This is a genomic window from Flavobacterium zubiriense (assembly GCF_041729725.1).
In the GTDB taxonomy this organism is placed as follows: Bacteria; Bacteroidota; Bacteroidia; order Flavobacteriales; family Flavobacteriaceae; genus Flavobacterium; species Flavobacterium zubiriense.
This window is the reverse complement of record NZ_JBCFQL010000009.1, coordinates 1-115,343: the sequence shown is the minus strand read 5'-3', so window position 1 is coordinate 115,343 and position 115,343 is coordinate 1. Positions and strand designations below refer to the sequence as shown.

General features: G+C 32.4%; 90 protein-coding genes, 1 tRNA gene and 2 pseudogenes (1 of these 93 running past the window's edge). 59 read left to right on the top strand and 34 right to left on the bottom strand.

What is annotated here, in order from left to right:
* Both AAGV28_RS09725 and AAGV28_RS09720 read left to right on the top strand, forming a co-directional pair.
* Nucleotides 1-1,383, top strand: the 3' portion of a protein-coding gene (locus tag AAGV28_RS09725; RefSeq protein WP_373406622.1) for an endonuclease MutS2. Its footprint begins 783 nt before the window's first position; the window shows 1,383 of its 2,166 coding nt (coding positions 784-2,166); the start codon falls outside the window, past its left edge; it ends in the stop codon at nucleotides 1,381-1,383.
* A gap of 213 nt (nucleotides 1,384-1,596) precedes the next feature.
* Complete coding sequence (locus AAGV28_RS09720) at nucleotides 1,597-2,010, top strand: thiol-disulfide oxidoreductase DCC family protein (RefSeq protein ID WP_373406621.1); 414 nt, start codon at nucleotides 1,597-1,599, stop codon at nucleotides 2,008-2,010.
* Here AAGV28_RS09720 and AAGV28_RS09715 read toward each other — a convergent pair whose 3' ends face one another.
* Nucleotides 2,011-3,183 (bottom strand): proline dehydrogenase family protein, encoded by a 1,173-nt coding sequence (locus tag AAGV28_RS09715; RefSeq protein ID WP_373406620.1) that lies wholly within the window; start codon nucleotides 3,181-3,183, stop codon nucleotides 2,011-2,013.
* 91 nt (nucleotides 3,184-3,274) lie between these two features.
* Here AAGV28_RS09715 and aroB point away from each other — a divergent pair, with 91 nt between their 5' ends.
* The 6 genes from aroB (at nucleotide 3,275) to AAGV28_RS09685 (ending at nucleotide 10,210) form a co-directional block, all read left to right on the top strand.
* A complete protein-coding gene (gene aroB, locus AAGV28_RS09710) occupies nucleotides 3,275-4,342 on the top strand; it encodes a 3-dehydroquinate synthase (protein ID WP_373406619.1) in 1,068 nt (355 codons plus the stop codon).
* Between the two features lie 297 nt (nucleotides 4,343-4,639).
* Nucleotides 4,640-6,040 carry a type III PLP-dependent enzyme domain-containing protein gene (locus AAGV28_RS09705; protein WP_373406618.1) on the top strand — a complete coding sequence of 467 codons (1,401 nt, stop codon included), beginning with the start codon at nucleotides 4,640-4,642 and terminating at the stop codon, nucleotides 6,038-6,040.
* A 98-nt stretch (nucleotides 6,041-6,138) separates the two neighbouring features.
* Nucleotides 6,139-7,110 carry a deoxyhypusine synthase family protein gene (locus AAGV28_RS09700; protein ID WP_373406617.1) on the top strand — a complete coding sequence of 324 codons (972 nt, stop codon included), beginning with the start codon at nucleotides 6,139-6,141 and terminating at the stop codon, nucleotides 7,108-7,110.
* A gap of 10 nt (nucleotides 7,111-7,120) precedes the next feature.
* Complete coding sequence (locus tag AAGV28_RS09695; RefSeq protein ID WP_373406616.1) at nucleotides 7,121-7,522, top strand: DNA primase; 402 nt, start codon at nucleotides 7,121-7,123, stop codon at nucleotides 7,520-7,522.
* Nucleotides 7,523-7,604: 82 nt separating this feature from the next.
* Nucleotides 7,605-9,731 carry a DNA helicase RecQ gene (gene recQ / locus AAGV28_RS09690; RefSeq protein ID WP_373406615.1) on the top strand — a complete coding sequence of 709 codons (2,127 nt, stop codon included), beginning with the start codon at nucleotides 7,605-7,607 and terminating at the stop codon, nucleotides 9,729-9,731.
* A gap of 2 nt (nucleotides 9,732-9,733) precedes the next feature.
* Entirely contained in the window at nucleotides 9,734-10,210 is a 477-nt protein-coding gene (locus tag AAGV28_RS09685) for a DNA-deoxyinosine glycosylase (RefSeq protein ID WP_373406614.1), read from the top strand.
* A 1-nt stretch (nucleotide 10,211) separates the two neighbouring features.
* Here AAGV28_RS09685 and AAGV28_RS09680 read toward each other — a convergent pair whose 3' ends face one another.
* The 4 genes from AAGV28_RS09680 to AAGV28_RS09665 all read right to left on the bottom strand — a co-directional run bounded on the left by AAGV28_RS09680 (nucleotide 10,212) and on the right by AAGV28_RS09665 (nucleotide 15,138).
* Nucleotides 10,212-10,727, bottom strand: coding sequence for a DinB family protein (locus AAGV28_RS09680; protein WP_373406613.1), 516 nt, complete (start codon nucleotides 10,725-10,727; stop codon nucleotides 10,212-10,214).
* 9 nt (nucleotides 10,728-10,736) lie between these two features.
* Nucleotides 10,737-13,319, bottom strand: a complete 2,583-nt coding sequence (locus AAGV28_RS09675; RefSeq protein ID WP_373406612.1) for a phosphoenolpyruvate carboxylase — start codon at nucleotides 13,317-13,319, stop codon at nucleotides 10,737-10,739.
* Between the two features lie 107 nt (nucleotides 13,320-13,426).
* Entirely contained in the window at nucleotides 13,427-13,906 is a 480-nt protein-coding gene (locus AAGV28_RS09670; RefSeq protein ID WP_007139244.1) for an Lrp/AsnC family transcriptional regulator, read from the bottom strand.
* Between the two features lie 77 nt (nucleotides 13,907-13,983).
* The gene (locus AAGV28_RS09665; RefSeq protein WP_373406611.1) at nucleotides 13,984-15,138 is read right to left on the bottom strand and encodes a M14 family metallopeptidase; all 1,155 of its coding nucleotides are present in this window, start codon (nucleotides 15,136-15,138) and stop codon (nucleotides 13,984-13,986) included.
* A gap of 313 nt (nucleotides 15,139-15,451) precedes the next feature.
* On the opposite strand from AAGV28_RS09665, the gene AAGV28_RS09660 reads away from it, so the two are divergent.
* The gene (locus AAGV28_RS09660) at nucleotides 15,452-15,922 is read left to right on the top strand and encodes a helix-turn-helix domain-containing protein (RefSeq protein ID WP_373406610.1); all 471 of its coding nucleotides are present in this window, start codon (nucleotides 15,452-15,454) and stop codon (nucleotides 15,920-15,922) included.
* A 233-nt stretch (nucleotides 15,923-16,155) separates the two neighbouring features.
* Nucleotides 16,156-16,821, top strand: coding sequence for a spermidine synthase (locus AAGV28_RS09655; protein ID WP_373406609.1), 666 nt, complete (start codon nucleotides 16,156-16,158; stop codon nucleotides 16,819-16,821).
* A 137-nt stretch (nucleotides 16,822-16,958) separates the two neighbouring features.
* Here the strand turns inward: AAGV28_RS09655 and kdsB are convergent, their stop codons facing one another.
* From kdsB to AAGV28_RS09635, 4 genes and pseudogenes are all read right to left on the bottom strand, one after another.
* Entirely contained in the window at nucleotides 16,959-17,684 is a 726-nt protein-coding gene (kdsB, locus tag AAGV28_RS09650; protein ID WP_373406608.1) for a 3-deoxy-manno-octulosonate cytidylyltransferase, read from the bottom strand.
* Nucleotides 17,685-17,880: 196 nt separating this feature from the next.
* Nucleotides 17,881-19,029 (bottom strand): endo-1,4-beta-xylanase, encoded by a 1,149-nt coding sequence (locus tag AAGV28_RS09645; protein ID WP_373406607.1) that lies wholly within the window; start codon nucleotides 19,027-19,029, stop codon nucleotides 17,881-17,883.
* Nucleotides 19,030-19,215: 186 nt separating this feature from the next.
* Nucleotides 19,216-19,842, bottom strand: a pseudogene (locus AAGV28_RS09640) (ISAs1 family transposase); the annotation flags it as partial.
* A 185-nt stretch (nucleotides 19,843-20,027) separates the two neighbouring features.
* A complete protein-coding gene (locus AAGV28_RS09635) occupies nucleotides 20,028-20,975 on the bottom strand; it encodes a DUF6807 family protein (protein ID WP_373406606.1) in 948 nt (315 codons plus the stop codon).
* 368 nt (nucleotides 20,976-21,343) lie between these two features.
* On the opposite strand from AAGV28_RS09635, the gene AAGV28_RS09630 reads away from it, so the two are divergent.
* On the top strand, nucleotides 21,344-21,532 hold the full coding sequence (locus AAGV28_RS09630; protein ID WP_373406605.1) for a hypothetical protein: 189 nt from the start codon (nucleotides 21,344-21,346) through the stop codon (nucleotides 21,530-21,532).
* Nucleotides 21,533-21,686: 154 nt separating this feature from the next.
* On the opposite strand, the gene AAGV28_RS09625 is transcribed toward AAGV28_RS09630, so the two are convergent.
* A complete protein-coding gene (locus AAGV28_RS09625; protein WP_373406604.1) occupies nucleotides 21,687-22,502 on the bottom strand; it encodes an SDR family NAD(P)-dependent oxidoreductase in 816 nt (271 codons plus the stop codon).
* Between the two features lie 117 nt (nucleotides 22,503-22,619).
* A complete protein-coding gene (locus AAGV28_RS09620; protein ID WP_373406603.1) occupies nucleotides 22,620-23,570 on the bottom strand; it encodes a PhoH family protein in 951 nt (316 codons plus the stop codon).
* Between the two features lie 195 nt (nucleotides 23,571-23,765).
* On the opposite strand from AAGV28_RS09620, the gene AAGV28_RS09615 reads away from it, so the two are divergent.
* The 4 genes from AAGV28_RS09615 to dnaN all read left to right on the top strand — a co-directional run bounded on the left by AAGV28_RS09615 (nucleotide 23,766) and on the right by dnaN (nucleotide 28,330).
* Nucleotides 23,766-24,596, top strand: coding sequence for an SAM hydrolase/SAM-dependent halogenase family protein (locus AAGV28_RS09615; protein ID WP_373392468.1), 831 nt, complete (start codon nucleotides 23,766-23,768; stop codon nucleotides 24,594-24,596).
* Between the two features lie 87 nt (nucleotides 24,597-24,683).
* Entirely contained in the window at nucleotides 24,684-25,409 is a 726-nt protein-coding gene (gene gldF, locus AAGV28_RS09610; protein ID WP_373406602.1) for a gliding motility-associated ABC transporter permease subunit GldF, read from the top strand.
* Nucleotides 25,409-27,094 (top strand): gliding motility-associated ABC transporter substrate-binding protein GldG, encoded by a 1,686-nt coding sequence (gene gldG, locus AAGV28_RS09605; RefSeq protein ID WP_373406601.1) that lies wholly within the window; start codon nucleotides 25,409-25,411, stop codon nucleotides 27,092-27,094. The genes gldF and gldG overlap by 1 nt, the downstream gene beginning before the upstream one ends.
* 117 nt (nucleotides 27,095-27,211) lie before the next feature.
* On the top strand, nucleotides 27,212-28,330 hold the full coding sequence (dnaN, locus tag AAGV28_RS09600; RefSeq protein WP_373406600.1) for a DNA polymerase III subunit beta: 1,119 nt from the start codon (nucleotides 27,212-27,214) through the stop codon (nucleotides 28,328-28,330).
* 265 nt (nucleotides 28,331-28,595) lie between these two features.
* On the opposite strand, the gene AAGV28_RS09595 is transcribed toward dnaN, so the two are convergent.
* Together AAGV28_RS09595 and AAGV28_RS09590 are read right to left on the bottom strand one after the other, a co-directional pair.
* Complete coding sequence (locus AAGV28_RS09595) at nucleotides 28,596-30,368, bottom strand: MutS-related protein (protein ID WP_373406599.1); 1,773 nt, start codon at nucleotides 30,366-30,368, stop codon at nucleotides 28,596-28,598.
* A 70-nt stretch (nucleotides 30,369-30,438) separates the two neighbouring features.
* Nucleotides 30,439-31,272, bottom strand: a complete 834-nt coding sequence (locus tag AAGV28_RS09590; protein ID WP_373406598.1) for a universal stress protein — start codon at nucleotides 31,270-31,272, stop codon at nucleotides 30,439-30,441.
* Nucleotides 31,273-31,619: 347 nt separating this feature from the next.
* Between AAGV28_RS09590 and mnmE the strand changes: the two genes are divergently transcribed.
* From mnmE to AAGV28_RS09520, 14 genes are all read left to right on the top strand, one after another.
* The gene (gene mnmE, locus AAGV28_RS09585; protein WP_373406597.1) at nucleotides 31,620-33,032 is read left to right on the top strand and encodes a tRNA uridine-5-carboxymethylaminomethyl(34) synthesis GTPase MnmE; all 1,413 of its coding nucleotides are present in this window, start codon (nucleotides 31,620-31,622) and stop codon (nucleotides 33,030-33,032) included.
* Between the two features lie 150 nt (nucleotides 33,033-33,182).
* Nucleotides 33,183-33,638, top strand: coding sequence for a helix-turn-helix transcriptional regulator (locus AAGV28_RS09580; RefSeq protein WP_373406596.1), 456 nt, complete (start codon nucleotides 33,183-33,185; stop codon nucleotides 33,636-33,638).
* 575 nt (nucleotides 33,639-34,213) lie between these two features.
* Nucleotides 34,214-34,525, top strand: a complete 312-nt coding sequence (locus AAGV28_RS09575; RefSeq protein WP_373406595.1) for a type II toxin-antitoxin system HigB family toxin — start codon at nucleotides 34,214-34,216, stop codon at nucleotides 34,523-34,525.
* A 17-nt stretch (nucleotides 34,526-34,542) separates the two neighbouring features.
* The gene (locus AAGV28_RS09570; RefSeq protein WP_373406594.1) at nucleotides 34,543-34,899 is read left to right on the top strand and encodes a helix-turn-helix domain-containing protein; all 357 of its coding nucleotides are present in this window, start codon (nucleotides 34,543-34,545) and stop codon (nucleotides 34,897-34,899) included.
* A 385-nt stretch (nucleotides 34,900-35,284) separates the two neighbouring features.
* On the top strand, nucleotides 35,285-36,880 hold the full coding sequence (locus AAGV28_RS09565; protein WP_373406593.1) for a type I restriction-modification system subunit M: 1,596 nt from the start codon (nucleotides 35,285-35,287) through the stop codon (nucleotides 36,878-36,880).
* Between the two features lie 144 nt (nucleotides 36,881-37,024).
* Nucleotides 37,025-38,203 (top strand): restriction endonuclease subunit S, encoded by a 1,179-nt coding sequence (locus AAGV28_RS09560; RefSeq protein ID WP_373406592.1) that lies wholly within the window; start codon nucleotides 37,025-37,027, stop codon nucleotides 38,201-38,203.
* Nucleotides 38,204-38,648: 445 nt separating this feature from the next.
* Nucleotides 38,649-39,395, top strand: a complete 747-nt coding sequence (locus AAGV28_RS09555; RefSeq protein WP_373406591.1) for a hypothetical protein — start codon at nucleotides 38,649-38,651, stop codon at nucleotides 39,393-39,395.
* A 4-nt stretch (nucleotides 39,396-39,399) separates the two neighbouring features.
* The gene (locus AAGV28_RS09550) at nucleotides 39,400-42,279 is read left to right on the top strand and encodes a type I restriction endonuclease subunit R (protein ID WP_373406590.1); all 2,880 of its coding nucleotides are present in this window, start codon (nucleotides 39,400-39,402) and stop codon (nucleotides 42,277-42,279) included.
* A gap of 566 nt (nucleotides 42,280-42,845) precedes the next feature.
* Nucleotides 42,846-43,934, top strand: a complete 1,089-nt coding sequence (locus AAGV28_RS09545; RefSeq protein ID WP_373406589.1) for a PAS domain-containing sensor histidine kinase — start codon at nucleotides 42,846-42,848, stop codon at nucleotides 43,932-43,934.
* Between the two features lie 283 nt (nucleotides 43,935-44,217).
* Nucleotides 44,218-44,814: a nitroreductase family protein gene (locus AAGV28_RS09540; RefSeq protein WP_373406588.1), complete on the top strand. Its 597-nt coding sequence runs from the start codon at nucleotides 44,218-44,220 to the stop codon at nucleotides 44,812-44,814.
* Between the two features lie 95 nt (nucleotides 44,815-44,909).
* Nucleotides 44,910-45,104, top strand: coding sequence for a hypothetical protein (locus AAGV28_RS09535; RefSeq protein WP_373406587.1), 195 nt, complete (start codon nucleotides 44,910-44,912; stop codon nucleotides 45,102-45,104).
* 548 nt (nucleotides 45,105-45,652) lie between these two features.
* Nucleotides 45,653-46,018 carry a hypothetical protein gene (locus tag AAGV28_RS09530; RefSeq protein ID WP_373406586.1) on the top strand — a complete coding sequence of 122 codons (366 nt, stop codon included), beginning with the start codon at nucleotides 45,653-45,655 and terminating at the stop codon, nucleotides 46,016-46,018.
* 453 nt (nucleotides 46,019-46,471) lie between these two features.
* Nucleotides 46,472-47,359, top strand: coding sequence for a DUF808 domain-containing protein (locus tag AAGV28_RS09525; protein ID WP_373406585.1), 888 nt, complete (start codon nucleotides 46,472-46,474; stop codon nucleotides 47,357-47,359).
* A 107-nt stretch (nucleotides 47,360-47,466) separates the two neighbouring features.
* Nucleotides 47,467-48,354, top strand: a complete 888-nt coding sequence (locus AAGV28_RS09520) for a carbon-nitrogen hydrolase (RefSeq protein WP_373406584.1) — start codon at nucleotides 47,467-47,469, stop codon at nucleotides 48,352-48,354.
* A 298-nt stretch (nucleotides 48,355-48,652) separates the two neighbouring features.
* Here AAGV28_RS09520 and AAGV28_RS09515 read toward each other — a convergent pair whose 3' ends face one another.
* The 7 genes from AAGV28_RS09515 to AAGV28_RS09485 form a co-directional block, all read right to left on the bottom strand.
* Nucleotides 48,653-49,912, bottom strand: coding sequence for an OmpA family protein (locus tag AAGV28_RS09515; protein ID WP_373406583.1), 1,260 nt, complete (start codon nucleotides 49,910-49,912; stop codon nucleotides 48,653-48,655).
* 527 nt (nucleotides 49,913-50,439) lie between these two features.
* A complete protein-coding gene (locus tag AAGV28_RS09510) occupies nucleotides 50,440-51,270 on the bottom strand; it encodes an HAD family hydrolase (protein WP_373406582.1) in 831 nt (276 codons plus the stop codon).
* A gap of 381 nt (nucleotides 51,271-51,651) precedes the next feature.
* The gene (locus tag AAGV28_RS09505; protein WP_373406581.1) at nucleotides 51,652-53,928 is read right to left on the bottom strand and encodes an NADP-dependent malic enzyme; all 2,277 of its coding nucleotides are present in this window, start codon (nucleotides 53,926-53,928) and stop codon (nucleotides 51,652-51,654) included.
* Between the two features lie 477 nt (nucleotides 53,929-54,405).
* Complete coding sequence (locus tag AAGV28_RS09500; protein ID WP_373406580.1) at nucleotides 54,406-55,083, bottom strand: SRPBCC family protein; 678 nt, start codon at nucleotides 55,081-55,083, stop codon at nucleotides 54,406-54,408.
* Between the two features lie 104 nt (nucleotides 55,084-55,187).
* A complete protein-coding gene (locus AAGV28_RS09495; protein ID WP_373406579.1) occupies nucleotides 55,188-58,421 on the bottom strand; it encodes a CheR family methyltransferase in 3,234 nt (1,077 codons plus the stop codon).
* Between the two features lie 441 nt (nucleotides 58,422-58,862).
* Entirely contained in the window at nucleotides 58,863-59,201 is a 339-nt protein-coding gene (locus AAGV28_RS09490; RefSeq protein ID WP_373406578.1) for a hypothetical protein, read from the bottom strand.
* A 20-nt stretch (nucleotides 59,202-59,221) separates the two neighbouring features.
* Nucleotides 59,222-59,380, bottom strand: a complete 159-nt coding sequence (locus AAGV28_RS09485) for a hypothetical protein (RefSeq protein WP_373406577.1) — start codon at nucleotides 59,378-59,380, stop codon at nucleotides 59,222-59,224.
* 300 nt (nucleotides 59,381-59,680) lie between these two features.
* On the opposite strand from AAGV28_RS09485, the gene AAGV28_RS09480 reads away from it, so the two are divergent.
* From AAGV28_RS09480 to ypfJ, 10 genes are all read left to right on the top strand, one after another.
* Nucleotides 59,681-60,283, top strand: a complete 603-nt coding sequence (locus tag AAGV28_RS09480; protein WP_373406576.1) for a YciE/YciF ferroxidase family protein — start codon at nucleotides 59,681-59,683, stop codon at nucleotides 60,281-60,283.
* Nucleotides 60,284-60,543: 260 nt separating this feature from the next.
* On the top strand, nucleotides 60,544-61,839 hold the full coding sequence (locus tag AAGV28_RS09475) for an APC family permease (protein ID WP_373406575.1): 1,296 nt from the start codon (nucleotides 60,544-60,546) through the stop codon (nucleotides 61,837-61,839).
* Between the two features lie 501 nt (nucleotides 61,840-62,340).
* Nucleotides 62,341-63,669: a rhamnogalacturonidase gene (locus AAGV28_RS09470; RefSeq protein WP_373406574.1), complete on the top strand. Its 1,329-nt coding sequence runs from the start codon at nucleotides 62,341-62,343 to the stop codon at nucleotides 63,667-63,669.
* 464 nt (nucleotides 63,670-64,133) lie between these two features.
* A complete protein-coding gene (gene panB / locus AAGV28_RS09465; protein ID WP_373406573.1) occupies nucleotides 64,134-64,952 on the top strand; it encodes a 3-methyl-2-oxobutanoate hydroxymethyltransferase in 819 nt (272 codons plus the stop codon).
* A 51-nt stretch (nucleotides 64,953-65,003) separates the two neighbouring features.
* Nucleotides 65,004-65,744 (top strand): glycosyltransferase, encoded by a 741-nt coding sequence (locus AAGV28_RS09460; RefSeq protein WP_373406572.1) that lies wholly within the window; start codon nucleotides 65,004-65,006, stop codon nucleotides 65,742-65,744.
* Between the two features lie 10 nt (nucleotides 65,745-65,754).
* Nucleotides 65,755-67,179, top strand: coding sequence for an ArnT family glycosyltransferase (locus AAGV28_RS09455; protein WP_373406571.1), 1,425 nt, complete (start codon nucleotides 65,755-65,757; stop codon nucleotides 67,177-67,179).
* 9 nt (nucleotides 67,180-67,188) lie between these two features.
* The gene (locus tag AAGV28_RS09450; protein WP_373406570.1) at nucleotides 67,189-67,878 is read left to right on the top strand and encodes an RluA family pseudouridine synthase; all 690 of its coding nucleotides are present in this window, start codon (nucleotides 67,189-67,191) and stop codon (nucleotides 67,876-67,878) included.
* Nucleotides 67,879-67,954: 76 nt separating this feature from the next.
* Nucleotides 67,955-68,707: a hypothetical protein gene (locus AAGV28_RS09445; RefSeq protein WP_373406569.1), complete on the top strand. Its 753-nt coding sequence runs from the start codon at nucleotides 67,955-67,957 to the stop codon at nucleotides 68,705-68,707.
* A 236-nt stretch (nucleotides 68,708-68,943) separates the two neighbouring features.
* Nucleotides 68,944-72,906 carry a PAS domain S-box protein gene (locus AAGV28_RS09440; protein ID WP_373406568.1) on the top strand — a complete coding sequence of 1,321 codons (3,963 nt, stop codon included), beginning with the start codon at nucleotides 68,944-68,946 and terminating at the stop codon, nucleotides 72,904-72,906.
* Nucleotides 72,907-72,929: 23 nt separating this feature from the next.
* On the top strand, nucleotides 72,930-73,793 hold the full coding sequence (gene ypfJ, locus AAGV28_RS09435; RefSeq protein ID WP_373406567.1) for a KPN_02809 family neutral zinc metallopeptidase: 864 nt from the start codon (nucleotides 72,930-72,932) through the stop codon (nucleotides 73,791-73,793).
* A gap of 429 nt (nucleotides 73,794-74,222) precedes the next feature.
* On the opposite strand, the gene AAGV28_RS09430 is transcribed toward ypfJ, so the two are convergent.
* The 3 genes from AAGV28_RS09430 to AAGV28_RS09420 form a co-directional block, all read right to left on the bottom strand.
* A complete protein-coding gene (locus AAGV28_RS09430) occupies nucleotides 74,223-75,527 on the bottom strand; it encodes an ammonium transporter (protein ID WP_373406566.1) in 1,305 nt (434 codons plus the stop codon).
* Between the two features lie 258 nt (nucleotides 75,528-75,785).
* Complete coding sequence (locus AAGV28_RS09425) at nucleotides 75,786-76,865, bottom strand: alanine/ornithine racemase family PLP-dependent enzyme (protein ID WP_373406565.1); 1,080 nt, start codon at nucleotides 76,863-76,865, stop codon at nucleotides 75,786-75,788.
* Between the two features lie 66 nt (nucleotides 76,866-76,931).
* Nucleotides 76,932-77,366, bottom strand: coding sequence for a GNAT family N-acetyltransferase (locus AAGV28_RS09420; RefSeq protein WP_373406564.1), 435 nt, complete (start codon nucleotides 77,364-77,366; stop codon nucleotides 76,932-76,934).
* A 557-nt stretch (nucleotides 77,367-77,923) separates the two neighbouring features.
* Here AAGV28_RS09420 and AAGV28_RS09415 point away from each other — a divergent pair.
* The gene (locus tag AAGV28_RS09415; protein ID WP_373406563.1) at nucleotides 77,924-78,904 is read left to right on the top strand and encodes a Gfo/Idh/MocA family protein; all 981 of its coding nucleotides are present in this window, start codon (nucleotides 77,924-77,926) and stop codon (nucleotides 78,902-78,904) included.
* Nucleotides 78,905-78,954: 50 nt separating this feature from the next.
* Entirely contained in the window at nucleotides 78,955-80,490 is a 1,536-nt protein-coding gene (locus tag AAGV28_RS09410) for a YifB family Mg chelatase-like AAA ATPase (protein ID WP_373406562.1), read from the top strand.
* A 156-nt stretch (nucleotides 80,491-80,646) separates the two neighbouring features.
* Here AAGV28_RS09410 and tnpA read toward each other — a convergent pair whose 3' ends face one another.
* Nucleotides 80,647-81,084: an IS200/IS605 family transposase gene (gene tnpA / locus AAGV28_RS09405; RefSeq protein ID WP_373393451.1), complete on the bottom strand. Its 438-nt coding sequence runs from the start codon at nucleotides 81,082-81,084 to the stop codon at nucleotides 80,647-80,649.
* Between the two features lie 130 nt (nucleotides 81,085-81,214).
* On the opposite strand from tnpA, the gene AAGV28_RS09400 reads away from it, so the two are divergent.
* The gene (locus AAGV28_RS09400) at nucleotides 81,215-81,910 is read left to right on the top strand and encodes a pseudouridine synthase (protein WP_373406561.1); all 696 of its coding nucleotides are present in this window, start codon (nucleotides 81,215-81,217) and stop codon (nucleotides 81,908-81,910) included.
* A gap of 464 nt (nucleotides 81,911-82,374) precedes the next feature.
* Here AAGV28_RS09400 and AAGV28_RS09395 read toward each other — a convergent pair whose 3' ends face one another.
* The 6 genes from AAGV28_RS09395 to AAGV28_RS09370 all read right to left on the bottom strand — a co-directional run bounded on the left by AAGV28_RS09395 (nucleotide 82,375) and on the right by AAGV28_RS09370 (nucleotide 92,003).
* On the bottom strand, nucleotides 82,375-84,840 hold the full coding sequence (locus AAGV28_RS09395) for an N-6 DNA methylase (protein WP_373406560.1): 2,466 nt from the start codon (nucleotides 84,838-84,840) through the stop codon (nucleotides 82,375-82,377).
* Between the two features lies 1 nt (nucleotide 84,841).
* Complete coding sequence (locus AAGV28_RS09390; RefSeq protein WP_373406559.1) at nucleotides 84,842-85,165, bottom strand: helix-turn-helix domain-containing protein; 324 nt, start codon at nucleotides 85,163-85,165, stop codon at nucleotides 84,842-84,844.
* Nucleotides 85,166-85,682: 517 nt separating this feature from the next.
* Complete coding sequence (locus AAGV28_RS09385) at nucleotides 85,683-86,972, bottom strand: DEAD/DEAH box helicase (protein ID WP_373406558.1); 1,290 nt, start codon at nucleotides 86,970-86,972, stop codon at nucleotides 85,683-85,685.
* 375 nt (nucleotides 86,973-87,347) lie between these two features.
* On the bottom strand, nucleotides 87,348-89,390 hold the full coding sequence (locus AAGV28_RS09380) for a protein-disulfide reductase DsbD family protein (protein WP_373406557.1): 2,043 nt from the start codon (nucleotides 89,388-89,390) through the stop codon (nucleotides 87,348-87,350).
* Entirely contained in the window at nucleotides 89,390-90,700 is a 1,311-nt protein-coding gene (gene tilS / locus AAGV28_RS09375; protein ID WP_373406687.1) for a tRNA lysidine(34) synthetase TilS, read from the bottom strand. The genes AAGV28_RS09380 and tilS overlap by 1 nt, the downstream gene beginning before the upstream one ends.
* A gap of 16 nt (nucleotides 90,701-90,716) precedes the next feature.
* Nucleotides 90,717-92,003 (bottom strand): anthranilate synthase component I family protein, encoded by a 1,287-nt coding sequence (locus tag AAGV28_RS09370; RefSeq protein WP_373406556.1) that lies wholly within the window; start codon nucleotides 92,001-92,003, stop codon nucleotides 90,717-90,719.
* A 381-nt stretch (nucleotides 92,004-92,384) separates the two neighbouring features.
* Between AAGV28_RS09370 and AAGV28_RS09365 the strand changes: the two genes are divergently transcribed.
* Nucleotides 92,385-92,765 (top strand): DoxX family membrane protein, encoded by a 381-nt coding sequence (locus AAGV28_RS09365; protein ID WP_373406555.1) that lies wholly within the window; start codon nucleotides 92,385-92,387, stop codon nucleotides 92,763-92,765.
* A 73-nt stretch (nucleotides 92,766-92,838) separates the two neighbouring features.
* On the opposite strand, the gene lpdA is transcribed toward AAGV28_RS09365, so the two are convergent.
* The 4 genes from lpdA to AAGV28_RS09345 all read right to left on the bottom strand — a co-directional run bounded on the left by lpdA (nucleotide 92,839) and on the right by AAGV28_RS09345 (nucleotide 99,061).
* Complete coding sequence (lpdA, locus tag AAGV28_RS09360; RefSeq protein WP_373390542.1) at nucleotides 92,839-94,242, bottom strand: dihydrolipoyl dehydrogenase; 1,404 nt, start codon at nucleotides 94,240-94,242, stop codon at nucleotides 92,839-92,841.
* 399 nt (nucleotides 94,243-94,641) lie between these two features.
* The gene (locus AAGV28_RS09355; RefSeq protein WP_373406554.1) at nucleotides 94,642-95,229 is read right to left on the bottom strand and encodes a hypothetical protein; all 588 of its coding nucleotides are present in this window, start codon (nucleotides 95,227-95,229) and stop codon (nucleotides 94,642-94,644) included.
* Between the two features lie 114 nt (nucleotides 95,230-95,343).
* The gene (locus tag AAGV28_RS09350; protein ID WP_373406553.1) at nucleotides 95,344-95,772 is read right to left on the bottom strand and encodes a hypothetical protein; all 429 of its coding nucleotides are present in this window, start codon (nucleotides 95,770-95,772) and stop codon (nucleotides 95,344-95,346) included.
* Nucleotides 95,773-96,040: 268 nt separating this feature from the next.
* A complete protein-coding gene (locus tag AAGV28_RS09345; protein ID WP_373406552.1) occupies nucleotides 96,041-99,061 on the bottom strand; it encodes an FAD-binding and (Fe-S)-binding domain-containing protein in 3,021 nt (1,006 codons plus the stop codon).
* Between the two features lie 608 nt (nucleotides 99,062-99,669).
* On the opposite strand from AAGV28_RS09345, the gene AAGV28_RS09340 reads away from it, so the two are divergent.
* From AAGV28_RS09340 to AAGV28_RS09265, 16 genes and pseudogenes are all read left to right on the top strand, one after another.
* Entirely contained in the window at nucleotides 99,670-101,232 is a 1,563-nt protein-coding gene (locus tag AAGV28_RS09340; RefSeq protein WP_373406551.1) for a glycoside hydrolase family 10 protein, read from the top strand.
* Nucleotides 101,219-102,490, top strand: coding sequence for an MFS transporter (locus tag AAGV28_RS09335; RefSeq protein ID WP_373406550.1), 1,272 nt, complete (start codon nucleotides 101,219-101,221; stop codon nucleotides 102,488-102,490). The genes AAGV28_RS09340 and AAGV28_RS09335 overlap by 14 nt, the downstream gene beginning before the upstream one ends.
* A 131-nt stretch (nucleotides 102,491-102,621) precedes the next feature.
* A complete protein-coding gene (locus tag AAGV28_RS09330; RefSeq protein WP_373406549.1) occupies nucleotides 102,622-104,217 on the top strand; it encodes a glycoside hydrolase family 3 protein in 1,596 nt (531 codons plus the stop codon).
* A gap of 136 nt (nucleotides 104,218-104,353) precedes the next feature.
* The gene (locus AAGV28_RS09325; RefSeq protein ID WP_373406548.1) at nucleotides 104,354-104,992 is read left to right on the top strand and encodes a peroxiredoxin; all 639 of its coding nucleotides are present in this window, start codon (nucleotides 104,354-104,356) and stop codon (nucleotides 104,990-104,992) included.
* Nucleotides 104,993-105,159: 167 nt separating this feature from the next.
* Nucleotides 105,160-105,468 (top strand): thioredoxin family protein, encoded by a 309-nt coding sequence (locus AAGV28_RS09320; RefSeq protein ID WP_373406547.1) that lies wholly within the window; start codon nucleotides 105,160-105,162, stop codon nucleotides 105,466-105,468.
* Nucleotides 105,469-105,560: 92 nt separating this feature from the next.
* Nucleotides 105,561-105,818 (top strand): DUF6952 family protein, encoded by a 258-nt coding sequence (locus AAGV28_RS09315; RefSeq protein ID WP_161644780.1) that lies wholly within the window; start codon nucleotides 105,561-105,563, stop codon nucleotides 105,816-105,818.
* Nucleotides 105,819-105,998: 180 nt separating this feature from the next.
* A complete protein-coding gene (gene tpx / locus AAGV28_RS09310) occupies nucleotides 105,999-106,496 on the top strand; it encodes a thiol peroxidase (protein WP_373406546.1) in 498 nt (165 codons plus the stop codon).
* 10 nt (nucleotides 106,497-106,506) lie between these two features.
* Nucleotides 106,507-106,881 (top strand): diacylglycerol kinase, encoded by a 375-nt coding sequence (locus AAGV28_RS09305; RefSeq protein ID WP_373406545.1) that lies wholly within the window; start codon nucleotides 106,507-106,509, stop codon nucleotides 106,879-106,881.
* Between the two features lie 20 nt (nucleotides 106,882-106,901).
* A complete protein-coding gene (locus AAGV28_RS09300; RefSeq protein ID WP_373406544.1) occupies nucleotides 106,902-109,331 on the top strand; it encodes a DNA translocase FtsK in 2,430 nt (809 codons plus the stop codon).
* A 4-nt stretch (nucleotides 109,332-109,335) separates the two neighbouring features.
* The gene (locus AAGV28_RS09295; protein ID WP_373406543.1) at nucleotides 109,336-109,977 is read left to right on the top strand and encodes an outer membrane lipoprotein periplasmic chaperone LolA1; all 642 of its coding nucleotides are present in this window, start codon (nucleotides 109,336-109,338) and stop codon (nucleotides 109,975-109,977) included.
* Between the two features lie 8 nt (nucleotides 109,978-109,985).
* Nucleotides 109,986-111,455, top strand: coding sequence for an LptF/LptG family permease (locus AAGV28_RS09290; RefSeq protein WP_373406542.1), 1,470 nt, complete (start codon nucleotides 109,986-109,988; stop codon nucleotides 111,453-111,455).
* Entirely contained in the window at nucleotides 111,442-112,575 is a 1,134-nt protein-coding gene (ribB, locus tag AAGV28_RS09285; protein ID WP_373406541.1) for a 3,4-dihydroxy-2-butanone-4-phosphate synthase, read from the top strand. The genes AAGV28_RS09290 and ribB overlap by 14 nt, the downstream gene beginning before the upstream one ends.
* Nucleotides 112,576-112,733: 158 nt before the next feature.
* Nucleotides 112,734-112,821: transfer RNA gene (locus AAGV28_RS09280), tRNA-Ser, on the top strand.
* 328 nt (nucleotides 112,822-113,149) lie between these two features.
* Nucleotides 113,150-113,302 (top strand): annotated as a pseudogene (locus AAGV28_RS09275) (Arm DNA-binding domain-containing protein); the annotation flags it as partial.
* A gap of 99 nt (nucleotides 113,303-113,401) precedes the next feature.
* Entirely contained in the window at nucleotides 113,402-114,319 is a 918-nt protein-coding gene (locus AAGV28_RS09270; RefSeq protein WP_373406540.1) for a site-specific integrase, read from the top strand.
* Between the two features lie 243 nt (nucleotides 114,320-114,562).
* A partial coding sequence (locus tag AAGV28_RS09265) for a hypothetical protein (RefSeq protein WP_373406539.1) occupies nucleotides 114,563-115,343 on the top strand: 781 nt, incomplete at its 3' end.

Sequence of the window (115,343 nt, the reverse complement as noted above, 5' to 3'; positions counted from 1 at the left end):
CCATTTTTAACTACATTAAAAGAATATCAGGAATTTTTAAGTGATATTGATGTGATTGCCGCTAAAGCAAAATATGCGAATAGAATCAACGGAATTTTACCTGCTATTACTGAAGAACGTCGTTTGTATTTTAGAGATGCCTTCCATCCTATTTTGTATTTGACCAACAAACAAAAAAAGGAAGTTACTTATCCGCAAACCATAGAATTGCAACAAGAAAACCGAATTATTGTTATTTCAGGACCTAATGCCGGAGGAAAAACTATTTCGTTAAAAACGGTGGGCTTACTCCAATTGATGTTACAATCAGGAATGTTGATTCCGGTTCACGAACGCTCAGAAACTTTTTTATTCGATAGAATTTTAACCGATATTGGAGACAATCAATCGATTGAAAATCATTTAAGTACCTACAGTTACCGATTAAAAAACATGAACTACTTCTTAAAGAAGTGCAATAGTAAAACCATGTTCTTAATTGACGAATTTGGTACTGGTTCGGATCCTGAATTAGGAGGAGCTTTAGCTGAAATTTTCTTAGAAGAATTCTATCACCGAGAAGCTTTTGGAATCATCACCACGCATTATTCGAATTTAAAAATATTAGCTAACGAATTGCCATTTGCTACTAATGCCAACATGATGTTTGATGAAAAATCATTAGAACCCATGTACAAATTGGCTTTGGGACAAGCAGGAAGTTCGTTTACTTTTGAGGTAGCTCAGAAAAACGGAATTCCCTTTGGATTAATCAATCGTGCGAAAAAGAAAATTGAAGTGGGTAAAGTACGTTTTGACAAAACTATTGCAACACTCCAAAAAGAGCGTTCTAAGCTCGAAAAAACCTCTCAAAATTTAAAGGAAGAAGAAACCAGAGCGCGTGAGGAAGGGAAAAAGATGGAAATCATCAATGTAAAAATCAAACAGAAACTAGAAAGCTATCAGGAACTGTACGACAGCAATCAAAAAACGATTTACATTGGTCAAAAAATAGAGGATATTGCTGAAAAATATTTCAACAATAAAAACAAAAAGGAATTGATTGGTGAGTTTTTGAAAATAGTTGAAATCGAAAATTCGAAACGCAAAAAAGCTACTCCAAAAGAAAATAAAGCGATAATTGAGAAGAAAAAAGAAGTGATTGCTGAAGTTACAGTTCAGGTAGAAGAAATTCGAAAAGAGAAAAAAGAAAAGAAACTAAAACCTGTTATCGAAAAACCAAAACCGATTTTAAAAGTAGGCGATAGAGTGCGAATGCTAGACGGAAAAGCCGTGGGAAGTATTGATGCTATTGAAAAAAACAAAGCAACAGTCAATTATGGTATTTTTACTTCTAAAGTAAATTTGGATGAACTGGACTTGGTGGAAGCGGTGAAAAAGTAATCAGTTTGCAGTAAGTCATTGCGAGGAACGACCTGTCCGCCGTGGCGGAAGCAATCACACAATTTTGTCATTCCGACGAAGGAGGAATCTCCGTTAGATATTCCTCAATCTGAATAAAAAATATTTGAATTGATTGTGGAGTTACTTGCGGAGATTCCTCCTTCGTCGGAATGACAAACTAAACTAAAATTAAATCTCTAACCTGACGCAAAAATGCAAAACTTACCCAAAAACAAAAAAATAATCCTCTTTGACGGCGTTTGTAATTTGTGTAATTCGGCGGTGCAGTTTATTATTGCCCGAGATAAAAAGGATGTATTTCGGTTTGTGGCTTTGCAATCTGACTTAGGATTGGAAATTTGTAATTACATTGGCATTGACCCCAAAATAACCGATAGCATCATCTTGTATGAACCTGGAATTGCATATTACTACAAATCAGAAGCGGCGTTGAAAATAGCTTCTCAATTGGGCGGATTTTATGGTTTTCTAGCTAGTTTTAACTTTTTTCCAAAGAAAATTAATGACTCTGTTTACGATTACATTGCTAAGAATCGCTATAAATGGTATGGCAAAAAAGAACACTGTATGATTCCAACACCGGAATTAAAAGCAAAATTTTTATAATTAAGCATCTTTTATTCTTCGGTGACGCTCTTTCTTTATCATTTCTAATTCGCGAGTGGTTTGTCCAGCAACAGCTGTATTTTCCTGAGCTCGACGAATCAAATATGGAACTACTTCTTTAACTGGGCCAAAAGGAAGGTATTTAGCAACATTGTATCCATTGGCTGCCAAATTAAAACTTATAGTATCACTCATACCGTACAATTGCCCAAACCAAATTCGAATATCATTATTCGCAATGTTTTTTTGCTGCATTAATTCCATCAAATAATAAGTACTTTTTTCGTTGTGCGTTCCTGCATAAATAGAAAAAATGTTCAAACTATTAGTAATATACTCCAAAGCAGTATCATAATTTAAATCTGTTTCCTGCTTACTAGCACAAATAGGCGATGGATAATTCTGTTCTTCGGCACGCTCGTTTTCCTTTTCCATGTAAGCGCCACGAACTAATTTAATTCCAATAAAAAAACCTTCTGCCTGAGCTGTTTGATGTATTGTTTTTAAATAATCCATTCGATCCCAACGGTACATTTGCAAAGTATTGTAAACAATGGCTTTTTCTTTGTTGTATTTACGCATCATTTCCAGAAGCAATTCGTCAGCGGCTTCTTGCATCCAGCTTTCTTCGGCATCAATCATAACAGGAACACTTTTTTGATGCGCTGCTTTGCAAACTAAATCAAAACGCGCCACTACACTACTCCATTCTTCTTGTTCAACATTAGTTAAAACCTTCTTTTTGCCAATTTTTTCATATAAATCAATTCGCCCAAAGCTGCTAGGCTTAAAAACTGCAAATGGAATAGCTTGACGTTCTTTAGCAAATTCAATTATTTTGAGCAATTTTTGGAGCGCATTATTAAATTCACTTTCATTAGCCTTACCTTCTACAGCATAATCTAAAACAGACGAAACCCCTTTAGTATCAAGAATATCAACTACTTTGAGACAATCTTCTTCGTTTATGCCTCCGCAAAATTGATTAAAGATGGTTTTTCGAATTAAACTTTCTACTGGTAAATTCAATTGCAAAGCCAGACTGATAATTTTCGTTCCTATTTTGACCAATGGTTTCAGTGCCATCAATTTAAAAAGAAAATAAGATGCATTCAATTGGTCACTACTTTTTAAAGCAAAAGCAATTTGGGTATTATCGAATATCTTTTTCATTTTTTTTGTTATTTAAAACAAATATAGCCAGAGTTATGAACATTAATTACTAGAAATTACCTTATTTTGCATTTCAATTTAATTAATGACGATGCAAACAATTCAAGCCAATAACTACCCAATCTATTTTAACGAAAAAGGATATGAAGCTTTAAATCTTCATCTAACTGAGAACAAATATTCTAACATTTTTATAATAGTAGATAGTAATACAAATGAGTTTTGTTTACCAAAATTATTGCCTTACATTGAAACCGATTTGAATGTTGAAATTATCGAATTTGAAGCAGGAGAAGAAAATAAAAACATAGAAACCTGCGTTGAAATTTGGAAAGTACTTACGGAACTTGGAGGTGACAGAAAAAGTATTGTGCTGAATCTTGGTGGTGGTGTTGTTACTGATCTAGGTGGATTTGTAGCTTCTACTTTTAAAAGAGGTGTAGATTTTATTCACATTCCTACTACCTTGCTTTCTATGGTAGATGCTTCAGTAGGTGGAAAAAACGGCGTGGATTTAGGAAATTTAAAAAACCAAATTGGTGTTATTAATGTTCCAAATATGGTACTTATTGACACTGAATATTTAGAAACCGTTCCTCAAAACGAAATGCGTTCAGGTCTTGCCGAAATGTTGAAACACGGCTTGATTTATGATAAAAAATACTGGGAAGAATTTCTGGATATTTCTACAATTGATTTCAGTACACTTGACGAATTGATTTACAGATCTGTTGAAATTAAAAATGAGATTGTAAAACAAGATCCAACAGAGAAAAACATTCGAAAAGCATTGAATTTTGGACACACTTTAGGTCATGCCATCGAAGGTTATTTTCTGGAAAGTGAAACAAAGACAACCTTACTTCACGGTGAAGCTATTGCTGTGGGAATGATTCTTGAAAGTTACATTTCCTTAAAGAAAGGATTTATCTCTACAGAAGAATACATTCAAATTAAAACAGTAATAAAATCAATTTACGAAGACATCGTTTTTGAAGAAGAAGATATCCAACCTGTTTTAGATTTGTTGATACATGATAAAAAAAATGAATACGGAAGCATTCAGTTTGCATTAATTGAAGGAATTGGAAAGATAATAATCAATCAAGCTGTTGAGAATGAATTAATTCTTGAAGCCTTTGAAGATTACAAATCTTAACTATTTTTTTTATAAAAAAGGATTGCATCACTTATATTTTATTTTCTACATTTGCCGCAATGAAAAAAAATCAAAAACAAAGAAATTATAACTCAAATCAGAACGCCAACAATGATTCTTTCATAGGAATATTGAAACGTTTTAATTTAGTGATTAGTCCATTTAACTTTGATAGTTTTCAGTATCTAAAAGTAGAAAGCGAAAAACTGCAAATTATATATGCAAATATCAGAGTTTGAATTATAGCTTAATAACTATATCGTTAATCTATAAAAAATCTAAAACTCTAAAAATCCAATGAATACAAAATATTCTGACTTAATAAATCAATCATACTATTTTCCTCAAGAAGAATTCAAATTAAACAAAGACAATCTTCAATTTCACAACATCGATTTAATGAAATTAGTGGAGAAATATGGTACACCTTTAAAGTTTACTTATTTGCCTCAAATTTCAAATAACATCAATAAGGCTAAAAGTTGGTTTCGTAAATCGATGGAAAAAAACAAATACGAAGCAAAATATTATTATTGCTATTGTACTAAAAGTTCTCATTTTGAATACATTATGAATGAGGCTTTTAAGAATAACATCCATATTGAAACATCATCAGCTTTTGATATTAATATTGTTGAAAATTTATTGACAAATGGTAAAATCAACAAAAGCACGTATGTTATTTGTAACGGTTTCAAAAGAGACGAATACATTAGTAATATTGCTCGTTTAATCAATAACGGTCATAAAAATACTATTCCAATAATTGACAACTACGAAGAATTAGATTTACTTCAGGCAGAAATTAAAGGAAAATTTAAAATCGGAATTAGAATTGCTGCCGAGGAAGAACCTAAATTTGAATTTTATACTTCAAGGTTAGGAATTGGATACAAAAATATTGTTTCTTTTTATAAAAAACAGATACAGGAAAATGATAAATTAGAGCTAAAAATGCTTCACTTCTTTATCAATACCGGTATAAACGATACGGCTTATTACTGGAACGAATTGGTAAAATGTATCAAAGTTTATATTGCCTTAAAAAAAGAGTGTCCTACTTTAGACGGTTTGAATATTGGAGGAGGATTTCCAATTAAAAACTCTTTGGCATTTGAATACGATTACCAATACATGATTGACGAAATTATCAACCAGATTAAAATTGCTTGTGATGAAGCTGAAGTAGATGTACCCAATATTTTTACTGAATTTGGTTCGTTTACTGTAGGAGAAAGTGGTGGCGCTATCTACCAAATTTTGTATCAAAAGCAACAAAATGACAGAGAAAAGTGGAACATGATTGATTCTTCATTCATCACTACTTTACCTGACACTTGGGCTATCAATAAGCGCTTTATCATGCTTGCTGTAAACCGCTGGAACGAAACCTACGAAAGAGTACTTCTAGGAGGTTTAACTTGTGACAGTGATGACTATTACAACTCAGAACAAAATATGAATGCCATTTATTTACCAAAATACAACAAAGAAAAACCACTATATATTGGATTTTTCAATACTGGTGCTTACCAGGAAACCATTGGTGGATACGGTGGATTACATCACTGTTTGATTCCGCAACCCAAGCATATCTTAATAGATAGAGATGAAAATGGTATATTAGCAACAGAAGTATTCTCAGAGCAACAAACCTCTGAAGACGTATTAAAAATTTTAGGTTACAACAAAAAATAATTAACAAAACACACAATTAGTAAATTTATAATTTGATTATATTTGAGCGCATTTATATTCAAATACAATAATTTTACAAAATATTTAAACCCCTTAAAATGAGTAAAGGACCAATCAGTCAGTTTATTGAAAAGCATTATTTACATTTCAATTCTGCATCTTTAGTCGATGCCGCAAAAGCTTACGAACAACAATTAGCTAATGGTGCTAAAATGATGGTAAGTATGGCTGGTGCAATGAGTACAGCAGAAATTGGAAAAATCTTCTCCGAAATTATACGTCAGGATAAAGTTCAAATTATTTCTTGTACTGGAGCAAATCTTGAAGAAGATATCATGAATTTAGTAGCACATTCTCATTATGAAAGAGTACCTAACTACCGTGATTTAACGCCTCAGGACGAATGGGATTTATTAGAAAGAGGATTAAATCGTGTAACAGATACTTGTATTCCTGAGCACGAAGCATTCCGTAGATTACAAAAACACATCTACAAAATCTGGAAAGATGCGGATGACAAAGGAGAACGTTATTTTCCTCATGAATTCATGTACAAAATGTTACTTTCAGGTGTATTAGAAGAATATTACGAAATTGACTTGAAAGATAGCTGGATGTATGCTGCAGCTGAGAAAAATTTACCTATTATTGTTCCAGGTTGGGAAGACAGCACAATGGGAAATATTTTCGCTTCTTATGTAATTAAAGGAGAATTGAAAGCATCAACTATGAAATCAGGTATTGAATACATGACTTTCTTAGCGGATTGGTATCCAAAAAACAGCAGCAATGGTATTGGATTTTTCCAAATAGGCGGTGGTATCGCAGGAGACTTCCCTATTTGTGTGGTTCCTATGCTATATCAGGATATGGAAATGCACGATATTCCGTTTTGGAGTTATTTCTGCCAAATTTCAGATTCTACAACCAGTTATGGTTCGTATTCTGGAGCAGTTCCTAACGAAAAAATTACTTGGGGAAAATTAGACATAAAAACACCTAAGTTTATCATTGAATCAGATGCTACCATTGTAGCGCCATTAATTTTTGCTTATTTATTAGATCTATAATACCATTTTTATGAGAAGAGTTATTGTTGAGTACGCTAAGCTGACAAACGAAATTTTAAACTTATTGGTTGAAAAATTTCCTGATGGATATGACGACGAAGATATCATTCGTTTTAGAAATGCTAAAAACGAATTAATAGAAGCCGTTGAAGTTCGCACTGAAGACACAGCTTATTTAGTAAAAGTAAGTACTAAACTTGCTGATAGAATCGAAAATTTTGACGAAGATGATGAAATCGATGATGTTATCGAACCAATCACTCCAATAAAAGGTTTGGATCTTGATGACGATATTAGTGACGATGACGACGAAGACGATGACAATCTTGACAAACCTGAGTTAGACGACGAAGATGAAGATGGTGATGATAAAGACATTGCTGATGATGAAGACGACGAAGATGAAGATTAATTCATAACAACATAAAAAAGGAGCTCCAAAAAGAGTTCCTTTTTTTATCTCTAAAACACAAACCTAATTAGCATCCCTAAAAATGATTACTTCCCAAGTCTTACACCAAACACTTAAAGAAAATTTTGGATTTGAAAAATTCAGAGCCCATCAGGAAGAAATTATAAATACGATATTAAATGGCAATGATACTTTAGCGATCATGCCAACAGGTGGTGGAAAATCCATTTGTTTTCAATTACCAGCATTATTATTTTCTGGAATTACCATTGTCATTTCGCCACTTATTGCGTTAATGAAGGATCAGGTAGATAGTTTAAAAGCCAATGGAATTGCAGCTTGTTTTATCAACAGCACGCAAACCGAAGCCGAACAGCAACAACATATTGAAAATCTAAAAAACAACAAAGTAAAACTAGTTTACATTGCGCCCGAAAGTTTATCTTATTTAGAAAATGCTTTCAATTCGATAAAAATTAGTCTCATTGCCATTGACGAAGCACATTGTATTTCGTCTTGGGGACATGACTTTAGACCAGCTTATACTAACTTAGGTTATCTAAAAAACCGCTTCCCTGCTACTCCAATTCTTGCTTTAACTGCTACTGCCGATAAAGCTACACGTCAAGATATTAGCAATCAATTAAACTTACGTAAACCAGCTGTTTTTATTTCTTCTTTTGATCGAAAAAACCTAAGCTTAGAAGTACGTCCAGCTTTAGACAGAGTCAAACAGATAATAGATTTCATCGAATCTAAACCAAACGAATCTGGAATTATTTATTGCCTGAGCCGAAAAACAACTGAAGAGCTTGCCGAAAAACTTAGCAAAATAGGTATCAATGCCAAAGCATATCACGCTGGTTTAGATAGCGGACTTCGTTCTAAAACCCAAGATGAATTTATTAACGACCAATGTCAGGTGGTTTGCGCCACAATTGCCTTTGGAATGGGAATTGACAAATCGAATGTACGTTGGGTCATTCATTACAACTTACCTAAAAACATTGAAGGTTATTATCAGGAAATTGGTCGTGCAGGTCGTGACGGTTTGAATTCGGAAACTATTTTATTCGAAAGTTATGGCGATTTGATTCAGTTGCAAAAATTTGCTTCTCAGGGACAAAATTCCGAAATCCAATTGGCAAAGCTCGAAAGAATGAAACAATATACCGATGCACTGAGTTGTCGTAGAAAAATATTGCTTTCTTATTTTGGCGAAATTGTAACCGAAAATTGTGGCAACTGTGATATTTGCAAAAATCCACCCGCCTTTTTTGATGGAACTATCATTGCTCAAAAAGCGCTTTCGGCTATCATTAGACTTCAGGAATCCGAACCTTTGCCTGTTATAGTCGATTTTTTAAGAGGTTCTAAAAACGCATACATTTACGAAAAAGAATATCAAAATTTAAAAACTTACGGTGTAGGCATTGAAACCTCTTGGCACGACTGGAACCAATACCTGATTCAATTGATTAATTTAGGTTATTGCGAAATTGCTTTCCACCAGCAAAATAAAATCAAACTAACTCCTTTGGCAAGAAAAGTACTTTTCGAAAAAGAGAAAGTACAACTCAACACCGTACAAAAAGTAAATATTAGTAAAACGGAAGCCAAGGAAACTAAAACAAAAGTAGTAGCCAATTCTTTGTTTGAAAGTTTACGCAAATTGCGTTATGAACTAGCTAAAGAAGAAGATGTTCCTGCTTATGTGATTTTTAGCGATGCAGCTTTACGCCAAATGGAAATCAATCGTCCGATGAGTGAAGATGAACTTATTACAATTGATGGTGTTGGAAAGGCCAAGTTAGATAAATACGGCAATGCGTTTATCAAAACCATAATTGCTTTTCATAAAGACAAAAAAATAATCCCGAAGCTTCGGGATAAAAAAGAATCTAGTACTTACAAAGAAACTTTAGCGTTATACCAAGATGGTTTTTCAACTGAAGAAATTGCTGCTAAACGAAAATTAGGTCTTAGTACTATTATGTCACATTTGGCAAAACTATATTTAGACGGAGCAGCAATTGATTTACATCAATTTATTTCAGAAGAAGAAGTGAATTTAATAGCAGCAGCTCGTGTAAAACTAGAAAAACCTGCTGCTTTAAAACCTTATTTTGATTATTTTGAAGAAAAAATAGATTATGGAAAAATTAGACTAGCTTTAGCAATTCTTGAGAAAGAAGAAAACAATAACTAATTATGATTTATTCCTTTCCTCCTTTTGTAAACTCTGAAACCGAAATTCTAATTCTTGGAACCATGCCCGGAATTGCTTCATTAGAAAAACAAGAATATTATGCACATCCTCGCAATCATTTCTGGAAAATAATCTATACATTATTTAACGAATTAGCTGTTGCTACCGTTTTCGAAGAAAAAATAAAACTATTACAAACCAATAAAATTGGAATCTGGGATGTTCTGGAAAATTGTGAACGCAAAGGAAGTTTAGATATTCACATCAAGAATCATAAACCAAATGATTTCGAAAACTTATTTAAACAATATCCAAATATCAAAAAAATCATCTTTAACGGAAAAGAAAGTCACCGCTATTTTATTAAAAATTTCGGGCAAATAAAAGGCATTACTTATTATGTAATGCCTTCTACAAGTCCCGCAAATACGATGTCTTTTGAAAACAAGTTGGAAATTTGGTCAACTTGTTTTGAATAATCTATAGGTATCTTTCCTGAAAAACTTTTTGATGGTGTTTTTGATGCCCAATGATAATAAAGCCTATTGCTCGCACTGAAATTTCATGATTAGAAGCAATTCCAATTCTTCTTAATTGTTCTTCTGAAAAACTCTTAAAAAGTGCCAAAGTACTTTGACGAACAATGGACAACTCGGTTAATAAACTTTGTAAATGTCTGTCATTCGCATTGGTATTTAATGCGTAATCATTTTCTTCAAATCCAGGTAATGGTGTTTTGTCATTTCTTGAAATTCGCAAAGCACGATAACTAAAAATACGTTCGGTATCAATAATATGCTGAATAATTTCTTTGATCGTCCATTTGCCTTCGGCATAACGGTAATCAAATTTATCCATTGGAATATCCTGAACAAAACGAATAAAATCATGAAGACTTATTTCTAAGTCTTCATATAAATCTCCATCTCCTGCAGCTTTTATGTAAGTAGCATTAAATAAGGAATATTCGTTTTCTGGAATATCAGTTTGCTTCATAATTGAATATTAAGCTGAATTTCTACTTGCATTTGTGTTTCCAAATAATGAACGCATTACGATTTTCTCGTACACTTTAATTAATTTATCATCTGGAACACTTTCTTTGTTCAATTCGTTAATTCGCAACAAAGCATATTGTTGAATAGTCAATAATGGCAATACAATACGCTCTCTAATTTGAATTGAAGCCATTCCATCAGGATAATTTTCCATCAATTGTTGATGACCAGCAATTTTTAACAATAATCTTTTGGTTTCCAAAAATTCATCGTAGATATTTTGCCAAAACTCTCCAAATTCAGGATCATTTTTCATGTATGCTGTTAATGGAAAGAATGATTTTGCCAATGACATCATACTATTCTCTAACAAAGTTTTAAAGAACATAGAACTATTGTATAAGTCTTGAACTTTATCCCATTGATTAGTCTCTTCAAAATATTTTAAAGCCGTTCCTACACCATAAAAACCCGGAACATTTTGTTTTAATTGACTCCAAGAACCCACAAATGGAATAGCTCTTAGATCTTTAAAATCTAATTTTTCAGATTTACTTCTTTTAGAAGGGCGACTTCCAATATTCGTTTTTGCATAATATTTCAACGTACTCATTTTCTCTAAATACGGAATGAACTTATCATGATTCTTAAAACTCAAATATTTTTTATAACCTAAATCAGATAATTGGTTCATTACCGCTTTATCTTCATCAGATAATTTATTCAAATCTTTATTAAACACATGATTTGTTACTCCTGCACTTAATAAATTTTCTAAGTTATGACGACAGGAATCTAAAGTTCCAAAATTAGAACTAATCGTTTGTCCCTGAACTGTTACTTGAATTTCTTTATTTTCAATATTTGGTCCTAAAGAAGCATAAAATTTATGCGTTTTTCCTCCTCCACGAGCAGGTGGCCCACCACGTCCATCAAAAAAGATTACTTTAACACCATATTTTCTAGACATGGCAGTTAACGCCTCTTTAGCTTGATAAATACTCCAGTTAGCCATTAAATAACCACCGTCTTTGGTACCATCTGAGAATCCAAGCATAATAGTTTGCTTCATTCCTCTATTTGCTAAATGTTCAGCATAAACAGGGTTTGTATACAATTGTTCCATTACATTATGTGCATTTTGCAAATCATCTACAGATTCGAACAAAGGCACAATATCAACTGAAGGATGTTCCCAATCAGTCAAACGAATCATAGCAAAAGTTTCCAAAACATTCACAGCATTTTCGTTATTACTAATAATGTAACGATTTGCTCCTAACTCACCGTTGCTTTCTTGAATTTGTTTAATGGCTTGAATAGACTCAATGGTTGATTTAGTCATTTCATTTTCAAAATCAGAAGAAAGAAGGTTTCCTTTAGCTTGTGTTAAAGCCTCACATTTCTCGGCCTCAGAAAGCTCATAGTAGTTTTTAGGAAAAATATCTTTACCGTTTGTAAGATAATAATCAAAAATATCCTTAAATACAGCATCGTGAATTTTACTATTTTGACGAATATCTAAGGTAGCAAAATGGAATCCAAACAAGTTTATTTTAATAAGTAAAGCTTCTAATTCATCAACATATAAGGATTGATGTTGCTCAACAATAATGGTTTTAATTTTATTTAACTGCGATTTAAATTCCTCTAAGGTGATGTAAATTTCGCCTCTGGAATAAAAAACTGAACGGTATAATTTATTTTCTAATTCGGCAACTAAAACATCGACACCAGAAAAAGTTAGCTTTCTTTTTAAATTTCTCATTTCAAAATAATAACATTTTAAAATAGAAGTTCTCAATCGATCGGCTACTTTTAAAGTAATATCTGTAGTCACAAATGGATTACCATCTCTATCTCCTCCTGGCCAAAAACCAAGTTGAATAATAGGGTTTTTAATATTACCATCAGAAATATTTGTTTCTAAGTAATGCATCATATCACCAGCGGTGTTATAAAACACATTTTCTAAGTACCAAATTAAACTTACCGCCTCATCAAAAGGATTTGGCTTTTCATTTTTTATAAATGGAGTTTTTCCTAATTGTGCTAAAAGTTGCTTAATTTGAAGTAAATTATTATCGCGGATTGCTTGGGTTAAGTCATTAATAATACCTAAAACTGCACCAGGATAAAACTGTGTAGGATGCGCTGTTAAAACTGGTCTTACATTAAAATTCTCTAAAAATTCAACTAACTCCTCGTTTTTACCTCTAGCATCCGATTTTTCTTTAATGTCTCTTAAAGAACCACGTCCTTCCATATTATTTACAATAGGAAAAGCCGCATCTTCTACAGCATCAAATAATACAATTTGACGTTCGATATACTGAATAAAACGAAACATTAAGTCGATTTTATCAGCTTCTACATCAGTGTGTAAGTATTTATTTGAGAAAAAATCGAAAATTTCCTTGGGTGTTTCCATCTTTTTAAAACCTGTCTCACAAACATCTGTAAATAAAGGCAATAAAGCACCTGTATTATCTATAGAATCAAAAGGCAAAGTGATGAAAACGCTATTATAAATATTATATTTAGAGAGAACATTTTGATTAAAACGTTCTATTTTTGGGAGCGTGTACATAAATTATGTTGAATTTATTTAGTTAATTATGTTGTATTGTTGTTTTTGAAAAAAAATAACCCCAAGAGTCAACTTGAGGTACTATTTTTATAAACCATTCAAGTCAATTACATATTTTTGAAGATAGTATGCATCAAACGCTTTTTATCGTTGATACTTTCCTCAAGAGAAATCATAGTTTCAGTTCTGTAAACACCATCAATATCATCAATCATAAAGATTACATCCTTCGCGTGTTTAGTATCTTTTGCTCTAATTTTACAGAAAATATTAAATTTTCCTGTTGTTACAGAAGCAACAGTAACGAATGGAATTTCGTTAATGCGTTGTAAAACAAACTTAGTTTGAGAAGTGTTATTCAAAAAGACACCCACATAAGCTATAAACGAATAGCCTAATTTATCATAATCAAGAACCAGTGAAGATCCCATTATAATTCCAGCATCTTCCATTTTCTTAACTCTAACATGCACTGTTCCAGCTGAAATTAATAATTTTTTAGCAATATCCGTAAACGGAACTCTCGTATTGTCTATCAACATGTCTAATATCTGATGATCTACTTCATCTAAACGGAACTTACTCATATTTTATCTAATTATATTATTAATTATCATTTTAAAGCATAAAAATATACATAAAAATGATAAAGTCGTACAAAAAATTATTTTTTTATCAATCCGTTAACAAAATTAAGTTTTTTATTCAAACAAAAATTTGCTTTTTGATCTAATTTCGGGAAATTTTCATCTTGATCTTCGTACATAGCCCCCTGAGCGTCAAATACTTCGTGACCAAAGAAAACTTCTAAATCATCAACCTTAGCAATATAAGCATTAAAATTAATGTTTCCATTAACCAACTCTTCCTTATACTGTGCAGCAAAATTCGTTATTTTTTCATTACCGTCATAATTTATTTTAATGTTTTTGTATATAAAATCATAAAAAACGACTTTATTTTGAGGAATATTCAAATAATCATCGGTTCTATTAATTTCTATAACGTTTTCGTTAAGCATCTTAAAACTTGAAACCAAAGCTATGAAAATATATTTTCGGGTAATTTCTCTTTCATAGTCTCTAGGATAATGTCCCGCTTCAAACAAAATAGTTGGCACCCCTAAATATTGAAAAGTATCTCCAATACAATTAATATTAAATGAATCATCAAATCGTCCTATATGCCCAGGAATAAACTCTTGTAAAACCGCATTCATTCCCGCAATCAAGTTAATTGCTTTTTGCCTGGAATCGTTTATTTCTCTTTCTTCATTATACGAAGGCGCTAAAAACGATACAGTTGCTGGTTTACCTGTATCTGCAACACCAAAAATAGTACGTTGGTCGTGCAAATTATAGCAAAAATCAGGTTTAAATCCCTCAAAAACCGCTCTTAATACCTTACTTTCAGGCTGGGTAAGATTTTGAGAATCTCTATTTAAATCTATTTCATTTGCATTAGAACGCGTGTATAAAGTTGCACCATCAGGATTCAACATTGGTAAACAACAAAAAGTAAAATTCGCCAGCAAATCCTTTGCTAAATCAGAACCGTTATGCAATACATTCAAAAAGTCAAATAATGCTTTTGTAGTGGTACTTTCATTACCATGCATTTGTGACCAAAGATAAATTTTAGTTTTCCCAGTACCAATAACATACTTGTAAATTGGTCTTCCTTGGACTGATTCTCCAACAACCGAAAGTTGCTTATTTGTATTAATTCTTTTCAAAATAGGCTCAATAGACTCTAATGTCAAATACCTGCCTTCAATCGTTTTTTCCTTGTTATCAAGAAACAACTGCTCTAAATTCATAATTCAATATATTTGATTTACAAAAGTAAACATCTTTATTTTTACATTTGTAAACTACAAAAAGCACATTTTTTTTAATTCTGTAAACAACATTTATTAGCTATTTAATCCAGCCATAATACTATCAGTTGACAAATGTTACTCTTGTTTAAATAGATATGTAAAATATTTAATTTCAGTGTATTATAACAGTTTAACTAAACTTAAATGTTAAATTTAAAAGCAAATTATTAGCTAATTACAACTGTAAATTTGCTGTATCAACTGTTTTTGATTACATTTGTAAATACTTTATTTTTAATCATAGTTCACAATGGTAAACACTGACGATTTTATTAAAAGACTCGAAATTATATTGGATTATTATGGTGTGAATGCTTCTGCATTCGCAGATAAAATTGGTGTGCAACGCTCTAGTTTGTCTCATCTCCTTTCAGGAAGAAACAAACCCAGTTTGGATTTTATCCTTAAAATTCTGGACGTATATCCAGAAGTTGATTTGTATTGGATTTTAAACGGTAAAGGAAGTTTTCCTAAAAACAGCTCAAAACCAACTGAATTAGAACCCACAGCCAACTTTAGCCCTATCCATGACATTTCAACGCCTAAACCTATAGTGAATAAAGATTTGTTTTCAGAGGATATTGCTGATGAACAAAAGAATATTGATAGAACAAACAGAGTGGAAAAACAAAATATAATTTTTGACGACAACATTGAAAAAATAGTTTTTTTCTATAAAGACGGTACTTTTAAAACCTTTAATCCAAATCAAAAAAAATAGCCCTAAATGCTTTTTGTTCTACATTTAGGGTAACTGAAACAAATAAAACTTAACTTTAATTCATTATAGTAATTATTTAAATGATGCTATATTACACATTTTTATTCAGAACATTATACTTTTATTAGTTAGTATATTTAGCAACAAATTAAACCTTTTTTCGCTTCTTTTTTTTTATTATCAAATTGTATAATTTTAAAATATAAAAACTATTTTTGAGTAAACGCTTATTTATGTTAAAACGATTACTCAGCTATTTCTTTCCTATAAAAATCCATAGCCAAACATCGGCTGTAAGCAAATCTTTAGAAATTACTTGGGCGAATGGCAATTTAGTGATGGATTCATTAAACACCAATTATTCTTATGGTAGTTTGCAACGCATTTTAAAATTAGGCTTGAAAAATATTGGGTTTGCCAAAATAAAAAAAATGGATCATATTTTGATCCTTGGCGTTGCCGGCGGAAGTGTTATCAAAACTTTGGTTAACGACATTCCGTTTAAAGGAAAAATAACAGGAGTTGAAATTGATTCGGAAATTATTAAAATGGCCAATCAGTATTTTAAATTAAATGAAATTCCACAACTTCAAATTATAATTGATGATGCTTTTGAATTTGTTTTGAAAACTACTAAAAAATACGATTTGATTGTGGTTGATATTTTTCAGGATACTAAAATGCCTAATTTTCTTTTCGAATCCTTTTTTATTGATCGAATTTGTTTTCTACTGAATAGTAAAGGTTTTATACTTTTTAATACAATGCTTTTAGACAAATCTGAAAATCTTCGCAATAAGAAATTGATTAACGAATTTAAAAAAGAAAATTTTACTATAAAGTCGATTCCAAGAGTCGAAAATCACAACGAATTAATTGTTATCGAAAAATTAGTTTGAAACTGAATTAAGCAAAAATAGTAAAAAGTGCAGCTGCATAAAATAAAGCCACGAATTGCTTCACCTATTAGCTATGGCTCGGGTCACAAATTTATTTTCAATTCGTGAATTCTTGGCAAAAAAAGCTAACTCAATATCTAAACTATTTTTCTGGCTTTTTCTAAATCCTCTTTAGTATCAATACCAATTCCGGCATGAGTTGTTTCAACCATTTTGATTTTCTTGCCAAATTCCAAGTAACGCAGTTGTTCCAATTTTTCAGAAGCTTCCAAAGATTTCATTGGTAAATGATAAAAATCCAATAAGGCTTGTTTTCTAAAAGCATATACTCCAATATGCTTCATATATCGCACACCTACATTTTGTTCTCTTGGATACGGAATTACCGAACGCGAAAAATACAATGCAAAGTTGTTTTGGTTCACCACCACTTTCACATTATTAGGATTGTTGATTTCTTCCTGATCTTTGATTTCATACATCAACGAAGCCAAATCTACTTTTTTATCCAAATCATTTTTGAAAACTTCAATTACCTCTTTTAAAGGTTCGGCATTAATAAAAGGTTCATCACCCTGAACATTGATTACAATATCTACATCCAGATTTTCTACCGCTTCAGCAATTCGATCACTCCCCGATTCATGTTCTTTAATACTCATAATGGCTTTTCCTCCATGAGCAATAATTTCGTCAAAAATTAAATTGGAATCTGTAACCACAAAAACATCATCAAACAAATGGGTGTTTACTGCGGCTTCATACGTTCTTAAAATGACTGTTTTCCCTTCAAGATCCTGCATTAATTTGGCGTGAAATCTTGTTGAGGCGTAACGGGCGGGAATGACTGCTATTATTTTCATGTTTTGACTGTTTGCCATAAAGGCACTAAGGCGCAAAGATATATTTTTTAAAAATTAAATTTGATAGAAATTAGAATGAAACAAATTCTGTAAAATCAATTTATTTGATTTTAAACTTGAATCTTCAATCTTAAAAAAAAATAAACCCCACTAAAAAGTGAGGTCTATATGATTTTTAATTAGGTTTAGGGCGAAATTATTTTTCTTTTGCAACATCTATAACGGCTTGATAGGCTTTTTTAGGTTCAAAATCACGGTCAAATAATAAAGGGTAATCTGTTCTACCTTGAATTGGAAAATTATTCAACCAGGATTGAGCATCATTTACACCCCAAAAAGTTACGCGACTAATTTTATCTTTATGTTTTAAGAAAAGCTTGAAAATATTATAATAACGTTGTGCTAACTTAATTTGCATAGCATCTGGTAAAACGTTGGGGTAAGGATTCATCGTAGGATTGTTTTCAAAATTCTGATTAATATCAGCTCCTTGTTGACCCCATGGACTAGGTAGCACAGAAACATCTAGTTCTGTAATAGCAACTTTAACACCTAAATTAGCGTAAGCAATAATACTACTTTCGATGTCTGCAATTGATGGGCTATCAATATGCCAATGTCCTTGCATCCCAATTCCATCGATTTTGATATTTTGTTCTTGAATTTTTTTAACCATTCTGATGACACCTGCTCTTTTGGTTGGGTTTGTCATACTGTAATCATTATAATACAATTCAGCACTAGGGTCGGCTTCTGCTGCTAATTGGAAAGATTTAGCAATATAATCTTCTCCTAAAACGTTAAAAAAAACAGACTTTCTCAATGATCCATTGTCTTCTACTGCTTCATTTACCACATCCCATGAACCAATTTTTCCTTTATACTTTTTGACAATAGTTGTAACATGATTTTCTATTGCTTTATTCATTTCAACAGCATCTGTTATTGCCGAAAGCCAATTTGGTAACTGACTGTGCCAAATTAAAGTGTGACCCACAACATACATATTATGTTTTTGAGCAAAAGCCATAATTTTATCCGATTCCGTAAAATTAAAACTGTTTTTTACGGGTTGCATGTAAGCCGATTTCATATCATTTTCGGCTGTTAACGCATTAAATTCTCTAGCAATAAGAGTAGTTGCCTTAGCACTAGTTTCTTGTATTTGCCCCCTATTTAAAGCCGTTCCCAATAAAAAATACTGCTTATAAGCTTCCTTTAAAGAATTTGCAGTTGTTGGTGTTGTCGGATTTGTTGTGTTTCTTACTAGTTGTGTGTCTTCGTCCTGAGAACAACTGTTCAAAATCAGTAGCACTAAAAACAGATAGCTTGAGATTTTTTTCATTTTTTTGATTGATTTATGTTGGTTAGTTTGATTGGTTCGATTACAAAAAAATTCATTATCAATACTTCAAGATACTTCAATTTTTGATCTTAAAACACCTTTTAGAAACTTTATGCAAACGATTGCGTAAACTTAGTTTTAATTCTTCAATTTTCAAAAAATAAACGAAATTTTAACAGAGCAAACTCATACTTTAATATTTAAAACTTTCAATAAGTAGTTTTCATTCCAACCTGCTTTAAGTCTTTTACCCGCAATTCCTTGTTTCTCTGTTTTTTCATTTTTTAGTAGATTTAGTGCTATTTTTAATAATACGGAATAATTTTGTGCTGCGTTATTGTTTCTCTTTCTTGATGAGTCTTCAGAAAAACCAACATCTAATATCCAGTGTAATTTGTTTTCAATTCCCCAATGTGAACGAATATTTTTTTGATATTGATTAGCATTATTTTCTAAACTAGAAATATAGTATCGAGTTGATTTTTCTAAAGGCTTATCGCTGTTTTTAAATTCTCTAATGCTTTCTATTTTAACAATTTGACTTAATTTATTCCATTTTTCATCTTTGTTTTCTATGAATAAAAAGTTAGAGATCACACTACATTTTCTAGTTTCTATTCTTCCGTGACCGATGTCAATATTGGTGTCTATTTCTATTTCTTTAGCAAACTTAAACTCATCTTTTATTTCTTCTAAAAGTTGTTTCTGATTCTCCTTGACTGCTAAAATATAATCTGCTTCCTTTTTAATAATTTTCTCAACTATATCGGTTTGTGTTCCCATAGCGTCAATGGTTATGATGTTTCTTAATATGTCTTATATAAAAGAGCCATCGCAAAAACATAATTTGCAATGGCTCTTTTATATTTTTTTTTGCCACAGACCTGCCTGTCGGCAGACAGGTTTCATAGATTCCCACAGATTTTATAAGTGATGCTAAAGAAGTCTGTGAAAATATTTTAATCTGTGGGTATTTTTTTTGCACTAATAACATACAATCATTTTTTAGCATAATCTTGATAAATTTCATCAATTGGAATGCTGTTGGCATTGCCATTATGAATAATTAATCGATATCGTAACACCGTTGGTTTTTTATTGGATAACGGAACTACTTTTGCTCCTGGAAACGGATAGACTGCATTTTGCATGCTTTTTTTAGCGCGTAAAATCCAGGGATTTTTAGCTCCTGGGTTTTTAGGGCTACATATTATAGTAAGTCCGACTTTATTTCCATTTTTCCCTAAAGAACCCGAAATATCCATCCATTCGCTGGCGGGAATCGGGAGGTTAGTTGGCGTAATTTTTCCAGTGGGATCCGTAAATACAATATCATCGCTCAGGTGAATTCGAGGAGAAAAACCGCCATAGCCTTTTTCATCCTCTGAGCCACCAATTTTCATATTGGGTTTGAGTGCTAATAATGCAATTTCAATATCAATGAGTCGATAATGCGGTTGTTTTGGATAGACTTTGATAGTTGTTCTTTCTTTTACAAATGCTTTCTCTTTTCCGTTTTTGGATTTCCATAAAGGCGATTTCCAAAGAACAGTAGTTTGTATTGCTTTGCTGGCATCTTTTTGTTTTTTTTCCTTTACAGATGTGACTTCCCATTTGAAATTTTCTATTTCCCATCCGTCACCAATTCTTTTGTCGCCAATATACAATTGATGCCAAGCCCAAAAAATTCCGCGATGATGGAAATGATCTACAGGAAAATCTTCGGTTAAAACTGTGCCGTCTAAAGTATATAAAGGATGAATATAATTCGAACGAATGTATTTTCCATCAATTGATTTCTCCGAAGCTTGATAGCTTAAAATACTGTCTTTACCTTCGGTAAAATGACTTTTATCCTTTTCAATTTTTAAATTGATTTGGGCAAAACTAATTTGGCTCAAAAGTACAATTACAATTCTTAGACTTGCTTTTTTGATTACAATCATTTTATTATTACGTTTAAATATTCGTTTATAATGGCTCTTCTTTTAGGATTGGCAATGGCACGGAAAATATCTCATCTCATTAAAGCTATTTAAAATTGAAATACCGATTTACTGCTACTATAATTCATTTAATTGCTTGCTATTTTTTTAGTAATGCCGTTAGGGCTTTGTGTAAAATTTAAATACAATATTAAAGAAATTAGTAGTGACTATTTATGTGTTTAATACCTATATATAAGATAAATCTTGTTTTTTAATAAAAAAGTTATTAAAAAATCACTAAAAGTGGGTATTGTCATAAAAGTTCAATTTCTATACTTTTATTCTCGAATTAAAAAGAACAATAATTTCAAAAAAAACTTTGCATTATGACAAATTTAGACAAAATTAAAAAAGTAAATGATTTGTTAATTGAAGTTATAAAAGACGATGAACATGAAGTAGAAAGTTCATTTAATGGTTTAAAAGATGTTGTATTGAGTATCCTTGCTGATTATTGGCATAATGAAAGAGAGCCAGCAATTTTTATGGATAATGTAGCAATAGAAATAGATTAATACATAATATAAAAAATAGAATTTGTCATTTTAGGGTTTGATAAATTTTTATAGATAGCCACTTTAGTTTTTTAAAGTGGCTTTTCTTATTTTATAATTAATTTCGCTTTTGAAATTGTGACGCTACTTTTAATTTATACTAACAGCTTTTAAATTATCTAAAAATCGAATACCTTATAATTCTTCCAAACAATCGATACCCTAGAAAATTATGTAGAACATTAAGTGCATTAGCATCATAACCAATCGTAATGCGTTTGAAATTTTTGGGTGGATTTTCGGCAACCTTTAAAACTTTAGTAACTATAGCTTCGTTTAGGTCTTTATTTTTTTGGGTTTTTCCTTCGACTATACTACTTATTTTATTCATTAATTCGTTGTAACATTTTAAAGGTGTTGCATTGCATTTGGTTACATTTTTTTGAAAATTAGAAGGTGTATTTCCAAATTGCACCGTAGAAACGCTAATATTAAAATTCATTAATTCATACGCCATACATTCAGAGAAACTCTCCACCGCATGTTTTGTAGAATGATAAAAACTGCCTAACGGCAAATTGACTAAGCCCGCAATAGAAGAAATATTAATAAAATGTCCTTTGTTTTGTGTTCTAAACACAGGTGTAAAAGCACGACAAACCTTTACTACTCCTAGCCAGTTGACATTCACTATATTGTTAATTTCTTGATCTTCTGAAAATTCAACAAAACTCCTATACCCTATTCCGGCATTATTAATAACCACATCGATGGTTTTAAAATCGGCTAAAATTTGTTCTCTTGCTGCTGCAATACTTTCTGTAGAAGTTACATCTAATACATAACGATACACATTTTTTACTTTTTCCAACTCTTTTCCATGTTCTAAACAAAGCATTGTAGCAATAACATTCCAGTTGTTTGCTGCAAAATATAGTACTAATTCTTTTCCTATACCTCCTGATGCCCCTGTTATAATTACGTTTTTCAATATTTGGTGCTTTTCATAAAAAAACTACGGTCTAAAAGTAGAGCCGTAGTCCTTTTGTAATTGATATTTTTTGTTATTGCAAATTGGTTTTGATATTGTTATTGCAATTGATACGGCTTAATCCTGGTTTTCAGTGTATTTATAGGCGTCAATTACTTTTTTAACTAATCGGTGTCTTACAATGTCTTTGTCGTCAAGATAAATGATTCCAATTCCTTCAATGTCTTTCAAAACCAACAACGCTTCTTTAAGTCCCGAAATGGTTCTTCGAGGCAAATCTACCTGTCCTGGATCTCCAGTTACCATGAATTTTGCGTTTTTTCCCATACGGGTTAGAAACATTTTCATTTGGGAATGGGTCGTGTTTTGAGCTTCGTCCAGAATTACAAAAGCATGATCTAAGGTTCGTCCACGCATGAAGGCCAATGGTGCAATTTGGATAATTCCTTTGGTAATATAATCTTCTAATTTTTCATTAGGCAACATATCGCGCAAAGCATCATAAAGCGGTTGCATGTAAGGATCTAATTTTTCTTTCATGTCTCCTGGAAGAAAACCTAAATTTTCTCCTGCTTCTACCGCCGGACGTGTCAAAATAATACGTTTTACCTGCTTTTCTTTCAATGCTTTTACCGCCATGGCCACTCCCGTATAGGTTTTACCCGTTCCAGCTGGTCCAACCGCAAAAACCATGTCGTTTTTATTAATTGTATCCACTAATAATTGCTGATTAGGAGTCATTGCTTTAATGATCTTACCTCCTACTCCATGGACTAAAATTTTGTCATTTGGACTCATTCTTTTTTCATCTTGAGCATCTCCTAGAATCACACGCTCAATTACATTGTCATCAATATTGTTGTAGCGGGTAAAATGAAGCATTAATCTTTGAAAACGCCTTTCGAACTCGTCCAGTATGTCTTTTTCTCCAAATGCTTTTAAAGTTGTCCCTCTGGCAACTATTTTTAATTTTGGATAGTACTTTTTAATGGTTTCAAGATGAGTGTCTTGAGCGCCCCAAAACTCTTTTGGAGCGATGTCTATGAGCTCGATGATTCTTTCGTTCAAAGGGTATCGTTTTTTAGTATTACTAAATCTATTAGAAATCTAGTCCATAGTGTGGGTACACCTAGGTATTATTTGGTTACTATTTAGAATTTGTTTTTTCTTTTTTGCTTTTTTGAATTTACTATTATTAGCTTTGCATTTCTCAAATTTAATAAAAATTAAGTTTAGATTTCACCAATAGTTATAAACAAAAATATGTCAATAATTACCCTTACTACCGATTACGGCTTGAAAGATCACTTTGTAGGTGCTTTGAAAGGGAAAATTTTATCTGAATACTCAGAAGCCCAAATTATTGATATTTCGCATGATATAGATCCTTTTAACACCGTAGAAGCCAGCTACATCATTAGTGCTGCTTATGCTAGTTTTCCTAAAGGAACCGTTCACCTCATTGGGGTTGATATGGAATTAAACAAAGAAAATCTACATATAGTGATGCAGTGGAACGATTCCTATTTTATTGCTGCCGATAATGGTATTTTAAGTATGCTTTCGCAAAAAATAGTTCCGCAAAAAATTGTAGCCATCAATATTCACGACCGTCTGCCTAGTGATGCTTCCGGATTGGATGTTTTTGTGACGGTAGCTTGTCATATTGCCAAAGGTGGTTTGCTCAACGTAATTGGTCGGGAAATCAACTCGGTTAAGGAAGTGACAGAAATGAAAGCCGTAACCGCAAATGATAACAACAGCTTAAAAGGTCATGTGATTTACATTGATCATTTTGGGAATGTGGTGACCAATATTACCAAAAAACAATTTTTGGAAGTGGCTAAAGGACGACCGTATGAAATCCAGATGAAGACCAAAAATATCAAAACCATATTACCTAATTATTCCGCAATTGCTATTTCAGACAAATACCCAATTAAGAATTACGAAGGTGAAAAACTGGCTATTTTCAATGAAGCAGGTTATCTCGAAATTGCCATTTTTAGAAGCAATCCGTCCAAAATTGGTTCAGCAAGCAGTTTATTAGGTCTCAATTATCGCGATGCCGTTACTATCGAATTTAAGAATTAAAAATTATGATTTTAGATTGCTGATTTGATGAATATCTAAACAGAATAACACATAACTCATAACCCACAACTCATAACTAAAAAAAGAATGAAAGCCTTATTATTACGTGAAATTAAATCCTTTTTTGGTTCGCCCATAGGTTATTTAGTTATCGCCATTTTTCTAATCATCAACGGATTATTTCTGTGGGTTTTTGAAGGCGATTACAACATCCTAAATTCGGGTTTTGCCGATATGACTCCGTTTTTTACTCTTGCTCCCTGGATTTTAATTTTCTTAATTCCAGCAGTAACGATGCGTTCTTTCTCTGATGAAAGAAAACAAGGAACGCTTGAATTACTACTAACTAAACCATTGTCTATTTGGCAAATAGCAAACGGAAAATTTCTTGGAGCCATGTTGTTAATCATCATCGCTATTGTTCCAACATTTATTTATGTTGAAGTAATTTCGAATTTAGGAATGCCCGAAGGCAATATCGATATGGGAAGTACTATTGGTTCTTATTTTGGACTTTTATTCTTAATTGGTGCCTACACTGCTATCGGAATTTTTACTTCTACCCTTTCGGATAACCAAATTGTAGCGTTTATTCTGGCTGTTTTTTTGTGTTTCTTTTTCTATTTTGGATTCGAAGGTTTTGCAAGTATCATTCCTTCTTTTTCATCATTTATTTCGGTTTTAGGAATGCAAAATCATTTTAAAAGCATGAGCCGCGGCGTAATTGACACTCGTGACATTATTTACTTTGTCAGTGTTGTGGTGGCTTTTCTTTCGTTTACTGTTTACCAACTTAAATCTTTTAAACTGTAATGATAGCTGCTAAAAAAAGAAACCTACAATCAGTATGGATTACCATTGCAATTCTGTTAATACTAAACCTAATTGGAAATTCATTCTTTCATCGATTTGATTTAACCAAGGATCATCGTTATACCTTATCTGAAACTTCGTTAAATATTATCAAGCAGGTCAAAGAACCGCTTTCGATAAAAATTTATATGGAAGGCGATTTACCTGCTGAATTCAAAAGATTACAACAGGAAACCCGAGAATTAGTCGAAGAATTTCAAGCGTATAATTCGAATATTAACTTCGAATTTGTCAATCCTTTAGAAAACAAAGATGCCAGCATGGACAACATAAAAACGTTGTACATGAAAGGGTTAACACCTGTAAACATAACGGTGGACGACAAAGGAAAACAATCGCAAGCTATGGTTTTTCCATGGGCAATTGCAGTGTATCAAAACAAAGAAGTGAATATTCCGCTGTTGAAAAACATCATGGGCGCTTCTACTACCGAAAAAGTAATTGGATCGGTACAGCATTTAGAATATTCTATTGCCGATGCGTTGAATAAAATCACCAAAGAGAAACAAAAAAAGATTGCCGTAATTAAAGGAAATGGCGAAATCCACGATGTTTTTATTGCTAAGTTTCTTTTGCAAATAAAGGAAAGTTACCACATTGGTCCTTTTACCTTAGATTCTGTTGCTAAAAGTCCTGTTAACAGTTTAGAAGCTTTAAAAAAATACGATTTGGCTATTATTGCCAAACCTACCGAAGCCTTTTCTGATGCCGAAAAACAAGTCTTAGACCAATTTATCATCAACGGTGGAAAAACAATTTGGTTAGTCGATCAGGTAACGGTAGAAATGGATAGTTTGTACAACGATGCTGGAGCTACTCTTGCTTTTCCAAGAGATTTGAATCTAAACGATATGTTTTTTAAATACGGAATTAGAATCAATCCTGATATAGTAAAAGACGAACAAGGAAGTCCTATAAAACTAGCTACTGGCGAACAAGGAAGTGCGACACAATACCAGAATTTCAACTGGAAATTTGCGCCTTTGGTGTATCCTGAAAGCCAACATCCTATTGTAAAAAACCTAGGCGGAATCAAATTTGATTTCGCTAATCCCATTGACACCTTGAAAAACGGAATTAAGAAAACCGTTCTGCTAAAATCATCTCAATATTCTAAAAAAGTAGGAACGCCTACTGAAATCAATTTGAATATTGTGGCCGAAGAAACCAGTCCCAATCATTACATTAATACTGGAAATATTCCAATGGCGGTTTTATTAGAAGGCAATTTCAATTCGGTATTTCAAAACCGGGTTTTGGCTTTCGAACAAAATAATTTTGAAGCCACAGGAAAAGCCAGCAAAATGATTGTGATTTCAGATGGCGATATTATCAAAAATCAATTGGATAAAAATTACGAACCGGTTGAATTAGGCTTTGATCAACGCTCTGGAAATTTATATGATAATAAAGATTTCCTGCTCAACTGCGTCAATTACTTGCTGGACGATACGGGACTTATTAACATTCGATCAAAGGATTTGGATTTGCCATTATTAGATAAAGAAAAAGTATATGAAAATTATACCCGGACGCAAGTCATAACTATCGGGCTTCCAATTCTAATTTTAGCAATTTTTGGAGTTGTATTTGGCTTTTTAAGAAAGCGTAAATACAGCAAATAGATGTTAATAAAAAATTTTCAATACTAGATTTGTTTACGATATATTTGTAAAAGTGTATCCTTTACCAATTCTATAAAAAGATACCCTATTCCAATAAAAAACAAATATAATCTTCATATGAAATTTATAGTATCGAGTTCATACTTATTAAAGCAATTACAAGTTTTAGGAAGCGTTATCAATAGTAGCAATACGTTGCCTATTTTGGACAATTTCTTATTTGAATTAGACCATAATGAGCTAACCGTTTCTTCGTCTGATTTAGAGACTACAATGTCTGCTACTTTAGCTATCGATTCTACTAGTGTAGGTAGTGTTGCTGTTCCTGCTAAATTGCTTTTGGAAATCTTAAAAACGTTCCCAGAACAACCCTTAACTTTTACTGTTGAAGAAAACAGCACCATAGAAATTAGTTCTAATTCAGGGAAATATGCCTTGGCTTATGCTCCAGGAGAAGAATTCCCGAAATCAGTAAACTTAGACGAACCTTCAGTAACGTTAGTTCCTGCCGATGTACTAGCTACAGCAATAAGCAAAACTATTTTTGCTGCTGGAAACGATGATTTACGCCCAGTAATGTCAGGAGTGTTTTTCCAGTTTTCTCCACAAGGTTTGACTTTTGTTGCTACAGATGCTCATAAATTAGTAAAATATGCTCGTACAGATGTTACTGCTTCTCAAGTAGCTGATTTTATTATGCCGAAGAAACCGTTGACAATTTTAAAAAATATTCTGTCAACATCTGATGCTGAAGTAAAAATCGAGTATAACGATTCGAATGCTACTTTTTCTTTTGATAACTATGTATTAATGTGTCGTTTGATAGATGGAAAATATCCAAATTACGAAGCGGTAATTCCAAAAGAAAATCCAAATAAACTAATGATTGACCGTTCTCAATTTTTGAGTTCTGTACGTCGTGTGGCTATCTTTTCGAATAAAACTACACACCAAATTCGTTTAAAAATTGCTGGTGCCGAATTGAATGTTTCTGCTGAAGATATCGATTATTCAAACAAAGCCGAAGAAAGATTGACTTGTGATTATCAAGGTGATGATATGCAAATAGGGTACAATTCCCGTTTCTTAACGGAGATGCTAACTAACTTACAATCAGACATGATTATGCTAGAAATGTCGTTGCCTAATCGTGCCGGAATTTTAACTCCAATTGATGGATTAGAAGATGGCGAAACAGTAACTATGCTTGTTATGCCAGTAATGTTAAATAGTTAAATAAAGTTTAAAAAATCATAGGTTTTATTTTTGATATTAAAATATAATACTTATCATTGTAGAATATTACGTTATTAACCAACCATTTTTTATATTTAAAAAAACCGCGATTCCTCCTAGAAAAGCGGTTTTTTTTTGTTTTTAATTGCCACTAATTCACGAATTAATTTTCGGTAATTTTTTTAGCAACCCAGATTGGAGAAATAAAAAAAATCTACACTGATTTTTACTTTGTTTCCTTTGCGAAAGCTTCTTTTTTTTGCGGTTAAATCACACCCATTTTCTTCATCAAAAACGTAGCACTTTTATTTTTACAAATTCCGTTACGAAGTTTATAATCAAAATGAAGATCATCGTTTTTTATTTCGACTTCAAAACAGTTATTACTCAATATTTCTGGATATTCATTCGTAGTTAAACAAACTTCAATATCGTGCGTTGCAATAACACCAATGGCTTTTTTAGCAATTACTTTTTTAAGGACTTCAATCGTTCCGTTACGTTTATCGTCGGAATTGGTTCCTCTTAAAATTTCATCCAATAATACAAAAGCAGGCTGAACTTCTAAAGCATCCATAATTTGTTTTAAACGCTTGATTTCGGCAAAGAAATAGGATTCACTATCCGACAAAGAATCGGACAATCGCATAGAAACCAAAACTGGCAAAGGATGTACCTGAGCCTCACTCGCACAAACCACAGCACCTGTTCCTGCTAAAACCATATTGATTCCTAAACTTCTCAAAAAAGTACTTTTACCCGACATATTGGAACCGGTCAAAATCACAAACGATTGAGGATAAAAAACACTATCATTCCCTACTCTAGTTTCGGGATTCAATAAAGGATGACCAAGATTTGAAAAATTAATTTTATAATCGGAATTCAATTCTGGATAAGCAAATTCAGGATTATTATAGGAAAAATTAGCCAGACTATTCAATTTTTCGAATTCGCCAATTACAATTAACCAATCTTCAAGAACTGCTGAATGTTCTTTTTTCCAATTCAATAAGGCTTTTAAAACATGGAAATTAAAGAGAAAAGTACCATTGAAAACTGTGGCTGTAACTAAATTAGCAATCGTATCCATTCTTGAAAACAACTCTGATAATTTTTTCAAATGAATACTTGCATTCGCTGATTTGAATTGCAGTCTTTGTTGTAAATCAATTAACTTTTGAGAATGAAATTTTTCATCTTCAATTTTTTTCACTAACAAACCATATTGGGCAATAATCTTATCGATGTTTTCTGCATTTGTAATTTCGCTTTGAATGCGTTTGATAAACTTTCCCAGAAACATTAAATTAATAATAAATACATAGGACAAACCACTTAAAAAAACGGTGCTGCTCGTAATCAAATAAGCAATCAATGTTCCTACAAACAAAGCTGGAAAAAAATACGAAAGAACGATAGATGTTTTTGATAAATCGGCACTGGAATTTTTATTCCATTTCATCAAAGCTTCATAACTATTTTGATTGTCCTGACTTACTTTGGCTAAAGCCAAAAAACCTTGTCTCCAATCTATTTTTTGATTTAATTCCTTAATTGATTGCTGATTATCTAGTATCTCTTGATTAGAAACTTTATGTAATAAAGATGCCGCTAATGTTTTCTTTCCAATAAAAGTTGCAGTTCTATTTAGGTTTTGAAACAAAGAATGTGCTCCAAAAATATCCAAATCGTACGCATACGAATGGTTAAAATCTTGAAATTCCTCACCATTTTCGAAAGGTATTTTTTCTCTTTTTAGAAACGAAATTTCATCTTCATTGATTTTCACCAATGCTTTAGTTAAGAGTCTTTGAAAAGACAAACGAGAATGAATTCGCATTAAAACTAAAAAAGCAGCGAAAAACAATACCGCTAAAAGAACCCAAAAACCTTCCGATTTTTGAATGTAAAAATAGATCGAAGTTAAAAACAAAAAAATGCTCAACAATCGGAACAAACTGATGGAATTGTATTTAGTGTTGATTTTGCTTAATTCGCTAGTAAAAAAAGTAACCTTAGATTTATAAATATCCATAATGTATCAAATGAAAGACAAATATAAACCAGACTGACAAAAAAGTAGAAAATATTTCGTTAAAAAACAACTATTTTATAGGAATAGCCAAAATAGGAATATCCAAACTAGCAGCACAATCCTTAGTCAAACTATGATGGAATAAGTTTTCGAAAAAACTACGTTTGTAAGTTAGCATAGTCAAAACATGTATCTCTTTGTATAAAATAAAATCAAGAATACTCTCTTTGACTTCATCGCTAAAAACCACATTAAATTCTACTGCATCATTGGCAAATTCATGTTCCCACTCTTTTATTGTTTCCTTACTAACATCCGAAGAATCAGTTTTAACATATAGGCATTTTACTTTTGCCTCTAGCTTTTTAGCTAATTTTAAAACTTTTATCAATGCTTTTTTGTCCTTTGGTCTAAAACGGGTTGTAAATCCAATGTTTTTTATGCTTTTAAATTTAGCATTGACTGGAACACTAAAAACAGGAATATCCACTTCCGAAATGACTGCCGTTGTATTAGTCCCAAATAAAGCATCTATCCAGCCTGTTGCTCCTTCGGTTCCCATAATTACATAATCAATTTGGTCTTCTTTGATTGCTTTTTCAACGGCAAACATCAAACCTCCATCCATTAAACGATGCGTCATTCTAATATCGTCTAAATTTCGTTTTTGAGCAATTGCTCGAAGCTTAGGTAATTCGTTCTTAAAATGTTCGAATTCAGCTAATTCTATCGATTCATAAATAATCATGTAATTTTCAGGAAAATAGTGATTGTCGTAAACAGGCAATTCGAAAGCGTGTAGCAACACCAACTCCCCATTAATACTTTTAGCAAATTCTAAGGCATGTACAAAAGCATTCGTAGCTGCTTCAGAAAAATCGGTAGGAAATAAAATGCGTTTCATTGTAAATGAGTTATAGAATTAAACATAAAGAACAAAATAAAGATACAATTTTAACGCTGGAATCCCAACAAATTGTGGTTTTATATTAGGGCAAACCCATCAGTTCCAAAAATAAAAAAAGTAGCCACGAATTACACGAAATCACACAAATTTGAATGTCATAAAATCCCACAAACCTGTCAAAGGCAGATGAAAATTTGTGTAATTTATTTTAGAATCAATACTATTTGAGTTAATTAGTGTAATTCGCGGCAAAAATAAAACTCGTACGTTTGCCTTGGGTTTTATATTCGCACGCAAACAATACTTCATTAGATTTAGTACCTTTGCAACCAATAATTAAGAAAATGCTAAACAACGATTCCATAGTAGCACTAGCCACACCTTCGGGAGCTGGAGCAATTGCCATCATCCGAATTTCAGGTCAAGAAGCCATCCGTATTGCCAATACTGTTTTTAAATCAATTAAAAATAAAGATTTAACTAAGCAAAAAACACATACACTGCATTTAGGACATATTGTTGATGGCGCTAAAACCTTGGATCAGGTATTAGTATCTATTTTTAAAGGATCTAACTCTTACACAGGCGAAAATACTGTTGAAATTTCCTGCCATGGTTCTACTTACATTCAGCAGCAAATTATTCAATTATTGCTTCGAAATGGCTGTAGAATGGCCGATGCGGGCGAATTTACGTTGCGTGCTTTCTTGAACGGAAAACTGGATTTATCACAAGCCGAAGCCGTTGCCGATTTGATTTCGTCAGATAACGAAGCGTCACACCAAATTGCGATGCAGCAAATGCGTGGTGGTTTTTCGAACGAAATAGCTAAACTTCGTGAAGAATTATTAAATTTCGCCTCTTTAATCGAACTCGAATTAGACTTTGCTGAAGAAGATGTAGAATTTGCCGATAGAAGTCAGTTTAACGAATTATTGAACCGAATCGAATTTGTTTTAAAACGCTTAATCGATTCGTTTGCCGTAGGAAACGTAATCAAAAACGGAATTCCAGTAGCCATTGTTGGTGAACCCAACGTAGGGAAATCGACACTTTTAAACGCATTATTAAACGAAGAGCGCGCCATTGTATCAGACATTGCAGGAACAACGCGCGATACCATCGAAGACGAATTAGTGATTGGTGGAATCGGATTCCGATTCATCGATACCGCTGGAATTCGTGAAACTCAGGATTATGTAGAAAGCATTGGAATAAAAAAAACTTTCGAAAAAATAGAACAAGCACAGGTAGTTTTGTATTTAGTTGATGGTTCTGAGTTGTCCGTTGATGGAAAGTTAGAATCCTTACTTATTGAAATAGGAAAAACCAAAAATCAATTTCCTTTAAAACCAATTTTGGTTATCATAAATAAAAAAGATATGATTTCTGCCGAAAACACATCGATTATTAATACTAAACTAACAACTAACAACCAACAACTAACAACCTTATTCATTTCTGCTAAAAACAAAGTAGGAATTGATGAACTGAAAAACAAACTCCTTTCTTTTGTAAATACTGGCGCTTTACGAAACAACGAAACAATCGTCACAAATACAAGGCATTACGATTCCTTATTAAAAGCTTTAAATGAAATCCAAAAAGTAAAATTCGGACTCGAAACTAATCTCTCCAGCGACTTGATGGCGCTCGATATTCGGGAAGCGTTATACCATTTCGGGATGATTACCGGACAGGTGACCAATGATGAATTACTGGGAAATATTTTTGCTAATTTCTGTATCGGGAAGTAACTACACTTCTCTTTCTTGTTAAGCATATTAAGACTACTCAAACCTCCATCAAAATCCCAGCACTTTTTCCGTGTACTACTATGATTGCTCTTCTCATGATAATTTAGTTAGAGTTTAAAAAATATAAACAAAATCGTTTATATTTATGTTGTGAACATATTAATAGAAAAATACAAAGGTATCCACCCTGGAATAATATTGGAACGCTTACTTAAGAAAAAAGCGATTTCACAGCGTCCTTTTGCAATCTCTATTGGTGAACATCCGCAAACATTAAATGCTATTACTAAAGGTAAAAGAAGACTCAATATAGCTCTAGCTTTGAAAATTGAAGAAAAATTAAGTTTAGAAGAAGGATCTCTAGCTCTTTTGCAAACCTATTTTGATATCAAAGAAGAAAAAAGTAAAACAAAGCAAAATACTCCAGACTTAACTCTTTTAAGAAAATCTCTGTTTTGGGATACTGATATCACAAAAATTGACTGGCAAAAACAAAGTGTAGCAGTTATTAAACGAATATTTGAACGTGGTAATGCTATTGAAAAGGAAGAAATTAAACGCTTCTATAAAAGTGACACAATTAAAAAAATACTTGAGCAAACGTAAATATTGGGAATTTATCAAAGAAGATTTTGAAGAAATCATTAATGACTTTAAAAAAACATAATTTCTTTTTGACACCTTATACAGTTTTTCTATTAAGAAATGCTTTTGCAGTAAAAATACAGTTAATGAGTAAAGTAGATTATTTCTCTTTATAAAGCTAATTCTAGTTAATATGAAATAGCGGACGTTTATAATGAAATAAATAATACCCGTTGGGTGAAATTATCAAAAACGTCAATGGTAGTTTTTTTGCGTAATGAAATGAAGCGAAAAATGTATCGAGAACCGTTTTCTATTCACTATTTTCTTGTTCTCGATACAAATTTTCCGAAAAAGCTGTCGCGTTTTCTGAAAATTCACTCGAACTGACGAAAATTTAATATCCAAAAACAATTTCACCCAACGAGTAAATAATAAATGAAGATAATATTCTTACTAACTCATACCTAGTGATTCTAAAATATTTTTTGTCACAAATTTTTACTGTATTTGTGACAAAAGAATTTAATTACAACTTACTGCTAATATAACATACAAATGTTTTCAAATTGAAAACATTTCAATACCTTTGACAAATGAATATAATCAGTAGAAACACAATAATTTATTATACTCAAAAATATCCGATTGCAAAAAATCAATTATTGATGTGGTATAATGAAATTTCTAAAAGAGACTTTGACAATTTTAATGAACTCAAGGAAGTTTACCGAAATGCAAGCTTGGTAAACAATCAAAGAGTCGTTTTTAATATCAAAGGAAATGATTTTAGACTAGTTGTTTCATTCAACTTTAGACGAAAAACCTGTTATTCCATTTGGTTTGGCACACACAATGAATATGATAAAATTGATGTTGAAACTATTGAATTTGACGAAAAATTATAATACTTAAAAATGAAAAAATGAACTGGAAAGTAATAAAAACCGAAGCAGAACATAAAATAGCCGTAAAGCGTGCAATGGAAATATTCCACGCAGAACCCAACACTCCCGAAGATGACGAATTAGGTGTTTTACTTATTTTGATAAAAGATTTTGAAGATAAAAATTATCCTATGCCCGAACTCGATGCCTTGGAAGTTATCAAAATAAAAATGCAAGAAATGGGAATGAAGAATAAAGATTTAGAACCAATTATTGGGAGTAAAGGACACGTATCAGCAATACTATCTGGCAAGCGTGAAATCACTCTAAAGATGGCTCAAAAGCTTAAAAACTTTTTTGGTATTCCAGCAGAAGTTTTTTTACATGGTGCGTAAAACAGTTTTTATGCTTATTCTAATCGCACTTATAAAATAAATATGGTTATTTTTAATAACAATAACTACTCTCATTTCAACTAAACGGTACTCTTATTGTACACCTCTACCCTTACAAACCCTTCAAAAATAAGGATTATTACTTATTGCATCGGAAAGTAACCAACAACATAAATCTTTACTAAAAAGCGAGTTAAATTCATTTAAAAATTTAACTCGCTTTTTTTTATTCCTTTTTACATTCTAAAACAGCACACTAGTTATTCTAAAATAGAAAAGTATCTTTTTTTTTACTTTAATGAGGTTAATTGGTTTAAAATTTACTAATTTTTCGATACTTTAGCACTCTATACTATTCTACATAATTAAAATAACTATTTGCTTCATGGCAGCCGAACAAAAACAAAAATTAGAACAACAACTCTGGAACATCGCAAATACCCTTCGTGGGAAAATGGATGCTGATGATTTTAGAGATTACATATTAGGTTTTATTTTCTACAAGTACCTGAGTACTAAAATGGATTTGTACGCCAACACCATTCTACAACCCGACGGTTTGACTTTTCAAGAAGTAATAGGACATCCTGACGAAGCCCTTTTGATGCAAGAAATAAAACAACTGGCTATTGACAAATTAGGCTTTTTCCTTGAGCCAGCCGATTTATTCTCAGAACTAGCCCGCAGAGGCAACGCAGGCGGAAAAAACAATTTCATCCTGGGCGATCTAGCCAAAGTACTCACGCACATTGAGCAAAGTACGATGGGGTCTGAAAGCGAAGAAGATTTTGGAAACTTATTCTCAGATTTAGATTTAACGTCTCACAAATTAGGAAAGTCCGAAGCCGATAAAAACGAATTGATCGTAAAAGTCTTGATTCACCTTGACGAAATCGACTTTGATCTAGAAAACACCGACAGTGATGTGCTGGGCGATGCCTACGAATATCTGATTGGGCAGTTTGCCAGTGGCGCAGGCAAAAAAGCGGGTGAATTCTATACGCCACAACAAGTCAGTAGCATCTTGGCACAATTGGTTACGGTTGGCAAGGACAAACTAAAAAGCGTCTACGACCCAACTTGTGGTTCGGGTTCCTTGCTGTTGCGTGTAGCCAAAGAAGTAAAAGATGTAAGTGCTTTTTACGGTCAGGAAATGAATCCTACCACCTACAACTTGTGCCGCATGAACATGATCATGCACGATGTACACTACAAACGTTTTGACATTAAAAACGAAGATACCCTAGAACGCCCACAACATTACGATTTGCGTTTTGAAGCCATCGTGGCCAATCCGCCATTCTCGGCCAACTGGTCTGCGAGTCCGCTGCACATGACTGATGAGCGTTTTTCGGCTTATGGCAAACTCGCCCCAAGCTCAAAAGCTGATTTTGCTTTTGTACAACACATGGTGCATCAGCTTGATGATAACGGAACCATGGCCATTGTTTTGCCACACGGCGTTTTGTTTCGTGGTGGTGCCGAAGGACACATTCGCCAGTATTTGATCCAGGAGAAAAACTACCTCGATGCCGTAATAGGTTTACCTGCCAATATTTTTTACGGAACCAGCATCCCAACCTGTATTTTGGTCCTAAAGAAAAAACGCGACAATCCAGATAACATTTTGTTTATAGATGCCAGCCAACATTTTGAAAAAGTAAAAACCCAAAACGTACTGCGCAAAGAAGACATTGACAAAATTATCGAAACCTATAAAAATCGCACCGAGGAAGAAAAATATTCGCAAATTGCCCCTATTTCCCTCAATAGTACAGACGCGATTCATCGCGTCTCTACCATCGCCGAAAATGATTATAATTTAAACATCCCGCGCTACGTAGACACCTTTGAGGAGGAAGATGCCATAGACCTACAAGCCATAACCCAAGAATTACGCGCCTTAGCCCATGAAAGCAAAACCACCGATGCTACCATTGCAGGCTTTTGTACTGAACTAGGAATTGAAACCCCATTTTAATCATGAACAACACTTTATACACACACGATTATTGGGGCGTTCCTCGCCAGAAAAAGGCGGGTCGGGCTATCCACTTTATCTTTTGTTCCGCTACGCTCCACAAAAGGATGCCGTTCCTATCCCTAACGCAAAAAACTACCCGTCATGAATAGCCTAAACGTACCAAAATTGCGCTTTCCTGGTTTTGATGGGGAGTGGGAATTGAAAAAATTAGGAGAAGTTTCAAGTTTTCTTGACGGTAGAAGAAAGCCAATAAAAAGTGGTGACCGTGCAAAAATGAAAGGTGAATTTCCTTATTACGGAGCTTCAGGAATTATTGATTATGTTAATAGTTACATATTTGACGAGGAATTGATTTTACTTGGAGAAGATGGCGAAAATATAATTTCAAGAAATTTACCATTGGCATTTCGAGTTTCGGGTAAATGTTGGATTAATAATCATGCTCATGTTATTGTTCCAAAAGAAAATACAAATATTGATTTTCTAACACATAATTTAGAAAGAATAAATTATGTAGTTTATAATACTGGAACAGCTCAACCGAAATTGAACCAAGAAGTATGCAGAAATATTCCATCTCGTTTCCCAACCCTCCCAGAACAACAAAAAATAGCTTCTTTTTTAAGTGCGGTCGATGAAAAAATACAGCAATTGTCCCGCAAAAAGGAATTAGTAGAACAATACAAAAAAGGCGTCATGCAACAATTGTTCTCAGGCAAATTGCGCTTCAAAGACGAAAATGGAAAAGATTATCCGGATTGGGAAGAGAAAAAGTTGGGGGATGTTTGTGATGTCAGAGACGGAACTCACGACTCTCCCAAATATGTAGATAAAGGATTTCCATTTATTACTTCAAAAAATTTAATGAAAAACGGAAGTATTGATTTTGAAAACATTTCATTTATAAACGAAATGGATTACAATAAAATCAATCAAAGGTCAAAAGTCAATATTAATGATATTCTATTTGGAATGATAGGAACCATCGGAAATCCAGTGTTAGTAAAATCTGAAGGATTTGCAATTAAAAATGTTGCATTAATCAAAGAAAAGAAGGATTTGTTGAATCTGTTTTTAATTCATTTTTTAAAAGGAGATTCAATAAATCAGCAGTTTTTCGAACAAAATACAGGAGGAACACAAAAATTTTTGTCATTAAGTGTGATTAGAAATTTAATAGCTATCGTTCCATCCTTACCCGAACAACAAAAAATCGCCAATTTTTTATCGGGCATCGATGGTAAAATAGCACAGGTGAATGGGGAATTGGTAAAAACGCAAGAATATAAAAAAGGATTGTTGCAGCAAATGTTTGTGTAGAGACGCGATTCATCGCGTCTGTAGGTTGGTGGATATACGTTGTAGAGACGCGATTTATCGCGTCTGTACGTTGGTGGATATACGTTGTAGAGACGCGATTCATCGCGTCTGTATGTTGGGGATATACGTTGTAGAGACGCGATAAATCGCGTCTGTACGGATTTCATTGCGGATATTGCATGCCGTAATTGCGATTTCGAATATTGTAGAGACGCGATAAATCGCGTCTGTACGGTGGTGGATATACGGTGTAGAGACGCGATAAATCGCGTCTGTACGGATTTCATTGCGGGTATTGCATGCCGTAATTGCGATTTCGTATTGTGGGGAATATGTAGAGACGCGATTCATCGCGTCTATATTTGCGAAATCGAATGGTAGAGAATGATTGAGACGCGATAAATCGCGTCTGTACCGAAATGATGATATTCAATAAAAATGAAATATGAATAAATTTCAAAATAAATATCGCATACCATCCGCCCGATTGCAAAATTGGGATTACGGCGAAAATGGAGCGTATTTCATCACAATATGCATTGATAAAATGGAATGTTTATTTGGGGATGTTGTTTCCAATGCGAACGTAGAGACGCGATTAATCGCGTCTCTTCGGGATACGATTGATGAAAAATACGCCATGCAATTGAATGAATTGGGAAAAATTGCCCATGATATTTGGGAAGAAATTCCGAATAAATTTTCTTTTGTAGAATTGGGTAATTTTGTAATTATGCCCAATCACATGCATGGGATATTGATTATTAATAAAATGAAATTGCCATCAGATACCGTAAAAACGGGATTAATCGCGTCGAAAAATGAAAATGTCGAAAATGCCAATAGAAATGAATGCGTTGAGACGCGATTAATCGCGTCTAAAAATGAAAATGAGGAAAATGCCAATAGAAATGAATGCGTTGAGACGCGATTAATCGCGTCTGTACATGAAGATGTTAAAAAAGGAGGATTTGCAGGCGATAAAAATCCGATGCTAAATGAAAATATAGCACGCATCATTAGGTGGTATAAAGGCAGGTGTAGTTTTGAAATGCGTAAAATTCATGCCGATTTTAATTGGCAATCCCGATTTTACGATCATGTTATCCGTGATTCAAGAGCATTCGATACCATTCAAAATTATATAGAAGATAATCCTTCAAAATGGAAAAAAGATAAATTTCATAATTAAAAATATGAGCCACCAATCCGAAGCCACATTAGAAAACAACTTAATCAAGCAATTGATTGGTTTGAAATATACGTCTGTCAAAATTCAGGATGGAAACGCTTTAGTTTCCAACCTTAAAAGTCAGTTGGAGGTTTTTAACGAAACCACTTTTACCAATAAAGAGTTTGATGCTGTTTTGAATCACTTGGCCAAAGGCAATGTTTTTGAAAAGGCCAAAACACTACGGGATCGTTTTCAATTAACCAAGGAAGATGGGACTTCGTTCTATGTTCGGTTTTTTAATGCAGAGGATAATAGCAAGAATTTATATCAAGTTACCAATCAAATATCTTTAGAAGGCAGTTACAAGAATCGTTTTGATGTCACGCTTTTGGTCAATGGTTTGCCATTGGTACAAATAGAATTGAAACGTTCCGGCATCGAAATCAAAGAAGCTTTTAACCAAATCAATCGTTACCAAATGCATTCGTTTTGGAGCAACCACGGTTTGTTTCAATACGTGCAATTGTTTGTGATAAGTAATGGTGTAAACACTAAATATTTGGCTAATAATGAACTTCAATCTGTCAAACAAACCTTCTTTTGGGCCGATACTAACAATAAAAACATCACAGAATTACCTGAGTTTACTGCTTCTTTCCTCAGCCCAAATCAATTGGGTAAAATGATTGCACATTACATCGTGATCAACGAAACACTCAAAGTTATGATGGTGCTGCGACCGTATCAATTTTTTGCTACCGAAGCTATTATTCACCAAGTCAAAAACTCGAATGACAACGCCTACATTTGGCACACCACAGGATCGGGTAAAACCTTAACTTCCTTTAAGGCTAGCCAAATTTTGATGGAATTGCCCGAAGTCCATAAAGTCGTTTTTGTAGTAGATAGAAAAGATTTGGATTACCAAACCATGAATGAGTTCAACGCGTTCAAAAAAGACAGTGTTGATGTAACTGATAATACCCAATCTTTAGTAAGGCAATTGACGGACAATACCAAGTTGGTTTTAACCACCATTCAAAAATTAAACAACGCCATTTCGGAACGTTTTTCTGGTAAAATAGAAGCTCTACGACATAAGAAAATCGTTTTTATTTTTGATGAGTGTCATCGTTCGCAATTTGGAGAAACACACGACCGTATTACCAAATTCTTTGAAAAAAGTCAGTTAATCGGTTTTACAGGAACACCCATTTTTGCCGAAAATGCTTCTAAGAATGATTTAGGAAAACGTACCACCAAAGATTTGTTTGGCAACTGTTTGCACAAATACGTCATTACAGATGCAATAAGTGATGAAAACGTATTGCGTTTTGGGATAGAGTACATTGGGAGATATAAAAGTAAGAGCAATACTTTCATAGATATAGATGTAGAGGACATTGACAAACAAGAAGTATTGAACTCTAATATACGGCTTAGTAAAATTGTGGATTATATTATTGCGTATCACGGTCAAAAGACGTTCAATAGAGACTATTCGGCTTTATTTGCAGTTAGCAGTATTACTAATTTGATTAAATACTACGACCTTTTTCAACAAAAGAAAGAAGCTGGTGAGCATGATTTAAGGATTGCAGCTATTTTTACCTATGGAACAAACGAACCGTCAGAAAATTCAAAAGATTATTTGCCTGATGACGAAGTAGATTTTGATACAATTACAGAACCGCAAACTAAATATAATTCAACTCATACAAGAGATAAATTAGAAAAATATATTGCTGATTATAACGCGATGTACAAAGTAAGTTACAATACAAAAGACAGTAAGGAATTTGAGAACTATGCAACAAACATAAGTAAACGTTTAAAAGATCGGGAACGAAAAAACTTCAATCACAAGAAAGACCGATTGGATATTGTCATTGTAGTTAATATGATGCTTACCGGTTTTGATGCTAAAAAAGTGAATACACTTTATGTTGATAAAAATCTGCAACAGCACGGCTTGATACAAGCTTTTTCCAGAACTAACAGAACATTTGGAGATCAAAAATCACAAGGAAATATTTTATGTTTCCGTAACTTGAAAAAAGCAACTGACGAAGCCATAACTTTATTCTCAAACAAGGAGGCTATAGAAGTAATAACTATGCCCGAATATGAAAATATAGCTCAAAAAGTAGATGAAGCACTGCGACTTGTAAAAGATATTGCACCCACGTATCAAAGTGTTACTGATTTAAAAAGTGAAGAAGATCTTGCTAGATTTGTAATTGCTTTTCGTAAGTTATTGCGTAGTATGAACGTGCTGAAATCCTACACCGATTTTGACTGGGATGATTTAGCGATTGATGAACAAGAATTTAAATACTATGAAACAAAGTTTCTAGACATCAAAGATAAAGTTGATAGAGACCGTCAAAAGCAAAAAACATCAATTCTGGATGACATTGATTTTGAACTAGAATTAATTCATAGGGATAGTATTAATGTAGCATATATTATCAAGTTGCTAGCGCAATTAAAAAGCGAGAAAACACCAACGGCAGCTGCAGCGCAAAAGAAAGCCATTATTGATTTATTGGGAGGAGATATTCAGTTGCGAAGCAAAAGAGAGTTGATTCAAAAATTCATTGATGAGAATATGCCCAATATCAAAGACGTTGATTCTATTGAAGATGAATTTGAAAAATACTGGCAAGATCAAAAAGTATTGGCATTAGGCAAACTTTGCGAGGAAGAGCATTTGGACAAAGCACAATTCAAATCCTTGATAGATGCCTACATCTACAGTGGTCGAGAGCCTATTAAAGATGAAGTTTTTCAATGCCTAGACAACAGACCCAGCATCCTGCAAGCCAGAACCATTGGTGATCGAATTATAGCAAAAATGAAGGAGTTTGTGGAAGTTTTTGTAAAAGGGATGATGGCGTAATTGGTGTGCGATGAAAAAATAAATTAAACTTAAAATTTCTGTTGGTATTCCAGCAGAAGTCTTTTTACATTTTTACATGTTGCGTAAAACAAGTTTATGCTTGACCCAATCATACTTATAGCATGAATTTCATTATTCTTAACCCGTTGGGTGAAATTATCAAAAACGTCAATGGTAGTGTTTTTTGCGTAATGAAATGAAGCGAAAAATGTATCGAGAACCGTTTTCTATTCAATATTTTCTTCTTCTCGATACAAATTTTCCGAAAAAGCTGTCGCGTTTTCTGAAAATTCACTCGAACTGACGAAAATTTAATATCCAAAAACAATTTCACCCAACGAGTTATTCTTAATAACAATAACTACTCCAGAATATGTTCTTGACTTGGTGGTAATAAAACCTTTGAAAGCAAAGTCATATTTGTTAAAAAATATTTAATTTAATTAGGCTGTCACTTCAATTCTAAAAAAATTATTAGTTAAATTTGAAAACTATCATTCCTCCACAAATAATTCTTTGAATAGGAATTGATATAAATATCAAATTAGCAATAATTTTCAATGTCAATGACAAAAAATAAAAATCCTAATTCTGATAAGGAGTATCATTTTGATAATTTTTTTAAAATTTCAGCTGATTTAATTTGTATTGCTGGATTTGATGGATACTTTAAGAGAATTAATCCCGCCGTTTCAAAATTGTTAGGTTATTCTGAGGAGGAATTGTATGCCCGTCCCATACATGATTTTGTTTACACTCAAGATCTTAAAATAACACTTGAGACCAGAGAAGAAGTTTACAAAAACAAACCACTGCTAAATTTCGAAAATAGATATTTAACTAAAACTGGTCAGATTGTATGGTTATCCTGGACCTCTATGCCAGTTGAAGAGGAAAAATTAGTCTATGCTATTGCTAAAAACATTACACACAAAAAAAGAATTGAAGAAGAGCGCAATATACTCCTTGCTAACCTTACAAAAAACAACAAAGACCTCAAGCACTTAACTTACACCACTTCACATGATTTAAAGTCTCCTGTAAATAATTTGCTATCTGTATTTGACCTTATTGATACTTCTAAAATTAATGACGAAGAAACCCTTGAATTTATAAATATCCTAAAAATAACAACAGAGAATTTAAGAGAAACTTTAAAAAAATCTGTAGATGAATTAAGCAAAAAAGAGGAGTTAACGACTTCTATTGAAGTATTAAACTTAAATGAAATTTTAAACGAAGTATTACTTTCTATCCACTCTTTAATAGTCAATTCTAAAATTGAAATTACAATTGATTTCTCGGCAGTTTCCGAAATTAATTTCAATAAAGAATACCTAAAAAGCATCTTTTTAAACCTGATTACCAATTCAATAAAATACTCTAAACCAGACACTTTCCCTTCTGTTTCTATTACTTCTCAAAAAGAAAATGAAAAAAGGCAGTTAATCTATTCCGATAATGGATTGGGTTTTGACATGGAAAAAGTGAAAGATAAGATATTTGGTTTGCACCAAAAATTTCACAATCACATTGATAGCAACGGTATAGGACTTTACTTAATTTATAACCACATTACTAATTTAGGGGGTCGAATTGAAGTTGAAAGTAAAATAAACGAAGGCGCAAAATTTACAATAACATTCAAAGACTAAAAATAGAATCCCAATCACTGGGATTTAAGTAAATGGTGTTCATTTAAGCGATAAAGGCTACGAAAAATGGGCTAAGTTTGAAAATCTATAATTGAAGCACTATAAATTAAAAATGAAAAACACAGCCACAATTCGGACTGTTTGTCCCGAATCTAAAGGATTTTTAGTAGGTCAATGCAGTTAAGCACACAGTTACAAAATACGTTTTACTCTTAGTGCAATCTAATTGTACAAAACTATTATTGACTTAACTTTGCATTAATAAACGTTTAAAAGTAAAGTGATGAATATTTTAGAATTAATAGAAAAAAGATATACTGCAAAGAAATACAACACTGATAAAGTTCTACCACAAGAAAAAATCGAGGATTTAAAAGAAATTTTACGCCTCACTCCTTCTTCGATAAACATTCAGCCGTGGAAATTTACATTTGTACAAAATCCAGAAATCAAAGCTAAATTAGCTTCGGTTTCGATGCACAATACCGAAAAAATAAACCAAGCACAGTTATTAATTGTTTTTAGTGTTGCTGATGATCTGGATGCTTTTCAAAAAGTAGTGAATGAATTTCCTCCAGCCAGAAGAGACTGGTACAATCAAATTAAAGCAAATACACCCGAAACCGATTTAAAAATATGGCTTTCTAAACAAGTTTATATTGCACTGGGAGTGGGTTTGACCGCTTGTATTGCATTAGGTTTAGATTCGACAGCAATGGAAGGCATTGAAACCGATAAATACCAAGATATTTTGAACATGACCGCATACAAACCCCTTTTTGCAATGGCTGTTGGTTACGGTTCAGAAGACGATTTCAATCGAATTGAAATCAGCCCGAAATTAAGAAGATCACAAGAAAGTGTAATTGAAACAATTTAAAATTGTTGTTTTGAATTCTGTAACCTTTAAGGATAATGTTGTAAGGAATAGTCATAGCGAAGCGATAATTTTATTGAAACTTAAAAATTACAGCTATGAAGAAGAACAATCAAAATCCGAAAACGCCAAACAAAAAAGGTGAAGATAACAGAAGCGATATGAGAAAACATCAATACAAAGATCATGATGCCGTTTTAACAAACGACGAAAATTATGATGTTGACACTCAAAAATTTAAAGGGGAAGAACCTGATATGGATGATAAACTGAATAATGAAGAGAAAAAGTAATACCAATTAGAAATATAAAACAGTCCATTTTTTAGGCGCCCTCTCCTTTGGAGAGTCCCGATCCCGACTACTCGGGACGGGCGGGGTAAAAAAAACTGTTTTATATTTCTAAATAATATAAGAAGTCTCCTGACTTTGTTCCAACTACAATAAGCAACCAATACCAATCGGTAACAATAGAATCGCCTGTGAAGCTTACTAAGAAGTACGAATTTTGAAACTTTTTCTAGTTTTTATATAAATTAGACGCTAATTAAATCCCGTACTTTAGCTATTGAAGTTTAGTGATACTAAATTAAATAGCAACTTAACGAAATATAATATGAATAATTTATTTAGAGGACTTTTAGCAGGCTACGGCGCAAAAAAAATAGGTGGCGGATGTTTTGGAACCATCATTGTTTTTATTATTCTTTGGGTGTTGCTAGGTCAATGCAGTCACTAAACAAGGGTTTGTTTTAGACAAATACCTTCCTCTTTAAACCGAAAGCTATGTTTAAACGACATCGTTTTTCAATTTAAAACTAGTAATAATAAAAAAGACATTTATGGAAACGAATAATTTGGAATCAAACAGAAATGAAACACAAAACAACATAGAAAAATCGAACAATAAAAACATTTCTGATGACGCTGCTTTAACAGATTCAAAACTGAACAAAGAAGTGGATACTGATGTTGATGGTAATAAAATTATTGTTGACAGAGCAAGGAATGGAAGCGAAAATCCTGAAATGCTTTCAAACGAAATTGATTCAGATAATCCGAATGCTAAACGTGGAGTTACAACAGATAAAGAAGCTATGAAAACGGTGGAAAATAAAGACCTGAATTCTGACATTACTCCAAATCGTTATCCAAATTCACATCCTGATAATAAGGAGGACAGAGGGAATATGAAATTAGATGAATGAATAATTTGTTGCCACTTTTTTGTAAAAAATTAAGAACCAGTTGAAATTTTATTCAAATACATTATTCGGGTATTATTTCCAGGGCAAACGCAGCAGTTCAAAAAATAAAAAAAGTAGCCACGAATTACACGAAATAACACTAATTTGGATGTTATAATATTCCACAAATCTGCCAAAAGCAGATAAAAATTTGTATAATTTATTTTAGAAACAATTCTATTTGTGCTAATTCGTGTAATTCGTGGCAAAAATAAAACTCGTGTGTTAGCCCTGTATTATTTCTGGTACATTGAGCTTATCGATGTAATTTTTCTTATTTAAAACAAGTTCTTCAACAGATTTAAATTGAAAGAAGAGATCTTACACAAGCTTTAACTAAAAAATATCTTTTTTTATAAATACGATAAACCAAAAAATAGTAGCTTCGCAGGATTATTTTTAAAAAAATATTTTATGGCATCAGGTTTTTTCGCACTATTAGATGATATCGCAGCAATAATGGATGATGTTGCAGTAATGAGTAAAGTTGCCGCAAAAAAAACGGCTGGAATTTTAGGAGATGATTTAGCTGTAAATGCCGAAAAAGCTTCTGGTTTTATTTCGTCAAGAGAAATCCCTGTTTTATGGGCCATTGCAAAAGGTTCATTTTTCAATAAATTAATTATTCTTCCAATAGCCTTTTTACTCAGCGCTTTTTTTCCTGTGGCTATCATCATTATTTTAGTTTTAGGCGGATTATTTTTAGCCTATGAGGGTGCCGAAAAAATATACGAATTCTTATTTCATCGTCAACATAAAACGACCGATTTAACAATGCCTGTTTACACTGAAGCTGAAGTTTTATCTATGGAAAAAGAAAAAATAAAATCGGCTATCGTGACCGATTTTATTTTGTCGGTAGAAATTGTAATTATTGCATTAGGAACTGTAATAGAAGAACCTTTAAGCACACAAATTGCTGTGGTTTCTATTATCGCAATTATAGCAACTGTGGGAGTTTATGGAATAGTTGCCTTAATTGTTAGAATGGATGAAATGGGACTAAAACTTATTGCTATGAGTACTAAAGAACGTAGTATATCAAAATCTATAGGTACAATTTTAGTGAAAGCCTTACCAAAAGTCATCAAAAGTTTGTCTATTATTGGAACTATTGCTTTAATTTTAGTTTCTGGAGGAATCTTTGCACACAACATTGATTTTTTGCATCATTTTGCTGAACAATTGCCTTCTATTGTAAAAGAATTTATTCTTGGACTACTCTTTGGATTTGTGGTATTGGGAATTGTAAATCTTTTCAAAAAAATGTTGGGTAAGAATAATTCAAATAGCTTGTTGTAATCTTATTAAAAAAGAAATGTAATAAGTAAAAACAGTAATTTTTTCTAAATTCTAGTACTTCTACTCTTCATAAAAATACCTATTTTTGCAGTCTAAAAAATACTACCATGCCCAACAAAAAATACAAAATTGCTGTAATACAGCTGAATCTAAATGATATTGCCGAAAACAACCTAAAAAAATGTATCAGTTGGGTTCGTGATGCAGCTGGACAAGGTGCTGAAGTAATCTCTTTGCCTGAATTATACAGCAGTCATTATTTCTGTCAAAGTGAAGATGTAGACAATTTTGCATTGGCAGAACCCTTGTATAGCACTTCTTTTATAGCATTTAGCGAATTAGCCAAAGAATTAGGAGTGGTAATAATTGTACCTTTTTTCGAAAAAAGAATGGCAGGAATCTATCATAACAGTGCCTACATTATTGATACCGATGGAACCGAAGCCGGATTGTACCGAAAAATGCACATCCCAGACGATCCTGCTTTTTACGAAAAATTCTATTTCACTCCAGGTGATTTAGGTTTTAAAAACAACCCAACACAAAAAGGGAACATTGGAACTTTAATCTGTTGGGATCAATGGTATCCCGAAGCAGCTCGCATAACCGCTTTAAAAGGAGCTGAAGTTTTATTTTATCCAACAGCAATTGGATGGCATCCAAAAGAAAAAGAACAATACGGAGAAAACCAATACGGTGCATGGATGAATGTAATGAAAGGACACGCTGTAGCTAATGGAGTGTATGTTGCTGCAGCCAATAGAATTGGTTTAGAACAGTATTTACCTGATACCGCTGGAATTGAATTTTGGGGAGCCTCATTTATTGCTGGTCCACAAGGTGAAATTTTAGCTCAAGCTTCACACGATAAAGAAGAAATTTTAATTGCCGAAGTAGATTTGGACTTACAAGAAAACGTTCGCCAGAACTGGCCGTTCTTTAGAGATAGACGAATTGATGCTTTTGGAGATATTACAAAACGAGCCATTGATTAAGTTTTGGCACACCAATTCTTTTATTAAAACTTTAAAAATAAAAAATGGACTAGAGCGATTGCTTTAGTCCATTTTATTTTTTAGAAAAAAGACCTCCTAGTTTATAACAAATTAAGTAAAAAACAACTGCTTCATCCTATCATGCTTACTACTACATGTCTGTAACATAAATTTAATAGCTATTTTACACTGGATTCTCAATTATAATAACTGTCTCATTTTATGTGAGCCAAAATATAAAACAAAAAAAAGGCTGTTTCAACATAGTTAAAACAGCCTTCTATTATTATTTATAAAATTAATTTACTTTAAAAGTAACTCTTCTTACGATTTGACGTGCTTCTGGAGAATTTTTATTAACCGAATTGTCTTCGCCATTCCCTTTTACAGTTAATCTTGATGCGTCAATTCCAGCATTAGTCACAATATTTTTTACTGCTTCAGCTCTTTGTTGAGATAATGTTTGGTTATAACTTGAATTTCCAACTTCATCTGCATATCCAATGATCTCTGCACTTTTAGATGGATTGTTTTTCAAATATTTGATTAAAAAGTCAACTCCTGATAAAGATGCGTTTGTTGGTTTTGAAGAATTAAAATCAAAATACACATTTACATAACCACCATTAATTAGTTCTTCAACTGTATTATTATTTAGATTAGTATTACTGTTTTGTGCGAATCTTTTATCTAAATAGCTTTCTAATTCATCTGGAACACCATTTTGATTGTTATCAATAGATTGTCCTTTAGTATTAACAGCAACACCAGCTACAGAATTAGGTTCTAAATCATATAAATCAGCAACACCGTCTTTATCAGAATCGATTAGACTTGTTTCGATTAATTCAACTCTATTCTCTAAAGCATCGTATTTATCTGAATCCCCAATCCAGTCAGCATGTTTTTCATTTTTACCTAAGTAAAAAGTAAGACCTAATGAAGCATTAAAAATACTTCCGTTAAAAGCCTTTGCGTTAGTTTGTGACATCCCATCAAAATTATAACTCTGATTACCATTGATAATCCCAGTAAAATCTGCTGTTAAAGCAACAGAATTAGATATACGATATTGAGTAGTTAATCCAGCAATTCCATTAGCCATATAATCTTCTCCATTAAATCCATCTGATGTTAGCATTGAAACTCCAAAACCTCCATGTCCTAATAAACCTATTCTATTAGTCCAAGTTTCAAAATTTAAAACTCTACCTAAATTAATTATACCTTGTAAATCAGTTCTTAAGTAATTAGAATCAAAAGCAAAAGATTCATTACCTTCTTTCAATTTATCGTATCCAAAATCTAATTTCAATCCAAATTTTGGGTTAAACATATATCGTACTCCTAAATCTGCATGAAATAAATTAGGCGTTGCGGTATAAAATCCTGTAGTCATTGCTCCAGTTGTTTTATTAACACCAGCATTCAATTCAATAGACCATTTGTTATAAGCATTTACATCAACAGACCTTTCTGTAGAAGTTGTTCCCATGTTTTGTGCCGTTGCAGCGAAGGTTATTAGTAATAAGGATACGGTTGCAATTTTCTTTCTCATAATTATTTAATTTTCTGTTTTTAAAATCTGCACAAATATAAATCATATAATTCTGATAATTGTTATTTTAAAGTTATATAATTTCCACATATTTGGCTCTGTTTTTAACAAAGCCCTTAATTATATTAACAAAAAAAAATACTAACATTCTGACTATCAAAAGTTAAAATTATTTTTTTAAGCCGTTAGTTAGAATTATTAAAAACGTCATTTCGAGTGTTTTTTTGTTCAGAATCGACTCTTCGGGAAGGAACAAAAATGTATCGAGAACCGTATTTAATGAAATTTTTCTTATTCTCAATACGATTCTCCGTGGCGAATTACTTGAACTGACAAAAAATTATCATCAAAAACTAATTACACCCAACGGTTAATTTTCTATTAACCTTTGCAATCTTAAATTTATTGGAATCATTGCAAACAACACAAGTTTTAAAGTCATCTAAAACATTTTTTCTGCATTTGATATGGCTAAGCTGAGACTTTTTTATCATAAAGATTCAAAATGGTAATAGAGATTCTAAATTCTATTTAGCAATTAAACCCACCTTATTTAATAGTTTCTCTACCAAATAGTTTGCAACTCCGTCTTTATGATTGTTAGAAATAACTTCAAGGTGGGATAATTTATTTTTCAAACTATCAGGAGCATTCCCCATTACCAAACCTTTTGCAGAAGTATTCAACATTCCTTCGTCATTATAACCATCTCCAAAAGAAACAGCCTGATCAAATTGATAACCTTCAATTGCTAAAATTTGTGCTATTGCAACACTTTTATCTACTGATTTGTCCATAAATTCCAAACAGTGTGGCAAACTAAAAGCATGACTAAAAATGTCTGGGTGTTTTTCAAGAATTGTTTCTCTCAGTTCTACTAATTTTCCGTGACTTTCGTGAGTAAAAAAAATCTTAATAACATCATAATCTGTCACTTCTTTGTAATTTACTAATTCAGGGACATAATTGAGTTCGGTTTGAAATTCTAGTAATTTATCGTTATGTTTATTAGTTTGCCAGACGTTTTCTTTAAAAAGAACAGTAGTAAATTCTGCTGGGATATCCATCTCTAAAACTGATTTTACAGCACTACTTTCCATATTTGTTCTAAAAAGTAACTCCTTGCTAGGGGTATGAATTCGAGCTCCATTAGAGGTAACCAAATAAATTGGAAAACCTAAAGTCTCAATTATAGGCATAGCGTCAAGATGATGACGCCCTGTAGCAATAATTATCAAATAATTTTGTTGATGCAATTCCTTAAAAACCTGTTTGGTAAAATCTGAAATTCGGTGATCGCTGTTTAGTAATGTTCCGTCTAAATCGCTTATAATCACTTTTATATTTTCTTGTATCATATTTTATTTTACTCTAATTAAATACAAAAATATCCAAAACACAAAGAAAACATACCAAATAATTGTTGAAATAACAGCAAATTAACGTTGTGCTATTTTTATATGATTACTCATAAACCAAATAGCAAATTAAAATGTTAATTGATTGATTCTAGCGTATTCGTTTACTACTTTTTATTTCAGTTATTTTATACTTTTAACCCGTTGGGTGAAATTATCATAAACGTCAGTTCGAGTTTTTTTGCGTAATGAAATGAAGCCAAAAATGTATCGAGAACCGTTTTTAATGATTTTTTTCTTGTTCTCGATACGATTCGCCTCGTCAAATCACTCGAAGTGACGAAAATTATCATCAATTATTAACTACACAAACGGGTTAACTTATCTTGCTTTTATACGCTCCTGAGCATCAATTACAGCTACTGCAGTCATATTTACAATTTCATTCACACTGGCACCTAATTGAAGAATATGAACCGCTTCACTTAGTCCCATCATAATAGGTCCAATAGATTCTGACTTATTCAACTCCTTCAACAATTTATAAGTGATATTCGCTGATTCTAAATTTGGAAAAACAAGCGTATTTACTTTTTTACCTGCCAATTTTGAAAAAGGAAAAGTCTTTTGCAATAATTCGGTATTCAAAGCAAAATCCGTTTGAATGTCTCCATCCACTACTAATTCTGGATTATTTTCGTGCAAAATTTTAACTGCTTTTCTAACTTTAGCAGCATTAGGATGTGATGATGAACCAAAATTAGAATACGAAAGCATCGCAATAACCGGGTCAAAACCAAAAGTGTTAGCCACATTTGCCGTCATTTGGGCAATATCTGCTAATTCTTCTGCTGTTGGTTCGATATTAATTGCTGTATCTGCTAAAAACATTGGACCTCTTTCTGTTGTCAAAATATTAACTGTAGCCACTTTTTTCACATTCGCAGCTCTTCCAATCACTTCAAAAATAGGTTTTATAACCGTTGGATATGCTCTGGTGTAACCCGAAATCATTCCGTCAGCATCACCTTCCAGAACCATCATCGCCCCAAAATAATTTCGTTCTCTCATTTTTGACTGAGAACTGTATAAAGTGGCTCCACTTCTTTTTCTATTGTTCCAATATTTCTCTGCATATTGGGTTCTTTTTTCCTTAGATTCAGCATCTTTAGAATCAATAATTACCACATCAGCATGAAAGTCTAACTCATTTTTAAGCTCTAAAATGGTTTCTTTATGACCTAATAAAATCGGTATAGCAATTCCTTCTTCTAGAACAATTTGGGCTGCTTTTAAAACATCCAGTTGATCTGCTTCTGCAAATACAATCTTTTTAGGATTTGTTTTTGCTCTATTGTGAAGCATTCGAACTACCTTATTATCATTACCTGAACGCAACAATAATTCTTCTTTATAATTATCCCAATTTTCAATTGCAATGCGGGCAACTCCAGAATCCATTGCCGCTTTAGCCACGGCTGGAGGAACTGAATAAATCAATCTTGGATCAAAAGGTTTAGGGATAATATAATCTCTACCAAAAGTCAGACGCGTTTCTCCATAAGCAATATTTACCTGCTCAGGCACAGATTCTTTTGCTAATTCGGCTAAAGCTTTAACGGCAGCCATTTTCATAGCCTCATTGATTTTTGTTGCTCTAACATCCAGTGCACCTCTAAAAATATAGGGGAATCCCAAAACGTTATTCACTTGATTAGGATGATCGGAACGTCCTGTTGCCATGATAATATCTTTTCTGGTTTGCACCGCTAATTCATAACCAATTTCAGGATCTGGATTTGCCATTGCAAAAACAATTGGATCTTTTGCCATGGTGAGCAACATCTCAGCATTAACAACATCGGCAATGGATAACCCTATAAAAACATCGGCATCGACCATCGCTTCTTCCAGAGTATCAATCTTTCTGTCTGAGGCAAATTCTAATTTTTCAACAGATAAATTTTCTCTGTCACTTCTAATTACGCCTTTACTGTCTAACATCACAATGTTTTCAGCACGGGCACCAAAAGCTTTATATAATTTAGTACAAGAAACAGCTGCAGCTCCTGCTCCACTTATTACAATGCGTACTTCATCAATTTTTTTATTGGTAATTTCTAATGCGTTTAATAAGGCAGCCGCTGATATAATTGCAGTTCCATGCTGATCGTCATGCATCACCGGAATATCCAATTCTTCTTTAAGTCTTCTTTCGATTTCAAATGCTTCTGGCGCTTTAATGTCTTCTAGATTAATTCCTCCAAAAGTAGGCGCCATTATTTTTACCGTTTCAACAAATTTATCCACATCTTTGGTGTCTAATTCAATGTCGATACTGTCAATATCAGCAAAAATTTTAAATAATAACGACTTTCCTTCCATGACCGGTTTAGAAGCTTCCGGACCAATATCTCCCAATCCTAAAACCGCAGTTCCGTTAGATATTACCGCTACCAGATTTCCTTTGGCAGTATATTTATAGACATTATTCACATCTTTGGCAATTTCTAAACAAGGTTCAGCTACTCCTGGAGAATAGGCCAATCCTAAATCACGTTGTGTGGCATACGGTTTTGTAGGTACTATTTTGATTTTTCCAGGTTGTGGTTCAGCATGGTATAATAAGGCGTCTCTTCTTAATTTTTCTTTACTCATAAATTCAATTATAAAATTTAATAATTCTTAATTCTAATTTGTCTTTTGATTGTGTAATAATTGTTAATTATTATAAAAACAACCATTTAACTTATAACAATCTGGTTCTATTGTTAGTCCAAAAGCAACTGCCGAAAGATAAATAATTTTATTGGCATGTACTGCTTTTGAAGACAAAACAATCAAGGCAAATGCAAGAGTTATATTTTTGACACGAATTACACTAATTTGCACAGATTTTAGTAATTCTAAAAAAAATTACACAAATTTCATCTGCCTCTGGCAGACTCGTGGGATAGTATGACATTCCAATTTGTGTTATTTTGTATAACTGGCGATGTTTCAGAATGAGTCATTATCTTATTCTATTTATCACAAAAAAAAGCGGTGATAAACTTGATTTATCACCGCTTTTTTAAACCTCACACCGCTTGCAAATTAGAAAATATTAAATCCTAGATTTAAAGTTTGTTGCAATTAGTGGCTGGATTCCATATACGTTTTGAAATTCATGATGTCGTCTTTTATTAATTTTTCAAAATACGGATTAAGAAATTTTGCTGCCGCTTCTCCAGCAATTCCCAAAGGTGCATGGTAAGAAATTGTTATATCCATTTCTGTTGTTTGTCCCTTTGGTTTAAATATAATTTTTCCTGTATTTTTAATTGTTGATTCAGGAATAGATTGCCAACTCAAAAGTCTTTCTTTTTCATCTTTTATTATCTCAGCCTTCCATGTTAAGCTTCCTATTCCAGCGGGACCTTTGGCTTTCCATTCTGAAAGGGTTGAGTTTATTGTTTCTACAGATTGGAGATGATTCATGAATTTTGGTAAATTTTCGAGATCACGCCAAAAAGCATACACTTCGCTAACGGGTTTATTAATAACACTATTTAGACGAATATTGACATTAGAGGCCTTGTCATTTTTTAGATGATCTACAGCATCATATAGTGGACAATATCCCGAAAAACCTCGAATGAGCATTGCGCTTCCAGCGGTAATTTTTCCAATGTTTTTTTCATTTTGAGTAGTTCCTTTGTATAATAAATAAGCGCCACTTGTAACCATTGCTATTCTCTCCAGTGTTGACACATTGGTTTTTAGCTTTGGTGTAGGTAGATTTGGCATTGCAGCTGTTGTTTTTGCTTCCATGAGTAAATATTTTAAGTTTATAATGTCAAATTTATAAGGATGTAAAGTGCGTATTTTACATAATTGATCGTATTAATTATATAATTATCAGGTACTTTAAAAATTTATACTGGAATATAAATAACCATAGTGGTACCAAGGTTGATTTCGCTAATAACTTTTATAAACCCTCGATGATTGGCAACTATTTTTTTTACTAAAGTAAGTCCCAACCCGCTTCCTTTTTGATAACTATTAGTATGTAATCGGTAAAATGGTTCAAAAATTTTGGATTCATGACCTTTGTCAAAACCAATTCCATTATCAATCACACATATTTTTACGTAGTCAATTTCTGGATTCCCTCCTATTTCAATAATTTCCTCACTGGAAGGTTGTTGGGTTTCAATTTGTATTTCGGGAACAACGTCTTCTTTGGAATATTTTATGGAGTTCGTTATTAGATTGGTGAATAGTTGCTGAATTTGATTCGGAATAACGTTTAATTCTGGAAACGACATAACTGAAACTACAGCATTTTTTTTAATAATAACGTCTTTTAAATCCTTAATGTTTTTTTTCAAAAGACTGTTCAAATCCGTTTTTATATATTTTTTTTCCAGAAAAATTACTTTCGAATAATCAATAACGTCATTTATTAACTGGCTCAGGTTTACTATCAAATATTGCACACGTTCTAAATCATGTCTGCCAGATTCACTCATATTCTTTTCGTTATCAAAAATTCTTTTACTAAACATGTGAATTTTACGAAGCGGTTCCTGCAAATCATTACTAGCTGCTGTAGTGAATTTCTCTAATTGATTGTTGTATTTTTGTATTTCCGAATTTTTGACCGTCAATAGTTCATTAGCATTAAGTAAATCAGTACTATCATTAAGGGCAATGAGAATTAAACCCTCGATGGAATTTTGCAGTGGGCGGGCATTAACCATCATTGTTTTTTTTCCATTACCAGCACAAATCAATTCTACTTTAAAATTCTCAATAATTTCTTGATTATTAATCACTTTTGTAATTTGGTTTTTAAATTCCAAAATATCCCATTGAGAATTTCCAATTTCAAAAAAGATACGACCTTCCGTTTCAATATCCGTTGTTTTAAAGAGCTTATAGAATGCTGGATTAGCACTCTTAATAGTAAAATGTTTATCAATAATTAGTAACGGTTCATGAATAGTTTTAATAATTGACTCAGCATAATCATGTATGTTTATCAATTGCCTTTGATTATTTTCAAGTTCATTATGAACACATTTCAACTCTTCTTTATTGGACTCAAATTCTTGTGTTGCAATTTCTAATTCTTTATTTATGGCGTGAAGTTCTTCAAAAGTAGTTTGTTGCTCTGCTATCATTTGTTTAATAGCTTCCCTCTCTTTGGACAACTGGTGCTCTAGTTCCTCAATACGTTTTTGATCTTGATTATTTTGTATTACTTTCTTTTCAGGCTCTTTTTCAGTCCCTTCCTTGTAAAAAAGAACCATAAGATGTTCTTCGTCATTTTGAAGTGAGAGTATTTCAAAAGAAACCAGATAGGAATGTTTTTTAATTGGAATATTATCTTTTCTTATGTTTATTTTTTCGCTTTTTGCTTTTAAAATAGCATTTTGTAATTCGGAACTAATGCCTTCGTTAACCATTTTTAAAATATTAAAACTAGGTTTTCCTGGCGATGGAGATAAAAAAGGACTGGTATCTCCATGAAAATGAACTATTTCCAGATGCTCATTGATGATGACACTCACTGGTGTGAATTTTGAAAATAAAATATCAGACACAATTTTTCGAAAATCGATTTCCGGGATGGTTTTCAATTTAGAGGTTTTAATTTTCTCTAAGAAATTCTTTTGAGCTGGTCTAAATGTTTCAGGTACATTTTTATTGGGAACAATTTTACGAACATAAAATTTTTCTTGTTTTCCTATATTTTCAAATAAATCTGGAGCATTAGTTACCGATTCTAATTTTCCCAGAAAAAGCATTCCCTTGTCCTTAAGCGAATAATGAAAAGATGCTAAAGCCTTGCTTTGCAATGTTGAATTAAAGTAAATTAGTACGTTACGACAACTAACTAAATCCATTCTGGCAAACGGAGTGTCTTTTACAAAATTATGCACAGCAAAAACACACATATCGCGAATTACTTTTTTAACATGGTATTCACCATTATTTTTTACAAAGTAATTTTGCAATCTTTCATCTGATATTTGTTGAATATCCAAATCAGAATAAACGGCAGATCTGGCTTTTGTAATGCATTTTTCAGATAAATCTGAAGCAAAAATCTGAACTTTTATTCCTTCATTATTGGTTTGTAACAAATATTCGTGAAGGCAAATTGCCAGAGAGTAAGCTTCTTCGCCCGTAGCACATCCGGCTACCCAAATTCTAAGTGTATCATCGATTGTATTTTTGACTAATAATGGAAAGACAATTTTAGTTAAATTTTCAAAAGATTTCTTGTCTCTAAAAAAATATGTTACAGAAATCAGGAAATCATTAAATAAAATTTCCTGTTCCTTTTTATCAATTTGGAGTAAATTATAGTAATTTTCTAAAGTTTCTTTTTGACGGATCACCATTCTTATAGCAATTCGTCTTCTTATCGTGGGATGTTTATAGCCGTGAAAATCATTTCCTGTCCTTAAAAAAATAAAATCAATAATCTTAGCGAGTATTTCCTCTTCATTTTGAGGGATATTTTCCTCATCACTACAAGTATAATTGGTTATATCTTTTTTTTGAATTTCCAGTAAATGTGATGGAATATTTTCTGGTGCCAATACATAATCTGCAAAATAATTTTCTACAAACCTTTGAGATATCCCTTTAAATACTGCTGTCTTAGGATCTTGTACAATCGTAATTCCTCCTGATTCTTTAATTTTTTTAAATCCCAGTGCTCCATCAAAAGCAATATCGGAAAAAAGTAATATCCCAATTATAAACCTCTTGTGAACTTCAGCTAGAGATTCAAAAAAAACATCAATATTGTTGTGTAGTCTTTCGCTCCTGATATTTCGTTTAAGCATTAAAATTCCATCTACTGTTGTTAATACATTATTTTCAGGAATGATATAAATATGATTGGGCTCAAGATTTACATCATTTATAATTTCGATAACTGGAATAGTTGTGTAATCAGATAATATTTCGGGCAGACTACTAGAAATATGGGAGGAAAAATGTTGTGCAATTATATATGCCATTCCAGAATCCTCTGAAATTTCTGAAAGTATTTTTTTTAAAACATCTATTCCAGCTGTAGATGCTCCAATGCCTACAACAGGAAAATTGAGTGCATTTTTTTTTATTTTTTTATCGAGAACAGCCATAATGTATTATGTATAGTTAAATCAAAAAAAGCATAAAATTTTAACAATAAAAAAACCATTAAATTTATATAAGTAAGTCGAAAGTTTTAAAGTCGTAATGAAGTTATTTTTAAATAATCTTAACCCGTTAGGTGAAATTATCAAAAACGTCAGTTCGAGTGTTTTTTGCGTAATGAAATGAAGCGAAAAATGTATCGAGAACCGTTTTTTATTCAATATTTTCTTGTTCTCGATACAAATTTTCCGAAAAAGCTATCGCGTTTTCTGAAAATTCACTCGAACTGACGAAAATTTAATATCCAAAAACAATTTCACCCAACGAGTTAATCTTATATTGATTTATTCATTAATTATTAGTTTCTAGCTCAACTATTAGTTTTTTTGATACTTAATAGAAAAAACCGCTTGAAATTAAGCGGCCTTTTTATTTTTATTAATGTATTAAAATGTGCGTGGATTTACAGGATCCGTATTATCGAAATCATCCTCATTTGAATGATCTTCACCTTCAAGATCATCTTCATCGACAAGCGGTTCTTCTTCATCAAAATCTTCTTCGTCTTCTAGTAAATCTTCTTCTTCAATATCATTCTCACTATCGAGAGTGTCCTTATTGTCAAAATCATCTACATTAAAATCCTGATTGATATTCTGTTCTTCTTCATTCGTAATTGAATTGTCTAATGGTCCAGAATCTAAATCATTTTCGTTATATTGATTTGCGTTTTTTTGAGAATACTGATCATCCTGATTGTAATTTTCTCTTTCTTCTATACTCATAATTAGGTAGTTTTAAGGGGTTATTTTTTTTGATTTTTCTCTGTTTTTTTTGCATCCTCTTTTTTTGCATCATCAGATGATTTTGAGCCACTTTTTGAAGAGGTCTCTTTTACATCAGTTTTTTTATCTGATGATTTTGTCGCTGTTGTACCGCTGTTTTTTTTGTTTGGAGTACTCATAATTTTATTTTTTTAGAATTAATAATTGTAAATGTATAAGTAAACAGAAGCTAGATTTTATATAATATCAATGTATACTTACATGATTACCATGTTTTTTACAGCAGCCTAATTGTGTTCATTTACACTACTATATTTGGCATTGAAAAAATGCACAATATCTTATAAATTATATAATTATACTTTACACATGTAAATTACATAGCTAGTGCTAATTTTATAATTTGTAACGAGAATTATATAAATTGCTGTAGTAGTATGTGGTTATTTTTGGGATAGTATTAATTTAATTTAAAAGTTATGAAAACATCAAAAAGCACAACCGCAGAAACTAAAACTAAAACTGCTGGTTCACAATCCAAATCAAAAGGAAATGCAAAATCTTCGGCAGCAGAAGGTCTTAGAGAATTATTTGTAGATTCATTAAAAGACATTTATTGGGCAGAAAAAGCTTTGACAAAAGCGCTCCCAAAAATGGCTAAAAAAGCTACTTCAGAAAATCTTATCAATACTATTAATGACCATCTTGTAGTTACTGAAGAACAAGTTTCCCGATTAGAAGAAGTATTTGAACTAATAGGTGAAAAAGCAACAGCAAAAAAATGCGAAGCAATGGAAGGCCTAATCAAAGAAGGTGAAAGCATTATCGAAGAAACTCAGGAAGGTCCTGTAAGAGATGCTGGAATTATAGCTGCCTCACAAAAAATTGAACATTATGAAATTGCCACTTATGGAACTTTGGCAGCTTATGCTCAAACTTTAGGAGAAGATGAAGCTTTGGCTTTGTTGCAACAAACTTTAGAAGAAGAAAAAGAAGCTGATACGCTTTTGACTGATGTAGCCTACAACAACATCAACTTTGAAGCAGCTTCAGAGGATGAAAACGAAGAGGATGAAAAGTAGATTTCAACTCAACTTCATTTACAAAACCTGTGATTTTAATAAATTACAGGTTTTTTCTTTGTAATAGTGTTTCATTAACTGTATCAGTAGAAAAGTGTGTTGAAAAATTTTGATTTTTTTTTTAATAAGCTCAAATTATTTTTCATCATTTTCACCAAAACCTCAATTTTTAATTTGAATTTCCTTTCTTTTGTTGCTTAAAAAATTATTTTCCATAACTTCGTTTTTTAGAAGCAAATTCAAAGTAAACACAGCAATTAATGATACAACAGGAAGAAGAATTTAAAAGAACCATTGGTGTATTTGGTTTGTCGGCTAATATCATGAATGTAATTATTGGCGCAGGAATTTTTGCTTTACCCGCTATTGTTGCGGCATCAATGGGAGCTTCAAGTATTATTGCTTATGCTTTTTGTGGACTCTTAATGGCACTTATCATGCTGTGTTTTGCAGAAGCATCCAGCAAAGTAACACAAACTGGAGGTGTTTATTCGTATATCGAAACGGCTTTTGGTCCTTATGCGGGATTTCTAGCAGGCGTTTTTACCGTATCAGGAACTTTATTAGCAGATGCTGCTGTTTCTAACGCTTTAGTAGATGTTTTAGGTTCAACACATCCTGTTTTTGAACTAGTCTGGATGCGAATTCTATTTTTAACAGTCGTCTTTTTTGGTTTGGCCTTTGTCAATGTCATTGGTGTTAAACAAGGTATTGGTTTGGTGAAAATCAATACAATTGCAAAACTAATTCCTTTGTTGTTATTGGTTATTTTTGGTTGGCAAGCAGTTTCTATAAACAACTTAATTATAGAACGTTTTCCTGATATTCAGCAACTAGGAAAAGCATCTCTTATTTTGTTTTTTGCATTTCAAGGCTGTGAGTCTGGAATAGTGGTTTCAGGCGAAGTCATCAACCCCAAACGAACAATTCCAAAAGCCATTTTTATTAGTATTTCGGCAATTGTTATTCTTTATATGCTTATTCAAACTGTAGCTCAGGGAGTTTTAGGAAACCAATTACCGCAATTTACCGCTACTCCACTTGCTGCTACGGCTAATGTAATTTTTGGTCCAATTGGTTTTATCATTCTAACTATTGGAGCTGCCATTTCAATGTTTGGTTTTTTAAGTGGCGATATTCTAAACAATCCCAGAACGCTTTATGCCTTGGGTCGCGACAGGGTGATTCCGATAAAAGCTCTGGCTAAAATTCATCCTTCGTTTGCCACTCCTTACATTGCTATTATTGTATATGCCTTACTGGGTTTTACTATTGCCATTACAGGAAGTTTTGAAAGTTTGGTAGTCATTGCCAGCAGCTCGATATTAATTGTTTATTTAGGAGTTGTTTTAGCCGTAATCAAATTGCGTTATACTCAAAAATCAAAACCAGATGAATTTTCTATTCCTGGCGGACTGACCATTCCAATAATCTCCATCAGTATTATTCTTTATTTTTTATCGAATTTAACTCAAAACGAAATCATTGGAACGTTGATTGCAATTGGCGTTTTATCTGTTATTTATGCTTTGATTTACTTTTCGAAGAAAAAATAAAATTTCTTTTCCCCTGCCCTAAAAGGTGTAAATATTATTCGAAATTTATCAAAATTACACCCTTTAGGGTTTGGGGAATTAATTTTGATGAATTTTAAACAGATTCATAAACAATTTACACGAAATACAATGGGCTTTAATTTCACTAATCAAAGCTATATATCCATTTATTGGTCTCAAAAATAGTTAAAGTGTGTTTTCCTTTAAACTTCTAAAAACATTCACCGCAAATTCGCAAATTTAAAGACTTCGAAAGTGAAAAATAATTTGCGAATTTGCGGTTGAATTTTCTTCCCAACCTCGCAGACTTTCAGTTTGCCAAGCCAAATAATGGTTAAATTCTTATCTATAAAGTATCCTGCCTGCCATGCAGGATGAACAATTGCTTTCCATTTTCTTATCTTCGTTAATTACAAAAATTGAATCGTCTTTAATAAATTCACCTATTAAAAGGGCATTCTTTTTGTGAACATCAAGCTTTATTAACCTTTATTTAAAAAAATGAAAAAAATCTGTTTATTTATTCTTGCTTTACTAGCAATTACTCCAAAAACATTTTCGCAAAAAAACAATAAAGATCTTTTTCCTGATGGAACAAAAATTCCAGATTGGTTTTTAGATGCAACAAAAATTAATCCAAGCGATTTAGGTAAATTTTACTCTATTACCGAGTATGGTGCAGTTAACGATAGTACTATTGTACAAACGGCGGCGATCCAAAAAACAATTGACGAAGCATACAAAAATGGTGGTGGAGTTGTTGTGATTCCAAAAGGAACTTTCATGAGTGGTGCTTTATTTTTTAGAGCCAATACACATTTACATGTAACCGAAGGTGCCATCTTAAAAGGTTCTGATAATATCAATGACTATCCAAATATGCCTTCTCGAATTGAAGGTCAAAGCATTGAATATTTTGCTGCTTTAATAAACGCTTATGGAGTTAACGGATTTACCATTACAGGAAAAGGTACTATTGATGGAAACGGATTGAAATTTTGGGAAGCATTCTGGCAAAGAAGAAAAGAAAATCCACAATGTACTAATCTTGAAGTTTCCAGACCACGTTTAGTATTCATCTGGAAATGTGATAACGTTCAGGTTCAAGACGTAAGACTACACAATTCGGGTTTTTGGACCAGCCATTACTACCAATGTAATAATGTAAAAATACTTGACGTACACATTTTTTCTCCACACGAACCAGTAAAAGCTCCAAGTACAGATGCTATTGATATTGATGTTTGTACAAATATGTTGATTAAAGGTTGCTACATGGCTGTAAATGATGATGCTATTGCATTAAAAGGAGGAAAAGGACCTTGGGCGGATAAAGATGCCAGCAATGGCGGAAACCAAAATATTATTATCGAAAATTGTGATTTCGGATTTTGTCACGGTGCGCTAACTTCTGGTAGTGAAGCCATTCATAACAAAAACATCATTGTTCGCAACTGTACTGTTAACAATGCCGTACGTCTTTTATGGTTGAAAATGCGTCCAGACACACCTCAAAGATATGAGTACATTACCGTTGAAAACATTACTGGTTATGCTAAAAGTATGATTTATGTAAAACCTTGGACGCAATTTTTTGATTTAAAAGGCAGAACAGATGTTCCACTATCGTATTGTGATAATATTACTATGAGAAATATAAACATCAAATGTGATGTTTTTTATGATATGAAAATCACAGAATATGATAAATTAACCAACTTTACTTTTGAAAATTTAAAAATAGAAGCTAAAAATGATGCTATTGATAAAAGTATTATCAAAGGCTTAAAACTTAAAAATGTAGTTGTTAATAATAAAGTAATCAAATAATTACTTTACTTGTAGAAATTCTAATCATTAAAGGGTATAATATCATTATTATGCCCTTTGGCTTTTTTAAAAACCATTTTTTCATGCAATTACTCCTCAAATATTTTTTATTATTCTACTCTTTCAGCATTTAATACCAATTAGACCTATAAAAAAGTCTAATTTTTTTTTTTGTCACATCGAGCGCATTCGGGATCTAATAATGATTCTCGACTGCGCTCTAATACACCATAAGACCAATATATATTTCTAAACGGTATAATTCGGTAAAAGCAACTAAAGAAATTGTGATTACTCTTATTTCTGGACATTAGATATTTGGTATTACAGATAACAAATCCAACAATTGGTTATAAGAAAAATGTGAAACAGAATAGTATGAAAACCATTTGAAAGATTAGTAATCCGTTATATATCTCATCCAAATTTGTTTTACTACTTTTACAGCTTCAAAAACTACGATTATGTCCACAGCGAAAAAAGACTATAAAAAAATTACAACAAAGTCCTTAATTGATATGAAAGCACACGGAGAAAAAATCTCCATGTTAACTGCTTATGATTTTACAATGGCTAAAATTGTTGATTCTGCTGGAATCGATGTAATCCTTGTGGGCGATTCAGCCTCTAATGTAATGGCGGGACACGAAACTACTTTGCCAATTACATTAGACCAAATGATTTATCATGCTTCTTCAGTAGTAAGAGGAGCAGAAAGAGCTTTAGTAGTAGTCGATTTGCCTTTTGGTAGTTATCAATCGGATCCAAAAGAAGCTTTACGCTCTGCCATTCGAATTATGAAAGAAAGCGGTGGTCATGCCGTGAAATTAGAAGGTGGTAAAGAAATTAAAGAATCCATCAAAAAAATATTAAACGCTGGAATTCCTGTAATGGGACATTTGGGTTTAACACCACAATCTATATATAAATTTGGAACTTACACTGTAAGAGCCAAAGAAGAAGAAGAAGCACTGAAACTAATTGAAGACGCAAAACTATTAGAAAAACTAGGTTGTTTTTCTTTAGTTTTAGAAAAAATACCAGCCAAATTAGCCCAACAAATTGCCGAAAGCATTTCTATTCCTGTAATTGGGATTGGCGCAGGTTCAGGAGTGGATGGCCAAGTATTAGTTATCCACGATATGCTGGGAATGAACAATGAATTTAGTCCGAGATTTTTGCGCAGATACATGAATCTTTTCGAAGGGATGACTTCGGCTATTAGTCAATATGTGAACGATGTAAAATCATCAGATTTTCCAAACGAGAAAGAACAATATTAATTATTTATAAGTTATTGTGAATCATTATTTAACCAATCAACAAAAGATTTAATGCTCCAAACTCCACATACTTTTATAGTTATTCCTTGTTATAACGAAGAAAATGCTTTCACTAATGAGTATTCTAATTTCTTAGAAAATTATCCGGAAGCTACAATTTGTTTTGTAAATGATGGTTCTACGGATAATACACTTGTACTATTAGAGCAATTAAAACAAAAATATCCTAAACAAATTGAACTACTACCATTGCAAAAAAATGTGGGAAAAGCCGAAGCCGTTAGACAAGGTGTTCAATATTGTATAAAAGAATTTAATTTTAAATATATAGGTTACCTTGATGCCGATTTAGCTACAACACTGGAGGAATTCATGCTTGTAGAAAATAATTTAGAGAATGATATCGTTTTTTGTTTTGGTTCAAGAATACGAAAAATAGGTTCTACTATCGAAAGGGAAAACAGTCGATTTCTAATAGGTCGAATTGTTGCTACATTCATTTCAAATATTTTAGATATCAAAGTATATGATACACAATGTGGCTGTAAAGTTTTTACAAAAGAAATTGCGCAACTTTTATTCGAAAAAGAATTTATTTCGAAATGGCTGTTTGATGTGGAATTGTTTTTTAGAATGCTTAATCATTTTGGAAAAGAAAATGCACTATTAAAAATGAAAGAAATTCCACTTAACTCATGGATAGAAAAAGGAAATTCAAAAGTAAAGCCTACTTATTTTTTTAAGCTTTGGCTTGATTTGTACAACATCAAAAAAAAATATACTAAAAAATAATAAAAATACTATGTTAAAAGCATTTTTAGATAAATTTAAATCGAACAATTACATTCTTTTCTTTTCGGTAATTGCACTGATCCTTTTTAGATTACTACTAACAGCTAGTATTCCTCTTTTAGACAAAACTGAGGCACGTTACGCTGAAATAGCACGAATTATGTGGGAAACAAACCAATGGATTGTTCCCGAAACCGATTATGGTATTCCTTTTTGGGCTAAACCTCCATTATCAACTTGGACATCAGCAATTAGTTTTCTTGTTTTTGGTGTAAGTGCATTTGCGGCTCGTTTACCTTCTTTATTATTGAATCTCTTAATTATAGTTATTTGTGGGAAAATGGTAAAAAAAGAAGGAGCTTCTTTCTATCTACCAGGATTCATATTATTAACTATGCCTGAGTTATTGATCCATACTGGGGTAGTTTCAACTGACACTACTTTATTATTTTCGGTTACATTAATGATGCTTTCGTTTTGGAAAGCAATGAATGCTGAAAATAAAAACTATTGGAATTACCTCTTTTTTGTAGCTTTAGGTTTAGGATTTCTGGCTAAGGGACCACTAATAATGGTATTGACATTTCCTCCTCTTTTTATATGGTGTTGTCTAGATTTTAGTCGATTTAAACAACTTTTTTCTAAATTTTCTATTCTTTTAGGTATACTGATAACTGCAATTATTGCCCTACCTTGGTATTATTTTGCAGAACAACAGTCGCCAGGTTTCTTAAATTATTTTATTGTTGGCGAACATTACAAACGCTTTGTAGAATCAGGATGGAAAGGCGATTTATATGGAAGACCTAAAACCCAACCACTTGGAATCATTTGGGCGTTTATGCTTGCATTTGGTTTTCCGTGGATACAATTTATAGCTTACAAAATTTGGAAAAACAGAAAAAACATTTTAAAAAATAGCTGGTTAAGCTTTTTACTGCTTTGGTTATTATGGACACCTATTTTCTTTACTTTTTCTAAAAACATATTGCATACATATATGTTGCCTATCACGGTACCAATCATGTTTTTAATGGTTCATTATTGGGAAGATTTTAAAAGTAAAAAAATACTTTTCCGACTTGGTTTGTTTTTCCCGGTAGTGATTTTTATATTCTATTTTGGTTTTGTTGCAACTGGAAAGTTAGATCATAAAATGAACTCAGATAAGTATATGCTAGAACGTTTAGATATTCAAAATCAAAACATTCCATTGTATTATTGGCAAGAAAAAAATTATTCAGGACAATTTTATTCTAATGGAAAAGCTCAATTAGTAAAAAACGAACAGCAATTAGATTCCGTTTCTAAAATTCACCCTAAATTTTTCTTAGTAACATTAAAAAAGGCACAACATAGTATTCCAGAAAATCAGATGAGCAAAATGACATTAAAAGATCAAAATTACAAAACAATAATTTTTGTATCTAAATAAGGTAGTTTAATGAAAGAACTTTCAAATAAAAACAACCTCCAAGTTTTGCATGAAGACAATCATATCATTGTCATAAACAAGCGTGTAGGGGATATTGTCCAAGGTGATAAAACAGGAGACAAACCACTGAGTGAAGTGGTTAAAGAGTACATCAAAGACAAGTACAACAAACCAGGCGAAGTTTTCCTTGGTGTAGTACATCGTTTAGATCGACCAACAACTGGAATTGTAGTTTTTGCCAGAACCAGCAAGGCTTTAACCCGATTGAATGAGTTATTTAAAAATAGAGAAACTCAAAAAACCTATTGGGCAATTGTAAAAAACAAACCTTCGGAAAAGGAAGCAAAATTGATTCATTTCATCAAAAGAAACGAAAAAAACAATACTTCTAAAGCGCATTTAAAAGAAGTTCCTGATAGCAAAATAGCAAGTTTAGATTACCATATCATTAAAGAACTCAATAATTATGTGGCGTTGGAAATTAATTTGCATACCGGAAGACATCACCAAATTAGAGCGCAACTTTCCGCTATTGGTTCTCCAATAAAAGGGGATTTAAAATACGGATTTGATCGCAGTAATCCTGATGGAGGAATTCATTTGCATGCGCGAAAATTAATTTTCATACATCCTGTTTCTAAAGAAACTGTAACCATTGTTGCTCCTGTTCCTGGTGATGTTATCTGGAATGCTGTTTAATTTTTAGAATTCAGCAAAAAATAAAATTCTTAAATTTATACCAAAAATTGTAAAATAATTAGTGCCACTAAAAAATATGAAATCAAATAAAGACCGAATTCAAGAATTAAAAACTAACGGATATTCTTTAAATTTTGAAACTGTTTTCAATCTTGCATTCGAAAATTATAAGAAAATTGCAGTCTATGCAGGCTTATTATTGTTAGTTTCCATTCTTTTATTTGGAATTACAACATCAATAATTGTAGCTTTAACCATTGGTTTTGGAAATTTAGAAGCTATGTTAAAACCAGAAAATTTAGATCCTAAAAATTTTTCAGATGAATTTTTAGCATATTACTTAGTGGGTTCTACCCTATTGAGCTGTCTCATAAGTCCTTTTTTAGCTGGATTTATTAAAATGGCCCATTGTGCTCAAATAGATGAAGAGTTTCATGTATCTACGGTTTTTAAATATTATCAATTTTCTTATTTTAAAGAATTGTTTTTTGCCACTTTAATTATCACAGTATTAAGTTTAGGTTTTTCATCTGTTCTTAATTTAACTGGGCTTCCCATGCTAGGTTTCTTTGGTTCGTTAACGATTTCTTTATTGAGTATTTTAACTATTCCTCTAATAATTTTTAGCAATTATACAGCTTTAGAGGCCGTAAATACCAGTTTTAGTTTAGTTTCTAAACAACCACTAATTCTTTTTGGACTTTTTATTGTTAGTTATTTGTTTTGTATCGTTGGATTTTTCTTTTTCATAATTGGTTTGTTTTTCACAATACCCCTTATGTTTTCTATGTATTATGCTATTTATAGTTCAATAATTAGTTTTAAATAAACAAACATAATTCATTGTTAGCAACTTAGCTTGTTTTTTTAACTAAAGGAATGCTATTTTCTTTCAAATTGTGTTATTTTTAACAAAATTCAACAATTCACTTTTGTTGGTTAATTTTAGCTTTTAATTGTAAAAAAAATATGATACCACAATATAACTTTATATTAAAAACCTTTTTAACTAGTATTAGTTTAGGTGGTAATACTAATTTTTTAGCGATTAAAATGTTTGACATAATGAACCAATTACCTATCGATAAAAATCTTTATCGTACCATTGTACCATTTGTCTTTCTAATCATTTTTTTATTGATCTATAAATTTCACAAGGTAAAATATGCTTTGGGAAATAAATTTGTCAAAGATTTTACCCGTCAAAATTCAGAAAATAAAGAATACCAACTTCATTTCCTTTTTTTAGGACTCATTGTTTTAATCCTAGAATTAACATTTGAGTTTTTCAAAATAAGGACTAAAAGCCTTTTGTTTACTAACTTAATTATTTCTTTTGTCTTGATTGGTATTGCTTACATTAGTACCAAATCTAATTTTGTTTATAAGAATATCAAGAAAATATTCCGAATCGTTTTTTGTATTGCTTTTCTTCAAGTGTGTCGGAATTTAGTTGAATTAAGTGATGATAATATTCCGTTTTTGAGTTTTTTATTGTTTGTCTATTTTTCATTTAATATCTTAAAACCAGCAAAACTCTATTGGTTGTTTGCTCTATTCTCACTTGGTTATCTTATTGCTATTTCGTTATTAAAATTAGCTCCTTTAGATAGAATTACGGTTGTTTTTAATTACACTTTGATTGTTGTTTTTATCAATTATATTCGCCACATGTCAATCCAAGAAATCAATGCTAAATTTCATTTTAACAACCAAATTATCAACAAAGGGAATTCATTAATTATGGCAAAAAACAAAAAAAACAAAATTGTTTTTTGTAGTGAAAATGTAGAAAGTATTTTAGGTTATACAGTCAATGAAATCATGGATTATGGATATTACAAATTAACCGAAAACCCTAAAGCAACTTCATCAGAGTCATTTGAAAGCCAAATAAATGACAAAGTATTTGTTCGAAAATTAAAATGTAAAAATGGTGAATTCAAATTCATACAATGGAAAAATAAGCAATTTTCTGATAATTTAATTATTGGAATTGGTCAGGATATAACCAATGAAATTCATATTCAAAATCAATATAAAAATCTTATTCAAAACGCTCAAGATTTTATTTATGAAGTTAATCTAGATGGAAATATTGTTTTTATAAATAATTATACAGTTAAAACTTTAGGCTATACTAAAAGAGAACTTTTAAACCAGCATTACTCACGTTTTATTAGAGAAGACTACATAAAAAGCCTAAGCCGATTTTATAATAGTAATCAAGAAAATGATTTAGAATTTCCACAACTAGAAATTCCGCTTTTGAAAAAAAATGGCGAAACCATTTGGGTTGCCCAAAAAGTGATGATTAGCCACAACGATTTAGGGAAAATAACAGGCTATTCGAGTATTGCCAGAGACATTACTTTTATCAAAAACATTGAAATTGAAAAACAAAAAAGAGACCAAAAAAACAAGAAATTTACCGAAAGTCTTAAAAATTTCACAGCAAAAAGTTATTCGACAGAAGAAACTTTAGAAACCAAATTAAAATTAATCCTGGAAAGCACAACCAAAACAATTGAAGCCAATAGAGTTAGCTATTGGGAATATCTTGACGATGCTATTAATTGTCATCAATTGTATGATTTAAAAACAAATGAATTTTCAAATGGTTGTATATTAACTAAAGCCCTATATCCTAATTATTTTAAATCCATAGAAAATAAAACACCTTTAGTTGCTTCTGATGTTAAAACCAATCCTATAACAAAAGAATTATACACTGATTATCTTGAAAAACACAATATTTATTCTATGATAGACACTCCTGTTTTCATCAATGGAGAACTAATAGGAATTCTTTGTATAGAATCTACTTATACAATTAAACAATGGGATAATGAAGATATTAATTTTGCCAGATCAATTGCTGACAGTATTACAATTGCTTTTGAATCTAAAAGAAGACTCGAAGTCGAACAAAAATTAACCTACAAAAGTGATTTACTTTCGGCGATGAATTTATGCACCGAACGCTTTTTGAATGTAAAAAACATTGATAAAGTTTTCTCGGATGTACTAATTATTATAGGAAAAGCAACAAAATCATATCGCAGTTTTTATTACCAAAACCATGCTGCCGACAATACAATTAGCCAAAAATACCGTTGGACAGAAGGCAATGAAGAATTAACAGCACTAAACCCTTCTTTACAAAATTTGCCTTATTCTTTCTTTGAAGAACTTTTACCACCATTACTAGAAAATAAAATTTATCGCACTACTCTTTCTCAAGTCGAGAATCTAAGTTTGAAAAGAAAACTAAAAGCCTTAGAAGCCGCTTCAGTTATCATCTTCCCCATATTTGTTAAAAATAAATTTCACGGTTTTCTGGGTTTAAATGATTTGAATGAAGACCGTATTTGGGCTGATGATGAAATTCGAATTTTACAAACTTTAACCATGAATATTGGCTCTTCTATTGAACGAATAGAAACTGAAATTGCTGTTAATGAAAGTGAAGAGAAATTTAGATTACTAGCCAATAATATTCCTGGAACGGTTTACCTCTCTGAATATGATGAGGATTTTACAAAAATATACCTGAACGATGAAATTGAAAAACTAACAGGGTATCCAAAAGAGGATTTTCTTGAAAAAAGAATCCGATTCAAAGATTTAATTCATCCTGATGATTTAGAAAAGACACTTATAAAATCAAGTGCTAAATTATCAAAATTAGAAGCCTTTCACATCAGTTATCGTATTTTAAATAAAAAAGGTGAAATTGTTTGGATTGACGAATTTATCGACACAGTAGTCAATAATGGCGAAATAAAATACATTGAAGGAATCATGCTTGATATTAGCAAGCGTAAAGATGTAGAAAAAGCTATTAAAGCTAAAGAATACGCAGAGACAGCCAATAAAGCAAAATCAGAATTTCTGGCTAATATGAGTCACGAAATTAGAACACCGCTCAATGGAATTATTGGTTTCACTGATTTATTAATGAAAACAAAACTGGATCATATTCAAGAGAAACACATGATTACAGTTAATCAATCTGCTCATACACTGTTAGAGATTGTAAATGACATATTAGATTTTTCAAAAATTGAAGCAGGAAAACTAGAATTGTATATTGAAAAACAAGAAGTTAAAGAATTAATGACTCAAGTTGTCGATTTAATTCAGTTTGAAGCCAACCAAAAAAACTTAACACTAGAATTAAATATAGAAAATGAAGTTCCCTATTATTTCTGGATTGACATTGTTCGAATCAAACAAATACTGATTAATTTATTATCTAATGCTGTTAAATTTACTGAACAAGGTAGCGTTAAACTAAGTGTTAGCATCAAAGAAAAAATAAGCGATACACAAACTATAATTCGTTTTTCAGTAGTTGATTCAGGAATTGGAATTTTAGAACAAAATCAGAAAAAAATATTCAAAGCTTTCTCTCAAGAAGACAATTCAACGACCAAGAAATTTGGAGGAACAGGACTTGGTTTAACCATTTCGAATAAACTCTTGAACTTAATGAATAGTCAATTGAAGCTAAAAAGTGACGTAGGAAAAGGAAGTTGTTTTTATTTTGATATTGATTTAAAAACAAACAATCAATTGCTTGATTCTACGTTAAACGTAAAACCAGCCATAACTATAGAAAATCCAAGTATATTAGAAATCAATCCTAATTTACAAAACACTAAATTTTTGCTTGTTGAAGACAATAAAATCAATATGCTTTTATTGAAAACAATTATAAAAAACAGCGTACCAAAAGCAATTATTTTTGAGGCTACAAACGGACTGGAAGCCGTAAACGAATTCGAAAATATTCTTCCTGATATTATATTTATGGATATTCAAATGCCTGTAATGAACGGTTATGAAGCCACTCAAGCCATTAGAAAACTAAACGCGGGAAAAAATGTTCCCATTATAGCCATTACTGCTGGAACCGAAAAAGAAGAAAAAAATAAATGTATCGAAATGGATATGAATGATTATATTTCGAAACCAATTGTAAAAGGAATCATTGAAAAAACCCTTATCAAATGGGTAAAATAATTAAAAACTAAAAAAACAACACTATGAGATGGAGAGGTAGAAGACAAAGTGACAATGTTGAAGACCGAAGAGGAATGTCTTCTGGCGGTAAAACAATTTTAGGAGGAGGACTACTTGGAATTGTCATTTTATTACTCAATGTTTTTGGAGGAGAAAATGGACAAATGATTGCCCCTATATTAGAACAAATGAACCAAGGTCAAAGCCAACCTGCTACCGAGCAAAGAGACTTAACCGCAAAAGAATTAGAAGAACAAGCTTTTGTAAAAACAGTACTTGCTGATAACGAAGAGGTTTGGTCTAAAATATTTGAAGAAAATAATCAAAATTATAAAAAACCAAATGTGGTTTTGTTTAGCGATGGCGTTCAAACTGGTTGTGGTAATGCTTCTTCTGATTCAGGGCCCTTTTATTGTCCTGCTGATCAAAAAGTCTATATGGATTTGGCTTTCTTTGAAGAATTAAAAACAAAGTTTGGTGCCAAAGGTGGAGATTTTGCTACAGCTTATGTTATTGCACACGAAATAGGTCATCACGTACAAACTTTATTAGGAACTTCTGCTAAAATGAGACAAATGCAAGAAGGAAAAAGTAAGGCTGAAGCCAATAAATTATCGGTTGCCCTAGAACTTCAAGCCGATTTCTATGCCGGAGTTTGGACACATTACAATCAAGAAATGAACAACATCCTAGAAGATGGTGATCTTGACGAGGCTTTAAGTGCCGCTCACGCGGTAGGCGATGATGCAATTCAAGCTAAAATGCAAGGTCATATTGTTCCTGAATCTTTTACGCATGGAACATCTGAACAACGTAAATATTGGTTTATGAAAGGCTATAAATCAGGTGATATTAACCAAGGTAATACTTTTGCAGAATTGCAGTAAACAAAAAAACTTAGCTATAAAAAAAATAGCCGTCTAATCTGAGACGGCTATTTTTTTTGACTTAATTCTATATCAAAACATTGAATGTTGTACAATTTAATTCTTCTTTATATAAAGTGATTTAAACTTCTTTCAATTGGCTGTAAAATGATCTTTTTCTCCCATATTTCATCTGTTTTTTATTCCGTAGTGCTGCTATGCAATGCAAAAAACCTAAAATCTTGAACAAAAATCTGTATTTCCTGGTTGCCAAGGCAGGTTCGCTTCAATCAAAAAAGTTTAAATCACTTCAATCTTAAAACTCAGCTCATCCATGAATATTTAAATTCAAAAAAACTAACCTAAAAAGAAAAGCTTAGTTGAATATTTTCAACTAAGCTTTTCTATAATAATTATAAAGTCTTTATAGACAATTAATTCTTGTATTGATTACAAATACTCTCCGTGTTGAGAAATATCCAAACCTAATTCTTCTTTGTCTTCACTAACTCTTAAAGGAGTAATTTTGTTAACAATAAAGAACAAAATGTATGAACCAACAAATGCAAATACGGATACAATTACTAAAGCTGTTAATTGGTTGATAAACAAAGTAGATTCACCAAAGATAAGTCCTTGATCAGCAACTGCTGGATTGATCTCCTTAGAAGCAAAAACTCCAGTTAACAACATACCTACCATACCTCCTACACCGTGACAAGCAAATACATCTAAAGCATCATCAATTTTTCCTTTTGGAAATTTACTTACCATAAAGTTACTTATAATACTACTGAACAATCCGATAAAGATAGCGTGAGGAATGCTTACAAATCCAGCAGCTGGAGTAATAGCTACTAAACCTACAACAGTACCAATACAAGCACCCATAGCTGATAATTTATGACCTAAAATTTTATCCATAAATACCCAAGCCATACCAGCAGCAGCAGCAGCAACTGTAGTTGTTCCTAAAGCTTGAACAGCTAAACCATTAGATCCTAAAGCTGAACCTGCGTTGAAACCAAACCATCCAAACCATAATAAAGCAGTTCCTAATAAAACATAAGTAATACGAGCTGGATTTACTTTTTGTACTTTTCTTTTTCCTAAAAATATAGCTCCTGCAAGAGCTGCCCATCCTGCACTCATGTGTACTACTGTACCTCCTGCAAAATCCAATACTCCCATTTTAAAGAAATATCCATCTGAATGCCAAGTCATGTGACATAATGGAGCATAAATAAATAGAATGAATAAAACCATAAACAACATGTAAGCCCAGAAACGAACTCTTTCAGCAAAAGCTCCTGTAATTAATGCTGGAGTGATAATTGCAAACTTTGCTTGGAATAAAGCAAAAAGCATAAAAGGAATTGTTCCCCATGCGGTATTGATACCAACATTTTGAAACATTAAAAACTCTGTAGGATCTCCAATAATTCCTCCTATAGAAGTTCCAAAAGACAAACTAAATCCAATAACTACCCATAATATAGTTACAATTAGCATAGCAATAAAACTTTGGAGCATAGTGCTAATTACATTTTTTTTACCTACCATACCTCCATAAAAGAAACCCAATCCAGGGGTCATGATTAATACCAGTGCTGTGGCAACAATCATCCAAGCGGTATCTCCTGTATCGAATTTAGCAGCTTCTGCGGGAACTGTAATTCCAGTTAAAATAGAACTTGAAAATAGTGTAACGATTAATAGCGCAATCATTATCACACTTAAACTAATTTTTCTCATTTTGTTTTGGTTTAAAATTTTGTCAAAAATATAAAATCATTAACACCCCCCCTACAAAACGATAGCAAATGTTTTAACTTTTATTATTAATTCATTTTACACCCTATAATTTTACGGGTACTACCCTCAAAATATATAAAAAATAATGATTTATTAAATCCACCGTATACTAATACGTCTGATTTTAACAATTTGTTTTAATTTTTATGATTTATTTTACAGAAATTACCTATATTATTTATAATCTTGCAACCAAAATCAGTTTTCTTCAATTTTTTTTTGAATATAATCTGAATTTAATAAATAAAGTGCACCCATATATCTTAAATTAAACGAGACTAGGTCTCCAATTTTATAGTTGACTTTAGAATAAGTAATATCTATAACTAACATATCAGAACTAGCATCTATAATCCTTATGTCACCATCTTCGGGACTAATATACTGTGGTTGCATATCTAATAAACCTATATCTAAAATGGCTCTTAATGAAGTAGTGCTAAAATCTTCTATTTGCTGCATCGAAAAAGTATTTCCTGCCACATTCTCGCCGAGTTCTCCAGTTGGCGTATTTGGTTTTTCAGTGATTTCTATAATTTCGGTATACAATTTAAAAACATCATTATGCATTCCATCCATTGTTTTTCCGGTAAATAAGTCTTTTCCAAAAAACAAAGCTTCTCCTATTCTAAAATGATTTACCGCCATAGGACGAGCGTTTTTTAAAATCAAAGGGACAGCCACCGATGTTCCTCCCGAAACCCAAGGAATTTGAATGTTAAACTTAGCTTCAATTAATTGTTTGTACAAACTCAACTGAATCAGTTTGTCCTGAGTAGGCATCACTCCGCTTAAACAATTCAAATTAGTTCCTATTCCACGAATTTCGATATTTGGCAAACTCAAAACAGTTCCATAAAACTCAACCAATTCTTCCCCCATAACACCTTCACGGAGATCTCCCATTTCAATCATAATAATAATTTTATGGATCTTATTTTGTTTCTGAGCCTCTTTGGAAAGCAATTGAATGGTATATATTTCAGTATTAAAACTCACATCAGCATAACGAACAATACTCTCAATACTTCTTTGAGCTGGTGGCTTTATATATACTGTTTGAATTTCAGGATTTAAATCCTTTATTTTTCTTAAATTACTTATTCTGGAATCGTGAATTTCTTTGACACCTAATGCAATTATTTCTTTGAGATAAATAATGTTACCGCATAACATTTTTGAAACAACTCCCCAGTTTATATCTCTAGATTCAAAAATAGCATCTAAAAATTGATGATTTTCTTCTAATTTTTTTCTGTATAATTTTACGAATGCCATTAGTTATAATTTTATTGGAATTGATTTTTTAGAACCTGAGTTATATATTAAAATATTTACTTGTTGCTATTTTATAAGTCTCATTTCTAAATACTTATTCGTAAAACCTAATTTCTCATACAATTTTATAGCTGGATTATTAGGTTCAACATGCAAAGCAATATCACCTTGGGCAAGTGAAATTGCTTTTTGCATTAAACTTTTCCCGTAGCCATTTCCTCGTTTGCTATTATCAACAGCTATATAAACTAATATGTTTTCGGGTATAAATCCTTTCATACCAGTGTTATTCAAAATTACAGCTCCTACAATTGTATCGTTATCAATTCCTAGAATAATATTTCCTCCTTTTTCAGGATGCATTACATAAGCCATACATTTCAAAATGTCTTCTACTTTATCGCCATATTCTTCTAAGTGGGTGCAAAGAAATTCAGCTATAAGTTGGTTTGAATGTTTTTTGTCTTCTCCTGAAGTATAATTAATTTGTTTGAAATCCATTTTTTCTTTATTTATTATGATGATGAATTGATACACAAACAAAATACTTTTCAGCATTAGCTAGCATACAAAAACGACATAAATCAATTATGTGCATTTTTTCAATTTTCAAGATTTTTTAATAGCCTGTACATGGAATTTTTCCAAAGGCAAAGATGTAGCATGCTACAAAAGGTGATTTTTAAAATTATTTCAAGAAAATGAAATAGTAGATAGGCTTAAAAATAATGATAATAAATCATTTTTTACCACTTAAAAATCAAATAACTTTTGCAAATATAAGAAAAACATCCTAAAACTTAGCATTTAACCCATTTTAGGCTTGATACAAAACCAAACTCAAAAATTATTGTACCTCAAGATTTATTACAAAACTGTTGTTTCATTTTTAAATCAGTACCTAATATTAAATAATTGATAGAGATTATTTAACAAAAATAGTTTTGTAAGAAAAAAATAATTATTTTTAAAAATTAGACTACAAAAACAGAAACTTCTGCTTCATTCTAACTAATTCTGAACAGCAAGAATACATTCTGTTTTTTTTACATAAAATTATGAAAGATAAAAACACGGTTAACTGGGGAATTATAGGACTAGGAAATATTGCACATCAATTTGCAAAAGAATTACAAATGGTTGATGGTGCCAAATTAGTAGCAGTCGCTTCAAGAAGTAAAGATAATGCGATTGCATTTGCTGATATTTATCAATGTCCAAAGGCTTATGGTACTTATGAAGACATTATGAATGACGACATTATTGATATTCTATATATTGCCACTCCACATGATTCTCATGCTGAATTATCCTTAAAAGCATTAGAAAACAACAAACATGTTTTGTGTGAAAAACCAATTGCTTTGCGGTATCAAGATGCCGAAAAAATGATTGCTGCTTCAAGAAAGTATAATAAATTTTTCATGGAAGCTTTCTGGACAAGATTTAATCCTTCTTTTAAAGAAGCTTTTATCAAAATTCAACAAGGAGAAATTGGAAAAATACGTTACATCAATGCTGATTTTGCCTTTCCTGCAGAAGAAAAAAAAGGGAGTCGGATGTTTGATTTAAAACAAGGAGGTGGCGCTTTAATGGATATCGGCGTTTACCCTTTATTCTTATCTTATGCTATTTTAGGAGTTCCAGACAGCATCTATGCGAAATCAAATTTTCATTCTTCCGGAGTTGATATACAAACAGCTATCATTTTACATTATAAGGAAGCTCAAGCCGTTTTGTACTCTGGTATTTCACACACATCTAACATGGAAGCGACTATAAGCGGCACTGAAGGCAGAATCAATTTGAACCCTACTTGGCACATGGCAGAATCGTATACTTTGATAAAAGAGAATAATGAAACTAATTATGCTTTACCAACTAAAGGCATGGGTTATACGTATGAAATTGAAGAATGTCATCAATGTATTCAAAATAATGCTATTGAAAGTAAATTATGGTCTCATAAAAACAGCCTAGAGTTAATTAAAATAGTTGATGAAGTTAAAAATCAGATAGGATTGGATTTTCCTATTTAAAATCGAATTGAGAATATATCAGATTATTGTAATATGTAATACTATTTTTTATGTTAGTAAAAGTCTACGGAAGTGCTGTTTTTGGTGTAGAAGCTACAACAATTACTGTTGAAGTAAATATTGATAAAGGAGTGGGTTATCATTTAGTTGGTCTGCCAGATAATGCCATAAAAGAAAGTAGTTATAGGATTGCAGCCGCATTAAAAAACAATGGTTATATGTTGCCGGGCAAAAAAATAACCATCAATATGGCTCCCGCCGATTTACGCAAAGAAGGTTCAGCATACGATCTTACGCTAGCATTAGGCATTCTTGTTGCTTCAGGACAAATAAAAGGAGACGAAATTGATAAATACATCATCATGGGTGAATTATCGCTTGATGGCAGTTTACAGCCTATTCGTGGTGCGTTACCCATTGCTATCAAAGCAAAAGAAGAAGGTTTTAAAGGTTTTTTTCTTCCAAAACACAATGTAAAAGAAGCCGCAATAGTAAAAGGACTGGATGTTTACGGAATTGAAAACGTACAAGAAGTAATTGATTTTTTCGAAGGAAAAGGCGATTTGGAACCCACAAAAATCGACACTAGAGCTGAATTCTACAAAGATTTAGACTTTCCAGAATTTGATTTTTCTGATGTTAAAGGACAGGAAAGCATCAAAAGATGTATGGAAATTGCCGCTGCTGGCGGACATAACATTATTTTAATTGGTCCTCCAGGCGCTGGAAAAACCATGCTCGCCAAGCGTTTACCGAGTATTCTTCCGCCAATGACCCTGCACGAAGCCTTAGAAACTACTAAAATTCATAGCGTTGCTGGAAAATTAAAAGAAGTTGGGTTAATGAATCAAAGACCTTTCCGCAGTCCGCACCACACAATTTCGAATGTAGCCTTAGTTGGCGGAGGCAGTTATCCACAACCCGGAGAAATTTCGATGGCACATAATGGAGTTTTGTTTTTGGATGAATTACCCGAATTCAAACGAGATGTGCTTGAAGTGATGCGCCAACCACTAGAAGACCGGGAAGTAACTATTTCAAGAGCCAAATTTACAGTAACCTACCCTTCTTCATTCATGTTAGTAGCGAGTATGAATCCGAGTCCGAGTGGATTTTTTAACGATCCAAGTGCCGCACAAACCGCTTCTCCTTATGAAATGCAACGTTATTTAAGTAAAATTTCAGGCCCATTATTGGATCGAATTGATATCCATATCGAAGTAACTCCTGTTCCTTTCGAAAAGTTATCTGATAATCAAAAGGCTGAAAACAGCATGACCATTCGAAAAAGAGTCACCGCAGCCCGTGAAATTCAATCGGTAAGATTCGAAAAAATGGATAGCATTCATTACAATGCGCAAATGAACACCAAACACATTCGTGAATATTGCGTACTAAACGAAAATTCCAAAACACTATTAAAAAATGCAATGGAACGATTGAATCTTTCGGCGCGAGCCTACGATAGGATTTTGAAAGTAGCAAGAACAATATCTGATTTAGAAGCTTCCGAAGAAGTGAATTCTTCACATATTGCCGAAGCGATTCAATACAGAAGTTTGGATCGTGATGGATGGTTGGGGTAAAATTGATTTCAGATTTTTGATTTCAGATGTTTCACTTCTGTAAAATCGATAATACGCTCGTGCTAATGGGGAAAAAAGAAAAGTATAGAACTAAACCACTCTGCACTGAAAGTGCAGAGGTTTGCTTTACGAGGGACTGAAAGTCCCTCATTTCTTTCATTCGAGAATGAAATTTGAATTATCATCACTCTCTTTTTTTCTGTGATGCTCCAAATATTCATTCACCATTTTATCCGTTATATTTCCGGTACTCCAAACACCATAACCACTTGCCCAAAAATGTTGTCCCCAATACCGTTCCTTCAATTCAGGAAATTCCATCTGTAATTTTCTTGAAGTTCTTCCCTTGAAACTTTTTAAAATCGAGCTAACATTATGCTTTGGAGCGTATTCTATATGCATGTGAACATGGTCTGAACTAACAACTCCTTTTAAAATTTCAATTCCTTCAGCTTCACAGATCTGTATCAAAATCTCACGGCAACGCTTTTGAATATCACCTTTCAAAACTTTAAACCTATATTTAGTAACCCAAACAACATGACATGTTAATCGGCTTACTGTGTGCGAACCTTTTCTTAAATCTGTACTCATAATCTAAAGGTAAAGATTTTTTCGCATTACTAAAGTACTGCAATAAATTGCAGGGTTTTAAACCCGAATCTGAGACCAATAAATAAGTCAAAAAAGAGATTTCGATGGAAATCTCTTTTATTTTTGCCAAATGTTAGAAATTCTTTACCAAGACGAATATATTATAGCAATTAATAAACCAAGTGGATTGCTGGTCCACAAATCATTTTATGCGCGCGACGCAAAAATTTTTGCTATTCAGGAATTGAGAAATCAAATAGGCCAACACGTTTACCCTATTCATCGGTTGGATCGCAAAACATCTGGTGTCTTGTTATTTGCGTTGGATACAGCCGTTTTGAAAATTATGAATGATCGTTTTGCCACACGGGAAGTCGAAAAAAAATATTTAGCCATTTTACGGGGTTGGTCACCCGAAGAACTAACGATTGATTATGATTTAACCAATGATGATGGGATTATACAAAATGCAATAACCTACTTTCATCGCTTGCAAAGTACCAAAATTGAGTTAGCATTTAACAATCAACCCACGTCACGATATTGTTTAGTAGAAGCGATTCCTGAAACGGGACGTATGCATCAATTACGAAAACATTTCAAACATATTTTTCATCCCATTTTAGGAAGTCGTCCACATGGTTGTAACAAACAAAATAAATTATGGTTGGAGCTTTTTGAACTGAAAGGAATGATGCTTCATGCACATCAGTTAATTTTTAATCATCCAATAACAAATGAACAACTTATCTTGAATGCAAAGATTAATGAAGAATTTAGCAGAGTGGGTACTATTCTTAATCTAGATTTGAATAAGTATAAATAGAATAATAATTTGTAAATTAATGCTTTAAATTATTGTTGTATTTGAAACAACAGTTTTCAGTATAAAGAGGAGCAGATTTCAGATTTTTGATCAACGATTTTTAATTTCAGATGTTTATCACAACGTTCCGCAAAGTCTTCGACTTTGAGGAAGTGACTTTCGGTTTTTAACCGATTTTGTTTTTCAAATGTTTGAATTTTAAGGTCAGTCGGAGACTGAAAAATACATACTCAAAGTCGGAGACTTTGCGTAGCGGGGGGGGCTGGGATTAAATTAAGCCCTATTTTCAGATTTGTTAAATCATCCCAAATACAAACCAACTTTCCATTAAGCCAATTGCCCAAATCCGTTGTAGTAGCTGTTGTGCGGTCGTACTTTTCCCGTCCTTTTCATTGAGTGCTGACAAGAAAGCTCATTATAAAGGCTGGTATTAGGATTGCAGTGTGTTAATATACTTTTTGGATTTACAATGAAGACGAATAAGGTAATGATTTTATGTAATCTTCCATATATTTCCAATTTGGTTTTCCTATTGTGTCAACTGGTAATGAAATTTTTTCCTTGTTTAATCTATAATCACTAATCTCTCTAGCGAAGTTATACTTAGGTTTAATTGACTCAATAACTGGTTTTATAAATATAGCTATGTATTCATTTAATTCAATTTTTTCATCAAGAATTGAAAGCACTGTGCAATGGTCAGACGCCACAAAATCATAGTTGTGATAAAATACATACCCAACACTTCCACTATTATTAATAGTCATAGCATTATTGTAAATAGTCATATAATCTGGTGGTGAAATATAATTATCAATACCATTATTTTCTTTTGTAGAAGAAATGTAAGCTATACCTCCATCATTTTGGTCAAGCTTGGTTAACCTTTTACCTCTCTGAAATTTAAAAACATCATAAAAGTTAAATTCTTTCCAGGTTTCAAATTCAAATTTTAATGATGATTTTGGAATTTGAGGTTCTCTTTTAATACTATCATCTAAAAGTTCAAGTAAGGTAATTTCATCAATGTCTTTGTCAAGAAGATTTAGTTTGAATTTTAAAGAAAATATTAAATATTGTTTTATACTTTTTACAAATGATTTTTCACTCAAATGGTGGTAATCTGTTTTAGAATGGGCTTGTATTATCCATTCATCATTTGAAGAAATTTTAGTTTGAACTAAAGTTAAATTGTCTTGAAGTGATTTAGCATTGTCTATTTTATTTAGCAATCCCTTTTTAATTGGATTCCATTTATTTAATACATCCGTTCTCCCTCTGTTTTTTGAAAGTATAAAACCATCATCCTCTAAATTATAGAATACAACCTCTTTGTTATTATGAGGAAAATTAGTTTCGAATACTGCAACCGCTGTATGTGTTGCTGCATTTGGCTGGAACAATTCTCCAGGCATATTAATAACATATTTTAATGTGTGCTTGGATAATATTCTATTACGAACAATATCATCTTTGAAATACGTAGAAAGAGGTGCGATAATCACCCCAAATCGACTTACGTTATCAAGTAGAGATTCAAGGAATTGAATCTCTTTTTTAGTTGGGTTCGTATTATTGTCTTTTCCCCCATACGGTGGATTAATAAAACCAATGGTAGGTGTAATTCCTTCTTGTTTTAAATTCTTAAGTATATCTGATGCCTTTTGGGAAAATGCATCAACGTGATAAATTCTTGATTTGCCATCACCTCTAAATAGCATATTAGAAATTGCAAGAGAGTACATAGTACTACTATTTTCAAAGCCAACTAATTGATTTTGCTTTAGTGTTTCAATTCTTTCTTTTTTATTAGTGAGCTTAGAATTTTCAATTTCTTTAACCAATTTGTTCATTCCTGATATTAGGAATGCACCTGTTCCACAGCAAGTGTCAAATATTACATCATTAGTTCGGAAATCTACAAGTTCGGTAAATAGTTTTGTAATATGACTTGGTGTTAATACAATCCCTTTTTTAACATTAGCAACTCCTGCATACCTTAAAAACTCCTCATAAAATTTCCCAATTATATCATAGTTGGTTTTTTTGTTAAATAAAGGAATTACATTGTTTTCTAATTCTTTTAGAATATCTTTTAGTATGTCGGAAGAGTTTAAATCATTGTCTGTTGTGATAAAAGCAAGTTCATTTATTAGAATGTTTATCTTGTCAACATCTATATTTTCATTAGTAAGAATATCTAATATTGTTGTAGGTATATTTCTAATAATATTTGCTGTTGACCAATTGCTATAACTTCTTTTAAAATCATTAGCAACATTATCTTTGTCATAAAGACAAATCATTAATGCGCTTAAAAGAATAGGTCTTTTTTGAGAGTCTAATGTTCTAAGGATTCTATTTATTTCACTTGAGGATTTCGAAATATTTTTTGAAATACTTTCTATATCAATATTTTCAAAAAAAGCTAAATAATCATCTTCGTCAAGAATTTCTTTAGTTTCAATGTCTTTCAATTCATTTTCAGAAATTATAAAAGTTGTAACTAAATGGTTGTATTCATCATTTATGTCACCTGAAAATGCAATACCAATAATAGACCAATCTTTAAAGTGTTTTTTTAGGGAAGCATTTATTTTGTTAAGGTTTTCTTCAAGAAAAAATGAAGTATAATGAATAGCACCGTCAACAGCAAAGTCTTTAGGTTTGTTTCTTTCTTTCGATTCGTGATCTCCAATGGAATCCTTATTCTCAACAAGAATCAATATTTTTTTATTTTCATTTACATAAATCAAGTCTGGTTCACCACGAAAACCTGTTCCTGCTTTGCTAGTTGTATCTAAAACATTCTGAACATAAGAATTAGAGGTTTTTTTCGTCTCCCAAGAATTATAATATTTCTTAGTATTTGACAAAAAGTTGAAAAGGTCAATATCAACTTTGGATTCGTTTTTTCTTTTTTTTGCCATTTTACAATTCTAGTTTACCTTGTTTAATATTCTTATTCTTTATGTATTTTGACTGTTCTTCAGCAACAGAAAATACTTTATCTGAACACTCATATTTATGTACTTCATCAACTATAATGTCTGCCACATAAAGAGTTTTTAATTCTTCAAAATCTTTTTTAACTAATTCAGCAAGTTTTTTCAAGTTGCCAAAAGGAAATTTTTTACGACCATTTTCAATTTTACTAATGTCCGTCATTATGATTCCAATTTCTTGCCCGAAATCGCTTTGATTCATTTCCTTTTTTTCTCGTTCCTTTTTTAAAAACTCTCCAAATGTTGCCATAAATAAGTCTTGCTAATTACAAACTTGCTAAAGTTTGGTAAATATAATAAAGTTTTTCGAATGGATTGTGTTTTTTAAGGGATGGGAAAAAATAATGTGTTTAATATCACTCTTTTCTTACGTTTTATTGATCTTTCAGTATGCCTCACAACTAGTTTATAGGCGAAACAAACCTTCGCGTATGCACCCAAATATGGGTAGATTGGTGAAGGTTTGTTTCGCTTTATGATTTTTCAAATATATTAATTTTTTCTTACAAGTCATCTGGCTATTTTAGATTTATAGGATGAATTTGCAAAATGATATTTTGAAAATATAACGCTCTAAATAGCCCTGATTACTTCACTTAGCTTTTATTTTAAGTGGAGTTCAGTGAACTACGTTTGAAACGAAAATCCTTTATACCCTGTCAGGGTTCAAAACCCTGACAGGGTGTAAAGATTGCAGTGGATAGCGGGAAATACGTTCTAAAAAAACGAATTCATGCTGCTCCTAAAAAATCTTAATTTCTTAGCTATTATCTATTAGAACATCTGTCATTATTGGTATTTGGACGTCTTGGACCAAAGCTGTTATTACTGCTTCGGTTTGTACTATCCGTTTTTGGTTTTCTGGGAGCTGAATTACGTTGTGGTCTGCCTTGACCTTGTTTTATAGGTTCGGTTGAAGCGTTTGGATCTGGCTCAAAACCTTTAATGTTTTCTTTCGGCAATTTCAAGCCGACCAATTTTTCTATATCGCGTAAAAAAGTAGTTTCGTCCGGACTAACTAACGAAATAGCTTCTCCACTTGCTCCGGCTCTTCCGGTTCTACCAATTCGGTGCACATAATCTTCAGGAATATTAGGCAATTCAAAATTAACAACATGTGGTAATAATGGTATATCCAAACCTCGAGCGGCAATATCTGTGGCAACCAAAGCAGTTAGGCTTCCGTTTTTGAAACCGGCTAAGGCTTTAGTTCGTGCGCCCTGACCTTTATTTCCGTGAATAGCTGCTGCTTTAATACCAGCACTAATCATGCTTTCAGTCAGTTTGTTGGCGCCTTGTTTGGTACGGGTAAAAACCAAAATCTGTTTCCAGTTGCCTTCCGTAATCAGTTTAATGATCAATTCTGTTTTTTTCTGTTTTGCAACAGGATATACTTTTTGAATAATGGCATCAACGGTCGTGTTTTCCGGGGTTGCTTCAACATGAACGGGATGGTGCAAAATACCCATTGCCAATTTCTTAATGTCTTTTGAAAAGGTTGCCGAAAACATCAAGTTTTGCCTTTTTGAAGGTAATACTTTTATAATGCGCTCAATATCTCGTACAAAACCCATGTCCAGCATACGGTCCGCTTCATCTAAAACTAAGATTTCAACTTTTGCAAGCGATATTAAACCTTGATTTTGCAAATCGATTAATCGACCGGGAGTCGCGACCAAAATATCAAGACCTTGACGTATTTGTGCGGCTTGTGGTTTTTGGTTTACGCCTCCAAAAATTACGGCGCTGCGCAAATCCAGGAATTCACTGTATTCTTTTATATTGGCAAATATTTGAGCTGCCAATTCTCTTGTAGGAGTCAATATTAAGGCACGAACGGGTCTTTGTCTTAAGTGCTGTCCTTGCGATAATAATTGTAATATTGGTAGTGTGAAACCTGCTGTTTTTCCTGTTCCAGTTTGCGCAGATGCTAATACATCTTTTCCTTCTAAAATTGGTGGAATTGCCTTTTGTTGTATTGGAGAAGGTGTTGTATATCCTTTTTTACTGATAGCTTTTAATAAAGCATCAGATAAGCCTAATGAGTTAAATGACATAAATTGTGTTTATGAAGTAAACACTAATTGGAGTACTTCTTTAATTTGGCGCGAAGATACTGCTAATTTTCTTAAACCCATTTTTTTGAACTCTTAAATAGTTCTATCGCCGCCTTAAATCCTTTTGAAGCAGTAATTCCATCTCACATTACCGAAACTATTTAATATACAAGTATAGACAGTGATGATTTACTTGGATAGTTACAAATCAGAATTTGATATTATTAATTGCCTCCAGTTTCAACTGTAAGATTACAATTTAGCAAAAAAAAGGTTTAGCCAAAACTTAATTTATGTTTTGGCTAAAGCCTTTAAAACCCTTATTTTCAAAATGGACTAATGCCCATTCCTATTGATTTTTTTAATTATTGTCTTTTATTTAAACTTAGCTATCCCCGCTTTCAACCAATTGTAATATTCTTTGACACCCACATAACTAATCGTTGGCTTTGCGGTGTTTAAACTATTGCCTTCTAAATCCGTTAATACATACAAGGGTTGCGTATTGGTTTTATATTTAGAAATCATAAAATCAGTCCACTTATCCCCTACTGTTTCAATTTCCGCTCCTGTAGTTGGAGAAATAAATTGCTGTGCTTTTGGCAATGCTCTTTTGTCATCCACATAAAGTGAAATCAACACAATTTCATTATTTAAAATAGGTAAAACGGTTGCATCCGACCAAACGTTGTTTTCCATTTTTCGGCAATTTACGCAAGCATAGCCTGTAAAATCAAGCATAATGGGTTTATTAACTTTTCTGGCATAAGCCAAACCCGATTGATAATCTTCAAAAACCACTAATCCATGTGGACCTAATTTGGCTCCTTCAGGCAAATCTGTTTTAGTATTTATTCCAGCAGAACCACCTAATCCCATTGGACTTTCGCTATATTGCATTGGTGGTGGGAAAGCACTAATCATCTTTAAAGGAGCGCCCCAAAGTCCAGGAATTAAATAAATAGTAAAAGTCAATACCAATAATCCCATTCCTAATCGTCCCACTGAAATATGAGGTATTGGACTATCGTGTGGCAAGGTGATTTTTCCAAATAAATAGAAGGTTAGAGTTCCAAAAATGGCAATCCAAATCGCTAAGAACACTTCTCTTTCTAATAAATGCAATTGCAACACCATATCCGCATTCGATAAAAATTTAAAAGCCAAAGCCAATTCTAAAAACCCTAAAAACACTTTTACCGTATTCAACCAGCCACCTGACTTTGGTAAAGATTGCAACCAACCCGGAAATAAAGCAAACAACATAAATGGTAAGGCTAAGGCTAATGAAAAGCCAAACATACCAACAATTGGAGCAATTCCGCCATTAGAAGCTGCTTCGACCAGCAAAGTTCCCACAATAGGTCCAGTACAAGAAAATGAAACAATCGCTAATGCCAAAGCCATAAACAAAATTCCAACTACTCCTCCTTTATCGGCCTGACTATCTACTTTATTTGCCCAGGAATTAGGCAACATAATTTCGAAAGCACCTAAAAAAGAAGCCGCAAAAACAATTAATAAAATAAAAAACAGCAGGTTAAACCAAACATTAGTAGACAACGCGTTTAAGGCATCGGCACCAAAAATCCAGGTAACTAAAATCCCTAATACAACATAAATTACAATGATTGAAACACCATAAATAATAGCATTTCTAATTCCTCTAGCACGAGTTTTACTTTGTTTGGTAAAAAAACTCACCGTCATAGGAATCATAGGAAAAACACAAGGAGTCAATAAAGCTGCAAATCCAGATAAAAAAGCAATAAAGAAAATCGACCAAACGCTTCTTGGAGCAGTTTCGGCAGTTTCAGGCAACGGGGTCTTTTCGACAGCTTCCACCACATTACTGGCACCAAGACTTGGTGTTGGAATGGAATCTAATTTTGTACCATCAGCAATTTTTGCATTCTGAGCTGTTACTTGAATACTATCTTTTTTAATTACTGGAACAGCTGCCATTTTAGTAGCAGGAATTTGGAAAGTAAATTTCTTAGATTGATTAATACACACTTCTTTACAAACCTGATAATTCAATTCTACTTCAATCTTTTTTAGCTTTGAATTGGTTAATTTAATTTCTTGTTGGATTTGGGCATTTCCTTCAAAAAAAGTTTCATTTACCTCAAAAATATCGTTATAAGCCGTTCTGGTTTTACTTTCTTTGGCTTTGCCAATTAAACTAAAATTTCCCGCCTGATTTTTAAGAATTACTTCCATTGCCAGCGGTCCACCATCAGGAGTAAACTGCGAATACATGTGCCAATCTTTTTCAATCACAGCATTAAAAGTCAACACAAAAACACCTTCTGATTTTTGTTCGATTTTTGTCGTCCACTTTACTGGATCCAGAATTTGAGAATTTACATTGGTGAAAACCAAAAAAGCGGTAAGTAGAAAGAATAGTTTTTTCATTATTGCAATGCTATTTTTAATATATTTTTTGTAGAACTGTCGATTCTAAATCGTTCGTCTTGCCGAATACCAATTACCCAAACAATTTGATTTTCTGACCATAAAACCCAACAATTTTCTTTTTCTAATAAAGATAATTTTTCGTCTTTAAAAAGTTTACTTAACTTTTTAGACTTTCCATTCATTCCAAAAGGCTGAAAAGAATCTCCTTCTTCCCACTTTTTTAAAACCAATGGATAGACTAATTTATCTTGGTCAACAAATATAATTGAATTTGAAGCTCCTGAAATGTCGTCTGCTTTACAAAAAGCAAGATTTAAGGGAATATTAACTTCTCTAACGTCTTTTTCGATAAAATACTGCGCATTGGCTATTTCATCAATTATCGGACTTAAAATTAACTGCTCCCTGTCTTTTAATAAACGATATTCTGGAGAAAAAACCTGTTTTCCTGATTGACTTTCTACCAAAGCATACACATCTTCCCAAGCCGTAAAACCAAATTCATGCAGCCATTGGTACAAATACGATTTGTAATTAGGTAATTTTAGCAATTGATTTAAGTCAAAAACTATGGTTTCGCCCGCTTCTTTGGCCACTTGCTGATAGACCATAATGGCTGCATCTTCAACTAATTCCTGAGATTCATTCAGGTACGATTGTGTTTTTTGAAACGATTCCATAAACTGCGGATTCAATTCTTTTAACAACGGAACCAAATTATGCCTGATTTTATTTCGCAAATATTTATCCGAAGCATTGCTACTATCTTCTCGCCATTGAATGTTATTTTCATTGGCATATTCAAGAATTTCTGCTCTTGTAAAAGGCAATAACGGTCGTACAATTTTATCGTTTTGAGCAGGAATTCCAACCAAACCTTCTAATCCAGTGCCACGACTCAGGTTGATCAAAAAAGTTTCAATATTATCATCGGCATGATGCGCCGTTAAAATATAATCGTAATTCTCCGTTTCTAACAGTTCATAAAACCAATTGTAGCGCAATTCCCGCGCTGCAATTTGGGTAGAAAGTTTGTAATCATTCGCAAAAGCTTCGGTATCAAACTGAGTCAAAAAAAGCGGAATTTCATTTGTATTAGCATATTCCTGAACAAAATTTTGTTCGCCAAAACTTTCTACTCCACGCAATTGAAAGTTACAGTGAGACAATGCAATAGAATAGTTTAATTGATGTAACAAATGAACCATTACCATACTATCAATTCCTCCGCTTGTAGCCAAAAGCAATTTGCTGTTTTCTAAAAAAGAAAAGTTTTGATCGATATGTTTTTTGAACTTGTTGAGCATGACTACCATTTAGAAATTATTTTAAAACCTCAAACATTGCTTTGGCCTTCAGCAAACATTCCTGATATTCATTTTCAGGTATTGAAAGCGAAGTGATGGCACTTCCTACCGAAAAAGACAAATACTGATTTTGCTGATTGTACAATATACTTCGAATAACTACATTAAAATCGAAATCGCCTTCGGGTGTAAAATAACCCACGGCACCACTGTACAAACCTCTTTTAGTTTCTTCCAGTTCTTCGATAATTTTCATCACCGAAATTTTAGGCGCTCCCGTCATACTTCCCATTGGAAAAGTATATCTTAAAGCATCAACAGCAGTGTATTGTGTGTCTAAATTTGAAGTAATAGTTGAAATCATTTGGTGCACTTGCAAGAACGAATAAATGCCACACAATTCCATTACTTGCACCGAACCTTTTTGTGCGGTGTGCGATAAATCATTGCGAACCAAATCGGTTATCATGATGTTTTCGGCACGTTCTTTAGCATCGGCTGCTAATTTATTTTTGGATTCTTCGTCTTCAATGGGATCCAAAAATCGTTTGGCTGTTCCTTTTATCGGTTGAGAAATCAATAAATCGCCTTCTTTTTTTAAATAACGTTCTGGCGAGGCCGATAACAAAAATTGCTTGTAATTTTTAAAAAATACTGCAAATGGTGGTTTCGAAATTTCATTCAGCTTTAAAAAAGTCTCCACGGGTTCAATTTGTGCCTTTTCAGCATAGAATTCCATACAAAAATTAGCTTCGTACAAATCACCGTGATGAATGTGTTCTAGCATTTTTGACACTTTTTCCTGATAGGATTCAGCCGAAATTCGTTGTTGGATATTGACCTTAATATCCAAAGTTTCAAAATCAGTCGCAACGGATTTAATTTCTTCCCAATCGGTTTCAAATTCATCATCGCAACAATACAAATATTGAATTTCGAGTTGATTTCCTTTGGCTAAAAAAAGCTTTTTAGGTTGGAAGAAAAACAAATCCGGAAATTCTAAACCATCAAAGTTTTTCGATGTTAATGCTTCAGTATCATTCTTTAAATCATAAGACAAATAACCAAAAATCCAGTCTCTGCACGTTTGTTGGTATTGTTTTAAATCCTCAAAAGCATTAAAATAGTCCGTTTTTATAGAAGTGAAAGCATCAACAGCTAGAATCCAATCGTAATTTGAATACTCTTGATGGTACTGGTTACTGTCCATAAAAGTCACTTCTCTAAATTGTTGTGACCACAATAAAAGCTGTTTTTTGAAATCGACGAGAGGCGTTATGTCTTGTATAAAGGATGTTCTCAAAGTAAAATTTTAAAAAGTAAAATTACAATAAAAATAGGACTTATTTTTTATTGGTTCGTATGATTTAAACGATTCATCTTAAAATCCAAAACGAATAAAACAATCCTAATTCCTTACTCAAAACCATAGCTGAATAACAAATTGATTATTAAATTAACAATTAATCAAATATTAATTCTGTTTTTTAAGAAAAATCAGTTCGCTTTTTTGTAAATTTACTATAAGTTAGAAAAAAATCGAACTGATTTTAAATTACTAATTATTTAAAAATGCTATTTTTTCTGATTGAAACGGTTATCTAGGGAGAGTTTTTACTACGAATGAAAGTGCTGAACCACAACATAATTTTTTTGATTTGTTAACCAATAAAACCTATATATCATGAAAATTGCAACCCTTATTGTTCGTTCTTTACTAGGGATATTATTTCTCTTCACTTCGGTTAGTTATTTTTTACACCTGAACCCTGAGCCCGCTTCAACAGGAGATTTTAAAGCATTCCAAGTGGGTCTAGTTGCTTCAACCTATTTGATACCTTTAGCTAAATCAATAGAATTACTTTGTGGTTTATCCTTTGTAACAGGAAAGTTTACCACCTTAGCTAATATTATCATCTTTCCGGTAATCATTAATATTTTATTGATTAATTACTTTTTAACACCCGAAAATTTACCCATTGCTATTGGAGTTTTTCTAGCCAATATTTTCTTGATTTATAGCCATTGGGAAAACTACAAAGGATTGTTTAAAATGAATGGTTAAAAGAATAAAAAAAATAAGAAACCCGTCTCATTCACTCGAACGAGACGGGTTTCTATTTTATAAAAGCAAGTTACTAAACGTGTAACGCTCTATTATCTGTTGCTGCTAATGCTGCTTCTTTTATTGCTTCCGCAAATGTAGGATGTGCATGAGACATTCTCGAAATATCTTCAGCAGAAGCTTTGTATTCCATTGCAACTACTGCTTCAGCAATTAAATCCGCTGTTCTGGCTCCAATCATGTGAACACCAAGAACTTCATCCGTTTTAGCATCAGCTAAGATTTTCACAAAACCATCTAAATCAGCACTTGCTCTTGCACGTCCTAAAGCTTTAAATGGGAAACTTCCTGATTTGTAAGCTACTCCAGCCGCTTTCAATTGCTCTTCTGTTTGTCCAACAGCTGCAACTTCTGGCCAGGTATAAACTACTCCAGGAATTAAGTTATAATCAATATGTGGTTTTTGACCTGCTAATATTTCAGCAACCATAGTTCCTTCTTCTTCCGCTTTATGAGCTAACATTGCACCACGTACAACGTCACCAATAGCATAAATATTAGAAGCCGAAGTTTGTAAATGATCGTTTACTTCAATTTGACCTCTCTCCGAAATTTTAACTCCTGCATTTTCAGCATTCAATCCATCTGTATACGGACGACGACCAACAGAAACTAATGAATAATCTCCTTCCAGAGTAATTATTTCTCCTTTTGCATTTTCTGCTTTCACAGTAACCACATCACCAGCTCTTTCTACCGATTGTACTTTGTGGGAAGTATAGAATTTCATTCCTTGTTTTTTCAATACTTTTGTCAATTCTTTAGACAAAGCGCCATCCATTCCTGGAATAATTCTGTCCATGAATTCCACAACCGAAACCTGAGCACCTAAACGTAAATATACCTGACCTAATTCGATACCAATCACTCCACCACCAATAATCACAAGGTGTTTTGGTACTTCAGTTAATTTTAAAGCTTCAGTAGAAGTAATGATTCTTTCTTTATCAATTGAAATAAATGGCAAAGAAGATGGTTTAGAACCTGTAGCAATAATTACATTTTTAGCTTCGATAGTTTCTGAAGTTCCATCTGCTTTTGCAACAGCAACGTGTGTAGCATCAACAAAAGAACCTAATCCTTCCAGAACTGTAATGTTATTTTTGTCCATCAAATATTTTACTCCACCCGAAGTTTGATCAACAACTGCTTGTTTACGAGCAATCATTTTCTCTAAATTTACTTTTACTTCACCAGAAACTTCGATTCCGTGATCGGCAAAATGAGCAATTTCAGCATAATGATGAGAAGAAGACAACAAAGCTTTTGAAGGAATACATCCTACATTAAGACAAGTTCCTCCAAGTGTGGAATATTTTTCGATAATGGCTGTTTTGAAGCCTAGTTGCGCACAACGAATCGCTGATACATATCCTCCAGGTCCAGAACCTATAACGACTACGTCAAATGAATTCATAGTATATTGTTTTTTATTATTTTTTAAAATCTCGAAGAGCAAAAATAAGGAATTAAGTTTTGTTTAAAGTTTAAAAAATAAGATATTTTGTTAGGTTTTTGTAATGCTTCCTTAGGTTGAAACTAAAATCACAAAGTGTTTTTGGTATATAGTCTTAAAATGGCAAAACTATGCAAACTACAAAGGAAAACAAACTGGATCTCTTGTAATTTAGCTACAAAATTTAATTTTTAATCAAGGCTTTTTCTGCCGATTGTATCAAGAAAACGCAAAGTTCCCAGCATTTTTTGAACTTTATATTTCATTTTAAATTATTGTTTCAATGCAACACAGGAAATGAATTGTGTAGTAAAGTGGGGATTCTGCGCTAACTATTTTATTAAATATTTGTTGTGGCGATTAATCTAAAAAAATAAAATATTGATAATTTGAAATATAAATTTCGTCAATTACCATACGTTTAAGAGCCTTTTTTGATAGAAATTTATTTCCATGAAAGTTAGCTATTTGTGAACTAAAACTAATTCCTGTAGTAGTTAGTTTAGATTCATTAACACTTACTTTAGCCCATTTAGCACTTTGAGAAATTACCATGTCACTACTTTTATATGTTTTTAAAACCTTCGCTATATTGGATTTATTGAGAATAATATTTGTTGTAGTTTTAGCCTTGAAGGGTTTATAAAATTTAATAGCTTTAATGGTTTGAGTGCTGTCATTATCAAAAAAATAAAAGGAAATTCCTAGATTTTTATATTTTACCTCATAAAATTCAGGTAGTTCCTTTGACTTCAAAAAAACAAAATCTTGGTTTTTATCATAATTATCCCCAAAAGCTGCTATAATTTCAGGCAATTTCGTTTTATCTATGGGATAATTTTTTAGACCCACTTTCGGCTCTACAAGATGAAATTGAGTAGTATCTAATTTTTGAGCACTAGCGTAATGCGAAAGAATCGTTATTAATAGAACAATAATTTTTTTCATAGCTTCATTTTATAATTATTTTGAATTCAGCTAAAAATTCAAATGCAATATTCTGGTTATTTGTTTTTAATTCTTTTTGCGAGCATAATATCATAAATTTATCTGGTCGGACATTTATTCCTTTTCAAATATTACTCCTTGTGAATTCAAAATAATTTTATCATTCCGTTTTTCAACTGAAAATGAAATCATATGCATATAATTCGGATTTGACCAAAATGTTAAGGCAAAATCTGATTTAAAAGAAAGAGAACCAATGATTTTTTGTTCTTCACCAATTTTCCAGCTTCCAGTTACTGTTTTACGTCCAATAGAATCCAGAATTTCAATTTCGGCAGTACTATCCTCTTTTATATTAAACTTGCGAACAATTACATCTTTAGAATTTTCTAGTTCATCCATTTCATCGGTTCGAATCCAATGACCAAATAATTCAGACTTTTCAAATTTGACATCAGTATTAGGATCATTATTCTTTTCAAATTTACATGATGTTAAAAAGATTAAAATGGAGAAAATAATGAGTGGATTTAGCTTTTTCATTGCTTAAATATTTACGGTCTGTTTTAATTCTTTGCGGGTAGAGTTTAGATAAGTGCATTAACTATTTTGGTAAATCAGCACGATTGGGATTTTTATTTATCCTCATAATTTTTAATTACACTATACAAAAATAAAAATATTTCTTACATAAAAAACAAATCTAATCTTTTTTAAAAAAAATCATAAAAAAAGAGCTAAACTCCATTTAAGAAGAATAGCTCTTTTTACTATTGATTTTTGAAATTGCTATTGCTATTTCTCTTGAAATTTAATTCCTCAAACAACCCTTTAAAATCGAAACCGGATGCTGTGCTTTTCTACTCGTTCCATCAAAAATTTGATGACGACAAGAAGTTCCTGCTGCGGCAATAGCAACATCTTCATGAGTGGATCTAATTTTTGGGAACAAAGTGTCTTCGCCCATTTGCATACTTATTTCGTAGTGTTCTTCTTCGTAGCCAAAAGAACCCGCCATTCCGCAACAACCGGAGTTGTAAATAGTAACCGAATTATTTTTTGGAAGATTCAACATCGTAAAAGTAGCTTCGACAGCACTCAATGATTTCTGGTGGCAATGTCCGTGAATTTTAATTTGCTTTTCGTTTGTCGAAAATTGTCCTGCATGAATTTTTCCTGCTCCAATTTCTTTCTTGAAAAACTCTTCGATAGTCAAAACGTTTTTGGCTAGATTTTGAGCTGCGGTTTTATCTTCTGCTAATCGTAAATATTCATCTCTAAAAGTCAATATTGCCGAAGGTTCAATTCCTATTAACTGACAATCGTCTGAAATAATCGGTGCAAAAGTAGCCACGTTTTGAATGGCGATCATTTTGGCTTCTTCTAGGAATCCTTTCGAAATATAAGCTCTTCCGCTTTCTTCGTGCTCCACAACAATGACTTCATAACCTAATTTTGTCAACAATTCAAAAGCGTCAATCCCAACATTTACATCGTAATAATTAGTGAATTCATCGCAAAACAAAACTACTTTACCATTTGGATATTTCTTATTGTCATTGCCATTGCTATTGCCATTACTATTGTCATTACCATTGCTATTGTCATTGCTATTGTCATTGCCATTGCCATTGCTATTGCTATTGCCATTGATATTGATATTGTTATTGCCATTTTTCTCAAGCCATTTTCTAAAAGTTTGTTTGGCTAACAACGGAACTTCTCTTTGCTGCGCCACTCCCATTCCTTTTTTGACAAAAGAAAGGTTAGAAACAAAATTAGTCAAGGCAGGAAAAAGACTTCCCATCTTATTCATTTTGGCATTGTTAGCAAAGATTTTATTTCGAAACGAAAAACCATTAGCTTTTTGGTATTGGTATAAAAATTCTGCTTTTAAAGTCGCCACATCTACATTCGACGGGCATTCGCTGGCGCAGGCTTTACAACTCACACACAATTCGAAAACTTCATACAATTCCTTGTGGTCAAATTTATTGTCTTTTTCCGAATGCGTTAAATATTCGCGTAAAGCATTGGCACGGGCACGAGTCGTATCTTTTTCATTTCGGGTAGCTCGATAACTCGGACACAAGGTTCCGCCAGCAGAAGGCAATTTTCTACAATCTCCAGAACCATTGCATTTTTCGGCAGCCCTTAAAATCCCCATACTGTCAGAGAAATCCTGAATGGTTTGGATATCCGGTTCTACTCTATCGGTTTCAAAACGGAAATTTTCATCCATCTTTAACGCATTGACAATTTTCCCCATATTCAAAACCGAATTCGGGTCGAATGCTAATTTGATGCGCTTTAATAATTCGTAATTTTTTTCGCCAATCATAAAAGGCAGAAATTCTCCTCTTACAATTCCGTCACCGTGTTCTCCACTTAACGAACCTCTGTATTTTTTAACCAAAATAGCCACTTCGGTAGCGATATTTCTAAATTGGTAAACACCTTCTTTTGTTTTTAAATTCAACACCGGACGCAGGTGTAATTCGCCCGCTCCAGCATGTGCATAATAAATAGCTTCTTGCCCGTGACGTTGCATCATAGCCGAAAAATCAGCAATATAAGCTGGTAAATCACTTAATTCTACTGCTGTATCTTCAATAGAATCGGCAGCTTTGTCATCACCCACAATACTTCCTAAAAGTCCAAGACCCGCTTTTCGGAGTTCGTTTACTTTATCAACATCAGCTCCGTATAATTTTACCGAGGCATAACCAAAATTATTGTCTTCTAAATCCTTAATCAAAGCATCGGCTTGTTTTTCAGCCTCATCCATATTGATATAGGAAGCTACTTCAAACATCATAATCGCTTTGGGTTCACCCTGAATAAAAAAACGGTTTTTGCTTTGCTCTTTATTGTTTTTGGTACAATCTAAAATGGTATCATCGATCATTTCGCAGGTGTACAAATGATGCTTCATCGCAATCATTACTGCTTCTAAACTTTCCTGAATACTATGAAAATGAGTTACCACCATAATATTATTCGTTGGAGGCAAATCGTCTAATTGTAAAGTGACTTCGGTTGTAAAAGCAAGTGTTCCTTCGCTTCCACAAAGTAATTTTCCAACATTTATTGTGGGTTCAATACCTCCAAATAAATCTGATTTTAGTAAAATATCAACCGCATAACCGGTATTTCGTCTGTGGATTTCTGGTTTTGGAAATTCGTTTTTTATCTCTTGTTGGTTGGCTTCATTCGATAATTCTTCATATAATTTTCTGTAAATCGAACTTTCGAGCGAATCGCCTTTGGTTTTTTCTACAAATTCAGCCGAAGTAATCGTATTGAAAACCACCTGAGAACCATCGGCCAAAACGGTTTTGATTTCAATAATTTTATCCCGCGTCACTCCATAACGAATAGATGTTGTTCCCGAAGAATTATTTCCCACCATTCCGCCTATCATACAGCGATTAGAAGTAGAAGTATTAGGCCCAAAAAACAATCCGTGTGGTTTTAAATACAAATTCAATTCGTCCCGAATCACACCTGGTTGTACCGTAACCGTCTTTTCTAGAGCATCAAAAGCAACAATTTTTGTGAAATATTTTGATACATCTACCACAATTCCGTCGCCAATAGTTTGTCCTGCTAAGGAAGTTCCCGCAGTTCTAGGGATTAGAGTAGTTTTATTTTCAATAGTATAACGCACTAATTGTACAATATCTTCAGTTGTTTTAGGCAAAGCCACCGCTAAAGGAACAATTCGGTACGCCGAAGCATCCGTAGCGTATAAGGTTTTATGAAGATTGTCGTATAAAAGTGTTCCTTCTAACAAATCAGACAATTGCTTTAATGAATGGGAATGAGACATACTAGGGCTATTCTTAGGGTATTTGAAAAAAATATTTGACAAATATAAATATACCTGTTGGTTGAAAGTGTTTTTTGATTATATTTTTTCTTTTTTGCTTGATCAAAAAAGAAACAAAAAAATCAAGTCTTACACTTCCTCGTCGGTCAAATTAGTTTTCGAATACTAAAAGAAAAGAAACTCGCTACGCTCAAACAGCTTTTCTTTTTACGTATTCTTCAAACATTTGACACTCGACTGCGGAAGCCAAGGACGGTTGAATCTCAAAAATAACAGTATTTTGATTTTATATTCGAATACAAACATAAGCGTCATTTATATTATTATTTTTCAGAATAGAAATCACTTCTCTAACTGACGAATGGATTTGTTAACTATCAAACACATTCTTAACCGATTAACAGAAGTGAATCCGTTTTAATCTTTAAAATCTGTGGCAAAAAATAGTATTCATTAAATTTTTCAAGTTCATTAAAAACAATAAAAACCATTATCGTTCCGATTTTGGCAAAAAAATTGCAATGTCAATATTGGAAGAAAATTAATCCTGATTTATCCAGTAAACTTCGTTAAAAAAACTATTTTTGGTAACCATAAAATATCATTCAATGAATCATAAGAACCCAATCTACTTATTTATTTCTGTTTTCCTACTGTCTTTTGGCTATAGCCAAGCTCAATCAAAAAACTCAAATCCTAAAAATGAATTCAGAGCCGTTTGGATTGCTACGGTAGCAAATATAGACTGGCCCATAAGCAATACGGATGCTGTTGAAAAACAAAAAGCCGATTTCATTGCAATTTTAGATACTTATAAAAAACTGAATTACAATGTAGTTATTGTACAAATTCGAAGTGCAGGCGATGCCATGTATCCTACAAATTTAGCGCCTTGGTCGAAATATTTAACTGGAAAACAAGGACTGGCGCCTTATCCTTTTTACGATCCTTTGGATTGGATGATTACGGAAGCTCACGATCGTGGATTTGAATTTCACGCCTGGTTGAATCCTTACCGAGCTACTATGGATTTAAACACTACTGCATTAAGCAGAGATCACGATGTGATAAAACATCCGGAATGGATGATCAAACACGGTGGAAAATACTATTACAATCCCGCACTTCCCGAAGTTCAAACGCATTTAATTAATATTGTTGATGAAGTAGTAACCAAATACGACATTGATGCGATTCATTTTGATGATTATTTTTATCCGTACAGAATAAAAGGCGAAGAATTTAATGATTATGCTTCTTATAGAAAATATGGAAAAGGCATGAGCGTGGAAGATTGGCGTCGTGATAACGTCAATGTTTATTTGAAAAACACTTATGATGCCATCAAAAAGTTAAAACCTTGGGTTCAATTTGGTATCAGTCCGTTTGGAGTTTGGAGAAATAAATCAGTAGACCCAAGAGGTTCTGACACACAGGCTGGACAAACTAATTATGACGATTTGTATGCTGATCCAATGGCCTGGATGGAAGGCAATTATATTGATTATATCTTACCACAGTTGTATTGGAGTATCGAACACAAAACCGCTTCTTACGCTAAATTAAGCAAATGGTGGGCGGAAAACACTAATAAAAATACGGCACTTTATATTGGAAATGGAACCTATAAAATCAATAATGATTCGGATAAAAAATGGTCTAATCCAAATGAAATTCCAAACCAAATTGATTTAACCCGTGGTTATGATAACATCAACGGAAATGCTTTTTTTAGTGCCAAATGGTTTGTAAATAAAAACTATGCTGTAACGCAATTATTAAAAGACAATCAATACCAATATCCAGCCTTACCTTATGTTGTTCCTAATTCGAGACAAGAAGTTAAGGATACACCTTATGTAACTAACATCAACAATCAAAGTGAAAACACAGTAATTACATTAAGTTATCCAACGCAAAGTAAAATTCGTTATGTGATGGTTTATGGTACGACTAACAAAAACCTGATTAATATTAATGATCCAAGTCAGATTATTAATAAAATTGCTTTCAAAGAAACCAAAGACAGCATCGCTATCAGTATTCCTAAATTATATCTGGAAAAGCACAATAACTGTGCATTAACATTTGTGGATTATTTTGGAAATGAAAGTCAGGCGACTTTATTAAAAGTAAACAACCAAAACCTAAACACAAATGAAAACAGATAATACACCTTGGTACTGGATTCCATTATTAAATTTCGCTTCGGGTTTTCCGTATGTAATCATCATTTCTGTTTCTGTATTGATGTACAAAAATCTCGGAATAAGCAATGAAGACATTGGTTTTTACACCAGTTTATTATACTTGCCTTGGGTAATTAAACCTTTATGGAGTCCGTTTATTGACTTGCACGGCACCAAACGAAAATGGTTTTTGAGTATGCAATTATTCATTTCCATTGCTTTTTTACTTGTTGGTTTTATTATTCCAACGAGTCAGTTTTTCATATTGAGTTTGGCTATTTTTTGGGTGGCTGCCTTTGCTTCTGCTTCGAATGATGTAGCTAGTGACGGTTTTTATTTATTAGCGTTGACCAAAGATCAACAATCGTTCTTTTTAGGAATTCGAAGTACTTTTTATAGAGCATCGATGTTAACTGGAAACGGATTAATCATTCTGTTGGCGGGTTATTTAGAACATTTGTATGGCGACAATCAAAAAGCCTGGTCATACACGATGATTCTAGTTGGATTAGTAATGGCGTTTTTAACGATTTACAACTATTTTGCTACTCCAAAAACCGAATTACCTATTAAAGCAGGAGAAACAGAAGAAAAAAACTTTGCCACTGTTTTTGCCAGCTTTTTTAAAAAGAAACAAATTGGATTGATCCTTGCTTTCATTCTTTTATTTCGTTTAGGAGAATCGCAATTACTTAAAATGCTGACTCCTTTTTTAGTCGATAAAACAGCTGTTGGCGGAATGGGTTTAGCAACGGAAGACGTCGGAATCATTTACGGAACTTTCGGATTAATTGCACTTACTGTAGGTGGGATTTTAGGCGGAATTGCTATTTCTAAACAAGGTTTAGGAAAATGGATGTTACCTATGATTTTGATTATGCATTTGCCAATCATTGGATTTGTATTATTAGCTCATTTTCATCCTGTTTCGGTTTATTATATTTATGTAGTAGTTATTTTGGAGCAATTTGGTTACGGATTTGGTTTTGCTGCTTTCATGATGTATTTAATCTATGTTGCCGAAGGCGAATCAAAAACATCCCACTACTCCATTGCTACTGGTTTTATGGCATTAGGAATGATGCTTCCAGGAATGCTTAGCGGATACATTCAGGAATATTTAGGATATGGTAACTTCTTTATTTGGGTTTTCTTGGCTACTATTCCTGGAATTATTTTATCCCGATTTTTGATTTTTCCAAAGGATTTTGGGAAGAAAACCGAAGAAATCAAACAATAGCACACAGATTATACGGATTCGCAAAGCGAAACACAGATACTAACGGATTTTAAAAAATCTGTTTTCATCCGCGTCTTTATGAAGTAAATCCGTTTTATCCGTGTACCAAAAAAAGCATAAAATTCTAAACAATGACACAAGCACAAAAAATAGGACAATTCTTTTTTCCGGCTGTTTTTATCAATGACAGCGAAGAAAATATCCAGGCAATCGAAGTACTAATCAGGAAATACAACATTGGTGGATTGACATTTTTTCACAGTCGAGCCAGTGCTGCAACCAATTACGAATCGAAGAAAAAAATCGAATTCAACGATGACAGTTACCTTCGATTGAAAGAATTAATTGTCCGTTATCAAAAATGCGCTTCCACTCCACTTTTGATGAGTATTGATGCCGAATGGGGATTGGCGATGCGTGTCGAAAAAACACCGCAATATCCTTATGCCATTACGCTGGGTGCTTTACCAGAAGAGAAAAAAGGATTGGTTTACGAAGTTGGAAAGCAAATTGCATTGGACTTAAAATCGGCGGGAATTCATTATAATTTGGCTCCTTTGGCTGATATTAATAATAATCCAAATAATCCGGTTATTGGCTATCGTTCTTTTGGTGAAGATAAAAATAAAGTCGCCAATTTTGCATTAGAATATTTACGCGGAATGAATGACGCTGGCGTTTTAGGCTGTTTAAAACATTTTCCAGGTCACGGAAATACCAATGTCGATTCGCATTTAGGATTGCCTATTTTAGAAGAAAATTTGGAACAATTATTAGCCAACGAATTGTATCCGTTTATAAAAGGGATCGAAAATGATGTCGATTCGATTATGATTGGGCATTTGGCTGTACCAGCTTTGAACGAAGGAAAAGATACTTCGGCAACCTTGTCTAAAAATATTATTCAAAAACTCTTAAGAGAACAATTGAGCTATGATGGATTGGTGATTTCCGACGCTTTGAACATGCACAGTGTTTCTAAATTATATGATATTAAAGGTCAACTCGAATGGAAAGCTTTTAATGCAGGAAACGATGTATTGTGTTTTGCCGAAAATGTTCCCGAAGGAATTCAAACTATTTTAGAAAATGCTTCTGCGGAACGCATTGATGAAAGTTTTAATCGTATTTGGAAATGCAAAGAAAAAGTAGGTTTGTTTCAATCAGCAGAAAATAATACCGAATTAAATTTTGAAAAAGCGGCTGCTCTAAACGCTGAAATTGCCAAATATAGCATTACAAAAGTCATCGATACCATTGATTTTAAAACCATCCAAAAAGCAAATCAAGAACAAAAAGTGGCACAATTGTCTTTATATAAAAATGTAGCTAATGATTTTTCAAAAACCATTCATTCTTCATTGCAATCGCCACAATTTGCAATTGAATCAATAGTGAATTTTGATATTTTAGCTTTCGAAAAAGAATTAGAATCTTTTGATTATCTAATTATTTCATTGTTTGTTCCAAAGGCAAAACCGCTGAACAATTTTGAAATTGATGCTATTATCTTTGAATTATTAGAAAAACTATTGGCTACCAAAAAATGTATCATTTATGTTTTTGGAAATCCCTATGTTTTGCCTTTAATTCCTAATCTAAATAAGGCTTCACGACTTATTCAGGCATATCAAGATTTTAGCGAATTTCAAATTGGAGCTGCCAATCAATTTTTATTCAATTATGAATGTAGTGGAAATTTACCCGTATTTATTGATATTCAATAATTTAAAACATCCATTTCTTCAACTATAACCAAATACTATTATTAAATAAACATTAATAATCAACTACTATTACCAAATGCGTTTATTAAGAGTTACTTTTGCACCATCAAATAAAAAAACTTTAAAAAAAATAATTATGTCTTTAGTAGGAAAAAAATTCCCAAGTATTGCAGTTGACGCCATTTCTGAAATGGGTGATAATTTAAAAATCAACATCTTTGAAGAAGCAGTAAACAACAACAAAAAAGTACTTTTGTTTTGGTACCCAAAAGATTTTACTTTTGTTTGTCCAACTGAATTACACGCTTTTCAAGCAGCTTTACCAGAATTTGAAAAAAGAAATACAATTGTAATTGGTGCTTCTTGTGATACTAACGAAGTACACTTTGCTTGGTTAAATACTGCAAAAAACAATGGTGGAATTGAAGGAGTTACTTACCCACTTTTGGCTGATACAAACAGAAACTTGTCTAACATTTTAGGAATTTTAGATATAGATTCTACAGAATACAGCGAAGAAACAGATTCAGTTATTGTTGAAGGTTCAAACGTAACTTTTAGAGCTACTTACCTAATTGACGAAACTGGAAAAATTTTCCACGAAAGTGTAAACGATATGCCATTAGGTCGTAACGTAAACGAATACTTGCGTATGGTTGATGCTTACACGCACATTCAAGTAAAAGGTGAAGTTTGTCCAGCAAACTGGGAAGCTGGTAAAGAAGCAATGTCTGCTGATAGAAACAGTACTGCTGCTTACTTGAGCGCTAACTAAAAATAAATTTCAATCCCGAAATTTCGGGATAAAATTCCAAATTCCAATTTTGGGATTTGGAATTTTTTCTAAAAGAATCACTAACATTCTAAAAATTAAAATTTACTAAGTTCAATCGTAAGATTTGGAATTGGGAATTTAAATTATTGGAATTTAAATTAAAAAATATGTTAATCGAATTAAACGAAGATACATTAGCAAATCTAGTTAATGAAAATGAAAAAGTAGTTGTTCAATTTTCGGCATCATGGTGTGGCAATTGCCGTATTATGAAACCAAAATTCAAAAAACTGGCTACCGAAAATGAGTCCATCACTTTTGCATTAGTTGACGCTGAAAATTTTCCAGAATCTAGAAAATTAGCTAATGTGAGTAACTTACCAACCTTTGCCACTTTTGTAAACGGAAAATTAGTAAACGAAACACAAACGAACAAACAAGAAGTACTAATTGATTTAGTAAACGAAATCGTTTAATTTGGTTATTTGTTGATTCGGTTAATTGTTTAAAATTAACGATTGTCTTTTCAAATAAACAAACCAACGAATAACCAAATAAACAACTAGAAATGAAATTACCCGTAATAAAGCAATTGACTCAGTTTATCGAAGAAAATGATCAAGATTATATCATCGAAACTATAGAAGTATTAGAAGCAATGACTGAGATTTCTTCACTTAAGGATGAAGAGTTAGATGTTATTGGTGAATTAATTTCGAATATGTACGGCGCACTGGAAGTACACAAATTAGTCCAAAACGGAACTGATAAAAAAGAAGCACTCAATACTTTTATGAAAAGAGTTTTGGGTTCTATCGACAAATAATACTTTGTATAACACAAAAAACAAAATGCATCTCAAACAGTTGCATTTTTTTGCATTTAATGCTCTTTCTCAAAAAAACATTGCATTAAAAATGATTCTCCAATGATTTAAAATCTTAAATCAGAAATCCTAATTCTTAAATAATTTTCATACTTTTGAGGCTCATTAAAAAAAACAATTATGGCTTCAATTACATTAGGAGGAAATCCAATAAACACTGCAGGAGAATTACCAAAAGTAGGTTCAAAACTTGCTGATTTCAAATTAGTAAAAAACGATCTTTCTGTTGCTTCTTTAAGCGATTTTAGTGGAAAGAAATTAGTTTTAAATATTTTTCCAAGTATTGATACTGGAACTTGTGCTACTTCAGTAAGAAAGTTCAATGAATCAGCTGCTCAATTGGAAAATACTACTGTTTTATGCATTTCAAGAGATTTACCATTTGCTCAAAAACGTTTTTGTGGAGCAGAAGGAATAGAAAATGTAGTTAATTTATCTGACTTTCAAGAAGGAAGCTTTGGTAAAGCAAACGGATTAGAAATCGTTGATGGTCCTTTAGCAGGATTGCATTCCAGAGTATTAATTGTTGCTGATGTTGATGGAACAATTTTACATATTGAACAAGTGGCTGAAATTGCTGACGAACCAAATTATGAAGCTGCCTTAGCAGTACTTTAATCTCTTATTGATGGCATTTCAAAAAGACAATACCTTTATTACTGGAAGATTAAAAAGTGTTAGCTACGCTCTAAAAGGATGCATTAAGCTAATTACTACTGAACATAGTGTGATGGTTCAATCGTCATTAGCAGTTCTATTAACTATTGCTGGATTTGTAATAGGAATTACCGCTACCGAATGGCTTTTTCAAACCTTAGCTATCGGTTTAGTATTGAGTATTGAAGGATTGAATACTGCAATAGAAAAAGTAGCCGATTTTATTCATCCAGATTATCACGAAAGGATCGGTTTTATAAAAGACATTGCTGCTGGAGCAGTATTTTTCTCAGCAATTACGGCAATAATTATTGGTTTAATCATATACGTACCTCACTTTATTTAGAGGTTTAGTTACACTATAGAATGGCAAAAACAACAAAAAAAGAGACTTTAGATTCAAAAAACAATTCAAAACCTAAAGTTTTAAAATCTTGGGAAATGTCTAAACAGCATAAAACAATTTTAGGCTGCCTTTTAGTCTTATTTTCTATTGCTTTACTAGTTGCTTTTGTTTCTTTCTATGTTTATGGACAAGAAGATCAAAGTGCTGTTTTAGAAATAACTGACAGAACAGAAACTGTAAAAAATTGGCTAGGAAAGTTTGGTGCTTTCCTGGCTGATTTAATTGTTTACAAAGGCTTTGGACTGGCTTCTTTCCTATTTGTCCGATTATTATTTTTAACTGGAATCTTTTTAATATTAGGCATTTCGAACCGAAAACTAAAAAACATTTGGTTTTGGGATTTATTTGTTATGATTAATTTATCGGTATTGTTTGGTTTTTTTGCCACTTCCCTACCTGAACTAGGCGGAATTATTGGTTACGAATTAAATATCTTATTTCAAGATTACATTGGAAAAACAGGTACGCTGTTAATATTAATCTTCGGACTGATTATTTATGTTATTTTCAAAATGAAACTATCTCCTGAAAAGATTCAATCTTTTTTTGAAAGCAACAAAAAAGCAATTATTCCTGTCGAAAATAACGATGCTACATCAACTTCCAACGCTTACAACTTAGAAGAATTTGCTATAACAGAAGAACCTGATTTAGAAAAAAATTCAAAGCCAAAAGGTTCTCAATTCGAAATTAATAAAGAATCACTTAAGCCAACAATTAGTCATTCATCTGAAATTGATTTGAACCCTGTTCCTAAACCAATTTCAGTTGAAAAACCACTTCCAGTAGCAGCTTTCAATGATGATTTTGTAATTGAAACTGCTGCCGAAGAAGAAGTAATTGAAGAAAACCTTGCGGCTAGATTAGTTTCTGATTTTGGACTATTTGATCCAACACTAGACTTATCTAATTATAAATTTCCAACAATTGATTTATTAAAAGAATATTCAACGGGCGGAATTACTATTAATCAGGAAGAATTAGAAGAAAACAAAAACCGAATTGTAGATACACTTCGCAATTATAAAATTGAAATTGCGCAAATTAAAGCAACCGTTGGACCTTCGGTAACTTTATACGAAATTGTACCCGAAGCTGGAATTCGAATTTCTAAAATTAAAAGTTTAGAAGACGATATTGCGCTTTCACTTTCGGCACTTGGAATTCGTATCATTGCTCCTATTCCTGGAAAAGGAACCATTGGTATCGAAGTTCCAAACAAGAATCCTACTATGGTTTCGATGAAATCAGTTATCGGTTCGGCTAAATTTCAAGAAGCTGAAATGGAATTGCCAATTGCTCTTGGAAAAACCATTTCTAATGAAACTTTTGTTGTTGATTTGGCAAAAATGCCTCACTTATTGATGGCGGGTGCAACTGGACAAGGAAAATCAGTTGGATTGAATGCAGTTTTAACTTCGTTGTTGTACAAAAAACACCCAGCCGAAGTAAAATTTGTTTTGGTTGACCCGAAAAAAGTGGAACTTACGCTTTTCAACAAGATTGAAAGACATTATTTAGCTAAATTACCTGACACCGAAGATGCTATTATTACTGATAATGCAAAAGTTGTGAATACTTTAAATTCACTTTGTGTGGAAATGGACAACCGTTATACTTTATTAAAAGATGCAATGGTTCGAAACATCAAAGAATACAATGACAAATTCAAATCACGAAAATTAAATCCTGAAAACGGACACCGATTTTTACCCTACATCATATTAGTAGTCGATGAATTTGCCGACTTGATTATGACTGCTGGAAAAGAAGTCGAAGTTCCTATTGCACGTTTGGCGCAGTTAGCTCGTGCCATTGGTATTCACTTAATTATTGCAACTCAAAGACCTTCGGTAAATGTAATTACAGGTTTAATTAAAGCCAATTTTCCTGCCAGAATAGCTTTTAGAGTAACATCTAAAATTGATTCCAGAACTATTTTAGACACTCAAGGAGCTGATCAATTAATTGGTAGAGGAGATTTATTATACACTAATGGAAATGATGTGGTACGTGTACAATGTGCTTTTATCGACACTCCCGAAGTAGAAAAAATCACTGATTTTATTGGATCTCAAAAAGCGTATGCTACCGCTTACCTGCTTCCAGAATATGTGGGAGAGGAAAATGGCATCAATCTTGATATGGATATCTCCGACAGAGATACATTGTTTAGAGAAGCTGCCGAAATTATAGTTAATGCGCAACAAGGCTCGGCCTCTTTGTTACAGCGAAAACTAAAATTAGGATACAATAGAGCCGGTCGATTAATTGATCAGTTAGAAGCCGCTGGAATTGTTGGGCCTTTTGAAGGAAGTAAAGCTCGCAGCGTAAACATTCTAGACATGCATGCTCTCGATCAATTTTTTAATAATGAAGAAAACAACTAATACAATGAAAAAGATTATCCAAATTGCATTTATCTTATTAATTTGCTTTTCTACACAAGCACAAGACAAACAAGCAAAAAGCCTTTTAGATGAAGTTACCGCTAAAGTAAAAAGTTATAATAATATTGTAATCGATTTTAAATACTCCCTTAATAATAGTAAAGAAAACATCAATCAAGACAGCAAAGGAAATGTAACTCTAAAAGGAAATCAATATGTTCTAAATTTCATGGGAATGACTAAGATTTTTGACGGTAAGAAAACCTACACTATTGTTCCTGAAGATGAAGAAATAAACATATCAACTGTAGATGAAAATGACGATAGCGCCATTACGCCATCAAAAATGCTAACCTTCTTTAATAGTGGTTATAAATACTCGATGAATATTTTACAAAATGTTAGAGGTCGAAAAATACAATACATCAAACTGATCCCTACAAATCCAAAAGATCAAAGAAAAGAAATACTATTAGGTATTGATGTGCAAACGAAACACATCTACAACTTGATAGAAACAGGAAAAAAAGGGACAAAAACCACTTTGACCGTTAATTCTTTTAAAACCAATCAACCTTTGTCAAAAAATCAATTTACCTTTGTAGCTAATAAATACCCAAATTACTACATCAATAAATTAGATTAATTCATTACGTGAAAATTCTCGACAAATACTTATTAAAAACATTCTTGATTACATTTGCTACGGTATTTGTAATCTTGTTTTTTATATTCATCCTTCAAACCATTTGGCTTTTTATTGCAGAGCTAGCAGGAAAAGATTTAGATATTGGATTAATTGTAAAGTTTTTACTCTTTTCAATGCCTCGTATTATTCCATTGGTACTTCCGCTTTCAATTTTACTATCATCAATTATGACTTTTGGTAATCTTGCTGAAAACTATGAATTTGCTGCTATGAAGTCTTCAGGGATTTCTTTGCAAAGAGCGATGCGAAGCCTTACGGTTTTTATTGTGTTTTTGAGTATTATAGCTTTCTTTTTTGCAAATAATGTCATTCCTTTTGCCGAATATAAATTTATTAATTTTCGAAAAAACATTGCTCAACTCAAGCCAGCTATGGCAATTACCGAAGGTCAGTTTAGCGACGTAGGATTCTACAACATCAAAGTCAATAAAAAATCAGGAGAGAATGGAAATAAATTGACCGGAATCACAATCCATAAAAAATCCATTAATAGTGACGGAAGTAAAACCGTAATTAAAGCTAAAAATGGAGTGCTTATTAGTAGTGAAGAATCAAGTATTTTGCAATTGGTTTTAAATAATGGAAATTATTACGAAGATATTACTCCTAAAAAATATGAAGACAGAAAAAAAATTCCTTTTGCTAAAAGTTCATTTAAAAAATATGCCATCAACATTGATTTATCACAATTAAACAATGTTGATGTTGATGAAGAAAAAGTAAACAATACTAATACTATGCTAACTGTAAGTGAATTAAATTATACTTTAGATTCACTACACAAAAATTACAAAACCGAAATTGATTCATATTCTGAAAATATCAATTTAAGAACCGTTATCGAAAACAAGACTTATAACGATGTTCCTGATAAAGAATTAGTCAAAAAAAGAAAACCACTTCCTTCTGATATTTTATCATTATTTGATAAACACAAAAAAGTAGAAATATTAAAAACAGCCAGTAGCAATCTTAGTAGTATTGGTTACAGCATTGACGGTAGTAGAACCAATTTAAAAGCAAAACAAAAAAACATCAATAGTCATTTATTAGCATTGTATGATAAATTTGTCATTGCTTATGCTTGTTTTATGATGTTTTTCATTGGAGCGCCTCTTGGAGCTATTATTCGAAAAGGAGGACTAGGACTACCTATTATTTTTGCTGTATTAATATTTATTAGCTTTCATTTCATTAATACATTTGGAAAAAGATTTTCACAAGAAAACGGGATAACCCCATTTATAGGTGCTTGGATGTCCTCCATTGTATTAACACCACTAGCTATATTACTGACCTATAGAGCCACAAATGACATTGGTTTAATTAATATGGACGTTGTATTAGCTCCATTACAAAAACTACTAAAGAAATTTATACCTAATAAAAAACAACTGCCTAATGGTCAAAGATAACATACAACTCCACACAATTGAAGAAGCAATAGAAGATATCCGTCAAGGAAAAATAATCTTAGTTGTTGATGATGAAGACAGAGAAAACGAAGGTGATTTTTTAGCGGCAGCTGAGAAAGTAACCCCTGAAATGATCAACTTTATGGCCACACACGGACGTGGATTAATTTGTGCTCCACTTACTGAAAAACGTTGTAAAGAGTTGGATTTAAAACCAATGGTTACAAACAATACCGATCACATGGAAACTGCTTTTACCGTTTCCGTTGATTTAAAAGGAAACGGAGTAACTACAGGTATTTCAGCATCCGATCGTGCAAGAACAATACTATCTTTAATAGATTCTAAAACAAAGCCACAGGATTTAGCAAGGCCAGGACATATTTTTCCTTTAATTGCTAAAGAAGGAGGCGTTTTAAGAAGAACCGGACACACTGAAGCTGCAATTGACTTTGCCAGATTAGCAGGCTTTAAACCGGTAGGAGTTATTGTTGAAGTAATGAACGAAGATGGAAGCATGGCACGCTTACCACAGCTAGTTAAAATTGCAAAAAAATTTGATATCAAAATTGTTTCTATCGAAGCCCTTGTTGCTTATAGAATGCAACACGACAGTATTATTATTAAAAAAGAGGATTTTGATATTAATACTCGTTTTGGAACTTTCCGTTTAAGAGCTTATGAACAAATAACAAACAAACAAATCCATATTGCTCTAACAAAAGGAACATGGAATGCAGGAGAACCTATCTTAACCAGAATCCACTCTTCACAGGTTAATAACGATTTGTTAGGAACATTAACTAATAATGTTGACCAACAATTAGACGATATGTTTAAAATAATCAACGAAAACGGTCGTGGAGCAGTTATATTTATCAATCAAGATATGTCGGCTGTAAATCTACTGAATCGTATTACCGAACTGAAATCACTTCAAGCCGAAGGAATAATGAAAGCTCCTAAAGTAGTAATTGACATTAAAGATTATGGAATTGGGGCACAAATATTACACGACATCGATATTTCAAAAATACGATTAGTATCTAATTCAGAACAAACCAAACGAGTAGGAATGATTGGTTACGGGCTTGAAATAACTGAATACGTAAACTATTAATGCGTATTTCAAAAAAAATTAAAAGCTAACTACCACATAATAAAAACATTAAATCAGCTATCAAAAAATAGCTGATTTTTTTTTTCGAAATAGTTTGGATTTAAACGAAAAAACCTCTTATATTTGCACTCGCAATCAGCTAATGAAAGCGACATACTGGAGAAATGGCAGAGCGGTCGAATGCGGCAGTCTTGAAAACTGTTGACTGTAACAGGTCCGGGGGTTCGAATCCCTCTTTCTCCGCCAGTAGAAATACAAACGGTACTAAAACCCACTAAATTCAACGATTTAGTGGGTTTTTTCATTTCTAGGATAATCAAATTATTCAATAAATCTCAAAGTGTAGGTGTCTTTCAAGGTGTCACTAAAAAATTAAAATTTAAGTGACACCTCGCAAAAGAAAACACCGCTACAACAAGGTGTTCAACAACATATCTAAAAAATGTACATCTTGATTGTAGTTATTAAATCGAATAAATTTAATAATAACTTTAAGGTCACCAACAATGAACACATCCGTATCAATTCTCTTCTACATTAAGAGAGCAAAAGCCAACATTTAGGAGTTTGTCCAATCTACACTCGAGTTACAGTAAATGCAAAACGCTTTGAGTTTAGTACTAACAAATACATCAATCCCGATAAATGGTCCTCTGAAGGTAGCAAAGTTAAAGGCACTATTGAAGAAGCTAGAACAATTAATAGCCATCTTGATTACTTAAAAAATCAAGTTTTAGAAGCCGAGAAGAAACTTTTCAAGAAAGACATTAGTCTTAATTCAGAAAATCTAAAGAATGAATTATTTGGTTTATCAGAAACCAAAAGAATGCTCGTTCCTATTTTCCAAGACCACAACAACAAAATAAAAGAGCTAATCGGCAAAGAATACGCTCCGGGAACGTTAGAACGCTACACAACATCTTTAAAACATACCATTGAGTTTATGCAATGGAAATACAATATTTCCGATATTGATATTACGAAAATAGACCATGCCTTTATTTCGGATTACGAATTTTGGTTAAGAAGCGTTCGAAACTGTGCCAATAACACTGCTGTCAAATACATTAAGAACTTCAATAAAATTATCAAGATTTGTTTGGCCAATGACTGGCTAGATAAAAATCCATTTGCAAACTACAAATCAAAAGTCAAAGAGGTAGAACGAGTTTATCTTACAGAAGATGAAATTCAATCGATTATTGAAAAGGATTTTAAAACAGAAAGACTTTCACTAGTTCGAGATATCTTCCTTTTTAGCTGCTTTACTGGATTAGCCTACATAGATGTCAAAAACTTAACAAAGTCTCACATAAGCTTCGGAATAGATGGTGAGAAATGGATATTCACGCACAGACAAAAAACAGAAAGTGCTTCCAAAATCCCAATCCTTCCGGTTACACAGATGATAATCGACAAATACGAAAATCATCCGCAGTCCTCAAATGAAAATCGACTACTCCCTATCCTATCCAATCAAAAAATGAATGCCTATCTAAAAGAAATTGCTGGAGTTTGTGAAATAGAAAAAGATTTAACGTTTCACATTGCCAGACATACTTTTGCAACGACTGTGACGCTTACAAATGGTGTTCCTATTGAAAGTGTAAGCAAAATGCTTGGACATAAAAACCTTCGAACTACTCAGCACTATGCAAAAGTATTAGATAGAAAAGTGAGTGAGGATATGCAAATTTTAAAAAACAAGTTTAAATTAAAAACGCCTAATCGAAAAATAATGTAAGATATTTAACATTTTTACCTTATTTTGATAAGATTTGTAGTCCAAATATATTAATCCAAAATATTTCTTATATTAGCTATATATTTCTATAAAAATCTAGTTAAAATTGAATTGACTATAATGCTCTATAGTTATCCTAAAACATCATTTCAAAGATTTTGAGAAAAATTCAGAAAGGAATTGGAAATTATAAGCTGAAAATGATTTATAAAACTAATGTTTAAGTTACGTTTCTGAATTAGCATGAAATACAAATACTTACTTAAAAATTACGATAGAATTGTAAATGAAATTAAAAATCCTCCAATAATATTTAGTAATGATTTAGTACCGTTTCTTATAAAAAAATCATCTGAAAGTTATTTCATTTATCAAGTTGATTTCAAAATAATTAATCAAGATGTAAAATATACCGCAAAGAAGCCTCTACATAATCTACATCCGGATTGTGGAAAAATAAGGTTCAAACCTTCTGGAACTACTTCTACCCTGGATCCTCATATACCAATTGTACTTCAAGACCTCAATCTTTCAAAAAAAGATGTACTGTGTAATTGGTGTGCTAAAAAAAAGTGCAGATTATATATTCTAAAAAACTGTGAAATTGAAGATTTAACACAAGAAAATCGTTTCTTTCTATATTGTTGCCAAACACTTAAAAAAGAAAATGATAAGATCAAAAAAGCAAATAAGGAACGTATTTATAATTTAAATTCTAAAAATAAAATAGAGCAGCACATACATCAAAAACAGCAATCCCTTGAAAATTTGGCACATAGTATAATCAAAGAGATTAACCCTATTAATTATAAGCAACTCTATCAATTTTCGGATAACTATAATAAAACAGACTGCTTAAAAATCACATACATTTATCTTGAAAAGCTGCATCGATTTATTGAAAAGGAATATAGAAATTACTTAAACGTACAAAGTAACATCCCCTATCGTTCCATATTTATTAGAGAGAAAGAAATCACCAACAAACTAAAAAACGTAAAATCTGCTTTGTTAAATAGCACTA

What these genes read in the sequence shown, in the direction of transcription:
- AAGV28_RS09720 (WP_373406621.1), top strand. Translation starts at nt 1,597, where the DNA reads ATGCAAAACTTACCCAAAAACAAAAAAATAATCCTCTTTGACGGCGTT.
- AAGV28_RS09715 (WP_373406620.1), bottom strand. Translation starts at nt 3,183, where the DNA reads ATGAAAAAGATATTCGATAATACCCAAATTGCTTTTGCTTTAAAAAGT.
- aroB (WP_373406619.1), top strand. Translation starts at nt 3,275, where the DNA reads ATGCAAACAATTCAAGCCAATAACTACCCAATCTATTTTAACGAAAAA.
- AAGV28_RS09705 (WP_373406618.1), top strand. Translation starts at nt 4,640, where the DNA reads ATGAATACAAAATATTCTGACTTAATAAATCAATCATACTATTTTCCT.
- AAGV28_RS09700 (WP_373406617.1), top strand. Translation starts at nt 6,139, where the DNA reads ATGAGTAAAGGACCAATCAGTCAGTTTATTGAAAAGCATTATTTACAT.
- AAGV28_RS09695 (WP_373406616.1), top strand. Translation starts at nt 7,121, where the DNA reads ATGAGAAGAGTTATTGTTGAGTACGCTAAGCTGACAAACGAAATTTTA.
- recQ (WP_373406615.1), top strand. Translation starts at nt 7,605, where the DNA reads ATGATTACTTCCCAAGTCTTACACCAAACACTTAAAGAAAATTTTGGA.
- AAGV28_RS09685 (WP_373406614.1), top strand. Translation starts at nt 9,734, where the DNA reads ATGATTTATTCCTTTCCTCCTTTTGTAAACTCTGAAACCGAAATTCTA.
- AAGV28_RS09680 (WP_373406613.1), bottom strand. Translation starts at nt 10,727, where the DNA reads ATGAAGCAAACTGATATTCCAGAAAACGAATATTCCTTATTTAATGCT.
- AAGV28_RS09675 (WP_373406612.1), bottom strand. Translation starts at nt 13,319, where the DNA reads ATGTACACGCTCCCAAAAATAGAACGTTTTAATCAAAATGTTCTCTCT.
- AAGV28_RS09670 (WP_007139244.1), bottom strand. Translation starts at nt 13,906, where the DNA reads ATGAGTAAGTTCCGTTTAGATGAAGTAGATCATCAGATATTAGACATG.
- AAGV28_RS09665 (WP_373406611.1), bottom strand. Translation starts at nt 15,138, where the DNA reads ATGAATTTAGAGCAGTTGTTTCTTGATAACAAGGAAAAAACGATTGAA.
- AAGV28_RS09660 (WP_373406610.1), top strand. Translation starts at nt 15,452, where the DNA reads ATGGTAAACACTGACGATTTTATTAAAAGACTCGAAATTATATTGGAT.
- AAGV28_RS09655 (WP_373406609.1), top strand. Translation starts at nt 16,156, where the DNA reads ATGTTAAAACGATTACTCAGCTATTTCTTTCCTATAAAAATCCATAGC.
- kdsB (WP_373406608.1), bottom strand. Translation starts at nt 17,684, where the DNA reads ATGAAAATAATAGCAGTCATTCCCGCCCGTTACGCCTCAACAAGATTT.
- AAGV28_RS09645 (WP_373406607.1), bottom strand. Translation starts at nt 19,029, where the DNA reads ATGAAAAAAATCTCAAGCTATCTGTTTTTAGTGCTACTGATTTTGAAC.
- AAGV28_RS09635 (WP_373406606.1), bottom strand. Translation starts at nt 20,975, where the DNA reads ATGATTGTAATCAAAAAAGCAAGTCTAAGAATTGTAATTGTACTTTTG.
- AAGV28_RS09630 (WP_373406605.1), top strand. Translation starts at nt 21,344, where the DNA reads ATGACAAATTTAGACAAAATTAAAAAAGTAAATGATTTGTTAATTGAA.
- AAGV28_RS09615 (WP_373392468.1), top strand. Translation starts at nt 23,766, where the DNA reads ATGTCAATAATTACCCTTACTACCGATTACGGCTTGAAAGATCACTTT.
- gldF (WP_373406602.1), top strand. Translation starts at nt 24,684, where the DNA reads ATGAAAGCCTTATTATTACGTGAAATTAAATCCTTTTTTGGTTCGCCC.
- gldG (WP_373406601.1), top strand. Translation starts at nt 25,409, where the DNA reads ATGATAGCTGCTAAAAAAAGAAACCTACAATCAGTATGGATTACCATT.
- dnaN (WP_373406600.1), top strand. Translation starts at nt 27,212, where the DNA reads ATGAAATTTATAGTATCGAGTTCATACTTATTAAAGCAATTACAAGTT.
- AAGV28_RS09595 (WP_373406599.1), bottom strand. Translation starts at nt 30,368, where the DNA reads ATGGATATTTATAAATCTAAGGTTACTTTTTTTACTAGCGAATTAAGC.
- AAGV28_RS09590 (WP_373406598.1), bottom strand. Translation starts at nt 31,272, where the DNA reads ATGAAACGCATTTTATTTCCTACCGATTTTTCTGAAGCAGCTACGAAT.
- mnmE (WP_373406597.1), top strand. Translation starts at nt 31,620, where the DNA reads ATGCTAAACAACGATTCCATAGTAGCACTAGCCACACCTTCGGGAGCT.
- AAGV28_RS09575 (WP_373406595.1), top strand. Translation starts at nt 34,214, where the DNA reads ATGAATATAATCAGTAGAAACACAATAATTTATTATACTCAAAAATAT.
- AAGV28_RS09570 (WP_373406594.1), top strand. Translation starts at nt 34,543, where the DNA reads ATGAACTGGAAAGTAATAAAAACCGAAGCAGAACATAAAATAGCCGTA.
- AAGV28_RS09565 (WP_373406593.1), top strand. Translation starts at nt 35,285, where the DNA reads ATGGCAGCCGAACAAAAACAAAAATTAGAACAACAACTCTGGAACATC.
- AAGV28_RS09560 (WP_373406592.1), top strand. Translation starts at nt 37,025, where the DNA reads ATGAATAGCCTAAACGTACCAAAATTGCGCTTTCCTGGTTTTGATGGG.
- AAGV28_RS09555 (WP_373406591.1), top strand. Translation starts at nt 38,649, where the DNA reads ATGAATAAATTTCAAAATAAATATCGCATACCATCCGCCCGATTGCAA.
- AAGV28_RS09550 (WP_373406590.1), top strand. Translation starts at nt 39,400, where the DNA reads ATGAGCCACCAATCCGAAGCCACATTAGAAAACAACTTAATCAAGCAA.
- AAGV28_RS09545 (WP_373406589.1), top strand. Translation starts at nt 42,846, where the DNA reads ATGACAAAAAATAAAAATCCTAATTCTGATAAGGAGTATCATTTTGAT.
- AAGV28_RS09540 (WP_373406588.1), top strand. Translation starts at nt 44,218, where the DNA reads ATGAATATTTTAGAATTAATAGAAAAAAGATATACTGCAAAGAAATAC.
- AAGV28_RS09535 (WP_373406587.1), top strand. Translation starts at nt 44,910, where the DNA reads ATGAAGAAGAACAATCAAAATCCGAAAACGCCAAACAAAAAAGGTGAA.
- AAGV28_RS09530 (WP_373406586.1), top strand. Translation starts at nt 45,653, where the DNA reads ATGGAAACGAATAATTTGGAATCAAACAGAAATGAAACACAAAACAAC.
- AAGV28_RS09525 (WP_373406585.1), top strand. Translation starts at nt 46,472, where the DNA reads ATGGCATCAGGTTTTTTCGCACTATTAGATGATATCGCAGCAATAATG.
- AAGV28_RS09520 (WP_373406584.1), top strand. Translation starts at nt 47,467, where the DNA reads ATGCCCAACAAAAAATACAAAATTGCTGTAATACAGCTGAATCTAAAT.
- AAGV28_RS09515 (WP_373406583.1), bottom strand. Translation starts at nt 49,912, where the DNA reads ATGAGAAAGAAAATTGCAACCGTATCCTTATTACTAATAACCTTCGCT.
- AAGV28_RS09510 (WP_373406582.1), bottom strand. Translation starts at nt 51,270, where the DNA reads ATGATACAAGAAAATATAAAAGTGATTATAAGCGATTTAGACGGAACA.
- AAGV28_RS09505 (WP_373406581.1), bottom strand. Translation starts at nt 53,928, where the DNA reads ATGAGTAAAGAAAAATTAAGAAGAGACGCCTTATTATACCATGCTGAA.
- AAGV28_RS09500 (WP_373406580.1), bottom strand. Translation starts at nt 55,083, where the DNA reads ATGGAAGCAAAAACAACAGCTGCAATGCCAAATCTACCTACACCAAAG.
- AAGV28_RS09495 (WP_373406579.1), bottom strand. Translation starts at nt 58,421, where the DNA reads ATGGCTGTTCTCGATAAAAAAATAAAAAAAAATGCACTCAATTTTCCT.
- AAGV28_RS09490 (WP_373406578.1), bottom strand. Translation starts at nt 59,201, where the DNA reads ATGAGTATAGAAGAAAGAGAAAATTACAATCAGGATGATCAGTATTCT.
- AAGV28_RS09485 (WP_373406577.1), bottom strand. Translation starts at nt 59,380, where the DNA reads ATGAGTACTCCAAACAAAAAAAACAGCGGTACAACAGCGACAAAATCA.
- AAGV28_RS09480 (WP_373406576.1), top strand. Translation starts at nt 59,681, where the DNA reads ATGAAAACATCAAAAAGCACAACCGCAGAAACTAAAACTAAAACTGCT.
- AAGV28_RS09475 (WP_373406575.1), top strand. Translation starts at nt 60,544, where the DNA reads ATGATACAACAGGAAGAAGAATTTAAAAGAACCATTGGTGTATTTGGT.
- AAGV28_RS09470 (WP_373406574.1), top strand. Translation starts at nt 62,341, where the DNA reads ATGAAAAAAATCTGTTTATTTATTCTTGCTTTACTAGCAATTACTCCA.
- panB (WP_373406573.1), top strand. Translation starts at nt 64,134, where the DNA reads ATGTCCACAGCGAAAAAAGACTATAAAAAAATTACAACAAAGTCCTTA.
- AAGV28_RS09460 (WP_373406572.1), top strand. Translation starts at nt 65,004, where the DNA reads ATGCTCCAAACTCCACATACTTTTATAGTTATTCCTTGTTATAACGAA.
- AAGV28_RS09455 (WP_373406571.1), top strand. Translation starts at nt 65,755, where the DNA reads ATGTTAAAAGCATTTTTAGATAAATTTAAATCGAACAATTACATTCTT.
- AAGV28_RS09450 (WP_373406570.1), top strand. Translation starts at nt 67,189, where the DNA reads ATGAAAGAACTTTCAAATAAAAACAACCTCCAAGTTTTGCATGAAGAC.
- AAGV28_RS09445 (WP_373406569.1), top strand. Translation starts at nt 67,955, where the DNA reads ATGAAATCAAATAAAGACCGAATTCAAGAATTAAAAACTAACGGATAT.
- AAGV28_RS09440 (WP_373406568.1), top strand. Translation starts at nt 68,944, where the DNA reads ATGAACCAATTACCTATCGATAAAAATCTTTATCGTACCATTGTACCA.
- ypfJ (WP_373406567.1), top strand. Translation starts at nt 72,930, where the DNA reads ATGAGATGGAGAGGTAGAAGACAAAGTGACAATGTTGAAGACCGAAGA.
- AAGV28_RS09430 (WP_373406566.1), bottom strand. Translation starts at nt 75,527, where the DNA reads ATGAGAAAAATTAGTTTAAGTGTGATAATGATTGCGCTATTAATCGTT.
- AAGV28_RS09425 (WP_373406565.1), bottom strand. Translation starts at nt 76,865, where the DNA reads ATGGCATTCGTAAAATTATACAGAAAAAAATTAGAAGAAAATCATCAA.
- AAGV28_RS09420 (WP_373406564.1), bottom strand. Translation starts at nt 77,366, where the DNA reads ATGGATTTCAAACAAATTAATTATACTTCAGGAGAAGACAAAAAACAT.
- AAGV28_RS09415 (WP_373406563.1), top strand. Translation starts at nt 77,924, where the DNA reads ATGAAAGATAAAAACACGGTTAACTGGGGAATTATAGGACTAGGAAAT.
- AAGV28_RS09410 (WP_373406562.1), top strand. Translation starts at nt 78,955, where the DNA reads ATGTTAGTAAAAGTCTACGGAAGTGCTGTTTTTGGTGTAGAAGCTACA.
- tnpA (WP_373393451.1), bottom strand. Translation starts at nt 81,084, where the DNA reads ATGAGTACAGATTTAAGAAAAGGTTCGCACACAGTAAGCCGATTAACA.
- AAGV28_RS09400 (WP_373406561.1), top strand. Translation starts at nt 81,215, where the DNA reads ATGTTAGAAATTCTTTACCAAGACGAATATATTATAGCAATTAATAAA.
- AAGV28_RS09395 (WP_373406560.1), bottom strand. Translation starts at nt 84,840, where the DNA reads ATGGCAAAAAAAAGAAAAAACGAATCCAAAGTTGATATTGACCTTTTC.
- AAGV28_RS09390 (WP_373406559.1), bottom strand. Translation starts at nt 85,165, where the DNA reads ATGGCAACATTTGGAGAGTTTTTAAAAAAGGAACGAGAAAAAAAGGAA.
- AAGV28_RS09385 (WP_373406558.1), bottom strand. Translation starts at nt 86,972, where the DNA reads ATGTCATTTAACTCATTAGGCTTATCTGATGCTTTATTAAAAGCTATC.
- AAGV28_RS09380 (WP_373406557.1), bottom strand. Translation starts at nt 89,390, where the DNA reads ATGAAAAAACTATTCTTTCTACTTACCGCTTTTTTGGTTTTCACCAAT.
- tilS (WP_373406687.1), bottom strand. Translation starts at nt 90,700, where the DNA reads ATGCTCAACAAGTTCAAAAAACATATCGATCAAAACTTTTCTTTTTTA.
- AAGV28_RS09365 (WP_373406555.1), top strand. Translation starts at nt 92,385, where the DNA reads ATGAAAATTGCAACCCTTATTGTTCGTTCTTTACTAGGGATATTATTT.
- lpdA (WP_373390542.1), bottom strand. Translation starts at nt 94,242, where the DNA reads ATGAATTCATTTGACGTAGTCGTTATAGGTTCTGGACCTGGAGGATAT.
- AAGV28_RS09355 (WP_373406554.1), bottom strand. Translation starts at nt 95,229, where the DNA reads ATGAAAAAAATTATTGTTCTATTAATAACGATTCTTTCGCATTACGCT.
- AAGV28_RS09350 (WP_373406553.1), bottom strand. Translation starts at nt 95,772, where the DNA reads ATGAAAAAGCTAAATCCACTCATTATTTTCTCCATTTTAATCTTTTTA.
- AAGV28_RS09345 (WP_373406552.1), bottom strand. Translation starts at nt 99,061, where the DNA reads ATGTCTCATTCCCATTCATTAAAGCAATTGTCTGATTTGTTAGAAGGA.
- AAGV28_RS09340 (WP_373406551.1), top strand. Translation starts at nt 99,670, where the DNA reads ATGAATCATAAGAACCCAATCTACTTATTTATTTCTGTTTTCCTACTG.
- AAGV28_RS09335 (WP_373406550.1), top strand. Translation starts at nt 101,219, where the DNA reads ATGAAAACAGATAATACACCTTGGTACTGGATTCCATTATTAAATTTC.
- AAGV28_RS09330 (WP_373406549.1), top strand. Translation starts at nt 102,622, where the DNA reads ATGACACAAGCACAAAAAATAGGACAATTCTTTTTTCCGGCTGTTTTT.
- AAGV28_RS09325 (WP_373406548.1), top strand. Translation starts at nt 104,354, where the DNA reads ATGTCTTTAGTAGGAAAAAAATTCCCAAGTATTGCAGTTGACGCCATT.
- AAGV28_RS09320 (WP_373406547.1), top strand. Translation starts at nt 105,160, where the DNA reads ATGTTAATCGAATTAAACGAAGATACATTAGCAAATCTAGTTAATGAA.
- AAGV28_RS09315 (WP_161644780.1), top strand. Translation starts at nt 105,561, where the DNA reads ATGAAATTACCCGTAATAAAGCAATTGACTCAGTTTATCGAAGAAAAT.
- tpx (WP_373406546.1), top strand. Translation starts at nt 105,999, where the DNA reads ATGGCTTCAATTACATTAGGAGGAAATCCAATAAACACTGCAGGAGAA.
- AAGV28_RS09305 (WP_373406545.1), top strand. Translation starts at nt 106,507, where the DNA reads ATGGCATTTCAAAAAGACAATACCTTTATTACTGGAAGATTAAAAAGT.
- AAGV28_RS09300 (WP_373406544.1), top strand. Translation starts at nt 106,902, where the DNA reads ATGGCAAAAACAACAAAAAAAGAGACTTTAGATTCAAAAAACAATTCA.
- AAGV28_RS09295 (WP_373406543.1), top strand. Translation starts at nt 109,336, where the DNA reads ATGAAAAAGATTATCCAAATTGCATTTATCTTATTAATTTGCTTTTCT.
- ribB (WP_373406541.1), top strand. Translation starts at nt 111,442, where the DNA reads ATGGTCAAAGATAACATACAACTCCACACAATTGAAGAAGCAATAGAA.
- AAGV28_RS09270 (WP_373406540.1), top strand. Translation starts at nt 113,402, where the DNA reads ATGCTCGTTCCTATTTTCCAAGACCACAACAACAAAATAAAAGAGCTA.